We start from the raw sequence: 112,795 nt of genomic DNA, 5'->3' as shown, positions 1-112,795 counted from the left end.
ATGGTCGCCTCGTCGCCCGGGATGGGCTCGTACGCCGGGTTGTGCGGCAGCAGCCACACGTGCCCGTCGCGCCGCTTGTAGGTCTTCACCGTGGCCTCGCCGTCGAGCATCGCGGCCACGATCTCGCCGTTCTCCGCGGTCGGCTGCTGGCGCACGACGACCCAGTCGCCGTCGCAGATGGCCGCGTCGACCATCGAGTCACCGGCGACCTTGAGCATGAACAGCGTGCCGTCGCCGACGAGCTCGCGCGGCAGCGGGAAGACGTCCTCGACCGCCTGCTCGGCCAGCACCGGGCCACCGGCGGCGATCCGGCCGACCAGCGGGACGTAGGTGGGGGCGGCCGTGCCGTCGGCGGCCGGGGCGGCCGGCGCCGACTCGGCGGCGGTGTCGCCGGGCAGCCGGACGTCCAGCGCGCGGGGGCGGTTCGGATCACGCCGCAGCCAGCCCTTCTTCTGCAGCACCGACAGCTGGTGGGCGACCGACGACGCCGACGACAGGCCGACCGCCTCGCCGATCTCGCGGACCGAGGGCGGGTAGCCGCGGCGCTCGATCGAGTCGCGGATGACCTCGAGGACCCGGCGCTGGCGCTGGGTGAGCCCGTCGCCGGCCTCGGCCCGGTCGGGGAAGGTGCGCACCGCGGCGGTGCCCGTGGCGGTGGCGGCGCCCCCGGCGTCCGCTCCCCGCCGGGCGGCCGGGCGGCGAGAGGCCGTGGTGCCCCGCGCCGTCTCGCCGTCCGTGCGCCGGCCGGTCCCGCTCGTGCCCGCCACGTCTCCTCCTCGCCGGCCGCGTGCCGCGACCTGGTCTCCTGCCCGGTTGCCGTGCCGCCCGGGCGGCCGCCCGGCTCCCGGGTGGACCGGGAGGGAGCGGACGGACGTCCCGCGGGGGACACCGGACGGACGGGGTGCTGGTCGGACCGTAGCGCCTCGGGGCCGCCACTTCAAACGTGTGTTCGAAACACCCGCGGTGTCGTGTCGACCTCGTCGGGGGCGTGCGGTAGACATCGCACAGACGTTCGAATCGAACGCGTGTTCGAGGGCGGTCGACGAGGAGGAGCGGGTCATGGGCGGCGTGCGGCAGGCAGTGCTCGAGTTCGACGCGGCGGTGCGGGTGCCGTGGCGGCCGCTCCTCGACGAGCGGGCATCGGCGCCCGCGGCCCGCCGGACGCCGCCGCGCCGGCCCACCGGCGCCGTGGGGGAGGCGGGCGCGCTGCCGGGCTCCGGTCCGCGCGTGGCCGGTCACCTGCGCCCGGTGCCCGACCGGCCGGCCGCCGCGGCGCCGCGGGCCACGGGTCCCTCCGCCGGTCCGGCCGCCGAGGCGTCGCGCACCCGGCGCGACCCGGCGCGGCCCGGTGGCCGCCCGGTGCGCGCCGAGCCCGCGCGGGGGTCCGGCCGCCGTCCGGCCGCGCCCGCCCCGGTGCCGGTCCGGCTGACCGGCCGCGGGCGGCGGCTCGTCGCCGTCCTCGTGCTCGCCGCCGGGGTGGGCGGCGCGGTGCTGGGCCGGGAGGTCCTCGCGCCCGACGAGGGGCTGCAGCTCGCCGCCGGCAGCAGCGTCGTGGTGGGGGAGGGCGACACCGTGTGGTCGATCGCCGCGGAGGTCGCCCGCGACGACCAGGACGTGCGAGCCGTCGTCGACGCGATCGAGGCGCTCAACGACCTCGAGGGCTCCGTCGTCGAGGTCGGCCAGGTGCTCCGGCTGCCCTGAGCCGGGTCCCGGGTGCTGAGGCCGGTGTCGGTGTGGTGGTCGGAGAAGTGACGAGAAGCGCGGCGGGAGTTCGTCAACGATCGGCCCCCGGTCGCTCACCCGCCGAGGTCGGATCGGCACCTACGGTCAGGAGCGTGTCAGCAGCCGTGAACAGCAGGGCCGCGGTGTCCTTCGGGTCCCCGCAGGACGTCGAGGTGCTCGTCGAGGGCGCCTGGGTGCCGGGCGCGATGCTCGGCTGGCGGCACGACGCGACGGGCGCGTGCGAGGCCTGGGTGCGACTGCGGGCCGACGTGCCCGGGGTCGTCGAGGGCGCCGGCACGTGGGTCGGCCTGGTCGACGTGCGGCTGCCCGAGCGCCACCTCGCGCTCGCCCCCGCTCCCGCCCCGGAGCCCGTCCTCGACCAGGGGTCCGGCGCGCCGGTCGGCGGGCGCCGCGCGTCCCGTGCGTCGCGCCGCTCCCGGCGGCACGGCGGCGACGTCACCGCCGAGCAGCCCGCCGTCGGCGCCGCCGGCGCCGGCCGCCACCGCGCGCCGGCCGAGGCCGTCCCCGGCCGGCACCGTGCGCTCACGACGGAGATGCCGGCGGTCGTCGTGGACCCTGCCGCCACCTCGGCCGAGACCCCGGCCGGGATCCCGGTCGCGGCCCCTGCCGTGGCGGCCCCCGTCGGTGACGCGACCGTCGTCGCGCCCGCGGTGCGCCTGCCCGCGCCCGAGCCCGACCTGCTCACCCGCCCCATCCGGCTCGGCGACCTCGTGCCGAACCCCCGCGGCGGCCGCCCGGCGGTCCCCACCGCCTGAGCGCGCTCCTCCCGGGACGTCCCGCGGGGGCCGGTCCGGCCGGCTCCCGCGTCCCTCCGGCGTGCCCGGAGGCGGTGCCCGGAGCAGCGCCCGGAGGCAGCGCCCGGAGGCAGTGCCCCGGCCGTCGCGTGTACGCCACCTCCCGGCCTCCCGCGCGCCGACACGCGCGGCGCCGCGGCGTGTCGTGTGACGGGTGGGAGAACTGCTCGCGCCTGGTCACCAGTGGGTCACGGTCTCGTCGCGCGGGAAGAGACACGCCCGGCGTCGTCTTGCAGATGTAGTGGAGGGCGGCCTACTGTCCCCCTACATCTAGTAGTTGCACCGATGGAAGTCCTCCACAGCTCGTCCTCAGGTCTTCCCCGGCGTCTCCACCGGATGTCCCCAGAGGGGTCCACAGCCCGACCGTCCGCGGAGGAGGTGAACCGCAGTGCGCTGCCCGTTCTGCCACAACGCCGACAGCCGGGTGATCGACTCGCGCGAGGCCGACGAGGGGGCCACCACCCGACGCCGCCGCTCGTGCCCGGCCTGCGGTCGCCGCTTCACCACCGTGGAGGAGGCGGTGCTCGCCGTCGTCAAGCGCAGCGGCGTCAGCGAGCCCTTCAACCGCGCCAAGGTCGTCGCCGGCGTGCGCCGCGCCTGCCAGGGCCGGCCGGTCGACGAGGACCAGCTCCAGCAGCTGGCCCAGCAGGTGGAGGACACCATCCGCGCCAGCGGCGTGGCCGAGGTCCCGAGCAACGAGGTGGGGCTGGCCATCCTGCAGCCGCTGCGCGAGCTCGACGAGGTCGCCTACCTGCGCTTCGCGAGCGTGTACCGCGCCTTCACCTCGGTCGAGGACTTCGAGAAGGAGATCACCGAGCTGCGGGAGCGCCACCACCGCGGCGGCACCCCGCCCCTGCCCGGCCTGCAGCTCGAGCCCCCGGTGCCCCGCCGCCGGGGCGGCGGGCGCAGCGCCCCGGCGGGCACCTGACCATCCCCGAGCACCACCCGCCGGCAGCGCCGCCGACGGCCCCCGCAGGACAGCCAGAACCGTCAGCACCACCCGCTAGAACAGGGGCGGCTCTCTTCCCCAGCCGCCCGCACCGATCACCAAGGGAGAGCTCGTGACCGAGACCGAGGACCGCGTGGCAGGCCGTACGCGTCGCGCCGCCGCCAAGGCGCCGACCCGGGGGAAGGGCCTGAAGATCAAGCGCGTCTTCACCACCGCCGGTGTGCACCCGTACGACGAGGTGACCTGGGAGCGCCGGGACGTCGTCATGACCAACTGGCGCGACGGCTCGATCAACTTCGAGCAGCGCGGCGTGGAGTTCCCCGCCGAGTGGAGCATCAACGCCACCAACATCGTCACGACGAAGTACTTCCGCGGCGCGGTCGGCACCCCGCAGCGGGAGACCAGCCTGCGCCAGCTGATCGACCGCGTGGTGCTCACCTACGGCGCGGCCGGTCGCGAGCACGGCTACTTCGCCACCGAGGGCGACGCCGAGGTCTTCGAGCACGAGCTGACCTGGATGCTCATGCACCAGTACTTCAGCTTCAACAGCCCCGTGTGGTTCAACGTCGGCACGAGCGCCCCGCAGCAGGTCAGCGCCTGCTTCATCCTCGCCGTCGACGACGAGATGGACTCGATCCTGAACTGGTACCGCGAGGAGGGCCTGATCTTCAAGGGCGGCTCCGGTGCCGGCCTGAACCTCTCCCGCATCCGCTCCTCCAAGGAGCTGCTGTCCTCCGGTGGCACCGCCTCCGGCCCGGTGTCCTTCATGCGCGGCGCCGACGCCTCCGCCGGCACCATCAAGTCCGGTGGGGCCACCCGTCGCGCCGCGAAGATGGTCGTCCTCGACATCGACCACCCCGACATCGAGGAGTTCATCGAGACCAAGGCGCGCGAGGAGGACAAGATCCGCGCGCTGCGCGACGCCGGCTACGACATGGACCTCGGTGGCAAGGACATCACCAGCGTCCAGTACCAGAACGCGAACAACAGCGTCCGCGTCTCCGACGAGTTCATGCGCGCGGTCGAGGAGGGCGACCCGTTCGGCCTGCGCGCCCGGCTCGACGGCTCGGTGATCGAGACCGTCGACGCCAAGGAGCTGTTCCGCAAGGTCACCCAGGCCGCGTGGGAGTGCGCCGACCCCGGCATCCAGTACGACGACACGATCAACGACTGGCACACCAACCCCGAGACGGGCCGGATCAACGCGTCCAACCCCTGCTCGGAGTACATGAGCCTCGACAACAGCTCGTGCAACCTGGCGTCCCTGAACCTCATGAAGTTCCTCAAGGACGACGGGACCTTCGACTCCCGGACCTTCGTCAAGGCCGTCGAGCTGGTCATCACGGCGATGGACATCTCCATCTGCTTCGCCGACTTCCCGACCGAGCCGATCGGCGAGACCACCCGCGCCTACCGCCAGCTGGGCATCGGCTACGCCAACCTCGGCGCGCTGCTCATGGCCACCGGCCACGCCTACGACTCGCGGGGCGGCCAGACGCTGGCGGCGGCGATCACCTCGCTGATGACCGGCACCGCCTACCGGCGCTCGGCCGAGCTGGCGGGCATCGTCGGCGCCTACGAGGGCTTCGCCCGCAACGCCGACGCCCACGCCCGGGTCATGCGCAAGCACGCCGCGGCCAACGACGCGATCCGCCCGGTCGGCGCCGACGACGCCGACGTGCTGCGCGTCGCCACCGCCCAGTGGCAGGAGTGCCTGGAGATCGGCGCGGACAACGGCTGGCGCAACGCCCAGGCCTCCGTGCTGGCCCCCACCGGCACGATCGGCTTCATGATGGACTGCGACACGACCGGCATCGAGCCGGACTTCTCGCTGGTCAAGTACAAGAAGCTGGTCGGCGGCGGCTCCATGCAGATCGTCAACCAGACCGTCCCGCGGGCCCTCAAGAGCCTGGGCTACCAGGACGAGCAGGTCGAGGCGATCGTCGAGTACATCTCCGAGCACGGCCACGTCGTCGACGCGCCGAGCCTGCGCCCGGAGCACTACGAGGTCTTCGACTGCGCCATGGGCGAGCGGGCCATCTCCCCGATGGGCCACGTCCGGATGATGGCCGCGGTGCAGCCGTTCATCTCCGGCGCCATCAGCAAGACGGTCAACATGCCGGAGACGGCGACCGTCGAGGACGTCGAGAACATCTACTTCCAGGGCTGGAAGCTCGGCCTCAAGGCGCTGGCGATCTACCGCGACAACTGCAAGGTCGGCCAGCCGCTGTCCGACGCCAAGGCCAAGAAGACCGAGACCGTGGCCGAGGTCGAGGCGGCCCCGGTGGCCACCACGTCGCACCCGGTGCGCCGCCGGCTGCCCAAGAAGCGCCAGAGCATGACGACGTCGTTCAGCGTCGCCGGCGCCGAGGGCTACATGACGGCCGGGATGTACGAGGACGGCAGCCTCGGCGAGGTGTTCCTCAAGCTGGGCAAGCAGGGCTCGACCCTGGCCGGTGTCATGGACGCCTTCTCGATCGGCATCTCGATCGCGCTGCAGCACGGTGTGCCGCTGGAGACCTACATCCAGAAGTTCACCAACATGCGCTTCGAGCCGGCCGGCATGACCGACGACCCGGACATCCGGATCGCCCAGTCGGTGATGGACTACATCTTCCGTCGCCTGGCGCTCGACCACCTGCCGGTCGACACCCGCGCCACCCTCGGCATCTTCAGCGCCGAGGAGCGCGCCGCGCAGGTGGCCGGGAACTACGGCTCAGCCTCCACCGCGGAGGTCGTCGAGGAGGAGGTCGACGTCGAGGCGCTGCGCGGCTCGGTGCCGACCGAGGCCGGCACCACGAGCGTGGCCAAGGAGAAGGTCACCCCCGGGGGCCCGAAGTCGATCAAGGAGGCCCACTCCTCGGCCGAGCTCCTCGAGCTGGTCACCGGCACCGCCACCGACGCGCCGCTGTGCATGACCTGCGGCACGAAGATGCGCCCGGCCGGCAGCTGCTACGTCTGCGAGGGCTGCGGCTCCACCAGCGGCTGCAGCTGATGACGGCTGTCACGAGTAGTGCACGGCGCTGTCGCGAATAGTGCACTAGTTGTCAGCAATAGTGCAGGACCTGTCACAGGTAGTGCAAAGCAACTGCTGGCTACAACGCTCGTGACGTAACTGAGGGGCGAGACTCGTATGGGTCTCGCCCCTCAGTGCTGCCGATTGCTGACTGCGCGAGCAGTCAGATCACGGGCTCGAAACCGTGGCCTTGGGTGATCGCCGTTGACGTCGGCCCAGGTGCCGCGTAGTTCCCCGACGAGGCAGGCGCAGCCCTCCAATCGGCGGCCGAGTCATCCGCGGCTGCGCCTATCGAGCGCGGGCTTAGCGCCAGGTCAGGTCGACTCCCGTAATCCCCAGCGGCAAATCCAGGTCCAACAACTCGTCGCCTCGGCCCGTCCAAGACGGCGTCTTCTTCGACCAGGGCGTCCACGTGCTGGCCTGAGCGCAGTCCAGTCCCGGCGACATGTCATCGGTGGCGGGCCAGTCCAAGACACGGACGGCGAGGATGCGGCAAACGCGGGCAGGAACCGTGATGCCGTTGAACCGGACGAAGCCGTACCTGAGCAAGCCGTTGAGATGTCCTTCCAGTGCGAGGGCTTGGTCGACGAGCCAAGTCATCGGCGGCTGACCGGAGTTGAGGCGGACCGTGGTCTCGTAGCGGGGAAGAAGGTCCAGCGCTTGTGCTGCCACTTCCGGCGGCACCGCGGCCAATCGAGTCTGGTTGGGCTGTGGCCACCAGTCGCCTTGCTCCGGCTGGATCTCCGAGACCTCGTAGGGCGCCAAGAGACGGTGCAGTGCGCTGGCCCGGGCTCGGTGATCGTGCAGTTCGACGAAGTGCAGCACCTCGTCCACGGACTTCAGCCACCGGCCACCGCGTGCGGCCGGGTCCCCTACCCAGGGAAAGGGCATGGCGGGCACGTAGGGCCGGAGTTGGCAGGCTTGGCACACCGCGAGATACGTCGGGCCGCTGACGTGCTGACCGGAGAGCCTGCGGATGCTCACCTGCCCGTCATCGCTGACGAAGCGGCTCCCCATCGCGAGCAGGGTGGTGATCGCCTGCCGGTCGTCGTCATGCATGGGCCTGCCTCCGGCCGGACGCCTCGCCAGCAAACGGACCTGGTGGCACCAGCGAGGCCGCTGCGCCGCTCGCAGGCTCGGCGGGGTGGGTGCTCAGGGCTGGCGACGCCGTGGTCAGGGCTGGGGGCACCGGTTCACCGGCTCATGTCGAATGCGTAGGCGACGTCGTCGGTGAGTTGCACTCGGGTGCCGACGCCGCTGCTGACGGTGACGGCTCCGCGGTTGGCGAGTGCGCCGACCTTGAGCATGCGATCGGTCGACATGTCGGTCGCGGACAGGGCGCCGCGGTAGGCGGCGTAGAGGACGCGCGCGGTGCCGTGGTCGATGCCGTCGTCGGCGTCCTTGTAGCGGGTGAGCCGGTCGAGGGCGTGGGTGGCGCTCTGGTCGTTGGCGCGGATGGTCACGCCCATGCTGTTGCGGTGCACGCGCAGCCCGATCGGGGTGAGCCGGGCGTTGAGGCCGGTGATGGCGTCGCGGAGCCGGTCGAGGTGCCAGTCGAGGGCTTGGGCGAGCCGGTCTTCGGGGTGCATCTGCTTCTGGGCGATGAGGACTTGGGCGAGGACGGCGATGTCGTCGGCTGGGGTGTCGTCGGGTGCATCGGCGGGCTCGGGGTCGAACAGGTCGCCCATGGTCATGCCTGCCTCGGTGGCCGCGCGGCGGAGGTCGGCGATGCTCACGCTGCCGTTGACCTCGTTGCGCAGCAGCATGCCGCGGACCGTGGCGTCGCCGAGGCCGGACTTGTCGCCGTAGGCGCGGTCGCTGAGTCCGGCGGCGAGGAGGCGTTCGCGGAGGGCGGCGCCGTTGACGGGGACGGTGGCGGTCACGCGGCCTCCTCGATGCGGTCGTCGGGAGTGGTGCTGGCCGGGCTGAGGTGATTGCCGACGAGGGGGAGGAGTGCGACGCCGAGGTTGTGTTGCCAGCGGTCGGCCTTCCTGGCGTCAGAGGGGATGTGGTTGGTGGGGGCGGGCAGGTTGAGTTCGGCGCCGATGCGGCGCAGGGCGTAGGTGAGGTGGCGGGACTCGGGGATCAACGGGGCGGCGGGGCTGGCGCCGGTGATCAACCGGAAGGTGCGCTGGGCGCGGAGGTAGAGCCGGGCGTCGTCGTGCAGGGGCAGATGGTCGATGTCGATGAGGGATCCGTCGTCGGTGACCTGGTCAATGCGGAGGGCGCGGATGTCGTCCTTGCTGAGGTTGGCGTCATGCAGGACGGCGGCGGCGGAGCGCCAGCACGTGCGGTAGGCGCGCAGGGAGCGCACTTCGGCCGGGGTCATGCGGCGGTGCTCGGCGGCGGCCACGCCGTGCAGCAGCGTGTCGATGTGCACCTTGAGCAGCAGGCCGCGGGTAAACAGCGCGGCCTGGGCGGCGCGAGCGATGACGAGCGCCTCGCCGGGCGTGCGGTGAGCCGCGATGAGTGCGGTGAGTCGTGCGGCCGTGTCCTCGGCGGTGGTCGGCGGTTCAGCGGCAAAGGGGCGGAAGGTGTCGCAGTAGAGGCGATCAACCAGGGCGAACTGCTCGGGGCGGAGGACGTCACGGAGCCGGGCGCGGAAGGCGTAGAACTCGCAGCGGGGGAGGTGCTGCGGAAAGTCGTCTGCGGATTCGGCGGCGACAGGGCGCCCAGCCCGGCGTACGTCAGCCATGAGGGCGGTCAGCCGCGGGAGATCGATGCTGGTGCCGCTGCGTGCGGTCGCCCAGTCGGCGAGGTGTTCGCCGCCGGTGTCGTCACAAGTGAGGACGAGGTCGGCGCCGACGCTTGCACACAGGTGCTCCAGGTCGTCGAGTACCTCGGTGCTGGCGATGTTGTCGGCGAACCGGATGACGACGAGCCGTACGTCGTAGGCCGTCAGCCAGGCGTGGGCGTATTCGAGGTCTTCGCCGTGGCGGCGACCGGAGCCGTAGAGGTCGGGGTCGGCGCCGAGGCAGGCGAGCAGGTCCTGCCCGACGGCCCAGGCATGTTGTGCGGGGCGGGCGGTGAAGGTGGCGATGCCGGTGTCCGGGTCGGTCGGGGGCAGCAGGGACCGGGCGGACTGGCCAGCCGGTAGGGGCACGAGGTAGGTCATGGCGCGTCCTGTCAGGCGTCGGGGGAGGCGAGGGTCGGCAACTTGCGGCGGATCTGGGCGAGGTCGTCGGCGGTGACGGCGCCGGTGACGTCAAGGCGGTTGAGCCAGCGCACGGTCTGCACCCAGCGGCGGAGCAGTCCGGCGCAGGCGGCCTGGTCGTGCTGGGCGAGCAGCCGCGTCGGGGTGGCGGCGAAGCGGGCGTCGAGCCGCTGCACGGCCGCGATGAGCCGCTCTCCGCGCAGGGGCGCGAAGGTGACCTCACCCATGATCCGGCTGAGCAACTGCGGATACTGCTGGGCGGCGCTGATGACCCCGGTCCCGACGACGACCAGCCCGAAGGCGTGGTCGCTCTCCTCGTAGAGCCAGACGAGTTCCTGCAGGGCGTTGGCTTGGGTGTTCTGCAACTCGTCGACGATGAGGACGCCACCCCAGGTGCGGAAGATGCGCAGCAGGTCGTCCTGCATCTGCACGCGGGTGCCGGTGTGCGGCAGGCCGGTGAGAGCGACGTGGGTGTAGCGGAGCAGGTCGAGCGGCTTGGGCCGGAACGACATGGTTGCGACCGCGGCAGGCCGCTGCGCGTGCTGGGCGACATAGCGGGCGCAGGTGGTCTTGCCGGTGCCCGGGGGCCCGTCGAAGGCCACGATGTCGTTGCCATCGAGCACCGCCTGGGCGGTGAGGAAGCCGTCGGTGAAGAATTCGGTCTGCACGAGGCTGGTCTCCAGGCCGAGGGCGACGGTCTGCTGGTGCATCACACCGTCGACGGCGAGGCGGGTCACGGGATCTCCTGGTCGTTCTGGGCGGGATTCGGGTCGTCGGGGGTGGTCCGGGCGGGGGACGGTTCGGCCGGGGGCGACGTGGTGATCCCGGGCAGCGCGGCGCCGTACTTGGCCGAGAGCCGGTTGTTGACGTCGGCGCGGGCGGCCTCGACGGCGGGATCGGGCTCGGCGGTGACCGGGACGCGGGGCGCGGCGGGGCGCCCGGACTTCCGGCCGGTCCGCGTCGCGGGCCGCGTTGGCGGGAGCGCGTCACCCTCGGCGGCCGGGGTGTCCTCGGTGGCGACGCTGTCCGCTGCCGTGTCGGTGGTGTCCGAGTCACCGGCCAGGGCGGCGGCGCGGTCGGCGCTGCCGTCGTAGTCGCCCTCCTCGTCGCCGTAGAGGGCGCCCGCCGCCGCCGCGGCGGCCATCTGCTGGCGGTGAGCGATGACCCCTGCCTCGATCGCCTTGAACTCGCGTTCCTTCGCGGCGCGCTCGGCCATGAACGGAGCCACCTGCTCGCGGGTCATCCGGTCGGCCCGGATGGCCTGGCACACCCACTCACCGTGCAGATCGAAGACCTCGATGAAGTCCCGGTTGGTGGGCAGATAGCGGATCAGGTAGCGGCGGCCGTACTGCATCCCGGTGCCGAAGTAGAAAGCCCCGTCGAAGTTCAGGCCGTTCTTCGTCCACATGTAGGTCATGTCGCCGCTGGTCATCAGCGCCGTCCGGTACTCCACCGGATCGAGGAACCGCTGCTCGGTGGGGTCCGCCGCGTACGCGCCCAGCCGATAGTCGCCGTGCTTGCGCATCCGGATCGTCGTGTTGATCTCGTTGACGGCGTCCTGCAGCAGATCAGTGAACGGGGTCCAGGCCAGCACCTCGTGCGGCTTGATGTCCTTGGGCAACTTCGCGGCGTGCCGGGAGGCGCCGGTGTGGATCTTTCCGGCGTTGGTAGCGCCGGGCGCCCGGTTGGCCAACCGCTGGTTGAGGAGGCCGAGGTGGCGTTCGGCGGGGCCGTTCTGCCAGGAGGAGTAGGCCGCGGTCGGCGTCATGATCCAGCCGAGGTTCTGGACGCCTTCGCGCATGCTCGGTCCGAAGTGCGCGGCGGCGTTGTCACACACCACCTGTTCGGGCATGCCACCGACCCGGACCCCGAAGTAGTCCCGCTCGATACCGAACTCCACCAGTCCGGCGGCGACCATGTCCCCGTTGACGTGCGTCTTCCACGGGATCGCGTGCATCAGGCTGCTGTAGCCGTCCACGATCACCGTGACCTGTGGGCGAATGGGGGAGCGGTGCTTGTGGGACGGCCAGACCCACAGGTCCAGTTCCGTGTGGTCCATGTACCAGGTGTGGTTGCGGTGCGGCGGCCTCCACGACAAGTACGGGCGGTTGTTGACCAGCCCCGGATAGCCGTCGATTACCGCGGCCAGCACCGTCGGGTCAGTCCGCTCCCGGATCGCTCGCGCGAACGTCTCGTAGGAGCAGGTGATCTCTCCGGCTTCCTCCAGCGCGTCGAAGGCGGCGGTCATGGTCCGCTCGTGCGCCAAGACGGTGAGGTGCTTGACGGTCGGGGTGTAGACCTTCCGCGCGCTGTCCGGACGCGGCGCCGTCGGGTCGATCGTCTTGAACCAGTGGTAGACCGCGCGGGTGGAGACGCCGAACTTCGCGGCCACCGCCTGCACGTGTAGCGGGAGTGGACGCCCACCGTTGGCCAGGCGTCGCAACTGAGCGACCGCCGCCTGCCGGTCTGACCAACTGTGCCGCCTCCGGGCGGACGCCCCGGCGGGCGCGGTGGACTCGGGCTGGGCGGCGGACAGCCGCCGTGCGCCGGTCATGCCGCGTCCTGCGCGGTGAGCGCCGCCGGGTTCAGCGGCGAGGTGACCAGCGACTGGAGCATCCCCCGCGGGCTGATCCAGACACACGCCCGGCGGTGGCTGAGCGTCAGGACGCGGACACCCGCGAACCGGTCACCGTAGGTCTCCTGCCCGGCGGCGAGGTACCGCTGGACCTGCGCCCAGGTCTCCTCATCGAGGCTGGGCTGCACGTGCCGCCATGTCTTGATCTCGTCGAAGAAGACGCCGACGGTCGGGTGCTCCCAGGCCAGGTCGACGCGGCCGGTGCCCGCGCTGACCTCGGCGCCGAGGAACGTGGTCGGCGGTGGCGGCACGAAGGCGGACAGGTACTGGCTGACCATGCCGGACACGCGGGTCCGGGCCTTGTCCAGCCGCCCCATCGACTTGTCGGTGACCGTGGCGGCCACCGTGGCGGCGAGCGACGAACGAAGTGTCTGCGGGCCGCTGGCCTGGGCGACCGGAGCAAGCACCCCGACGACCCGGTGCACGAGTACGCCGACCTTGCTGTCCCACGCCCGGCTGTCGTGGGTACGGGTGGACTGCTGGTCGTACAGCGGGGTGGGCAGGCCGACCTGTGCGGACAGACTGCGCATCGTGACTCGTGGGAGCGGCACCGCGGGGACGGGTGGCTGAGCAGGCGTGGGCACGGGTGCTCCAATCGAGTCGTCGGTTGTGAGCCCCCGGCCTGACGGCTCACCAGGGTTCGCCGTCAGGTCTGAGGTCTCTGCCTGCCCTTGCGCACGCGCAGCCCCCGCTCCAGCACCGCCACAACCGCCACCTCCCTCGCTGGTATCGAACACGTGTTCGATCGGGTCGACACCGTAGGGCGCGGCTGGGGCACCTGCCAAGTCCTGCCCGGAGGGCGGTCTCCCGCCCTGCGTCGGAGCGGGGGTGACGACGTCGCGGCCGTCGGCGTCGACGGCCGCGAGGTGGCTCGTGCGGCTGGGATGAGGCATGGCGAGCGCATCGGCCCACCGGCCCACGTCACTCGACGAAAAGGACTTCTTCTCAATTGACGAGCGTTCTCGCCCGTGCGGGCGGAGCGCGGCGCTACGTGAGTCGTACCGCGTCAGGCTGCACCAAGTGGCTTGACGGCGTCCATGCGTCTCGCGCTCGGCTACTCCCGGATCTCTCAATTGATTAGCGCATTCCTAGGGTTGTGCTGCTCGACGGGGCGGCTCCTCTCGGGCGCCTCCTCCCTGCACAGCACGGTCCCGACGCGCTCTGGACCTGTCCGAAACGGCGAGCACCCATGACCGAAGACGCCCCGTCGACTGCCGCCAAGGTCATCAATGGCGTCCGCTGCTGCGCCTTCGGCTACTGCCGCGCTCCCTTGGTGCAGCGAGGCCGCAGCCTCTACTGCTCTGACGAGCACGTCCGAGCCGCCCAAAGCCGCATGACCGTCGAGGCGGTGGCACGCCGGGCGGCAGAAGCCGAGTACCAGCGGATCAGCCGCGGGGAACGCAGACCTGAACAGCACCTCGGATGGCTGACCACCACCGACGGCGTCGTCCTCGACGGACACACCGTCCTCGAACTCCGAGCGCTGATCGACCAACACCGCCGAGCCGTCGGCGAACTCGTCGCTCTGGTCCGCCGTCCCGGAGCCACCGCGCAGAGCCTGCAAGGCCAGTTGGACGACGCCGTCCTGCCGTTGGACCGGAACCTGCTCGCGGTCCTGCACCGAGTCCTAACTCAACCGCGACCACTCGACTGATCTTCGGGTGACGAGTCGAGTACAGGCCGGGAGCGGGACTACTCGTCGCGTGCAAGGCCGCCGCGTCAGGACGGGGTCGTAGTCGGACGGTCCGACGGCCAAGGTCGTAGCAACCAGCGCTACCAGCGGACGATGAGGTCGACCGACAAGAGCATCAACCTCGGCCCGCCACCTGGCGGCACTCAGCGAGGTGCTGTCAGTCCTGCCCTGCGGCGCGCCTGAGTTCGTCTTCGCTGTAGCCGAAGGCGTAGTCCTCGTCCTGACCGGACGACAACCAGGCGTCTGCAGCGTCGTAGACGCTGTACGAGGGGGCGTCCTGACCGTCTTCGTGGTCCTCGCCGATCATGCAGCGACAGTCCTCCGCGATGCCTGACTGCCCTACCTCCTGCGCGTCGATAAAGCGGTAGTGCTTCGGTCCTGTAGGCATCCGCAGCCACGCCCTCGATCCGTCGGCGTTGTTCGCTCAGAGCCACCCTGCCACGACACCGTCCTTGTCGACGGTCCCGTTGCAGATCCAGGGAGCGCCGCCAGACCCACCCGCCGCACGGCGGATGGGTCTGGCGGCGCAGCACCCATCAGGACCGCCAATGCAACCCCGGAGCGCCAGCACTCGACGGCGGTCCGGGCACCGTCCGGCTCCACGACGTAGGCCACAACTTCCGCCAGCAACAACATGAGGCACAGCCGAGGTGCCGCCGCAGGGCCACCCGCTCCGTCCTGTCGCTTCGCTGGGCTACCGTCCGCGCCGGTCGCCGTCGACTGAGCGACGGCGGCGACCGGCACCGAGCGCGACTGCGACCAGCCCGGACGGACTCGACCCCGCCCAAGGGTCAGTCATAGCGTCCGCCGCCTCGGCAGGACCGCGTGCCCGGCTCCGAGTGGCCGCGGAGCCGGGCACGCACCTCACCACGGACCCAGAGGTTCGCGTCCCACGTCCTGTCCGACCGGTCAGTTAGCGTCGACGCCTGCCGATACCGGCACGGAACGTAACCGCATGGCAGGGAGCAGGGCGCACGTGACCCAGGTACAGGGCTTCAGCGACAAGGTCGGCTTCATCTGGTCGGTCGCCGACCTGCTCCGAGGCGACTACAAGGCCCACGAGTACGGCCAGGTCATCCTTCCGCTCACCGTCCTGCGCCGCCTCGACTGCGTCCTGGAGCCCACCAAGGACGCGGTGATCAAGCGCGCCGCCGACCTGGAAGGCAAGATCGACAACCCGGAGCAGTTGCTCCTGCGTGCCGCCGGACAGTCGTTCTTCAACATCAGCCCGCTGAACTTCGACCGCCTCCTCGAAGACGCTCCCAACATCGCCGAGAACCTGCGGACTTACATCCGCGGCTTCAGCACCGGCGCCGTCGAGGTCCTTGACAAGTACGGGTTCGACAACCACATCACCCGCCTCGATAACGCCGGACTGCTGTTCCACGTCATCGGCCGGTTCGCCGAGATCGACCTCCACCCAGACGCCGTGCCGAATGAGGCGATGGGCTACATCTTCGAGGAACTGCTCCGCAAGTTCTCCGAGATGAGCAACGAGACCGCCGGTGAGCACTTCACCCCACGCGAAGTCATCCGCCTAATGGTCAACATCCTCTTCAGCGAGGACGACGACGCGCTGCGTGGCAGCGCTCCTGTGCGGACGATGTTCGACTGCGCCGCGGGGACCGGCGGCATGCTCACCGGTGGCCAGGAGCACCTCGCGAGCCAGAACGCGAAGGCGCGTCTGGAGGTCTTCGGCCAGGAACTCAACCCCGAGACCTGGGCCATCGCCCGCTCCGACCTCATGATCAAGGGCCAGGACCCGACTCGGATCCGGCTCGGCAACAGTCTGTCCGACGACCAGTTCATCGGCCAGCGCTTCGACTACATGCTCGCCAACCCGCCGTTCGGCGTGGACTGGAAGCGCATCCAAAAGCAGATCGATGCCGAGAAGCAGCAACTGGGCTTCCGCGGCCGATTCGGCGCCGGGCTGCCGCGTGTCAGCGACGGCAGCCTCCTGTTCCTCCAGCACCTCATCAGCAAGATGAAGCCCGTTGAAGCAGACGGCAGCGGCGGCAGTCGCATCGCCATCGTCTTCTCCGGCAGCCCGCTCTTCTCCGGCGGTGCGGGCAGCGGCGAGAGCGAGATCCGCCGCTGGATCATCGAGAACGACTGGCTGGAGGCAATCGTCGCCCTCCCGGACCAGTTGTTCTACAACACCAGTATCCACACCTACTTCTGGGTCGTTACCAACCGCAAGGCCGACCACCGCAAGGGCGAGGTCGTCCTCCTCGACGCGCGCCAAGACTTCGCCAAGATGCGCAAGAGCCTGGGCGACAAGCGCAAGTACATCACCGATCGGCAGATCGAGGACCTGACATGGGTATACCACCATGCATTCGACGAGGCCGCCGGTGATCAGCGCGTCAAGATCTTCCGCAACGAGGACTTCGGCTATAGGCGCATCGTCGTTGAGCGGCCGAAGTGCGATGAGGGTGGGCAGCCCATCAAGAGTCGCAAGGGCCTTGTAGCCGATCCGGACCTCCGCGACAACGAGAACGTCCCGCTGACCGAGAACGTCGACGACTACATGAAGCGGCAGGTTTTGCCGCATGTGCCAGACGCATGGGTGGACGAGAACAAGACGAAGATCGGTTACGAGATCCCCTTCGTGCGTCACTTCTACCGGTACACACCCCCGCGAAGCGTCGACCAGATCGACGCCGACCTAGGCAGTGTCGAAGCAGAGATCCAGAAGGTCCTCCGCGAGGTGGCTCAGTGACTGAACTGAAGTACATCGCGGACGTTCGCGTTAGTAACGTCGACAAGAAGACGCACGAGGGCGAGCAGGCGGTCCGGCTGTGCAACTACACGGATGTCTACTACGGCGATGCGATCGACGCCTCCCATGGTGAATTCATGGCCGCCTCGGCCTCAGCGCAGCAGATTGCGGCTTTCCGGCTTGAGGTCGGGGACACAGTTCTCACCAAGGACTCGGAGACGGCTGACGATATCGGCGTAAGCGGCTACATCGCCAGGACGGCTGACGACTTTGTCTGTGGATACCATCTCGCCATCGTTCGCCCACGGCCGGGAGTGCACCCTCGATTTCTCTGCTGGGCACTGCGCGGGGCTTCAGCGCGCGAACAGATGGCGGTTGCTGCAACCGGAGTAACCCGCTATGGGCTTCGGTCGGACGAACTAGCGAATCTCGACGTCAACCTTCCGCCTCTCGACGAGCAGAGGCGTATCGCTGACTTCCTGGACACCCAGGTTGGTCTGCTCGATCGCGCGCTAGGACTCCGCCTGCAGCAGAAAGCACTGCTTTCTGAGCGTTACGAGGCCGAGGTGGAGCGGCGCATTCGTCCCGAGGGTACTGCCACTCCCGAGATTCCTGCGCGCTTTCTGGTCGAGCGCGTGGGCGTGGGGATCGTCATTCAGCCAGCAGCGCTCTACACCGAAGACCAGGAGGGCGTTCCCGCGGTTCGCGGCAAGGACATCTCTCCCGGACTGATCGCCCCTACCGACCGGCTAGTGAAGATCACCCGGGAAGGGCACGCACTGAACCGGCGATCGGAACTCCAACGAGGAGACATCCTCGTCGTACGGTCCGGCAAGGCAGGGGCTGCGGCACAGGTGCCCGACGACCTGATCGGCGCCAACTGCGTCGATGTTGTTATCGTGCGCCCGGGTTCGATGCTCAATCCTCGATACCTCGAATACGGCATCAACTGCCGTCGAGCACAGGAGAGCATCTCCGAGCATTCTGTGGGGGCGATTCAGCGTCACTTCGGAGTCGAGGACATGAAGGCGCTCCCGTTGGTCCCGCGCTCCCTCTCTGAACAGGAGCAGATCGGACGATCCCTGGACGCGCTCGTGGACCAGCGGCGTCGCACCGAAGACCTACTAGACCGAAGCCTCGATCTTCTAAAGGAGCGGAAGGGCGCGTTGGTGACGGCGGCCGTCACGGGGGCCTTCGATGTAACGACGGCCAGGAGTGCGGCGTGACCGTCCCTGTGCACAGCGAGGGCGCGTTCGAGGCCGCCATCGAGGCACACCTCGTCGCCGACGGGTGGGTATCAGGATCCTCGGGCGACTACCGGCGTGACCTGGGGTTGGCCCCGACGGTGCTCTTCGAGTTCCTCCGGGCGTCGCAGCCGAAGGCGTGGACGTCGCTCGTGCGGGTCCACGGCTCGGAGGCGCTGGCCGAGGCCAAGTTCGTGAAGCGCTTGACAGCGGAGATCGACGCGCGGGGCACGCTGGATGTGCTGCGGCGTGGGGTCGAGGACAACGGTGTCAAGGTCCGACTGGCGTTCTTCAAGCCAGGGCATGCGCTCACACCGAACCTGATGGCGCTCTATGACGCGAACCTGCTGGTGGTGATCCGACAGGCGCACGCGATGGAGTCCAACCCCCAGGACAGCGTGGACTTGTTGTTCCTGATCAACGGGCTGCCGGTCGCGACCGCGGAGTTGAAGAACGAACTCACCAATCAGAACGTCGAGGACGCCAAGAAGCAGTACCGGCGGGACCGCAACCCGCACGACCTGGTGTTCGCCAAGCGGACCGTCGTGCACTTCGCCGTCGACCCCAACCTCGTCTTCTTGACGACTCGACTGGCGGGCGAGGACACCTACTTCCTGCCGTTCAACCAGGGCTCCGGCGGACCGGGGAAGCCGGGCGGTAAGGGCAATCCGCCCACGAGCACCGGCTACCGCGCCGCCTACCTGTGGAAGCAGGTCTGGCAGCGGGACAATTGGCTGGACCTGTTCGGCCGCTTCATCCACGAGGAGAAGCCCATCGCCAAGAAGGGGAAGAAGACCGCGGCACGCGGCAAGGTCATCTTCCCGCGCTATCACCAGTGGCACGCGGTCCTGCAGTTGGCCGGGCACGCTGCCACCTACGGCGCAGGCCGCAATTACCTGCCTCAGCACTCCGCGGGCTCAGGTAAGAGCAACACCATCGCCTGGCTGGCGCACCGACTTTCCACCTTGCACACCCCCGCCGACGTCGCCGAACTCACCGATCACGCGCGGGATACGGGACTCGGGGCGAACGAGCGGATCTTCCATAAGATCATTGTGGTGACCGACCGGGTGGTGCTGGACCGGCAGTTGCAGGACACGATCTTCCAGTTCGACCACACCCCGGGACTGGTCGAGCGGATCGACAAGAACAGCAAGCAGTTGACCGCTGCCTTGTCCGGGTCGCGGGCGCAGATTATCGTCACCACGCTGCAGAAGTTCCCGGTGATCGCGAAGGCCGCGACCGACCTGGGTGACAAGCGGTTCGCCGTCATCGTGGACGAGGCCCACTCCTCTCAGTCCGGGGAGTCCGCCAAGGGCCTGAAGGCGGTTCTCGGCACGCAACCAGAAGTCGCCAACCGGCTCGCCGACGAGTTGAGCAGGGACGAAATCACCGACGCGCTGTGGGACGCCGCCGAGGAGTTCGACCGCGCCCTGGAGGAGGCCGGGGACCCGGAGGACGCGTTCGCGGCCATCGTTGAGTCGCTGCGTAAGTCTGCGGCGATCCGCGGCAAGCAGGACAACTTGTCGTTCTTCGCGTTCACCGCGACCCCGAAGCACAAGACTCTGCAACTGTTCGGTGAGCACGTGGTGGACCTCGCCTTCGAGGGCGGGGTCCGGCTAGAGCCGTTCCACCTGTACTCGATGCGCCAGGCCATCGAGGAGGGCTTCATACTCGACGTGCTGGCCGACTACGTGACCTACAAGACGTACTTCCGGCTTGCCAACGGGCTCGGCGCCGAGGATCCCGAGGTGGACAAGGGCAAGGCCAACGCCGCGCTCGCCCGCTTCGTCGCGCTGCACCCGTCGAACCTGGCGCAGAAGGCCGAAATCATCGTCGAGCACTTCCGCACGGTGACCCGCCACCAGATCAACGGCGAGGCCAAGGCCATGGTCGTGACCCGCTCCCGGCTACACGCGGTCCGCTATAAGCAGGCCATCGAGGCGTACATCGCCGAGAACCGCTACACCGACCTGCGCGCCCTGGTCGCGTTCTCCGGCAAGGTGGTCGACCCCGACGGCAGCGGCGTCGAGTACACCGAGTCGAGGATGAACACGACCCCGGACGGCAAGCCGATCCCGGAGACCGAGACCGCGAAGCGGTTCAAGGGCGACGAGGACAACGGCTTCCCGGTCGGCGACTACCAGGTCCTCATCGTCGCGGAGAAGTACCAGACCGGCTTCGACGAGCCCCGCCTGCACACGATGTACGTGGACAAGAAGTTGGAGGGCGTCAAGGCCGTCCAGACGCTGTCCCGGCTCAACCGGACCATGCCGGGGAAGAACAGCACCTTCGTGCTCGACTTCGCCAACGACGCCGAGGACATCGCCAACGCGTTCAAGCCGTTCTACGAGCAGTCCTGGACCGAACCGACGGACCCCAACGTCCTGTTCAACCTGCGCACCCGCATCCTCGCCGCCGGAGTCATCGACCCCACCGAGATGCGGACCCTCGTCGCGGCGTTGCTCACCAGCGACGCCAGGCACCACGAGAGCCTGTACGCGCAGACCGACAACGCCGTCGTCCGCTACCAGGCCATCGAGGACTCCGAGGACCGTGAGGACTTCCGCACCGCGCTGCGGGACTTCGTCCGCACCTACGCCTTCCTTGGCCAGGTCGTGCCCTTCGCCAGCGCAGACCTGGAGGAGTTGTACTACTACGGCCGGATCCTGATCACCCGGCTGCCTAAGGACGACACCGACGACGGGGGCGACATCGACCTCGGCACCGCCGCCGTGCTCACCCACATCCGCACCGAGAAGCAGGCCGAGCAGAACGTCACCCTCGCCGAGGGCGACGGCGTGCCGGTCCGCGGCATGCAGGGCGGCGGCAGGGGAGCGCAGCACCTGCCCGAGAAGGTCCGACTCTCCTCGCTGATCGACGTGCTCAACGACAAGTTCGGCATGAGCCTCACCCAGTCCGACCAGATCTGGTTCGACCAGCAGGTCGAGGTCGCCGTCCGCGACGAGGACCTACGCGAGGTGGCCTCGGCCAACACCGAGGAGAACTTCGCCTTCGAGTTCGACCGGCGCTTCGCCGACGTCATCGAACAGCGGCACAGCCTCAACGACGACCTGTTCCGCATGTTCTTCGACAAGCCCGAGTTCCAGGAGGCCCTCACCGCCTGGGCTCGCCGCGAGGTCTACCAGCGCATTCAGTCCGAGTTGGGAGACGTCGCATGAACGGGGAACTGGTCTTCACCGTCAGCGGCTCCTCCGCGGTCGCTGCTCAGCCGATCAGCCTGGCCGATGCCGGACTGAAGGAGCGCCAGCACCTGCAGGAGTGGGTGATCGCCCACCCGCAGGTGCTCGGGCCGTCCGTGAAGATCGTCGCGTTTGAGTTCGGCAGTTGGTCCGGGCACACGGGGGAGAAGGAGAAGGACCGCCTCGACGTCCTGGCCCTGGACGCCGACGGTCGCCTGATCGTCGTCGAACTCAAGCGCGACAAGGCGCCCGACACCGTGGAGATGCAGGCGCTCAAGTACGCCGCCCTGGTGTCCCGGTTCACCCGCGACGACCTCGACAAGGTCCACGCCCGCTTCCTGTCCAAGCGCCGAGGCGCCGACGTCACCGCCGAGGAGGCCGCCGCAGAACTCGACGAGTGGGCCACCATCACCGACGACTCGTTGCGGCTGCCCAGCGTCGTCCTCATGGCCGCGGACTTCCCGCAGACCGTGACGGCCACCGTCGTCTTTCTGCACCAGCAACTGAGTCTCGACGTCCGCCTCCTGGCTTTCCAGGCGTACCAGACGGCCAACGACATCCTCGTCACCGTCTCCCAGCACTACCCTCCGCCGGGCATCGAGGAGTTCGTCCTCTCCCCGGAGATCAACGAGCAGCAGAAGGCCAAGAGCACCAAGCAGAACAAGCAGCGCGAGGTCTCCACGGTGGCCCGGTTGATCGAGGCTGACCTGCTCAGCCCAGGGGAGCGTCTTGAGTTCCGGGCACCCTCGCCCGACCTCCAGACCCAGATGGGGGAGTGGCTCGACGCCGAGACCGGTCGTCGCTTTGCCACCTGGCAGGACGACGCCGCTGCCCCGCTGATCTGGGAAGCCGACGGCCAGTCGTACTCGCCGACCGGCCTGGCCCGACTCGTCCTGGAGGAGGCCGCAGGCAAGACCAACCAGGTGCAGGGCCCGCTGTACTGGATCACCGAGTCCGGCCAAACGCTCGTGGATCTCGCGGCCACGCTGCCGCCAGCCGCCGAGGTTCCACTCGACGTACACACCAGCAAACTGAGCCACGTGCTCAAGCCGGTGTGGACATCATTCGACGATGCGCTGATGCATCTCGCGCCTGACATCACTCGCCAATCGCGGGTGAAGTCCATCAAGTATTACCGCAAGAAGAAACTGTGCGACCTGCTCGTCCACGGGGATCACCTCAGCGTCTACATCCGTGGCCTCAGCACCACTCAGCACCCGATCGGAAAAGGCGTAGTGGTTGGGGGAACGCCCCGGTATGTCCATGCGCAGATCAAGACGGCGGCGGACATCCCGACAGTTCTGGCTCTGCTGCAGCAGACATACGACAAGCAAGGCGACTAGCCGAGCGCTAAACCGGCCGATCATGCCGCCATGATCAAACCTTCAGGAGGGGACATCACCACGGAGCACCAAGAGCGACCTGCTCGCCGTAAGGCAGACACGGTCCTCTCCACTGCGCGCGTTGCCTCGCTGGAAGTTGCCCACTTCCGCGGCTTTGCGCACACGGTCACCGTGCCGTTCGGCCCAGCAGCGAAGCCTACGTCCGTGCTCATCTTCGGGGAGAACGGGTCCGGCAAGTCCTCTGTCGTCGACGCAGTGGAATGGGCGTGTCAAGGGCGCATCGGCCGGTCCGCGAGCGTCCGCTCCGGCCCCGGAGTGCTTCACGAGGGGTCCAAGGAGGCTGAAGCGGAGGTCCGCGTACTTCTGAGCGACGGAAGGAGCGTCGCCCGGCGCGCCAGCCTCGACCTCGACGAGAAGATCCACGTGTCCGGCGACTCAGTGCCCAAGGACTTCGCCCGGGTCCCGATGTCGTTGAAGCGAGCCGACATCCTCCGCTTCCTTGAAACCGTGCCGCGCGAGCGCGGCAGATTGTTCCTCGATCACGCGCTCGCCGGATCCGTCAAGCCCGCACCCACCGCGGCGATCGACCCACAAGAGTTGGTAGACCAACGGCACGAAGCCAAGAAGCGGATGCACGAGGTCGCGGGAGAGATCGCCGCGTCGTTTGACGCGCCCGCGCCCAGCAACAGCAGCGAAATCGACGACCTTCTCGTGCAGCACGTATACAAGGGACTGCCCCCTGACCACTGGGCACGCGTCACCGTTCCACGCCGCCTCGAAGGCCACCTCCGCGAGATCGCGACCTTGCGCCGTCAAATCAGCGATATCAACCGGCTCAAGATGACCGCCAAACGGGTCGCACCAGGCGCCCCTCGTCGCCTCCAGGAAATGCACGCCATCCTCGGCGACGTCAGCGGTTGGCTCACCAGCGCCTTCCACCGCATTACCGGCGCCACATACGTCGCCCGGATCGACGCCGAGTTCGGCGCATCGAGTGACATCTCGATCGACATCTGGGTCACGCTAGCGAACGGCGCGCGCCGAACTCCGCAGCAAGTCTTCAGCGAGGGCTACCAGGACTTGATCGCCCTGCTCTACTTCCTCGCCGTCATGCGCGCCGCCGGGCAGGCCGGACAGGCACGCGTCCTCATCCTGGACGACGTCCTGCAGAGCGTGGACTCCGGCATCCGCCTGTCGGTGATGGAACTGGTCGTCGAGGAGTTCCGCGACTGGCAACTGCTCGTCACGGTTCACGACCGGCTGTGGCGGCTGCAACTGCAGGAGGTCTTCCGCCGGGCCAAACACCCCGTCACCGACGTGGAGATCCGCACCTGGGAGTTCGGCGCCGGACCCCAAGTAGTGACCGCCTCGCCGGTCGACCCGGCAACCTCCCTACGCACGGCCCTGACCACGCACGACCCACATGTCGTTGCCGCCGTCGCCGGACGCGTTCTGGAGCAGATCAGCGACCGGATGAGTTGGACGATCCCCATCACCGTCCAGCGCCGTCGCCACGACGACTACACCCTCGGCCACCTATGGCCCGGCGTCCTCAAGACCCTGGCGAAAACCACTTGTGCCGCCGCCGCTCAGGACGCCGACCGCTGGCTCCACCTTCGAAACGCCGCAGGTGCGCACTACAACGAGTGGGCAGAGTCGCTGTCCTGGACCGATGCGGAGCAGTTCGGGCAGGCCGTGCTCACTATGCTGGACACCCTGCGATGCGTCTCTTGCGGCCTCTGGGTGGAGCGCAAGGGGCAGTCCTCCTTCGCCTGCCGATGTGGCGCGGTCAGCGTCACCCCGGTCAAGGTCGCCTGAGCCTCGCCCTCAGGCATACGGGACCGCGGCTTGCTCCAGAAATAGCAAGATCGCCCGAACGGATGCGCCGGACCTGCCCTGAGCCCGCGGAGGGCTACCTGACTGAGTGTCGTCGCCGCGACCGCAGATAAGTTGATGTAACCAATTACCGCTTCGCCTTCAACTGTGTGCGCTGGGTAGCGAAGCGCTCGGATTGTAGCCGATTACGGCGTGTCGCCTAGGTGTCCTGTTCGTCAGTCATTGCGCCACTTCCTCAAGGGCGTCCACGATCCCGCTTCAGCGCAATCGACGGACGTGGTCACCGTTAAGGGGGAATCATGAGTGACGCTGTGGTCGGCGACCTACCTCGGGAGGAGACCTTCTCCTCCCCCGTTCAATTATTCTTGGGCTTGCCGCCGGTCCTCGGCGGCGAGGCGCGGAACTTTCGCTTCAACGGAACGCGGACATTTCGTTTCGAGTCCTCGTCGGCGGGCGTGAAGTTGGCCATGTCTCTAACCGACTTCCGCATGGTGAACGACGAGGCGAAGCTAACTGTGGGGTTAGGGAGGAACCAGCGCAGTGTCAACCTCCCCTCCATAACCTGGACTCCATCGGTCTTGTCCGTAACAAGCAGTGGCGGTTTGTATGATCCGATAGAAGGAGTATTCTCCATCGCCTACCGGGTTGAAATCCCACCGTTGGCGCTGGCTTTCCTTGAGATTTCGACCGACACGCTGCCCGTCAACGTGGTCGAGAACGGTCGATTGACACTAGGCCAACCGCGTTCGCTGTCGTCCCAATTTGGTCTGCAGACCGATCCCGCCTACTCTGGCCCCCTATCATGACTTGCTGGGGTATCGCAGGCTGTGTGCCGAGTGTTGATATCGCGCTGACTGCCGATCTTGACAACGAAACCGTGGACGTCTTCCATGCGACTACGTTGTACGGTTGTCCTGGCGACGAGTTTGTTCTGCGTTGGGGAAGTGGCGACAGGGACGTGACGCGCATCGAGATTGACTCCGATGTCGAAGACCTCAGTCTTGGTGAGGTTGAAAGGCCACGGGGGAGTCGTCGCTTGATTGTCCCTGAAAGATCGGCCGTGTTTAGGGCGCGGGCCTTCGCTCCAGATCCTGAAGACAGTGCCGAAGAGTGCGTCGGAGTGGCCGTGTGCCGTCTTATAGTTGTTGAGCGCGGCACTACGTTCTCCATGGTCGCCTCGCAGCAGGGCGGAGATGGCTGGACGTACGAGGTTGAGATCGCCAACACTCGGGCCACGGCCAGTGTATCTGCATACTGCATTCAGCCGACATGTGGTGCTGGATGCGCTACCCATAATCCACCGATTAGCGGATACAACTACTTAGGCTGCTCCTCGGGCGACTTGTGCAACGTCGACTGGCTCGGCCAGAAGACGGGGACGGACTTCATTGGCTTCCAATTGGGCGCGCAGAATGCAGCGATTGGCGCTGTAGATGAAGCCACAGCGGTTTTCCTAGGACCCACTCCGCTGGCTGGCTCCTGGTCTTTCCGGTTTGCGGTTCGCGCCGGACGGCCACATAATGCTCAGGCGCACTTCTTGGTCGGGCTTACCTGCTGACGCGTGGACCTTGGGTCCACTTGCGGTTGGCATGCTGCGTGGCACCCGAAGAAGATTCGCATGCGTCTGGTAGGCATCGATCTGATTCCCGTGCGAACACTGGCCGCTTCAGGTGTGATCCAGAAACCTGCTTCAAATTGAGGTGAAGGCGTGCGCACGGCTCGATATGTACTTGACGATACGTATTACTCGCTGGAGGAACTGGCCTCCTTGCTGGATCGCCGCCTATTGCGACAGCCTGCCTTGGCTTGCGGTACGGGGTTACCTCGGCGCGACGTTGTGTACATCTTCGAGGACTCTGGCGCGTTGGAGGAGTGGCTTCTCTCCCAGCAGAAGGACATGTTCGCCCCGGCCCTGGAGCGCCTCAGTGTGAACCGCGAGGAGGCTCGCTCGGTCGAGGGCGGCGATACCGCGAGACTAAGGGCGCGGCAGAAAGCGATGGCTGGCCGAATACTTGAGGACTTAGAAGTGCTCAGCGTTGCTACAGGGCAACCCTTGAATTCCCGTGAACTGTTCGTTCGAGCCACCGTGCAGGCTTCGGCGCTAGAGGGACCCATCTTCGATCCCGCAATTGTGTGGACCGGTCCAAACTACACAGGTAGAGCCCTGCCGGTCACATTGCCATACGTTGATCTGACCGAATGGCCGGAGATGAACAACAGTGTGAGTTCTCTGCGTGGCCTTGGTATCACTGTGCTTTACGACAGGCCGTTCTTTCGGGGAGCATCGCTCTACGCTGTCGGGGCCCCATTCGTTGAGTTGTCAGATCTAGCGAATGTCTCCCCCTCCTTCGGTGGACTGCCCAACTTCAACAACCGCACGTCCTCGATCAACGCGGGACCGTTGTGGGAACCTTGGCCGTTCACTCTGCCGGACGACCCCGTTGGAGACGAGCCGTGGTGAATGACGGACCCATGGCGCTGTGGATCGCATAGCGAGCGTCCTACTGGGTGCCCATACGGCAAGCCATGGAGCCAAGCCGCCATGCAGATCGACTAGGTCCTCCTGGCGACGTACCTACGCGATGCCTTCGAGGGGGTACGCGGGCAAATAGCGGCTGTTGACTTGGTCGCCGTCTCCCTGGACGTGCCCGTGCTGAAGTCGGGGTCGACGGCCGTGTCAGCGCTGGGAGGTGGCTGCCGCCGGGTTCAGTGACATGAGGAACGACGCTAGGACGACAGTTGTCAGCTGATGTGAACGGCCAGGGATTGTCCCTGCTGGCGCGGACAGCAATGTCCGGGTTCCTGACAGCAATGTCCTGAAGTCGGCCAGTAGGACGTTCTTGGCCGCAGAGGTCGTCACCGGCCCGGTTCCTTCTTGGGGCCGGGCCGGTGGCGTCCAGCGGACCGGCGCGCTGGACGCTCGAGGCGGTTCGTGCACACAACCGGGGGACGGGACAACGGCAATGGCACGCCCGCGGCGGCCGTTGACCGACCCGGACCCCGCCGACAGCGCGCAAACGCTGCGATGGCGGCCCTGCGGCGGATACTCGCCGATCCGGCGGAGAAGTGGTGCCCACCGACCGACGGCGAGCTCGCCGCGGGTGTACGGGACCTACGGGTCCGCGGCCCTGACGTCTCGCGCCGGACCGCCGGCCACCGGCTCTGAGGTAGGCGCCGCCCCGGGTCAGGCGAGCCGGGTGAGCAGTCGCCGTATCGGTGGAGGCATCCACGTCGCCACGTCAGACCACCGCTCGCTGTGCTGGCGTTGCACGGTGAAGGCCTGTCGAGCGTGGTCGCGCGGGAGCGCGCTGGCGTAGCTCCGCCCGCGGGCGACGGCGCTGCTGTCGTCGACCTCGGTGAAGCATGCGATCGACACCAGGTTGACCGTCAGCCGGTAGTTCGGCACGCGCGCACGCTACGACGAGGACCTGCACGACTTGGGAACCGACACGTCCCGAGCAGCACGGGTGCACGAGCCGGTCACCCGCGGACCGCTGCAGCGGCTGGGCCGACATGCGGGTGCGGGCCGTAGATGTCCGAGCCGTCCAGTCGGGCCACCGTCTGCGAGTTCAGATTCGCCTCGGCCGAACCCCTCTCGGCAGCTGACCCGGCGGACGGTCGACTGCTGCGCCGATGGCATCGACCAGCGGACAGGTGGTGGGCCGGTGAGCGGGTCAACCTCAGCTGACGGTTTGCGGCCGGCCTCCGACACCTCCGTCGAAGTGGCCGACGCCGGTGGCGGCCGGCGCGGATGCCGGGTGGGCGGCTTCGACCGGCACGTCGCCCAGGCCGGCCATCGACAGCAGTCGCCGGAGAAGTGGGCGCGCACCGACGACGGCGATGACCGCGCCGGCGTCGGCGGCCGCGCGGCGGCTCGACGCTAGCGCGTGCAGCCCGGCCGTGTCGAAGAAGGCCAAGCTCGCCAGGTCCAGCACCCACACCGGCGCGGCCGCGGCGGACAGCATCGAGCATGCCGCGGCCAGGTGTCCGCAGGTCTCCCGGTCGAGCTCACCGGCGAGCGTGATCCGCCCGGCCGGGAGCTCGAGCGTCATGTGCAGCCCGGGCGCAGACGATGCGGCCCGGGCAGCTGGCGGCCTGAGTGAAGTCGTGACTCTCGTCGTCGGCTGCATGGCCCGTCCTCGACTCGAATGCGCGCCGCGACCACCGCCCTGGAGCTGGCAGTGGTGCTTCGCGCACGGAGCGGGCCGGGCATTCGACCCGGCCTCACGGTAGCCCTCCCGGCCGCATCGGCGCCCGCGGCCGCGCGGATCACCCTCCAGGGTCCTGGAAGTCGCAGGACTGCTCACGGCTGTGCCGCCATCCCGAGCGCCGCTGATTGCAGGACCGGGCCGGCATCCCGCGAAGATCCTCTCGGCGGGAGGAGCGCGGAGCGCCCTTCGTCTGCGGGCAAGTCGGCGGGCGCGGCCCTTCGTCTGCGGTGCTAGCCGGCCAGCGGACCCCCGTGGACGCTCGGGCCATGACGGTGGCTACGGATCCGTCGCCACAGGCGCAGCGGTGGGGCGCGGCCCTGCGCGCCTCGGTGGCCACGATCCGAGAGGCCGCCGCGACCGTCCAGCTGGTGGCGTGCAGCTATGACGAAGTCGCGGCCGCCGCGGACGCCGCCGCGGACAGCAACCCGGCCGGGCCCGATCGCGACCGGGCGGTATGGGCGCGGGCACGGGCCGACGCCCAGCGCCGCTTGGCGCTGCGGATGTGGGCGCGAGCGGCCGAGCTCGAGTCCGAGGGGTCCTGACCGGTAGCCCCGGTTGGCGAACCGACACCCCCTCGATGCGTAGCGCCGTGTTCGCTCGTCCAGCGGTGCCCTCGACCGGCGTCTTCGCTGAGTACGGGTGGCCGCGCGTGGCCCGTTCCCGGACGGGCAGGACGCCGCTGAGCAGAGGCGGGGGTGCGCGCGGCGCCCTTTGACCAGGCAGCGGGGGCTGAGGTGGACGGAACGGCCGGCAACCAGAGGACCCCGCGGGCCACGGTGCCGGTGGGCCGGTTCGAGGCGGCGGAACATCGCGCCGCCGCCGCAGCGGAGCGGGCCCACCGTCTCGCGGCCGGGCTCGTCGCTGATGCCTCCGCCTGCCGGCGGCGGGCGAAGGTCCTGCGCCGGGAACTGGAGGCCCGCCGGCTGCGGGCCGCCCAGGTGCGGTCAGGTGCGCAGGGTGTTGCTGGGCAGCACGCCGAAGGCGGCGCGGTAGTGCTCGGTGAATCGGCTGGGGGTGAAGCCCCAGCGGGCGGCGACGGCGGTCACGGTGACCCCGTCGCCCGGAGTGGCGTCGCGTAGTTGACGGTGCGCCTGGTCGAGGCGGACCCGGCGCAGGTGCGCCAGCGGAGTCGTGTCCAGGTGCCGCCGGAACGCGAGCTGGACGGCACGTGGGGTGACGCAGGCTGCACGGGCGATGTCGGCGATGCCGATGTCGCGGTCGCAGTTGGCCTCGATGAACACGACCGCACGGCGCAGCGTGCCGGGGCGGGCGTCCACCCGGTCGGCAGGCACCGGCGCCGGCAGCAGGGTGTGGGGGAAGACGGTCACGGCGGTCGCGGCGAGGAGCCGTCCGGCAGGACCGAGGATCAGCGGGGATGCGGCCGTCTCGGGTCCGGCGAGCAGGTCGTCGACGAAGTGGGCGACCTGTCGCCATCGAGCAGCTCCGCCGGGAGTGGCCTGCGTGGCGGTGAACCGCCACGGCTCGTTCGTGGTGGGAGTGCCCCGGGCGACGTCCGTGAGCAGTGACCGGGGGAGGGTGACGCTGAGCGTCCGAGCTTCATGACTGTCGGCGACGGCTCGGGTGTCGGGGTGATTGGCGATGAACACGTCGCCGGACAGGTACCGCTCGAGGTCGTGCCCGCGGTCGTACCCGATGGCACCGGCAACGGCCACGGAGACGAGGACGTCGTCCTGACCGGCCAGGTCGAACGTGAGGTCGGCGGGCACCGTGACGTCGCTGATGCTGAACGCACCCGCGTCAAGCATCCTGACGCTGGCCTCCCATCTGGTGTCCGTGGAGGCCTTCAGCTGCAGCCGGCCGCCGAAGAGGCGGTCGATGAGCTCTCGCGCCTCGCCCGGGTCAGACGTGGCGAACTCGGTGCGCCGGGGCGCCGTGATGGTCGGGGCGGTCATGGCCCTCCTCCGGAAGCCGCGCGGCGGCGGTCTCAGGTGCGCAGGGTGTGAGCGGGGGTCACCCCGTAGGCGGTGCGATAGTGGGCGGCGAACCGGTCCGGCTTGGCGAACCCCCACCGGCCGGCGATCGCCGCGACGGTGTCCCCGGCGGTCGGGTCGGCGGCCTGCAGCTCCCTGTGCGCGCCCTCCAGCCGCACCTGCCGCACGTAGCCCATCGGGGTCAGCCCGAGATGGCGGGCGAAGGCGAGCTGCAGCGCCCGCGGGCCGACCCCGGCGGCGCGGGCGATGTCGGTGACGGTGATCGGCAGCGAGGCTTGCGCGTCGATGAACGCCACCGCCCGGCGCACCACCGCCGGCGCCACCGCGCCGGCACCGGGCAGGTGGTCCGAGGTCATCGTGGTGTTCGGGAAGGCCGCCAGCGCGGTCGCGGCCACCAGCTCGGCCAGCTGGGCGGCGACCAGCGGATGGATCACGCCGGAGGTGGGGTCGGTGACCTGCTGGTGGACGAAGCGCATGAGCCCGAGCCAGGTGCGGCGCATCGGCTCGGACACCGCGCTCAGCCCGTCGAACCGCACGTCGGTCCCGGGCATGCCCAGCCGCTCCTCGGCCACCCGCTCGATCACCGCCAGCGGCAGCCGCACGGTGCTCATGTCGACGTCGTGCCACTCGTTGGCGAACGGCACGCCGGTCGGGCACCGGAACACCACGCCGGGACGGGTGTCGACCTGCTCGCGGCCGGTGACGTACCGGCACGCCCCGGACACCGGGCTCGCCACCAGGAAGGTGTCCAACGGGGGCACCGCGCAGTGCAGGGCCGCCGAGAAGCGCAGCCGGTCCGCACCCAGGTCACCGGCCGTCGCCAAGCGGATGTCGCAGGCGAAGGACCGGTCGACGCCGGAGAACCCGAGCGGGCGCTCCAGCTCGTACAGCCCGGCGAGCACGGACTGAGCGACATCCGGCTCCCGGATGGAGAGCTCGACGACCTCAACCGGCATGACGCGACTCCGGGGGTGCGCGGTCGAGGGGCCGTGGCTGGGCCGCCACCGGCAGCGCCGGCCCCTCCGACGGTAGCCGCCGCCACCCGATGTGCGAAGCCCTTCGCCCTGCAGCGCATTGCATGCCGCTTCGCCCCTCGGTGGCGGGGCTACGTCAAGGGCGCCAGGAGCGCCGGCGCCCGGCGGTCACGGATCGGCCTCCCGGACGATCAGCGTGGGACGAGGACGTGTCGGCAAGTTGGCCGACAGAGCACGACGGCGCCACCTGCCCGACCGGCCCGATCGGCGCTCCGGCATCGTCATCGCCGGCATCCCGTCGACCCCACCGGGGCAGCTGCACGGCCGGCTGCTGTCCCAGGGCATCCGCTGCTCACTCCGGGGCGACGGCCTGCGCTTCGCGCCCCACTACTTCACCGACGACGCCCACCTGCGCTGGGCTGTCGACGGTCTGCACGGCAGGGTGCCGCGTCGGTCTCGCCCCACCAGGCCGCAGCAGTCGCCTGATACGGGCCGCGCGCGGTCAGCCCGCCGACCGGTGGCCCCTTCACAGAAGTGACGGGGCCACCGGTCGGCGGGCTCGGGATGTGGTCAGACGACGAGGTCCAGGAGCAGCACGATCGGGAGCGAGATGACCGAGGCCAGCGACATGGCGACGGCGTGGGTCTTGAACGTGCCCCGGGTGCTCAGGCCCAGCAGCGACTGGAACATCCAGAAGAAGTTGCTGCTGACGTGCGGCAGGAACAGCGCACCCGAGCAGGCGGCCAGGGCGATGAGCACGACCGGGACGCCGAGCGAACCGGCGATCGGGGCCAGGATGCCGGCGGCGGTGATGGCGGCGATGGAGATGGATCCCATCGCGATGTGCAGGATCGCGGCCACCAGCCAGACCAGCAGCAGCGGCGGCAGGAGCCCGGCGCTGAAGGACTCGGCCAGCACGTCGCGCAGCCCGGACTGGCCGATCACCTCGGCGACCGAGCCCGACAGCCCGGACAGCACGAGGATCGGTCCGGCCATCGCCAGGGCCTTGCCGACGGCGGCGTTGACCTCGTGCCGCGGCAGAACGCGCTGGGCCAGCAGGTGGGCTAGACCGGCGCCGATCGCCATCGCGATCACCGGGTCGCTCAGCAGCGCAACGGGGCCGAGCGGGAAGTCGAAGGCGTTGGCGAGCGCGCCCAGGGCGATCAGTGACAGGGTCACCAGTACCGGCGAGACCGACAGCAGCAGGGGCAGCTGTTGGACGCCCTCGGCCGGCGGCCGGGTGACCGTCGTGGTCGTGATCGCCGTCGAGGCCGACGATCCGGCACCTCCGCCGCCGGGAGCATCGGAGCCGCCGTCGGCACCGGGCCCACTGTCGGCAGCAGGCCCACCATCGGCGGCGTCGTCGTCGAGGTCGTCGACGGGGGTCTTCTCCAGCTCGTCGGCGGCCGGGTCCCAGCGCAGCACCCGGCGCAGCAGCACGGCGAACACCAGCATCGTGAGCACCGCGGTGGGCAGGCCGACGACGAGCCCGAGCAGGAACATCTCGCCCAGCGGCACTCCGAGCAGCCCCGCCACCGCTAGCGCGGCGACGCCGGGGACCACGAAGACCAGACCGACCTCGATGCCGGCCGTCAGCGCGCCGCCCATGAGCGCGATGCCGCGCGGGCCCAGGCGGGGGCCCAGGCGGCGGGCGAGCGGTGCGGTGAGCACCAGGACGACGTCGGAGTAGATGGAGGTGAACAGGGTCGACAGTGAGACCGCGAAGACCATCGGGACGCGCTTCTCGCCGAAGAGTGTCAGCAGCCGTTCGATGACCCGCTGCAGGGTGTCTGTGGCGGTGAGCAGTGAGCCGATGACGACCCCGAACGTGATGAGCAGGCCGATCTCGGCCATCACGTCGCCGAAGCCGACGGCCAACGCCTCCGTCGTGCCGCTGATCCCCAGGCCGGTGGCCAGGCCGAGGTAGGTGGCGCCGATGAGCAGGCCGAAGATCGGCGGGGTCTTGACCCAGGTGATCAACACGACGATGCCGACGATGGCGATGCCGGTGTGGGCCAGGAGCCAGGCATCGGACACGGTGCCCTCCTCGGGACTCGGGACGCGGGCGGCCTCTGTGCCGCCCGTCACATCGCCAGCCAGTAAGGCGGCTGCATGTGCCTTCGGTCCAAGACCAGGTTGCTGGCATGGTGATAGGCGACCCCTATCAGTGGAGGTGACCGTGGACGCCCGCCAGCTGCGGTACTTCCTCGCGGTCGTCGACGCCGGCAGCGTGCACCGGGCGGCCGAACAGCTCTACGTCGCCCAGCCCTCGGTGTCCCAGGCGTTGCGGGGACTGGAGCGGGACCTGGGCAGCCTGCTGTTCCACCGCACCGGACGGCGTCTGGTGCTCACCGCCGCCGGACGGGCATTGGTGGGTCCGGCCCGTGAGGTCATGCGCGGGCTGGACCTGGCCCGGGCGACCGTGGCGGCTGTGGACGGACTGCTCGGTGGTGAACTGGTCGTCGCGGCGATGCCCTCGCAGTCAGTCAGCCCGCTCTCCGACCTGATCGCCGCCTTCGCCGCCCGGCACCCGCTGGTGCAGATCTCGGTCCGGGGGGCCAGCACGCCCACCGACGTGCAGGGCATGCTCGCCATCGGTGACGCCGAGCTGGGGTTGGTGGCCACCGCGCCCGCCGCACCGGCGTTGCCGGATCTGGAGGTCCTGCATCTGGAGACCCAACGCTTCGCCCTTCTGGCACGCGACGAGGCGGACCTACCGGACGGGGACCCCGTGCGCCCTGCCGAGCTCGCCGGCCGCGCGCTCATCGTCGGCCAGCAGGGCACCGGTATGCGCCGGGTGGCCGACGATGTCCGCCGGCACGCCCCCGGCAGCCGGTTCGCGGTGGAGGTGGAACACCGGGAGGCGGTGCTGCCGCTGGTTCTCGCCGGTGTCGGGATCGCCGTCGTCAGCGACTCGTGGCGCGATCTCGCGCAGTCCGCCGGCGCCGCCGTCCGCGCGCTGGACTGCGCCGACCTCCTGCAGGTGTCCCTGGTCTACCGGCCGGGCCGGCTCAGCCCGGCCGCCGCGGCCTTCCGGGCCGTGACGGAGGAGGTCGTCGGCACGCTCGGCTGATAGGCGCAGCCTCTCGGCAGGCGAGGAACTGCGTCTTGGACCCGTGACGCGGGCCACGGTCCACTGGGTCCATGACCTCTTACCGCATCGCTCTCATCCCCGGTGACGGCATCGGCACCGAGGTGCTGCCGCCCGCCCAGGCACTGCTCGACGCCGTCGGGCGCCGGCACGGCATCGAGCTCGCCTACGACTCCTTCGACTGGTCCTGCGAGCGGTACCTGGCCGAGGGGGCGATGATGCCAGCCGACGGCCTGGACCGGATCCGCTCCCACGACGCCGTGCTGCTCGGCGCGGTCGGCTGGCCCGGCGTTCCCGACCACGTGTCGCTGTGGGGGCTGCTGATCCCCATCCGGCGCAGCTTCCAGCAGTACGTCAACCTGCGCCCGATCAAGGTGCTCGACGGGGTGCCCAGCCCGCTGCGCAGCGCCGGCGTCGGGGACGTCGACCTCGTCGTGGTCCGGGAGAACGTGGAGGGCGAGTACTCCGAGATCGGCGGCCGGCTGGGCCGCGGCACCGCCGACGAGCTGGCGGTACAGGAGGCGGTGTTCACGCGCAAGGGCGTCACCCGCGTCGTGGAGTACGCCTACGCCCTGGCCGAGACCCGCGGCCACCACGTCACCTCGGCGACCAAGAGCAACGGCATCGTGCATACCATGCCGTTCTGGGACGAGCTGGTCGCCGAGGTCGCGCAGCGGCACCCGGAGGTCCGCACCGACAAGGAGCACATCGACGCCCTCGCCGCCAAGCTCGTCCTGGCACCCGAGCGCTTCGACGTGATCGTCGGCTCCAACCTCTTCGGCGACATCCTCAGCGACCTCGCCGCCGCCGTCGCCGGCAGCATCGGCGTCGCCCCGGCGGCCAACCTCAACCCCGAGCGCGAGTTCCCGTCGATGTTCGAGCCGGTGCACGGCTCGGCTCCCGACATCGCCGGGCAGGGCAAGGCCAACCCGCTGGGCGCCATCTGGTCGGCGGCCATGATGCTTGACCACCTGGGCCACCCCGAGGCGAGCGCCGAGCTGCTCGCTGCGGCCTTCGGCGCGCTGGCCGACGGCATCAGCACCGCCGACCTGGGCGGGAGCGCGGACACCGCCGGCTACACGCGCGCGGTGCTCGACCGGGTGGGCGCCCCGGTCGGCGTGGGCGCCTGAGCGGCGGAGCCGGACGTGCGGGTGCTGGTCGCTCCGGACAAGTACAAGGGCTCCCTCACCGCCCTGGACGTGGCCACCGCCATCGGGCAGGGCCTGGCGACGGCTGGGGTCGACGCCCGGCTCCTGCCGCTGGCCGATGGCGGGGACGGCAGCGTGGCCGCCGCCTTGCACACCGGCTCGACCGCGCACCCAGTGGCTGTCCGCGGCGCCGACGGCCGGGTGCACGACACCACCTTCGCGTTCGACGGGACCACCGCCGTCGTCGAGGTGGCGACCACCTGCGGGCTGGCCACGCTGCCCGCCGGCGACCTCGCCCCGATGACGGCCTCCTCCCACGGCTTCGGGCAGGCGGTCGCGGCCGCGGCCGCGACCGGTGCCCGGCGGATCGTGCTGTGCCTGGGCGGCAGCGCGAGCACCGACGGCGGCGCCGGGATGCTGACCGCGCTCGGCGCCCGCTTCCGCGACACCCGCGGCCGCGACCTCGACCCAGCAGGCGGGACCTTGACGCAGATCGCTGACGTCGACCTCAACGGGCTGCTTGAGCTCAGCGGCGTGGAGCTGGTCGTTGCCACCGACGTGACCAACCCGCTACTCGGGCCCGACGGCGCCGCCGCGGTGTTCGGCCCGCAGAAGGGCGCCACCCCGGCTCAGGTGAGGGAGCTCGAGACCGGCCTCGCCCACCTGGCGCGCGCGCTGGGCCGGCACCGCTCGCCGGGTGCCGCCCGCGACTACGCCCCGCGGACCGACGACCCCGGCACCGGCGCCGCCGGCGGCCTCGGCTTCGCCTGCCGGTGGCTCGGCGCCCGACGCGTGGCCGGAGCGGAGTTCTTCCTCGACCTCCTCGACTTCGACGCCGCCGTCGCCGACTGCGCCGCCGTCGTCACCGGCGAGGGACGCATCGACGGGCAGACCCTGGCCGGAAAGCTGCCCGCCGTCGTCACAGCGCGAGCGGCCGCCCGCCCGGTCTACGCCGTGGTCGGCCAGTCGCTGCTGACCGAGGACGAACGACAACAACTGGGGCTGCGGCAGGTCTTCGCGCTGGCCGACATGGACCCCGCCGACCCCAGCCGTGATCCCGCGCTATCTCGGCATCTCCTTGAGCGGGTCGGCGCGGTCATCGCCCGCCAGTTGCCCAGGAGGTAGAACCTGGAAGCCCAGGTTCAAGCGCTGGTCGGGCTCCGGCAGGGTTGCCCTGAGAACTAGCAAGTCGGCGAGGGTGGACGTGCCACCGGGACCCTGAGACCGCGACCCGTCAGCTCGTTTCCGGGCCTCCGGGTGGCGGCGGTCGCCGGTCGGTCAGCGGGCGGTACCGGTGGTACAGCGACGCCCAGGCCATCAGGTCGGTCTCGATGAAGCTGCCGTCGGCGTCGCGCGGGCGCGGCTCGGGTCTTGGTTGAGCCGCCAACGTGCGAGCGTCGGAGTGTCGCTCGCCGGACCGGAGTGTCGTACACGGCAGCGCCGGCGCATGGGAGTGTCCCCACGGGCGCAACGACCCTCACGCCGGAATCGGCGCAGGATGCCTGACGGAGGTCGCTCGGCGCGGACGGTGCTCAAGGTGCGAAGGCCGGGTGTACAGGGTCAGCTGCCGCTGTTCACCGACGATCCTGAGCAAGTCGCTGACCAGCAGCGAGCTGCTCCTGACGCGACTTCCGTGGTTGCGATTGACCGAGAGTCGAGCAGCCGGACGGTCCCCAGGCAGCGGGGCGGGCGAGGGGCCCGTCCCACTGTCTCGGAGGAGATCGATGTGACCAACACGGAGACGGCCGTCTGTGTCACTCCAGGCCGCCTGCAGGTGCTGAGCGCGGCGCCGGTGACCAGCACCGCTCGCCACACCACGACGCACGGCCGGTGCGCGGTGCTGCAGGCGAACCTCGACGAGATCGCCGACGTCCTGGTTGAGCACGGCTACCTCGACGACGCCCTCACGCCGGCGGACGCGATGCGGGAGATGGCGGCGGACGCCGCCGAAGCCCAGCGGGCCCGTGAGGTGCTCTTCGGCGACGAGGTGCTCGACGAGCAGTACGACATCGCGGTCGCCCTGCAGGAAGCGATCGACGTGGCCGCCGAACACCAGCAGATGGTCGACCTGCTCGGCGAGTACCAGGTCGGGTTCGGCGGCGAGCCGATCCTCGAGGTCGTGGAGACGCTGGTGTCCACCGCGGCGGAGGTCGAGAGGGTGCACGAGCTGCTACTCGACGACGGCCGGATGCAGGACGACGAGGACGTGCCCCGCGCGGTGCAGGCGCTCATCGCGGAGACGGCCGGTGTCCGGAAGTTGCTCATCGACAGCGGCCACCTGAGCTGAGAGGCAAGTCGGGGCATGGACAGCCAGGTCACGAACGCTGCGTGCGAGGTCGTCGCGGAAGCCCAGCAGCTGCAGCAGGCGCCCACCGAGATGGAGGAGCAGTCCATCGACAGGGCGCAGCGGTACTTCCGGGAGCGGCAGTACCGGGTGAACGTGGCGACGGTCGCCAGCAGGGTCATCCTGCGCGCCCACGCGGAGTCGCACGCGGGCTCGGTGACGACGTGCGGGATCTGCGCCGGTGACTGGGCGGTCGTCGAGGAGGGGTCGGGCATCCGCGCCCCAGGGAACTGAGACGCGACGAGCGGAGAGCGCGGGACGCCGACCGAGCAGCAGGCCCACACCGATCCGGTGTGGGCCTGCTGTCGCACTGGCGGGTGACCATCCGGGGGCCCGCAGACCGCCCGTAGTTGCGATGGACCGTGGCCGTTGGTCTTTCCGCGCTCGGCACAAGAAATGCGCGGGAAGCGCAATGGGCCATTCTCCCGGCGCATTCCCCGACCATTCCCGCTGTACTGCGGTCGTCCGTTTCCGGCGACGCAGGAGGCACCATGTCCCACCCGACCATGCGAGAGACCGGCGGCGCCCGGTCGCTGCGGGACGCCGTCTCCGACCAGCTGCTGAGCGAGCGCATCCTCGTCCTCGGCAGCGCGGTCGACGACGACGTCGCCAACCAGCTGTGCGCGCGGATGCTGCTGCTCGCCGCCGACGATCCCCACCGCGACGTGCACCTCTACGTCAACTCACCGGGCGGCTCCGTGGACGCGGGGCTGGCCGTCTACGACACCATGCGGTTCATCGGCTGCGACGTGGCCACGTACGCGTTCGGGATGGCGGCGTCGATGGGGCAGTTCCTGCTGACCGCGGGCACGCCGGGCAAGCGCCACGCGCTGCCGCACACGCGGATCCTGGTGCACCAGCCCTCCGCCGGCGTCGGTGGCACCCAGTCCGACATCGCCATCCAGGCCGACGTGCTGCGCCGCCTCAAGCGCCAGGTGAACGAGCTGCAGGCCCTGCACACCGGCCAGGACGTCGAGCGCATCGAGCGCGACTCCGACCGCGACCGCTGGTTCACCCCGGAGGAGGCGCGCGCCTACGGCCTGGTCGACCACGTGGTCTCCTCCGCGGCCGCGCTGCCGGCCGCGCGCGCCTGAGGCGGCGGGCGGGCGCAGCGGGGAGGGGCGCGAGCGAGGTCACAGCGCCGACGCGGCGGATCGGGTGACGAATCGGTTCCGGTATGCCGATGACCCGTGCGGCCACCGCGCAGCGCCGGCGGATCCGCTCGGCGACGAGGGACCGCGGCCCGGAGGAGCGCCGTCTCCCGGCGGGTGGCCGGCCTCGCCCGCACCACCCGAACGGATCCCGCTCCGCCATGCCCGCCGCCCTCGGCCTCGTCGCGACCCTCCTCAGCATCGCCGTCATCTGGCCCCAGGTCTGGCTGTCCTGCCGGCACGGCCGTACCGCCGGCCTCTCGCCCTCGGCCGCCTGGCTCGCCGCCCCGCTCAACCTGTCCTGGCTCGTCGTCGGGCTCCTGATCGCCGACCCCGCCCAGGTGGTCACCAACACCGTCGTCGGGGCGGGCAACACCGCGGTGCTGGCCGCCCTCCTCCTCGCCCGGCCGGACCTGCGCACCCGCCGCGCGCTGCTGCGCACCGCCTCGTGCGCCGCGGGCCTGACCGCGGTGACGGCCGGCTGCACCGGCGCCGTCCTGCTCCTCGGGGTCGCGCCGTCCGGGGCCGCGGACGTCCTCGCGGCGGCCGCCGCCGTCGTCGGCGCAGCCGCTGCGCTGCCGCAGCCGCTGGCGCTGCTGCGCGACCGCGGCCAGGACCTGTCCGGCATGTCGCCGGTGCGGTGGTGGCTCGGCGCCGGCTCGTGCGCCGCGTGGGCCGGGTACGGCGCCGTCGCGGACCAGTCGCTGATGGCGCTGTCGGCCGCGGTCGGGCTCGCCTGCGCGCTGGTCACCCTGGCCGTGGTGTCCGGCCGCCGCCCGCTCGCCCCGGTGGTCGCGCTGGCCGCCCGCCGGCCGCGTCCCCGCCTGGCCGCCGCGGCCTGACGGCACGCCCCGGCGCCGTGCCAGGGTGGAGCACGTGCGCGTCCTGGTCACCGGCAGCTCGGGCCACCTCGGCGAGGCGCTGGTGCGCGTGCTGCGGGAGGCCGGCGATGACGTCGTGGGCCTGGACCTGCTGCCCGCGCCGACCACCGACGTCGTCGCCTCGGTGGGCGACCGCGCGGCGGTCCGGTCCGCGGTCCGCGGCGCCGACGCACTCGTGCACACCGCCACGCTGCACAAGCCGCACGTCGGCACGCACAGCCGGCAGGAGTTCGTCGACACCAACGTCACCGGCACGCTGACCGTGCTGGAGGAGGCCGCGGCCGCCGGGGTCGGGCGGGCGGTGGTCACCAGCACGACCAGCGCCTTCGGCCGCGCGCTCACCCCGGCACCGGGGGAGCCCGCGGCCTGGGTGGACGAGGCGGTCCCGCCGCGGGTGCGCAACGTCTACGGCGCCACGAAGGTCGCCGCCGAGGACCTCGCCGAGCTCGTCGCCCGCGACACCGGCCTGCCCGTCGTCGTGCTGCGCACCTCGCGGTTCTTCCCGGAGGGCGACGACAGCGACGACGTCCGCACCGCGTACGCCGACGACAACGTCAAGGTCAACGAGCTGCTGTACCGCCGGGTCGACCTCGCCGACGTCGTCTCGGCGCACCGGGCCTCGCTCGACCGCGCGCCCGCCCTCGGCTTCGGCCGGTACGTCGTGAGCGCCACCACGCCGTTCGGCCGCGGCGACCTCGCGCGGCTGCGCACCGACGCGCCGGCCGTCGTCGCCCGGCTGTTCCCCGACGCCCCGGAGCTGTACGCGCGGCTCGGCTGGCGGCTGTTCCCCTCGATCGACCGGGTGTACGTCAACGACGCCGCCCGCGCCGACCTCGGGTGGACCCCGGGGTGGGACTTCCGCGCGGCCCTCGACGCGCTCGCCGCCGGCCGCCCGCCGCGCAGCGCGCTCGCCCGCAGCGTCGGCGCCAAGGGCTACCACCCGACGTCGACCGGCCCCTACACCGTGCGAGGGTGAGCGCATGAGCGTGCGGATGCGGGCGGTGGCGGCGTACCTGCGGCTGACGGCCAAGCCGCGGATGGCCACCGCCGAGGCGGCCCGCCGCCGGATGGCCGACCCGGGCCCGACCGCCGCGGCGCCCGCGGCGCTGCGCCGTCGCCACGAGGTGGACACCCGCGACGTCGAGGGCTTCCCCGTGGCCACCGTGACCCCGCGCGGCGGCGCGACGCGGACCGTCCTGTACCTGCACGGCGGCGCGTACGTCGCCGGTGCGGCGCCGCAGCACTGGACGCTGGCCGGGCGGCTGGCCGACGCCGGCGCGCGGGTGGTGGTCCCGGACTACGGGCTCGCGCCCCGGCACACGTACCGGGAGGCGTACCGGCTGCTGGACGCCCTGTACCCGGACCTCGGCGACGACGTCGTGCTGGCCGGCGACTCGGCCGGAGGCGGGCTGGCGCTCGGCTTCGCGCAGACCCTCCTCGGCGCCGACCGACCGCAGCCCCGCCAGGTCGCGCTGATCGCCCCGTGGCTCGACCTCGCGCTGGCCGACCCCGCGGTCGCGGTGGCCGAGGCCCGCGACCCGTGGCTGTCCAGCGCGGGCCTGCGCGAGGCCGGGCGCGCGTGGGCCGGCGGCGACGACCCGGCCTACCCGCGGCTCAGCCCGCTGCACGGCCCGCTCGCCGGCCTCCCGCCGGTGCGCGTCTGGGTGGGCACCCGCGACCTGCTGTACCCCGACGTCCTGCGGCTGCGGGACCGGGCGGCGGCCGAGGGCACGCGGGTGGAGGTCACCGCCGTCCGGCGTGCGGTGCACGTCTACCCGCTGACGCCGACGCCGGAGGGCCGCGCCGGCACCCGCGCGTTCGTGGCCGCGGTCACCGGCTAGGAGCGGTCGAGCACCGCCAGGTCGTCCTCGTGCAGCCCGGCGACGACGACCGTGCCGTCGCGCTCGGCGACCGCGGTGACGAAGCCGTACCCGGCGTCGGGAGCGCGCAGGTCGTGCACGCGGCGCCCGTCGGCCGGGTCGAAGGCCATCACCCAGGCGATCGGCGTCGCCCTCGGCCGCACGCGCTCCGGCACGTTCCACAGCGCCAGCCGGAGCACCCCCGGCAGCGGCAGTAGCCGGTCGAGCAGCGCGTTGCGCGGCGCGGCGATCGCCACCCAGAGCAGGCCGTCGCTGCCGAGCGAGGCGTTGTCCGGGAAGCCGGGCAGGTTCTCCACGAGCGGCTCGGTGGTGCCGGCGCGCGGCCCGGCGAGCCAGTGCCGCAGCACCCGGTAGCGGCTGGTCTCGGCGACCAGCAGGTGTGAGCCGTCGGCCGCGCGGACCAGGCCGTTGGCGAAGCCGAGCCCGGACAGGACCGTCGTCACCGTGCCGTCGGGGTCGCGCCGCAGCAACCGGCCGGTGGCCGAGTGCTCGAACACGTCACCGAGGTGGTGCTCGACGTCCCAGCGGCTGGTCGACGTCGTGAACCACGCGGTGCCGTCGGGCGCGGCGACGACGTTGCTGGCGAAGGTCACCGGCTCGCCGTCGACCTCGCCCACGAGCACGTCGACCGCGCCGTCGGACCCGACGCGCAGCAGCCCGCGGTCGTGGTCGCACACCAGCACGGCGCCGTCGGGGAGCGGCTCCACACCGAGCGGCCGCCCGCCGGTGCGGCCGACCACCGTGCGCTCCCCGGTGCGCACGTCGACGCGGACGACGCTGCCGTCGCGCAGCCCCGTGACGGCCAGCCCGGCGTCGTCGAGGACGACGTCCTCGGGGCCGTGCCCGCCGGGGTCGAGCCGGCGGGAGATCCGCAGCGGGGCGGTGGGGCCGGGGTCGGCGAACGGCGGCGGGGTCCACCGGCGCGGGCGGATCCGGCGCCGGGTGAGCACCGGGCTGCCGACCTGGGCGGCCGCGCGGTCGGGGGTCAGCCGCTCCGCCCGCGCGATCACCCGGCGGCACCGCAGCTCGAGCAGCCGGACGGCGACGCCGAAGGAGCGGAACGCCGGGTTCGTCGTCTGCCCGGCGCGGTAGCGGGCGTAGACCTGCTGGGCGATGACCGCGACGCGGAACAGGCCGAACACCTCGTACCAGGCCCACTCGGCGTTCGTGACGCGCTCGCCGGTGCGCGCGCAGTAGTGGGCGACGACCTGCTCGCGGGTCATCATCCCGGGCAGCGTCGTCGGCTGGCGGCTGAACCGGCGCATCAGCGGGCCGTCGTCGGCCTGGATCCAGTAGCCGAGCGCGCTCGCGAGGTCCATCAGCGGGTCGCCGACGGTGGCCAGCTCCCAGTCCAGCAGCCCGGCCGGACGGGTCGGGTCGGCGGGGTCGAGCACGACGTTGTCGAAGCGGAAGTCGTTGTGCACGAGGGTGTGCGGCCGGTCGGCGGGCTGGTGCGCGGCCAGCCACGCCGTCACCCGTGCGTAGCCGGGCACGTCGCGGGTCCGGGCCCGCGCGTACCGGCTTGTCCAGTTCTCCACCTGGCGGCGCACGTAACCGGGGCCGCGGTCGAGGGCGGTCAACCCGGCGGCGTCGACGTCGACGCGGTGCAGGTCGACGAGCAGGTCGACGACGTTGCGGCAGAGCTCCGCGACCTGGTCCTGGGTCAGGTCGACGCCGGGCGGCAGGCTGCGGCGGGGGATCGGCCCCTCGATCCGCCGGACGACGGAGAACGGCGTGCCGACGACGGCGGCGTCCTCGCACAGCGCGACCGTCCGCGGCACCGCCGGCAGCACCCGGCCGAGCGCCTCCTGGACGCGGTACTCGCGGGCGACGTCGTGCGCGGTGCCGGTGTGCTGCCCGCGCGGCGGCCGGCGCAGCACCAGGTCGCCGTCGGGGTAGCGCAGCAGGTAGGTCAGGTTGGAGACCCCGCCGGAGAACTGGCGCACCTCGGGGACGGCGCCGAGGTCGACGCCGGCGCGCTGCGGGTCGGCGTGCCGCGCCAGCCACGCGGCGACGGCCTCGACGTCGAAGGCGTCCTCGGCGCGGACCGGGCGCGCGTCGGTCACGACAGCTTCCGCACGACCGACAGCGGCAGGACGCGCATCGCGACGCCGATGGGTACCCACGGCCAGGCCGGCACGTACGCCTTGGCCTTCCGCGCCTCGATCGCCTGGACCATCGCCCGCACGCCGGTCTCGGTGTCGACCATGAAGCGGGTGGCCTGCTGCACGTGCTCGTTCATCTCCGAGCGGATGTAGCCGGGGTAGACGACCGACACGTCGACCCCGGGGATGCGCTCGGAGCGCAGGCCCTCGGCGAGCGCGGCGACGCCGGCCTTGGTGGCGGCGTACGTGGTCATGCTCCGCCGCATCCCGCGCAGCGCCGACATGGAGCTGACGAGGACGAGGTGGCCGCGCCGCTGGCGGCGGAAGACCTCGAGCGCCGCCTCGCACTGCGCCAGCGCGCCGACGAAGTTGGTCATCGCCGTCTCGCGGTTGGCGTCGGCGCGGCCGGTGCCCAGCGGTGCACCCTTGCCGAGGCCCGCGTTGACCACGACCCGGTCGAGGCCGCCGAACGCCTCGTCGAACCGCCGGAACACGGCGGGGACGGCGTCGGCGTCGGTGACGTCGAGGGCGGCGGTCTCGACGCGCCGGCCGGTCCGCTCCCGGATCTCCGCGGCGAGGGCGTCGAGCCGGTCGGTGCGGCGGGCGCACAGGGCGAGGTCCCAGCCGCGGGCGGCGAACTGCCGCGCCATCTCCGCGCCGAGCCCCGCGCTGGCGCCCGTGATGACGACGGTGCCGTTGCCCATGTCCACCCCTGTCCGACCGGTTCGGTTCCGTACCGGGCCAGCATGGGCGAGGGGCGTGAGGCTCCGGACGGCGGGGTCCAGGAGCGTCGCGGCGGCCTCCTGACCTGCGGTTACATCTGTCCACAGGGGTTGTTCGCGTCTCCGTTCGAACGTATGATCGAATATGTGACGACGGTCCTGCCCGCTCCCGCCGGGGCGCCTGCCGTGGGGTGGGCGTCCGGGCCGCTGGGGCTGGTGCAGGCCGCCGACCGGGAACTGTCGCGGCAGTCGGCGCTGCGGTACCGGGCGGTGGCGGCCTTCGCGCTCTCGCGGCCGTCCTCGGTCGATCGTCCGCAGGGCACGCGCGGGGCGATGGCGGCGGAGCGGTGGGCTGCGCGGCCGGAGCTGCTGCGGTCGGTGAGCGAGTGGGCGACGCAGGAGCTGGTGGTGGCGCTGTCGCTGACGGCTTCGGCCGCGGAGGCGCTGCTGGTGCGGGCGCTGACGCTGGTCCACCGGCTCCCGGCCACCCTCGACGCGCTCGAGGCCGGGGCGGTGCACGCCGGACACGTCACCGCGCTGGTCGACCACGTGGCGCCGGTCGCCGACGACACGGTGCGCGCCGCGCTGGAGCGGGACCTGCTGGCCTGGGCCGCCCGCCGGGGGACCGTCTGCACGCCGGCGCAGCTGCGGGACAAGGCCCGCCGGGAGGTGCTCAAGCGCAAAGCCCGCTCCGCCGCCGACGACCTGGCGCGGGCCATCAAGCAGCGCGGGCTCTCGTGCCGGCCCGACAGCTGCGACGGGATGGCGGTCGTGTCCGCCCTCCTGACGATGCCGGAGGCAGCGGCGCTGATGGCGGCGCTGGGCGCCTACGCCGACGCGCTGCCCGACGACGGGCGCACCCGCGGGCAGAAGATGGCCGACGCCCTGATGGATCTGGTGCTGCGGCCCGGGGAGCACGGGCTGTCACCGGTGCAGATAGTGCTGACCGTGGTCGCTCCGGTCGGCGCGCTGCTCGGTGGTGACCAGCCGTGCGAGATCGACGGCCAGGTCGTCCCGGCCGAGGTCGTCCGGGCCCTGCTCGCCGCCCTGACCGGCGCCCGCATCACCCCCGCCGAGGAGGCCGCTGCTGGGGACCCCGCCGAGGACGCCGTGCCCGAGGACTCCGCGCCGGCCGGCACGGACACCGCCGAGGGCACCGCCGCGGGTGAGCGACCAGCACCCGTGGAGACGGGCGACCCCGCAGCGGACGGCACAGCCGCCGGGAAACCCGCCTCAGCCGAGGGCGCCGCCGCGGACGCCACGGCCGAGGACACCACGGCCCCCGGCACGGGCGAGACCGTCAGCCTGGTCAAGGGCGAGGACCCGCTGCGCGGCCTGAGCGACGCCGCCATCGCCCAGCACATCGCCGAACTGGAGGTCGAGGCGGCCTGGTGGGCCGAGATCGAACGCCGCGTCGCCACCGGCGAGCTTTACGCCGACCTCGACCCCGCGCTCGATGACGAGCCCGGGCCACCACCCGGCTGGTCACCACCGTGCGGCGACCTCGATCCCGACCCGGGCGAGCCCCGGCCCGACACCCCGCCAGCACCCCAAACCGCGCCCGACGGGTGGTGGGCCCGCGCCGACGACGCGGTGACCGCCGCCGGCTCCGCGCTGCTCGCCGCGCAGGATGCGGTCGGCCACGCCCGCCGCCTGGTGGCCACCGCCGAGCGCGCCGACGCAAGTGACGAGGGCGCCTGGGTGGACAGTCCGGCCGGCCGCGTGACCGCAGCGGCCGACGCGATCACCGCCCTGGCGCGAGCCACCGACGCCACCCGAGCGGAGCTCGGCGACCTGCTCACCCGCACCGCGGGCGGCGGGCTCGCCGACCGGCCTCGCATCGCCGTCACCCACGCCCTCACCGGCGCCCTGCTCACCCTCACCGACCTGCCCGGCCTGCGCCGCGCCACCCGCGCCGGCACCGGCCTGCACGCACCCGGCGAGACCGACAGCTACCGGCCCGGCGCCGCCCTCGACCGGCACGTCCGCGCCCGCGACCGCCGCTGCCGCTTCCCCGGCTGCCGCCGACCCGTCCCCAAGCGGGGCGAGCTCGACCACGGCACGCCCTGGCCGCTCGGTGCGACCGCCGCCGGCAACCTCACCGGCTTCTGCACCGGCCACCACCGCGGCAAGCACCAGGCACCCGGCTGGCGCCACGACCTGCAGCCCGACGGCACGCTCACCGTCACCACGCCCAGTGGCCTCACCGCGACCACGCAGCCGCCGCCCTGGTGACCCGGCGCGGCCTGGAGGAGTGGGAGGCAGGATCGACGTCATGACGTATGCCGCCGCCGAGAACCGCTACGACTCCATGACCTACCGCCGCACCGGCCGCAGCGGCCTGGACCTCCCGGCCGTCAGCCTCGGCCTCTGGCACAACTTCGGCGACGACGTCCCGCTCGACCGCCAGCGCGCCGTCCTGCGCCGGGCCTTCGACCTCGGGATCACCCACTTCGACCTGGCCAACAACTACGGCCCGCCCTATGGCAGCGCGGAGACCAACTTCGGCCGGCACCTGCGCGACGACTTCCGCCCGTACCGCGATGAGCTGGTCCTCTCCACCAAGGCCGGCTGGGACATGTGGCCCGGCCCCTACGGCCAGGGCGGCGGGTCGCGGAAGTACGTGCTGGCGAGCCTCGACCAGTCGCTGACCCGCATGGGCCTGGACTACGTCGACGTCTTCTACTCCCACCGGCCCGACCCGACGACGCCGCTCGAGGAGACGATGGGCGCGCTCGACACCGCCGTCCGGTCGGGGAAGGCGCTCTACGCCGGCATCTCGTCCTACTCGCCGCAGGACACCGCGAAGGCCGCCGCGATCCTCGCCGACCTCGGCACGCCGCTGCTCATCCACCAGCCCAGCTACTCGATGCTCAACCGCTGGGTGGAGACCGAGGGCCTGCTCGACACCCTCGCCGAGGTCGGCGCCGGCTGCATCGCCTTCTCCCCGCTGGCGCAGGGGATGCTCACCGACAAGTACCTCGACGGCATCCCTGCCGGCTCCCGCGCCACGCAGGGCAAGTCGCTGTCGACCGACCTGCTCACCGAGGAGTCGCTCGCGCACGTCCGTGCCCTGAACGGGATGGCGCAGGAGCGGGGCCAGTCGCTCGCGCAGATGGCGCTGGCGTGGGCGCTGCGCGACGAGCGGGTCACCAGCGTGCTCATCGGCGCGAGCAGCGTCGGCCAGCTCGAGCAGAACGTCGCGGCGCTGGGGAACCTGCAGTTCTCCGAGGACGAGCTCCGCCGCATCGACCAGCACGCGGTCGACGCCGGCATCGACCTGTGGGAGGGCGCCCGCACCGCCTGAGCGCTCACCCGACGCCGAGGGCCGCAGCCAGCGCACGCGTACGGAGACGGAGGAACTCCCGGGAGACCGGCGCCCAGACCTCGGTGAGGTCGAAGGCGTGGTAGCCGCCCGGGACGACGTGCAGCTCGGTCGGCACGTCGGCCGCACGCAGCCGTCGCGCGTAGGTCGTGTCCTCGTCGTGGAACAGGTCGTTGGTCCCGACGCCGATCCAGGCCGGGGGCAGGCCGGCCAGGTCCTCGGCGCGGGCCGGCGCGGCCAGGGGGGACGCCGGCGCGCCGCCGAGGTAGGACCGCCATCCGAACCGGTTGCTCGCGCTGTCCCACAGCCGGAGGTGGCGCTGCTCCACGTCGGACCGGGTGGTCGTCCGGTCGTCGAGCATCGGGTAGCTCAGCAGCTGCAGGACCGGACGGACACCGCCGCGCTCGCGCACCAGTAGGGCGAGCGCGGCGGCGAGTCCGCCGCCGGCGCTCGCCCCGCCGATCGCGACGCGGGAGGGGTCGACGTCACCCCGGGCGGCGAGCCAGCGCAGCGCCGTGTGGCAGTCCTCCAACGGGGCCGGGAACGGGTGCTCCGGCGCCAGCCGGTACTCCACCGACGCGACGACGGCCCCGAGCTCCCGGGCCCATCGTCGGCAGAGCCAGTCGTCCTGTGCCGCGCTGCCGATCACCGTCCCGCCCGCGTGCATCCAGAGCACCGCGGGGGAGACACCGGCGGCCGAGGGCCGGAACAGCCGCACGGAGACGTCGGCGTCGATGCGCACCACCTCGACGCCACGCCGCGGGAGCCGGCTGGGGAGACCGGTCACCAGGCGCACCGGTCGCAGGGTGCGCGGGCCGACGACGGTGCGGGGCAGCAGGCGCGCCAGGCGCAGGTCGGGGTGGAAGGGGTCGGACATCGTCGTCCTCCTCGTCGTCGCGCACCCGTCGTGGTGCACGCAGGAGGAGCATCCCGCCGACGCCGGGCCCGGGAGGAGCCCGGCGTCGCGCGGGATGCGGTCGCTCAGTCCCGTCGGCGGCGGGCCAGGACTACGAGTGCCCCCAGCAGTCCCAGGACGGCGGCGACCGGGACGGGGCCGCTGCTGCGCAGCGCCCCGGCGGGGTGCAGCCGGGCCCGCCGCGTGCCCAGGAGGGCCGAGCCGGCCGGCGAGTCGACGTCAGCCCCCAGGCTCAGCACCCGGCCGGCCGGCCCGTCGAGCCGCGCGGTGAGCCCGTGGCCGGCGAGCGTGTCGGCCACGCGCGCCAGCTCGGTCCGCCCGGGTGACCCCTGGGTGGCGGCCCCGCCGGCCACCCGGACGGCGGCGAACAGGCGCCGGACGTCGTCGGAGGTCACCGAGATCTCCGACCCCGACGCCTCCACCCGCACGGGGACGCCGTCGACCTCCAGGCGCAGGTCGGCGGTGACCTCGAGCCGGCGGTCGCCCTCCGGGGTCATCCCCGGCTGGCGTTCTCGGCGGTCGTGATGCGCAGCGTGCCGTTGAGCTTCCACGTGGCCCGGGGCGCGGACGGCCCGGTCTCGCGCGGCACCTCGACGGTCATGTCGACGAACTCGTAGTTGATCGCCGCGCCCTTGCCGGTGAGGTAGGACCACATCTCCTTGCCGAGGTCGGCGAAGCTGGTCGTCTCGTGCGACTTGATGTCGCGCTGGCCGGTGGCGGCGTCACGGGTCGTCGTCTCGGGCGTGGTCATCGGTGCTCCCTGGTTCGGAACGTGCAGGTCGGCGGCCACCTACCCGGCCTCCGCGGGACGCACACGACGCGCCGCGGACGGGTCGGTCCCCCGGACCGCGGCGGGATCAGACGCCGGTCCCGAGGCCGTCGAGCCACCCGGTCAGCGCCGGCAGGCGGCCGATCGCGTCGCGCGCGAGCAGGAACCCGGCGATGCCGACGACCCACGCCGTCGTCTCGGCGCCGGTGCGCTCCAGCCACGAGCCCACCCGCGCGAGCAGCGGCTCCACCTGCCGGGCGGCCAGCAGCCGCAGCGCCAGCAGGAGCAGCGCCGGCAGCACCATCACCAGGCAGTAACCGGCCAGCACACCGCCCTGCAGCACGGGGGACAGGCCCGACCCGCCGAGCAGCCCGATCGCGGCGAGGTACGGCAGCATCGTGGCCAGCTCGAGCAGCCCCGCACCCAGCGCGAGCCCGACCAGCACACCGGTGCCGCCCTCCCCGCCGTCCTCCCCGCCGCCCACGGCCCGGTCCCGCCAGCACAGCACCCGGCCGGACCGGCGGCTCCCCTCGCGCCGGCGGCCCATCGCGAAGCTCGACGCGAACAGCGTGACGCCGAGCAGCAGCTGCGCGACGGTCAGCGCGGAGGAGTCGCCGAGTCCCGCGGCCCGGTCCCGCAGGGCCTCCGCGCCGGTCAGCAGGGCCAGACCCACCAGCAGGTAGAAGCCGGCGATCGTGCCGAGGAAGACCAGCAGCCGCCGCGCGCGCACCAGGCCCGGCGCGAGCAGGAACCAGATCGGCAGGAGCAGGGTCCCGACGCTGGTGCTGTCGACCAGCGCCAGCGGGACGAGGGCGAGCAGTTCGAGGTCCACGACGCCGACCCTCGCCGCCCGGGCCGCCGCCGTCGTCGGCCGGAGGAGGTGTCCCCGGGGCGCGGCGTACACCCTTCGACGGACGTCGGCGGGTGGCACCCCGTGCTGGGATGAGCGGGTGGGAGCCCTCGCCGTCCTCCGGCACCTGTGGGTCACGCGGGTGCGGGGCACCGACCGCGCCCGGGACGTCAGCGACGCCGTGCTCACCGGCGCCGCCGGCCTGGTGCTGATCGCCGCCGGCCTGTCCGGCCTGTGGAGCGGCCGGGCCGGCGGCAGCGGCTGGTGGCACGCCGTCCCGCTCGTGCTCGGCTGCCTGGCGATGCTCGGCAGGCGGCGCCGTCCGGTGGCCGCGTTGTCCGCCGGCGCCGTCCTCTTCGCCGCCGACGTGGCCCTCGGCGGCAGCATCGGGATGCTGCTCGTCCTGTTCGACCTCGTCTACTCCGCCGCGCTGCACGCGGGGCCGACGGCGGTGCTGCGGCTGCGCGCCGCGTCGTGGGCGCTGGTGTCCCTGTCGCTGGTGCTCGGGTGGACGGCGACCCGGGACCTGCGGGTCACGGCGTTCCTCGCGCTGCAGACGTTCGTCGTGCTCACCACGCCGCTGTGGTGGGGTCTGGCCGTCCGGCGCGAGCGCGAGCTGGCCGACCTCGCCCGCGCCCGCGCCGACGACCTGCGCGACCTCGCCGACCTCCGCGCGGCCGAGGCCCGGGCCGAGGAGCGCGGGCGGATGGCGCGCGACCTGCACGACGCGGTCGCCGGGAACGTCTCCGCGGTGGCGCTGCACGCCGAGGCCGCGCTCGCCCGCCCGCCCGTGTCCGGCGCCGAGCGGGAGCGCGCGGCGCTGGAGGCCGTCCGCGCGTCCGCCCTCACGTCGCTGGAGGAGATGCGGGCGATGATCCTGCTGCTGCGCGCCGACGCCGGACCCGTCGCGGCCGCCCCGCGCCTCGACCGGCTCGGCGCCCTGGTCGCCGGCGCCCGCACCGCCGGGCTGACGGTCACCCTCGACGCCGGGCCGCTGCCGGAGCTGCCCGCGGCGGTGGAGCAGGCCGCCTACCGGGTGCTGCAGGAGGCGCTCACCAACGCGGTCAAGCACGCGCCCGGCGGCCGGGCGGAGGTGGCTGTCGGGACGTCGGGGGGCCGGCTCGCCCTGCGGGTCGACAGCGCGGAGGGCCCGGGCGGCTCCGGCGGTCCCGGGCTCCCCGGCGCCGGCCTGGGCCTGCTCACCATGCGCGAGCGCGCCGAGTCCCTCGGCGGCCGCTTCGCCGCCGGCTGGGCCGACGGCGCCCGCACCCGCTGGTCGGTCGCCGCGGAGCTGCCGCTCGCCGTCCCCGCGGGGGTCGGCGCGTGACCGTGCGGGTGCTGCTGGCCGACGACCACCCCGCCGTGCGCAGCGGCCTGCGCGCGCTGCTGGAGACCGGCGAGGGGATCGAGGTCGTGGGCGAGGCCGCCGACGGCGCCGCCGCGGTCGGCAACGCCCGGGCACTGCGCCCCGACGTCGTCCTCATGGACCTGCGGATGCCCGGCACCGACGGCATCGCGGCCACCCGCGCCGTCGTCTCCGAGCGGCTCGCGGAGGTGCTCGTGCTCACCACCTTCGACCTCGACGAGTACGTCGTCGGTGCCCTGCAGGCCGGCGCCGCGGGCTTCCTGCTCAAGTCCGCCGGTGCGGCCACCCTCGTCGACGCCGTCCGCCGCGTCGCCGGCGGGCAGGGCGTGCTCGCCCCCGAGGTGACGCGGCGGCTGCTCGACCGGTTCGTCGTCCCGGCCGCGGGGGACGCGCAGCAGCCGCCCCCGCCGGAGCTCGCCGGGCTCACCCCGCGCGAGCGGGACGTCCTCGGCTGCCTCGGGGAGGGGATGTCCAACGCCGACGTCGCGGCCGCGCTGACCATCACCGAGGCGACGGCGAAGACGCACGTCTCCCGCGTGCTGGCCAAGCTCGGGCTCACGAGCCGCATGCAGGCCGCCCTGCTCGCCCGCTCGGCCGGGGTGAGCGCCCCGGGACCGTCGGCAGGGGGTCCTAGCCTCCGCGCATGACGACCCGGGTGGTGGCGTGGCGGCGGGCCGACGAGGACGCCGGGCACAGCCTGGCGCGGATGGAGCGGCGGCCGGGCGGCTGGCTGTTCCACGGCACCGAGGTGCTCGCCGGACCGGAGACCCTGCTCGCCTGCTCGTTCCGCGTCGAGGTCGACGACGCCTGGGCGACGCGGTCGGTGGAGGTGACGGCGGTGTCCGCGGCGGGCGAGCGGAGGCTGGTGCTCGCGGCCGGCGACGACCGCCGGTGGACCCGCGACGGCGAGCCCGACCCGGCGCTCGACGGCTGCGTCGACGTCGACGTCGCGGCCACCCCGCTCACCAACACCCTCCCGATCCGGCGGCTCGCGGGCCTGGCCGCGGGGGAGGAGGTGGTCACCCCGGTGGCGTGGGTCGACGTCCCGGCGCTGGGCGTCACCCGCGTCGACCAGACCTACCGGCGCCTGGGGGAGCGGAGCTGGCGGTACTCCGACGACGCCCACGGCGCCTTCGAGCTCACCGTCGACGACGACGGCCTCGTCGTCGACTACACCGGGATGTCCACCCGCGTGGCCGGCTGACCTCCCGCCGGAGGGCCGGCGCGCCGTCAGTCGCCGATCAGGACGACGCGGTTGCCGTCGGGGTCGTCCAGCCGGACGACGCGGCTCCCGCCGCCGGGCTCCGGCCCGTCGTGCGCGACGCCGGCCGCGGTCAGGTCGCGGGCGGCGGCGTCGACGTCGCTGACGCCGAGGACCGTCGTCGACCGGCCGGCGCGCTCCGGGTCGCGCCACAGCTGCACGCCGGCGTCGGCGGTGAGGTGCCACTCGATCAGCCCGTCCATGGGCCGGCTGTCGGGGGCGCGGCCGAACAGGGTGGCGTACCACCGCTCGGCGCGGTCGAGGTCGCTGACGGTGGCCTGCGCGAGCACGCTCGTGACGGTCATGGGCTCCTCCTCGTCGGTGCGTCCCCAGGGCAGACCGGCCCGGGACCCCCGGCTCATCGGTCAGCCGAGCGCCCGGACCCGCTCCGCGACGAGGTCGGCGACCGCCTCCGGGCAGGTGGCGGCCGGGCTGTGGCCGCAGTTCCACTCGACCGTGCGGGCGCCAGCCCGGGCCGCCATCGCGCGCTGCCGCTCGGGGTGCACGGCCTCGTCGGCGGTGCACACGGCATAGGTCGAGGGCACGCCGCGCCAGGCGATCGACCCCGGCACGCCGCGGAACACCTGCCGGCCCACCGGGCGCAGCCGGGCCAGCGCCGCCGCGGCGACCTCGAACGGCGCGTCGCCGTAGAGCAGCCGGGCACCGAGCACGGGGTCCAGGCCGATCTCGTCGCCGGACACCACCATCGCCTCGGCCAGCCGGGTGTCGGGCAGGTCGCCGAGCCGGGTGCGGCTCACCGACTCGCCGTCGTCGAGCGCGAAGGCGGCGAGGAACACCAGCTCGCGGACCAGCGGGTGCGTGCCGGCGGCGGTGACCACCGCGCCGCCGTAGGAGTGCCCGACGAGCACCGCCGGGCGGCCCGCGGCGTCCAGCGCCGCCCGGAGCGCCGCGGTGTCGGCGGGCAGGTCAGTCAGCGGCAGGTCGACGGCGAGGCTGTCGACGCCGCGCTCGCCGAGGGCGGCGCGGACGCCGTCGAAGCACCAGGCGCCGTGCCACAGGCCGTGGACCAGCACGGCGAGGGGAGCGGTCATGGGCTCACCCTGCCCGACGGCGGTCCCCTCCGGGGGCGTCCCCCGGCAGCCCGGCCATCTTCCCGTCGGGGTCGAGGCGGCGCAGGACCGCGTCGGCGATGCCGGCCAGCTGCGTCACCTGCTCGGGGGTGAGCGCGTCGATGACGTGCTCGCGGACGGTGGCCACGTGCCCCGGCGCGGTCGCGCGCACCTTCGCCCAGCCGGCGTCGGTGAGCCGGGCGTTGGTGGCCCGGCCGTCCCAGGGGCAGGGCGCCCGCTCGACCAGCCCGCGCTCCTCGAGCCGGCGCACGACGTGCGACAGCCGCGGCAGCGTGGCGTTGGTGCGGGTGGCCAGCTCGGTCATGCGCAGCGTCCGGTCCGGCGCCTCCGACAGCATCGCCAGCACGTGGTAGTCGAAGTGGGTCACCTGCGCGTCGCGGCGCAACTGGCCGTCGAGGACGCCGGGCAGCAGCTCCACGACGGCGACCAGGCGCACCCACGCCGCCATCTCGTCCTCGCTCAGCCACTCCGCCACGCCCCCATGGTGACACCGCGGTACTTGTCGCTTCAACCAAAGGGGACTAGGGTCATCGGTTGTAGGTACAACTGATGCGGAGGTCGCGATGACCCTCTCCTTCGACGCGGGCGTCGTGTCCCCGGCCCCGGCGGCGACCGTGCGCACCCGCGTGACGGTGCCGATGCGCTTCCCCGACGGTTACGCGACGACGGCCGACGTCGTCACCTTCGACGGGCTGGCCGACGGCCGCGAGCACCTGCTGCTCGGCCTCGGCGACTGGCGCGGCGCGCTCGAGCGGTCGGTCTCCGGCGGCGAGGCGCCCCTGGTGCGCCCGCACAGCGAGTGCCTCACCGGGGACGTCTTCGGCTCCGAGCGCTGCGACTGCGGCCCGCAGCTGCGCGAGGCGGCCGAGCGGATCACCACCGCGGGCGGGTTCCTGCTCTACCTCCGCCAGGAGGGCCGCGGCATCGGGCTGTACGCCAAGCTCGACGCCTACGCCCTGCAGGACGCCGGCCTCGACACCTACGCGGCCAACCGCGCGCTGGGCCGCGGCGACGACGAGCGCGACTACACCGCCGCCGCGCAGATGCTCGCCGCCGTCGGCGCCGACCGCGTGCGCCTGCTGTCGAACAACCCCGACAAGGCCGCGCAGCTCGAGCTCGCCGGCGTCGCGGTGACCGAGCGGGTGCCCACCGGCGTCCACCTGTCGGCGGCCAACGCGCGCTACCTCGCCGTCAAGCGCGACCACACCGCGCACACGCTCGACCTGCCCGCCCTCGACCTCCCGCTGGCGGGCTGACCGGTGATGTCGACGACCGCCTTCGCCGACGCGCGCATCGACCCCCGCCACCCGTTCGCCGCCCACCTCGGGCACGTGGCCGGGCTGGGGGAGCACCGCCCCTGGACGCCGGACGACGGCCCGCTGCCGGCGCTGTACCTGTCCCACGGCGCGCCGCCGCTGTTCGAGGACGCCGCCTGGATGCGCGACCTGGCCGCCTGGGCGCGGGCGCTGCCCCGGCCGCGGGCGGTGCTCATCGTCAGCGCGCACTGGGAGTCGGACTCCCTCGGCATCACCAGCACGGTGCCCACCGAGCTCGTCTACGACTTCGGCGGGTTCGACCCGATGTACGCGCGGATGCGCTACGACACCCCGGAGTCCTCCGACCTGGCGCGGCAGCTGCTCGCCGTCCTGCCGGAGACCGCGCACGTGCACGAGCACCGCGGGCGGGGCCTCGACCACGGCGCCTGGGTGCCGCTCAAGGTCATGTACCCGGAGGCCGACGTCCCGGTGCTGCAGCTGAGCCTGCCCACCCACGACACCGCGACGCTGCTGGCGCTCGGCGAGCGGCTGCGGCCGCTGCGGGAGCAGGGCGTGCTGGTGGTCGGGTCGGGGTTCATGACCCACGGCCTGCCGTACCTGACCCGCGAGATGCTCGGCGGCGCGGTGCCCGGCTGGTCGGCGGACTTCGACGCGTGGGCCGCCGACGCGCTGGCGCGCGGCGACGTCGAGGAGCTGGCGCGGTTCCGGCTGCGGGCGCCCGGCCTGCGCTACGCCCACCCCACGGTCGAGCACTTCACGCCGCTGTTCGTCACGCTCGGCGCGGCCACGGACCCCGCGGCCGGCGTCACCACCGCCATCGACGGCTTCTTCATCGGCCTGGCCAGGCGCTCGTTCCAGGTCGCCTGAGGGCGTCCGCCCCCAGGCGACCCGGCGTCAGTTGACGACGTGCACGTGGTCGATCCAGACGACCTCCCAGACGTTGCCGTCCGGGTCGGCGAAGCCGCGGCTGTAGCTGGCCTCCTCCTCGCGCGCGGGAGCGCCGGGACGGCCGCCGGCCGCGATCGCGCGGGACACCAGGTCGTCGACCTCGGCGCGGCCGCCGGCGGTGAGGGCGTGCACCGCCGTCGGGGCCGACGAGGGGTCGCCCGGCTCGCCCGGGAGCAGCGCGGCGAAGCGCTCACGGGTCTGCAGCGACAGCACCTGCTCGTCACCCAGGACCACCGCGGCCTCGCCGTCGTCGGAGGAGTTCTCCTCCACGCGGAAGCCGAGCGCCTGGTAGAACGCCCGGGCCGCGGGCAGGTCGCGCACCGGCAGCTTGACGAACAGCATGCTCACGACGTCGTCCGGCCCAGCTCGGCGAAGGTGTCGGCCACCCAGTCGGCGACGAAGGTGCTCACGTACGGCAGGTGGTCCAGGCCGATGTGCTCGGTCGCGCCCTCCTCGGGCGTGAACACCCGCAGCTCCGCCTTGGGCGAGTTCACGGCCTGGGAGTGGGAGCGGTGCGCCATCTCCAGCGGGATCTGCCGGTCGTTGGCGCCGTGGGCGACCAGGAACGGCACGGTGATCTGCTCGACGACGCCCTCGAGGTTCACCTGGTCGGCGAAGTCGAGGAAGGCGTCGAGGTCGTTCTCGTCGCCGGGCTGGCCCCACACCCAGAGCACGTGCTCCCAGTAGTGCGGCACCGGGCGCTCGCCCTCGCGCTCCCGACGACGGCGCTGCACCGCGCCCCAGTCGTGGTTGGCGCCCCACGCCACGCAGAGGGCGAACCGCTTCTCGAACGCCGCGGCGCGCGGGGCGTAGTAGCCGCCCAGCGACCAGCCGACGATGCCGATCCGCGAGGCGTCGACGTCGTCGCGGGTCTCCAGGTAGTCCACCGCCGCTGCGCCCCACGCCTCGGTGTCCACCCGCGCCGTCAGCCCCTGCAGCCGCAGCGACTCACCGGTGCCGGGCTGGTCGAGCATCAGGCAGGAGATGCCGCGCGCGGCCAGCTCTTCCCAGTGGTTGGACGCGTACATGTGCTCCTTGGTGGAGTCCAGCCCGTTGACCAGCACGACGACCGGGACGGGACCGTCGTCGGCGGCCGGCGCCTGCGAGAAGTAGGCGGGCAGCGTCGTGCCCTCGTAGGGGACCTCGACCCGGGAGACGCGCGGGCTGTGCGTGTCGAACGCCTTCTGCGCGATCTCGAGCATCCGCCGGTAGGTGGGCACCCGGTTCGGGTCGGAGTGGGCGAGCATCCGCTCGGCCTGCGCCAGGTAGTTCGACGCGCGGAACCACAGCTGCCCGGCGGTGCGCACGTGCCCGGCCTTCTCGGCCTCCTCGGCCTGGCCGACGAGCTGGTCGGTCAGCGCGGTCCAGGCGCGCAGGAAGTCCGGCGTCCCGGCGTCCTCACCGGCGTTCGCGGCGTCCTTGATCGGCCGGCAGGCGCGGTCGACCTCGTCGATCAGCCCGCCGGAGTTCAGCGTGGCGACCACGGACAGGTTCCAGGTGTAGGGGCCGGTGGGGAAGTACTCGAACACGGGGGTTCCTCTCAGGGTGCGGGGTGCGCCGCGGCGGACACGGCGTCGCTGATCGACTTCACGCCGCCGTGGGCGGTCATCCCGCCGTCGACGGGGATCTCGGCGCCGGTGATGAAGGAGGCGCCGTCGCCGAGGAGGAAGGCGACCAGGGGCGCCACCTCGTCGACGGTGCCGGTGCGGCCGAGCGGGGTCTCGGCGACGTTGGCGGCGCGGAACGCCGGTGCCGCCGAGGCGGTCATCGGCGTCTCGACGTAGCCGGGGTGGACCGTGTTGACCCGGATGCCGTACGGGCCGAGCTCCAGGCAGGCGGCCTTGGCCAGCCCCCGCAGCGCCCACTTCGACGCGGTGTAGGCGACCGGGAAGTGCCCGGTCAGCGCGGCCACCGAGCCGACGACGACGACCGAGCCGCCGCCGGTCATCAGCGGGGTCAGCGCCTGGATGCCGAGCAGCGTCCCGGTGACGTTCACCCCGGACACCCGGGCGAGGTCGGCGGGGTCGAGGTCGGCCAGCCGCGCCCGCCAGGTGACCCCGGCGTTGGCGACCAGCCCGTGCACGCGGCCGTGCTCCGCACGGAGGTCGGCGGCGAGCGCCGCCCAGCCGGCGGCGTCGGTGACGTCGAGCCGCCGGTAGGCGGCTCCGCCGAGGTCCTCGGCGGGGGCGTCCTGCACGTCGGTGGCGACGACGACCGCGCCCTCGGCGGCGAGCAGCCGGGCCTCGGCCGCCCCCTGCCCCTGGGCCGCGCCGGTGACGACGACGACCCGGCCGGCGAGACTCACGAGGGGCTCACGCCGCGCGCGTGCGGGTGCGCGGGCGGGGCCGGGCGGCCCGGACCGGCGGCAGCTCGACGCCCTCGACGACGCGGTTGCGGATGGTGCCGATGCCCTCGACGGTCATCTCCACGACGTCGCCGGGCCGCAGCGGCGGCGGGGACAGCTCGCCGCGGCGGCCCCACAGCTCGCCCAGGCAGCCGCCGTTGCCGCAGGTGCCCGAGCCGAGCACGTCGCCGGCGCGGACCTCCGTGCCGCGGGAGGCGTAGGAGACCAGCTCCTCGAACGGCCAGCCCATGTTGGACAGCAGGTCCTGCCCGATCTGCTCGCCGTTGACCGACACCCGCATGTCGAGGGCCAGGAACCCCTCGGCGTCCCGGTGCGGCTCCAGCTCGTCGGCGGTCACCAGCCACGGCCCGAGGGTCGTGGCGGAGTCCTTGCCCTTGGCCGGGCCGAGCTTGACGGCCATCTCCCGGAACTGCAGGTCGCGGGCCGACCAGTCGTTGAGGACCGTGTACCCGAACACGTGGTCGCGCGCCTGCTCGGGCGTGAGCGAGGCGCCGTCGGAGCCCTCGACAGCGCCGACCACCACGGCGACCTCGAGCTCGAAGTCGAAGCGCTGCGAGCCCGGCGGCACCGGGACGTCGTCGTGCGCGCCGACGAGCGCGTACGGGTTGGTGAAGTAGAACGTCGGCGCCTGGTACCACTCCGGCGCGACCGGCTCGCCGCTGGGCGCGACCATGCCCTCGACGTGCTCCTCGAAGGTGACGAAGTCGCGGACCGTCGGCGCCTCCAGCGGCGGCAGCAGGCGGACGGAGTCCAGCGGCACGGCCGGACCGCGCAGCGCCTCCTCCCCGGCCGCGAGCGCGGCGGGCAGCCCCGCGCGCACGAGGTCGAGGACCGTCGTCCCCTCGGGGAGCGCGTGCAGGCCGGAGTCGCCCACGACGCCGGCCCGCACCGCGCCCCCGGCGGACCAGGTGGCGAACCGCATCAGACGGGCGGGGCCACGAACAGGCCCTTGTCCGGGTCGTTGAACGACTTCTGCGCGACGAACTCGTTCATCGCGTTCGCCGTACCCCACTGGTCGCTGACCTCGGGGTTGCTGATGTCGTAGACGTGCGGGTGCCAGGTGTCCTCGTCGAGCAGGTCGAGCTCGGTCGTGTACTCGACGGTGTTGCCGTGCGGGTCGAGGAAGTAGCTGAAGGTGTTGTTGCCGGCCAGGTGCCGGCCCGGGCCCCAGATCTTCTCCACGCCCGCGCGCAGCAGCCGGCCGGTGCCGCGCATGTACTCGTCGATGCCGCGCATCTCGAAGGAGGCGTGGTGCAGCGACGGGTGCGGGCCGCGGGCGATGGCCATGCTGTGGTGCCAGGCGTTGACCCGCATGAACCACATCATGTTGCCCATCCGCGGGTGCACGAGCGTGTCCGACAGGGCGAAGGCCAGGTGCTTCTCGTAGAACGCCCGCGTGCCCTCGGGGTCGGCGGAGTTGATGACGACGTGCGAGAGGCGGACCGGGATCGACTCGCCCTCCTCGATCCGGCGGTGCTGCCGCACGGCGACGTCGGAGCTGATCTCCACCGTGCGGCCCTCGTTGTCGAAGAACCGGAACCCGTAGCCGCCGCCGGGGGTCTGCAGGGTGTCGGGCTCGCCGACGAGCTGCACGCCGTCGCGGGCGAGCTGCCCGGCGAGGGTGTCGACGTCGGCGGCGGTGGCCGCGCCGAAGGAGATCAGGTCGATCCGCTTGTCGGTGGCCTCGCGCAGCCGGACGACGTACTGCTCGGGGCTGCCCTCGGCGGCCAGGAACGTCAGGCCCGAGTCGCTGTGCTCGGCCTTCAGGCCCCACGTGTTGGTGAAGAAGTCCTCCTGCGTACGCAGGTCCGGCACGGCGAGGTCGACGTGCCGCAGGTGGGTGATCAGGCGCTGGGTCATGGTCGTTCTCCTGGAACGGCGCCTCCCGCGCGCGGGCGGCGGGAGGCTGGCTAGGCGGGCTGGCTGGTCAGCTGGGCGATCGAGCGCATGAGGGCCGGGATGTCGCCCCGCACGTGGTCGAGCTGCCACTGGGCGAGCTGGTTGGAGGCGTCGACGACGGTCCGCGCGCGCTCGAGGCGGCGGGCGTGGAAGGCGTCCCACAGGTCCTGGTCGAGCGCGGGCCGGTCGACCAGCAGCTCGGCGAGGACGACGGCGTCCTCCAGGGCCATGGCCCCGCCCTGGGCGATGGTGGGCGGGCAGGTGTGCGCGGCGTCGCCGATCAGCACGACCCGGCCCCGGTTCCAGGGCTCGTCGAGGACGTGGGTCTCGAACCAGGTGTAGTTGACCCGCGAGGGGTCGGTGAGCGTCTCGCGGATCTCGTCCCAGGGGCCGTGGTAGGCCCGGGAGAGCTCCTTCATCGTGGCGAGCTGCTCGTCGGGGGTCAGGGCGCTGCGGTCCTGGGCGTCCTCGACGATGTAGGCGTAGAGGGAGTCCTCGCCGGTCGGGCAGTAGCCGGCGATGTAGGACGGGCCGCCGTAGTAGAGGTCGGTGCGGGTGACGCTCGCCGGCCGCGGGCCGAAGGCCCGCCAGATGCCCATGCCGACCGAGCGGGTCTCCAGGTTCACGCCGAGCGCGCGGCGGGTCCACGACCGGACGCCGTCGGCGCCGACCACGAGGTCGTAGCGGCCGGTGGACCCGTCGGCGAAGGTCACGTCGACGCCGTCGGCGTCCTGGACCAGCGCGGTGTGGGTGGTGCCGAACCGCACCTTGACGCCGACCTCGGTGGCCCGGTCGAGGAGGATCCGGGCGAGCTCCGGGCGGGGCATGCCCATCGCGGCGGGCAGGTCCGGGCCGCCGGTCTTGGCGTCCGGCACCTCGGCGACCACGGTGCCGTGCGGGTCGGGCGCGCGGATGCCGGTGACGTCGAAGGCGTAGCCGGCGGCCTGCACCTGCTCCCACACGCCGAGGGACCGCAGCTCGCGCAGGGCGTTGCCCTGCAGCGTGATGCCGGACCCGAGCGCGGCGGTGTCGGGCTTGATCTCGACCAGGTCGACGGCGACGCCGGCCTGCGCGAGGTGGACGGCGGCGCCGGCGCCGGCCAGGCCGCCGCCCACGACGAGGACGGTGTTCACAGCGGGCATGTCGGTCCTCCTACTTGACGGCGATCGGGTTGACGGGGGCGCCGACGGCGCCGGTCACGCGGAGCGGGGCCGCGGTGAGCCAGAAGTCCCACTGCCCGTCCCGCGCGCAGTCGGCGGCGAGGGCGTCGAGGTCCCACATCTCGCCGATGAACAGGCCCATGTTGGGGATGGCGACCTGGTGCAGCGGCTGGAAAGCGACGTCGAACTCGTTGGGCCGGACCTCGAAGCCCCAGGTGTCGGTGGCGACGCCGGCGACCTCGGTGGCGTGCAGCCAGTCGGCGGTGGTGAACGACAGGCCGGGGGCGGCGCCGCCGGCGTAGTCACCCCAGCCGCGGCCCTCGGCGATGTCGCGCCGCGCCCGGGTGAGCCGCCCGGTGCGCACGAGCAGCAGGTCGCCCCGGCCGACGGCCGCGGACGCGCCCTGGGCGGCGATCGTCGCCTCGAGGTGCTCGGTCGTGATCGCGAAGCCGTCGGGGAGTTCGCCGTCGGTGCCGACCGCCCGGCCGACGTCGAGCAGCACCCCGCGGCCGGCGATCAGGTCGGCGACGGTCTCGATGCCGGTCACCGAGTCGCCGAAGCTGGTCACCACGTCGCCCGCGCGGCGCCCGTTCCAGGCCATGCCGTGGTCGAAGATGTGCCCGAGGCCGTCCCACTGCGTCGAGCACTGCAGGGGCATCGCGATGACGTCATCGGCGCCGCCGATACCGTGCGGGAAGCCCTGCACGCCCCGCTCGGCGTCGGTGCCCGTGTCGGTCATCGTGTGCACGGGGTTGGTCCGCCGGCGCCAGCCCTTCTGCGGGCCGTCGGTGTCGAAGGACTGCGACAGCGAGAAGCTCGCCCCCCGGCGGACCAGCGCCGCGCCCTCGCGCCGCTTCGCCTCGTCGAGGAAGTTCAGCGTGCCGAGCACGTCGTCGGCGCCCCACCGGCCCCAGTTGGAGCAGCGCTTCGCGGCGGCGGCGATGGCGCCCTCGGGGTCCGTGCGGTCGAGGTGGTCGGGGCCGTGGTGCATGTCCCGACAGTGGGCCAGCCCACAGGAGTGAGGGAAGACCGAATGCCTGATGACGGGCATCAGCGGCGTCGATACGGTGCGCTCCGTGAACCTCGCGAGCCTGGACCTCAACCTGCTCGTGTCCCTCGACGCCCTGCTCCAGCAGCGCAGCGTCACGCGGGCGGCGGCGCAGATGGGGCTGAGCCAGCCGGCGCTGTCGGCGTCGCTGGCCCGCCTCCGCCGGCACTTCGGCGACGAGCTGCTCTCCCGGGTCGGCAACGAGTACCGCCTGACGCCGCTCGCCGTCCAGCTCCGGGAGCTCGCCCGGATCGCCCTGTCGGGGGTGGAGAGGGTGTTCACCGCGCAGCCCGGCTTCGACCCGGCGTCCTCGACGCGCGAGTTCACCCTGCTCGTCAGCGACTACGTCGTCGCGGTGCTCGGGGACACCGTCGCGGGGCTGCTGGCCGAGGAGGCGCCGCACACCCGCCTGCGGCTGAGCGCGCACTCGCCGGCGATCGTGGACCGGGCGGAGCAGGCGCTGCTGACCGCCGACCTCCTCTTCCTGCCGCCGGGCTTCCTCACCGACCTGTCCCGCCGGGACCTGTACCGCGACGAGTGGGTGTGCGTGGTGGCCGCCGACAACCCGGTGGTGGACGCGGGCCTGACCGTCGGCGACCTCGAGACCCTCCCGTGGGTGGCCACCTACCACGGGCCGACGGCGTCGACCCCGGCCGCGCGGCAGATGCGCATGCTCGGGATCGAGCCGCAGGTGCAGGTGGTCACCGAGAGCTTCCTGACCGTCCCCGCGCTGGTGTCGGGCAGCGACCGGATCGCGCTGCTGCAGCGCCGGCTCGTCGACCTGCTGCCGCTCAACACCGGCATCCGGGCGCTGCCGTGCCCCTTCGACGCCGGCCCGCTCATCGAGGCGATGTGGTGGCACCCGGTGTTCGACGACGACCCGGAGCACGCCTACCTCCGCGACCTGGTCTCGCGCGCGGCCCGGCTGGCGGTCGGGGAGCAGTCGGCGGGTATCCACCCGGTCGATGGGGACCGTAACGACAAGTGATTTCCGCTCGGCGTCCGCCGTCCTGACACTCCATCGCCAGTGATGCCGGTCACCGGGACCGGCGCGCCCGTCGATGGAGACGCCCGTGTCGGAGAACGTCCTGGTCCCTGAGCGGTCGGCGGAGGAGCCGCTGGCCGGCGAGGTCGCCGTCGACCCCACCACGGGTCGCCCCGCCGGGCGCCCGCAGGCGCTGGTGCTGCTGCTGTCCAGCTGCCTCGCGGTGCTCGGCGCGGTGCTGCTGGCGCCCGTCCTGCCGCGCATCCAGGACGCCTTCGCCGGCACCCCCGGCGTCGAGGCGCTGGCGCCGGTCGTGCTCACCGCGCCGGCGCTGGTCATCGGCCTCACCGCGATGGTGGCCGGCCGCATCGTCGACCGGGTGGGCCGCAAGCGGCTGCTCGTCGGCGCGCTCGTGGCCTACGCCGTCGTCGGGACCGCGCCGCTGTGGCTGCCGTCCCTGCAGCTCATCGTCGCCAGCCGCGTCCTGCTCGGCCTCACCGAGGCCGCGATCATGACCTGCTGCACGACGCTGCTGGCCGACTACTTCCACGGCTCGCAGCGGGAGCGGTACTTCGGCCTCCAGGTCGTGTTCACCACCGTCGCTGCGACCATCTTCTTCGCGGTCGGCGGCGCGCTGGGCGCCGGCGACTGGCGGACGCCCTTCTGGCTGTACGCGCTCAGCCTGCCGCTCGCGCTCGCCGCGGCGAAGCTGATCTGGCAGCCGGCCCCGCAGGCGCAGGCGGCGGCGCGCGCCGAGAAGCTGCCGGCCCTGCCCTGGCGCCGGCTCGCCGCGCCGATCGGCGTGTCCCTGGTCGGCGGCCTGGTCTTCTACGTCCTGATCGTCCAGCTGTCCTTCAAGCTCGACGACATCGGCGTGGAGTCCACGGCGGTCATCGGCGCGGCCAGCGCGGTCGCGTCGCTCGGCACCGCGGCCGGCGGCATCCTCTTCGGCCGGCTCGCCAAGCGCGGCCCGGCGGTCCTCGTGCCGCTCGCCTTCGCCCTCTCCGGCGTCGGCATCGTCGGGCTCGGCCTGTCCTCGGCGGTGCCCGCGGTGATCGCCTTCGCCGTGGTCACCGGGCTCGGCAACGGCCTGATCCTGCCGTCGCTGCTCACCTGGGCGCTCGGCTCGCTGAGCTTCGAGCAGCGCGGCCGTGGTACCGGCGTCTGGACGTCGGCCTTCTTCATCGGGCAGTTCTTCTGCCCGCTCGTGGTGCTCGCCCTCACCGGCGCGCTCGGCGGGCTCGGCACCGCGCTGGCCGTCCTCGGCGCGGTGAGCCTCGTGGCCGCCGTCGGGGTCCGGGTCAGCCGGCCGGCCGCGGTGGCCGCCGCGCACTGACGCCCGGCGCGGGAGCGCACCCGTCTAGCGGCGGGTGCGCTCCCGCACGCCGAACGCCCCGGTCACGAGGACCAGCAGCAGGCCGACGACGGCCAGCCAGAACAGCCCCTCGACGACCCAGCCCACCACGGTGACGACGAGCCAGACGACGAGCAGCAGGCCGAGCAGCTTGAGCCACACAGGGTCACCTCCGGGGTCGGTGCGGCCAGCCTAGGCCCGGCGCGCGGCAGGATGGCCCGGATGGACGACGACCCGTGGGACCTGCTGCTCGCCGGCCTCGCCCCGGCGACCGCCGACCTCGTCCGCGCCGCCGACGCGCTGGTGCGCGAGGCCGACCCCGCCGTCGTGCGGGTGGTCTGGCCGCACCAGCGCACGGTCGGCTACGGCGTCGGGCCGCGGAAGACCACCGAGCACTACGCCTACCTCGACGTGTACGACCGGCACCTCAACCTGGGCTTCAACCGCGGGGCGGCGCTGGCGGGGGCGGGCTCCGACGGCGGCCTGCTCGAGGGCGCCGGGACGAGCTTCCGCAAGCTCGCCGTCCGGGACGCCGCCGTGCTGGCCGACCCGCGGCTGCCGGCCCTGCTGCGCGCCGCCCGCGCAGAGCGGGTGGCCGCGCTCGGGCGCTAGCGGCCCGGGCGCCGCCGGTCGGGGCGCTCGCGCCTCAGGCCACCAGCTCGTCCAGCAGCCCGCACACGCGGCGGTCGAGCTCGTCGCGCACCGGGCGGGCGTCCCCGCCGGCCGGCTCCTCCACCGGCCAGTCGAGGTAGCGGGTGCCCGGCAGCACCGGGCAGCCGCGCACGGCGCCGAGCCGCACGACGACGGCGGAGACGTGCACCGCGTCGGCGGTCAGCGGCCGGGGCAGCCGGGCGGCGAGGTCGACGCCGACCTCCGCCATCGCCGCCACCGCGGCCGGGTCGACCCGCGCCGCCGGGGCCGAGCCGGCCGACAGCGCCCGCACCCGGCCGGACGCGCGCCGGGCGAGCAGCGCGGCGGCCATCGGCGAGACCGCCGCGTCGGAGGCGGCGACGAACAGCACCGTCGGCGGGCCGACGGCCGGGTCAGGGGCGCTGCGCTGGGGAGCGGGGGAGGGGACCACGGGGACTCCGGTGCGGGTCGTGCGCCGGCGGGGGGCCGGTCGCGTCGGGACGTCGTCCGGGCGGGGACGGCGCCGTCCTCCGGGCCCACCGTGCCACCCCCGGCCCGCGGGCGCATCACTCGCGCAGCAGCGTGACCTCCTCCAGGTCCATCTCGTGCTGCACCCGGCGGAACACCTCGTCGTCGATGCGGCGCTGGTCTCGGTAGCGCACGAACACCTCCCGCTCGGCCTCGAGCATCGCCCGGCGCAGCCGCCGGTACACCGCGCTCGGGGTCTCACCGCCGCCCGCGATCGGCCCGCCGAGCCGCTCCCACGCGGCGTTGGTGCGCGCCTCGATGCGCGAGCGCAGCTCGGTGACGGTCTGCGCGTGCAGCGGGTCGCCGTCGTCGAGCGCCTCCAGCCGGGCGACGGCGGCCGTCCCGGCGTCGGTCTGCGCCTGGGCCTCGGCCAGCGCGTCGGCGGAGCTCTCCGTGCCGCGCACACCGAGCCGGCGGATGAGGGCGGGCAGCGTCAGCCCGTGCAGCAGCAGCGTGCCGACGGTGACGACGAACGCCAGGTAGACGACCTCCGCGCGGCCGGGGAAGGGGTCGCCGTCCAGCGTGGTCAGCGGGATGCCGGCCGCGGCGGCGAGCGAGACCACGCCGCGCATCCCGGCCCACGACACCACCGCCAGGTGCCGCCAGGACGGCGACTCCCAGTCGGCCCGGCGGCGGGCCAGCGGCCGCAGGTAGGTCGTCGGGAAGACGAACGCCACCCGCGCGACCAGGGCGACGAGCACCAGCACCAGCCCGACGGCGGTCATGCCCCACACCGACGGCCCGACGCCCTCCACCACCGCGCGCAGCTGCAGGCCGATGAGGGCGAACACCGTGGCCTCGAGGACGGTGTCGGCGGCCTGCCAGACGGCGCGGTCCTGCAGCCGGGCCACCGGGTCGGCCGCCGGGGAGCGGTGCCCCAGGTAGAGGCCGGCCAGCACGACGGCCAGCACCCCGGAGGCGTGCACCTCCTCGGCGACGACGAAGCCGACGAAGGGCACGAGCAGGCCCATCGCGGACTCGAGCACGCCGTCGTGCAGCAGCCGCCGGATCCGGTCGACCAGCCAGCCCAGCGCCCAGCCGATCGCGGCGCCGCCCGCGGCGGCCAGCACGAACACGCCGAGGCCCTGCGCGATGCCGTACCCGGCGCCGGCGGCCACCGCGACCGCCACCCGGTAGGCGGTCAGCGCGGTCGCGTCGTTCACCAGGCTCTCGCCGCCGAGGATGGTCATCACCCGCCGCGGCAGGCCCAGGCGCCGGCCGACGGCGGTGGCCGCGACGGCGTCGGGCGGGGCGACGACGGCGCCGAGCACCAGCGCCGAGGCCAGCGGCAGCCCGGGCACCAGCCACCACGCCGCGAGCCCGACCGCGACCGTGGTGAGCAGGACGGCGCCCAGCGCGAGCAGGCCGATCGGGCGCAGGTTGGCGCGCAGCCGCAGGTAGGAGCTGTCCAGCGCCGCCGAGTACAGCAGTGGCGGCAGCACCAGCGTGAGGATCAGCTCGGGGTCCAGCGCGTAGTCGGGGACCCCGGGCACGAACGACAGCGCCAGGCCGACGACGACCAGCAGCAGCGGCGCCGAGACGCCGGTCCGCCGGGCGAGCACGGTGACCGCGAAGGAGCCGGCCAGCAGTGCGACGAGCGGGAGCTCCATCAGACGAGCGCCGCGTCGGGATAGCACCAGCGCCAGGACTCACCCGGCTCCACCGACCGGATGATCGGGTGGCCGGAGGTCCCGGCGTGCGCGGTCGCGTGCCGGTTCGGCGAGGAGTCGCAGCAGGCCACGTGCCCGCACGACAGGCACATCCGCAGGTGCACCCACCGGCTGCCGATGGCCAGGCAGTCGCCGCACCCCTCCGTCGAGTCCGGCGTCACGTCCCGGATCTGGTCCAGGTGCCCGCAGGTCGTCATCCCGCCCCCTCCTCCTCGTTCCCCGCCGCCCGGGAGTCGACCACCGGCGCGACGCGGGCGGCAACGTCCCGCGGCCGGTCCCGTCTTCCCGTGGCAGGGTCGGCGGCGACCGCGCGGGCCGGGAGGGGGCGACGTGGACCTCGAGGAGGTCGCCGACGAGCTCTACGGGCTGCTGCCCGGCGACTTCGTGGCCGCCCGCACCGAGGCCGCCCGCCGGGCCCGCGCGGCGGGGGACAGGGCGCTGGCGGCGGAGGTCGCCGCCCTCGGCAAGCCGTCGACGGCGGCGTGGGCGTGCAACAGGCTGGTGCGCGAGCAGCCCGACGAGATCGCCGGCCTCGTCGAGCTCGGCGACCTGTTGCGGGAGGCGCAGGAGAGCCTGGCCGGCGACCAGCTGCGGGCGCTCGGCACCCAGCGCTCCCGGCTGCTCGCCGCACTCACCCGCCAGGCGCGGGTCGTGGCCGCGCGGCTCGGCCTCCCGCTCAGCGACGCCGTCGCCGACCAGGTGGAGCAGACGCTGCGCGCGGCGCTGGCCGACCCCGACGCCGGCGAGGCGCTGCTGGCGGGGCGGCTCACCGGCCCGCTGTCGGTGTCCGGCGGGCTCGGCGTGCGGCCCGACCTGCGGGTGGTGCCGCCCCCGCGGCCGGCCCGGCCCGTCCCCGAGCGGCCTGCCCGGCCGGCTCCGGACCCGGCGGCCGAGGAGCGCCGCCGGGCGGAGGAGGAGCGGCGCCGGGCCGAGGAGGAGCGGCGGCGGGCGGCCGAGGAGCGGCGGCAGCGGGAGCTGGCCGAGGCGCGGGAGGACGCGGAGGCGGCCGCGGACCTGGCCGAGGAGGCGGCGCGGGGCGCCCGCACCGCCCGGGAGCGGGCAGGGCGGGCGGAGCGCCGGGCGGCGGAACTCGGGGCACGGGTCGAGGAGCTGGCCGCCGAGCTCGCGCGGGTGCGCGAGGAGGCCGCCGCCGCCGACGGCGAGGCGGGCACCGCCCGGCGCCGGGCCGACGCGGCCGGGCGGGCGGCGGAGCGGGCGGCCGCGGAGCGCGACGCGGCGGCCGCCCGGGTGACCGATCTCGAGCGGGCCGGGCGCTAGCCCATCGTCCGCTGGCCGTCGAGGGACTCCCGCAGGATGTCCGCGTGCCCGGCGTGCTGGGCGGTCTCCGCCACGACGTGCAGGAAGACCCGGCGGACCGAGCGGACGGCGCCCGGCGGGAACCACGGCGCCTCGGGCAGCGGGTGGGCCGTGTCGAGGTCGAGGGTGCGCACCAGCTCGTCGGTGCGCGCGGCCACCTCGTCGTAGAGCGCGAGGACCGAGGCGAGCGTCTCGCCCGGCTGCAGCACCCAGTCGGCGCCCCAGTCCTCCGGCGACTGCTCCAGCGCCGCCGTCCCGCGCACCGCGAAGTCCGCCCAGGACCGCTCGGTGACGGCGACGTGCTTGACGAGCGTGGCGAGGGTCAGCTCGCTGGCCGTGGTGCGGCGGGCGGCCTGCTCGTCGGTCAGGCCGCGCACCGTGAAGCGCAGGAAGCCGCGGTGCGCGGCCAGCGTCTCGAGCAGGTCGGCCCGCTCGGCGGAGAGGGCGGGGGAGCCGGTCGAGGGAGCGGTCGGAGCGGTCACGGGGTCCTCCTGGTCGTCGTCTGCCGGGTGTCCCCATCGTCGCGGCGAAAGCGGACGGATCCTGTCCGCTGAGCGCGCCAGGATGGGCGCATGAGCGACCCGGCCGTCCGCACGCTCCGCCTGCTCTCGCTGCTGCAGACCCGCCGCTTCTGGTCCGGACCCGACCTCGCCGCCCGGCTCGGCGTCTCGGTGCGCACGCTGCGCCGCGACGTCGAGCGGCTCCGCGAGCTCGGCTACCCGGTCGACGCCTCCCGCGGCACCGACGGCGGGTACGCGCTGGCCCGCGGCGCCGCGCTGCCGCCGCTGGTGCTCGACGACGACGAGGCGGTCGCGCTGGCCGTCGGGCTGCAGGCCGCCGCGGCGGGGCCGGTCGCCGGCATGGCCGAGACGTCCCTGCGGGTGCTGGCCAAGCTCGTGCAGGTGATGCCCGGGCGCCTGCGCGGCCGCGTCGAGGCGCTGCGCGCGGTGACCGTGCCGGCCGGCGTCGCCCCGGCCCCGGGCAGCCCCGACGCCGTCGACCCCGACGTGCTCACCGCCGTCGCGCTGGCCTGCCGCGACACCGAGCGGCTCGGGTTCGGCTACGCCCCGCCGGACCGGGAGCGCGAGGAGCGGCTGGTCGAGCCGCACCGGCTGGTCTCGCTGGGGCGCCGCTGGTACCTCGTCGCCTGGGACCTCGACCGCGGCGACTGGCGCACCTTCCGGCTCGACCGGCTCGACGCCCCGCGCGGCACCGGCTCCCGCGCCGCGCCCCGCCGCTTCCCGGCCGAGGACGCGGCGGCCTGGGTGCGGGAGCGGCTGGACAAGGCGTGGGCGCGGCACGTGGTGGAGGCGGAGGTGGCCGCCCCGGCGGAGCAGGTGCGCGGGCGCATCGGCCGCTGGGCGACCGTCACCGAGGACCTCGGCGACGCCTGCCGCGTGCGGATCGAGGGCGACGACCTGGACTGGGCGACGGCCGCGCTGGTCGTGGCGGGGGCGCCGTTCACCGTGCTGTCGCCGCCGGGGTTCGCCGCGCACGTGCGCGACGTGGCCGCGCGCTGCGCCGCCGCGTCGCGGGCCGGCGCGGCCGCGCCCAGCATGGGGTCATGACGGAGTCAGCCGGCCGCGTCGCGGTCGTCACCGGGTCGGAGTCGGGCATCGGGCGGGCCGTGGCGGTCGCGCTGGCCGAGCAGGGGTGCGACGTCGGGATCACCTGGTATCGCGACGAGGCGCACGCGCAGGCCACCGCCGAGGAGGTGCGCTCCACGGGCCGCCGCGCGGAGGTCCGCCACGTCGACCTCACGCAGCTGCCGCAGGCCGCCGATGTCGTCGACGAGCTGGCCGAGGCGCTCGGCGGCGTCGACGTCCTGGTCAACGACGCGGGCACCGGCCACTCGACGCGCATCCTGGACACCGACTACGAGACCTGGCGCGAGGTGCTGGCCACCGACCTCGACGCGGCGTTCCTCTGCCTGCAGCGCGCCGCGCGGCGGATGGTCGACGCCGGCCGCGGCGGGCGGATCGTCAACATCACCAGCGTCCACGAGCACCAGCCGCGGGTCGGCGCGGCCGCCTACTGCGCGGCCAAGGGCGGCCTCGGCCTGCTCACCCGCGTGGCGGCGATCGAGCTGGCCGAGCACGGCATCACGGTCAACGCCGTCGCGCCGGGCGAGATCGCCACCCCGATGACCGGCCAGGAGGACGAGGACCCGGCCTCGCCCGGCCACGAGCGCCCCGGCGTCCCGGTCGGCCGGCCCGGGTACGCCCACGAGGTCGCCGCCGTCGTCGCCTTCCTCGCCTCGCCGCAGGCCTCCTACGTCACCGGGGCGTCCTACGCCGTCGACGGCGGCATGCTGCAGATGGGCCCGATGGCGGGCTCGCACATGACCTCCGACGACTGGCGGCGCCCCTGACCGAGGCGTCCTGACTCAGGCGTCCAGCAGCTCCAGCAGCCGCGCGCGGTCGGGTCCCGGGAAGGCGGCGGGCGGTCGCGGCCCGGCCGCGGCCAGCGCGTCCACGCGCTGCCGCACCTCCGGGCGGGCGAGCACCTCGGCCAGCGGCGCCATGCACAGCCGGAACTCGACCATCGCCCGGAACAGGTCGGCGTCCTGCATCGCCGCGCCGAGGAAGGCCGCCGTCTCCGGCGGTGGGGGAGGCGCGGGGCGGCCCTCGCGCGCGGCGGCCATCTGCGCGAGACGGACGCGGTCCTCGGCCAGCTGCTCCTCGACGAACGGGGCGGCGTCCCGCTCGCTCGCCTCGGCGAAGGCGGTCGCCAGGTCGGCGGGCCGGTCGAGGTGGCCGGCGACCGCGGCGCGCAGCAGCGCGGCGTGCAGGATCCCGACCGACAGGCCGCGCCCGGCCGAGGGGTTCGTGCAGGCCCAGGCGTCCCCGACGGCGGCGAAGCCGGTGACCACGGGGCGGCCGTCGGCGACGAAGCGGCGGTGCCGGTCCAGCCCGCCACCCATCGCCAGCACGCCGTCCAGGGCGGTCCCGTCGAGCCAGTGCGCCTGCAGGGGGCACGCGGCGATGACCCGGTCGAAGGTCGCGGGGTCGCGCAGCGCCCGGAGCGGCCGGTCGCCGCTCTCCCCGTAGACGGTCACCGACCAGGTGCCGGCGTCGCCGACGAGGGTGAGCAGCGAGATGCTGCCCAGCGGGCACACCGGCGGGCCGACCGCTGCCGGCGGCTCCGGGCCCGCCAGGTAGCGGGTGTAGTAGACGAAGCCCGAGTCCTGCGCCCGCACGCGCGGCGGGACGGCACCCAGCTCGGCCAGCCACCCGGCCGAGCGGCTCCGCCGGCCGGTGGCGTCGACGACGAGGTCGGCCCGCAGCTCGTCGCCGGCCGTCGTCCGGACCCCGGCGGCGTGCGGGACGCCGGCCAGCGCCGGGGCGCCGGACAGCAGGCCCGCGACGCCGGTCCCGCGGCGGATCTCCACCCCCGCCGTCTCCTCGGCGGCCGCCGCCACCACCGACTCGACGACCGGCCGCCGTCCGGTGACGCCCCGCAGCCGGTCGTCGCCGTCCCGCGGTGCGCGGTCGGCGATCGAGGGAGGCAGCGCGGACAGCCGGTCCACCCAGACGCAGCCGGCGTCCAGCAGCCGCCCGGTGAGCCCCGGCAGCTGCTCGTCGGCGACGGCGCGGAAGCGGGCGTGCAGCGTGTGCGGCTGCCGGAACTGGGCCACGCCGCGGCGCCGCCAGCCCGCCCAGGCCTCCGCGGGCGTGGCCGGGGCGCCGTCGGGGTCGGCCTCCAGCACCGTCACCTCGTGCCCGTCGCGGGCCAGCATCATCGCCGCGCACAGTCCGACGACGCTCCCGCCGCACACCACCACCGAGGCCATGTCCGCCTCCTCGCCCGCCGGTCGGTCCCCGTGGTGGCCGGCAGGCTCCCCCCGCGGCGGGCCGGCGGGGAACGGGACCGGGCGCGTCCCCGGTGTCGCCGCGGCGGGCCGTGGCGCGCCGGTACGCAGGGTCAGTCGACGCGCGAGCGGTGCGAGCGGGCGGCCTTCTCGCGGTAGAGCGCGGTGTCGGCGCGGGCGAGCAGCGCGGTCAGCCCGTCGCCGGGGCGGGCGGTCGCCGTGCCGGCCGACCAGGCGCCGTCCGAGACCGCGCGCAGGCGCAGCAGCAGCTCGGCGGTGGCCACGGCGTCGCTGCCGGGCAGCACGAGGGCGAACTCGTCGCCGCCGAGGCGCCCGAGCAGGTCCGAGCGGCGCAGCTCCCGCCGCCAGGCCGTGGCCAGCGAGCACAGCAGCGCGTCGCCGGCCGCGTGCCCGGCGGTGTCGTTGACGGCCTTGAAGCCGTCGAGGTCGAGCAGCACGACGGTGACGGGCTCCCCGGCGCGCTCGGCGGTCGCGAGCAGCCGCTCGGCGCCGTCCTCCCAGGCCCGGCGGTTGGCCACGCCGGTGAGCGGGTCGGTGCCCGCGGTGCGCCGCAGCGCGCCGGTCTGGCGCACCTGGGCCTCGGTGAGCACGACGGTGGTGACGACGGCGGTCAGCCACGGGGCGAGGAAGCCCGACGGGACCGCGGCCAGCGCGCCGGCCGACACCACGGCGACCGCGCCGAGCACGTGCAGCCGCGCCTGCGGGGCCGGGAGCACGTGGCCGGCGAGGACGCCGAGGGCGACGAGCGCGGGCCCGAGCCCCACGACGCCGACCGCGGTCACCGACTGCCAGGCCAGCAGGGCGGTGAGCACGGCCAACAGCGCGAGGCCGGCGTGCACGGCGGCCATGGGGAGGCGGTCGCGGCCGAGCTCGAACGCGGCGGCGAGCAGGCCGCCGGCGACGGCGAGGACGGCGAGCAGCGCGACAGGGGTGCGCGCGGCCATCGGCCACAGCGCGCCGAGGGCGCACATCGCGGCGGCGCAGCCGTACAGCAGCGCGAGCAGGCGCAGCCCGCTCCTGCGGTCGCCGGTCACCGGTCTCCCTCCGTCACGGGGGGAGCATCGTCACCTGATCGGGCGCTCCTGAGGAGACCCCACCCGCACGGGTGGTCAGCCGGTGAGCTCCGTGGGCACGGCGATGACGTCGACCATCGCGCCGCGTCGGTACACCGTCACGGGCAGTGGCTGCCCGACGGCCTCGGCGAACAGCAGCCGCTGCAGGCTCTGCGCCTCGGCCACCGGCGCGCGCCCGGCCTCGAGCACGAGGTCGCCCGGCCGCAGCCCGGCCCGGTCGGCCGGCGACCCGGCGACGACGTCGACCACGCGCAGCCCCCGCCGCCGGCCGGTGCGCGCGGCCAGCTCCGCGGGCAGCGGCGCGGGGCTGCTGACCAGGCCGAGGTAGGCCCGCCGCACCCGGCCGTCCCGGACGAGGGTGTCGATGATCCGGCGGGTGGTGTCGTTGACCGGCACGGCCAGGCCCAGCCCCCACCCGGCGACGGCGGTGTTGATGCCGACCACCCGGCTCGCGGAGTCGGCGAGCGCGCCGCCGGAGTTGCCGGGGTTGAGCGCTGCGTCGGTCTGGATGACGTCCTCGACCACCCGGGCGGTCCGCCCGTCCCGCGTGGGCAGCGACCGGCCCAGGCCGCTGACGACGCCGGCGGTCACCGAGCCGGCCAGGCCCAGCGGGTTGCCGACGGCGACGACGAGCTGGCCGACCCGCAGCCGCGCGGCGTCGCCGAGCACCACGGGCTCGGGTGCCCCGGCGGTGGCCCGGACGACGGCGAGGTCCGACAGCGGGTCGGTGCCCACCACCTCCACCGGCGTCTCGGTGCCGTCGCCGAACACGGCCCGCCCGGCGCGGGCCCGGCCGACGACGTGCGCGTTGGTGAGCAGCAGCCCGTCGCCGGGGACGACGACGGCGGAGCCCGCGCCCGAGCGGCCGTCGGGCCCGGTGACCTGCAGCGCGGCGACGTGCGGGGTGAGGTCGGCGGCCACCGCGGTGACCACCTGCGAGTAGGCGTCCAGCGCCGCGTCGGTGTCCGGTCGGGTCACGGCGCACCTCCTGGAGTCGATTACACCGTTACAGCGACCAGTGGACGCCTCCGGAGGGCCGGCGGGCCACCCTCCCGGCTACGCCGAGAGCGATCACCGCGCGGCGGCGGGTGCGCGGCCGTAGCGTCGGCCTCCCCGGCGACCCCACGGCACCCAGGAGCGGCGTGTCCCCCGAGCATTCCCCGCCCGACCGCGCCGTCGGGCGCACCCTCGGCGTCGAGGAGGAGTTCCACCTCGTCGCCCCCGGCACCTTGGACCTGACCCCGGGACCGGGTGCCGCGGCCGCGGCGCTGGCCGGGGAGGCCGGCCCGCTGGTGCACCCGGAGATCGCCACCACGCAGCTGGAGACGGCGAGCGGCGTGTGCACCACGCTCGCCGAGGTGCGCGCCGACCTCGTGGCCGGCCGCGCGCAGGCCGCCGCGGCCGCCGCCCGTGACGGGCTGGTCCTGCTGCCCGCCTCCACCCACCCCTGGGACTCCTGGCACACCATGCCGGTGACGCCGGGGGAGCGGTACGAGGCGATGGTCGACCGCTGGGCGGGTCTCGCGCGCCAGCAGGACATCTGCGGCTGCCACGTGCACGTCGGCGTCCCCGACCTCGACACCGCCGTCGCCGTCCTCGACCGCGCCCGGCCCTACGTCCCCCTGCTGCTCGCGATGACCGGCAGCTCGCCGTTCCACGACGGCGTCGACACCGGCTACGAGTCGTGGCGGACGCTGTGGTGGACCCGCTTCCCGCACGCCGGCGCCCCCGAGCCGCTCGGCGACGCCGACGGCTACCGCCGCGTGCTCGCCGGCCTGGTCGCCTCCGGCGTGGTCGCCGACGGCTCGCACCTGTACTGGGACGTCCGCCCGTCGGCTCGGCTGCCCACGATCGAGTTCCGGCTGGCCGACGTGTGCACCACCGTCGACGACGCCGTGCTGCACGCGGCGCTGGTCCGCTCCCTGGTGCGGGTGCTCGCCGGCCGCGCCGAACGGGGCGAGCCGGTGCCCGAGGTGCGGCCCGAGCATCTGCGCGCGGCCCGGTGGCGGGCGGCGCGGGAGGGCCTCGGCGGCCGGCTGTTCGACCCGCTGCGCCTCGAGCTGGTCGACGCCCGGGCCGCCGTCGGGGGGCTGCTGGGCGAGCTGGAGGCCGACCTCGCCGACGCCGGGGAGTGGGACGAGGTCACCGCCCTGGTGCAGGACCTGCTCGGCCGGGGTACGTCGGCAGCGCGGCAGCGGAGCACCTGGCTGCGCACGGGCGACCGCCGGGCGGTCGCGGAGTGGGTCGTCCGCGAGGGGGCGGCCGGGAGGGCCTGATGGACCCCGACGACGTCCGGCGGCTCGCGCTGCCCCTGCGCGACCCCGCCGACCTGGACCCGCTGCTCGACCGGATCGGCGACGCGCGCGTCGTGGCCGTCGGCGAGGCCAGCCACGGCACGCACGAGTACTACGCCTGGCGGTCGGCGCTCACGCGCCGGCTGGTGGAGGAGCGCGGCTTCGGGCTGGTGGCCGTCGAGGGCGACTGGCCCGACTGCCGCCGGGTGGACCGCAGCGTGCGGCTGCGACCGGGCGGGGCCGCCGACCCGCGGGACGCCCTGGACGCCATCGACCGGTGGCCGACCTGGATGTGGGCCAACGACGACGTCGTCGACTTCACCCGGTGGCTGCGCGGGGTCAACGCCGGGCGCCCGGAGCCGGAGCGGGTCGCCTTCGCCGGGCTCGACGTCTACAGCCTGTGGGACTCCATGCACGAGCTGCTGGCCTGGCTGGAGGAGCACGAGCCCGGGCACGTGGCCGCCGCCCGGCGGGCGCTGCACTGCTTCGAGCCGTTCGGGGAGGACGGCGCCGAGTACGCCTTCGCCACCCGGTTCGCGCCCAGCACCTGCGAGGAGACCGTCGTCGAGCTGCTCCGCCGGCTGTGCGAGCGGCGCGCCGCCGACGACGGCCCCGGGGACCCCGACGACCGCGACGACCGCTTCGCCGCCGAGCAGAACGCCGCGGTGGTCGTCGGCGCCGAGCGCTACTACCGGGCGATGGTCGGCAGCTCGGCGGAGTCCTGGAACGTCCGCGACGAGCACATGGCCGACACCCTCGACCGGCTGCTCGGGCACACCGGCACGAAGGCGGTGGTCTGGGAGCACAACACGCACGTCGGCGACGCGCGGGCCACCGACATGGCCGACGCCGGCATGACGAACGTCGGGCAGTTGGTGCGCGAGCGGTACGGCACGGGGGACGTCGTCCTGGTCGGGTTCGCCGGCCACCGCGGCGGCGTGGTCGCCGGCCGGGAGTGGGGCGCGCAGATGGAGCGGATGGCCGTGCCCGCGGCGCGGGAGGGCAGCCTGGAGGCGCTGTTGCACGAGGAGGTCGGCCGGGACGCGCTGGTCGTGGTCCCGCGCGGCGACCGGCCGGCCTGGCTGGACCGGCGGCTCGGGCACCGGGCGATCGGCGTCGTCTACCGGCCCGAGCGGGAGCGGTGGGGCAACTACGTGCCCACGGTGACCGGCGACCGGTACGACGCCCTGCTCTACCTCGAGGACACGACGCCGCTGCAGCCGCTGCACCTCGAGCGCCCGGACGAGCACGTGCCCCCGCCGGGGCACCCGGCGTGACGCGGCCCGCGGCGCAGGGCCGCCTCGACAGCCGGCCCGGCGCCGGTCCGGCCGGCCCGCCGCTGCCGGCCGGCGTCACCCGCCTGGACCTCGGCGGGGCGGCCGAGGCGCTGGTCCGGGTGCCCGAGGGCACCGGACCGCGCCCGCTGCTGGTGTTCTGCCACGGCGCCGGCGGGGACGCCGCGCAGTCGCTGGCCGCGGTCGGGGACGTCGCCGCGGCCCGCGGGGTGGCGGTGCTCGCCACCTCCTCGGTGGCCACCACCTGGGACCTGATCGCCGGCGGGCTGGGCCGCGACGTCGCCGTCCTCGACGCCGCGCTCGACGCCGTCGCCGCGCGGCTGCCGGTGTCCCGGCTGGCGCTGGGCGGGTTCTCCGACGGCGCCTCGTACGCGCTGTCGCTGGGGCTGGCCAACGGCGACCTGTTCGAGGCGCTGCTCGCCTTCTCGCCCGGCTTCGCGGCGCCGCCGGGCCGCACGGGCCGGCCCCGGGTGTGGATCGCCCACGGCACCGCCGACCGGGTGCTGCCCGTGGACCGCTGCGGCCGGCGGGTGTCGCACGCGCTGTCGGCCGCCGGCTACGACGTCACCTACGACGAGTTCGCCGGCGGCCACGTGGTGACACCGGACCTGGTGACCGCCGCGCTGCGGACGTGGCTCGGGAACTGACCGCTCAGATCGAGCGGGTCTCGCCCGCGCGGTCGGCGAAGGCGTCCTCGAGCCGGCCCGCCAGGGCGAGGTCGACCCGCATCCGCAGGTCGCGGACCCCGTCGGCGTCCTGCTCCAGCGGCTGGTGGGCGAGCTGGCCGCAGACCTCGTCCGCGGCGCGGGCGACCGCTGCGCGCTGCTCGTCGTCCCGGCAGACGACGGCCACGTCGCGCAGCATCCGGAGGAGGGCGACCAGCACCGTCGGCTCCCCGGCGCCGAACCGGCGGAGCTGGCCGCAGGCGAGGTCCAGGTAGTAGCGCAGGTCCCGGTCGGGGACGACGACGCGGCCGACGCCCTCGGCGTCCTCGTGCAGCGTCGCGCCGAGGTGGCGTCCGGTGAGTCGCACCAGCAGGTCGGCCATGTGGCCGACGGCGGTCGCGGCCGTCGTCGGGTCGTTGACCGCCGGCGACATGGCCTTGATCGCGATGTCCTCCAGCTGGCGGAACCCGAAGCCGGCGTCCTGGTCGATGGTGCGCTCCGCGGACAGGTGCACCGCCTCGCGGACGGCGTCGGCGACGCCGTCCACCGCCGTGCCTCCCGCCGCCCACACCGTGGCGATCGGGGACCCCTGGACGACGTGGTCGCCGGGGCGGACCTCGATGCGCACGACGGCGTCCTGCGCCTGGGCGGCGCGCACCGCGTGCTCGGCGTCGGTGACGCGCACGAAGCCGCTGCGGGTCGCCCGGACGGGTGTCCCGCGGGCCCGGCCCGTGTCCAGCTCGTCGGGAGAGCGAGCGGAACGGTCGCCGTAGTCCCGGTAGAACACCCGGATCGCCGCGTCGGTCTCGTCGTGGACGCGGACCATCATCGAGTCGACCCGCAGCATGCGGGCGATGTGCGTGACGAAGGCCAGCAGCGCACCGAAGGAGGCCAGGCCCAGCAGCGCGGCGACCAGGCAGACGAGGGTCGGCACCGGTTCGGCCTGGTCGATCCCCCGGAGGCCGGCCAGGGCGAAGGTGAACGTCGCGGCGAACACGGCGAGGACCGCCTTCGTCACCCGGTCGCGGACGAAGTCCCGCAGCAGGCGGGGGGAGAACTGCGAGGACGCCAGCTGCAGCGCGACGACGGTGAGGCTCAGCGTGAGCGTGGTGATGGTGACCGCGCCGGTAGCCACCACCTGCAGGAGCGACCCGGCGGCGCTGCTGTCGCTCGGCCACAGTCCGGCCAGGAGCCCGGAGCGCGGCTCGACCTCGCCGAGCAACCACCCGGCCACGGCGGCGACCAGCCCGGCGGTCGCCGGCCACACCCACAGGGGTGCGCGCGAGCTCTCGGCACTGCTCCGGCCGCGGGACGTCGTCGGCATGGGTGCCTCGCAGGGGCAGGGGTCCGGCCGGGACTCCTCCCCGACACCCGCACTCTCCCCCACCCCGGCTCGGCCCGCGCGAGCCGGTGCCCCCACCGCTCGTGGCCCGGACGCACGCCGGCCCCGGACCACGGGGTCCGGGGCCGGCGTGCGTCGGCGGAGTGGATCAGGTCGTGCGGATCAGGCGGTGCGGCGCCCGACCAGGTCGTGCTGCTGCTCGGGGTTGACGTCGTCGGGGGTCTTGGGGTGGTCCTTGGGCCCGCCGGTCTTCGACGTCGCGAACCCCTCGCCGAGCTTCTCCAGCGCGAGGCGCCCGTAGACCTGCTGCTGGGTGGCCACCCGCTGGGAGCGGCCGCGGCCGAGGAAGCTGACCATCCAGTGCAGCACCGTGGTGACCCGGCTCTTGAAACCGATGATGTAGAAGAGGTGCACCACCAGCCAGATCACCCAGGCGATGAAGCCCTCGAACTTCATGTTCTTGATGTCGGCGACCGCGGAGAACCGCGAGATCGTCGCCATGTTGCCCTTGTCGTGGTACTTGAACGGCGGCTTGGGCCCGCGGCCGGTCACCCGCCGCTTGATGGCGTCGGCGGCGTAGCGCCCGCCCTGGATGGCCACCTGGGCGACGCCGGGCAGCTTGTCGGGGTGGTTGGCCATGTCGCCGACGACGTGGATCTCCGGGTGGCCCGGCAGCGTGAGGTCCGGCTGCACCGAGATTCGGCCGGCGCGGTCGACCTCGGCGCCGGTGGCGTCGCCGAGCAGCCGGCCGAGCGGGGAGGCCTGCACGCCGGCGGCCCACACCTTGGTGGCGGCGCTGATGCGGCGCAGCTGGCCGTCGGAGTCCTTGACGGTCAGGCCGTCGGCGTCGAGGTCGGTGACCAGGGCGCCGAGCTGGACCTCGACGCCGATCTCGTTGAGGTGCCGGCGGGCCTTCTCGCCGAGCTTCGGCCCGAACGGCGGCAGCACCTGCGGCGCGCCGTCGAGCAGGATGATGCGGGCCCGCTGCGGGTCGATGTTGCGGAAGTCGCGGCGCAGCGTGCGGTGCGCGAGCTCGGCGATCTGGCCGGCCATCTCCACGCCGGTCGGGCCGGCGCCGACGACGACGAACGTCATCAGCCGGTCGACCTCGGCCGGGTCGGTGGCGAGCTCGGCCAGCTCGAAGGCGCCGAAGATGCGGCCGCGCAGCTCGAGGGCGTCGTCGACGCTCTTCATGCCGGGGGCGAACTCGGCGAAGCGGTCGTTGCCGAAGTAGGACTGCCCGGCGCCGGCGGCGACCACGAGCTCGTCGTAGGGGTGGACCGTGGTGCGGCCGAGGATCGTCGAGGTGACCGTGCGCGCGTCGACGTCGATGTCCACGACCTCGCCGAGCACCACCCGAGCGTTCTTCTGGTGGCGCAGCACCTCGCGGGTGGCCGGCGCGATCTCGCCCTCGGACAGGATCCCGGTGGCCACCTGGTAGAGCAGCGGCTGGAACAGGTGGTGGCTGGTCTTGCCGATGACGGTGACGTCGACGTCGGCGTTGCGCAGCGCCTTGGCGGCGAACAGGCCACCGAAGCCGGATCCGACGATCACCACCCGCGGCCGTCCGGTCGAGGGGCTGCCGGGGGCGGTGGGCGCAGGTGATGTCGTCATGATGACTGATCCTCTCCCGTCGGGGGCTCCGCTGTCCTGTGGCGGGCCGGTCGGGGCGGTGATCCCCGTCACGGCCGCGCCGGCCTGCTGGTCTGTTCGCCGGTCGGTCCGCTCGCGGCCACCGGTCCCACCCGGTACAACCGGGCCGGTGCCCGCCGTCATCCCCCGGATCGTGCTGGTCCCGGGGCTCGGGCTGGACCGGCGGTCGTGGTCGCGGCTGCGCCGGCGGTCGCCCGCCGACGTCGTGCTCCTACCCGGGATGGGGCGGTCTGCACCTGTGCCGCCGCTCGACGACCTCGCCGCCGCGCTGCGGGCGCACCTCGGCGAGGGTCCGGTCGTCCTCGTGGGCCACAGCCAGGGCTGCCAGGTGGTCGCCGCGGCCGCCGTCGACCCGCGGGTGGCCGCCGTCGTGCTGCTCGGCCCCTCGACCGACCCGCGGCTGCGGCGGGCGCCGGTGCTGGCGGGCGCGTGGCTGCGCACGGCGCTGCGCGAGCCCTGGTGGCAGGTGCCGCTGATCCTCGCCCAGTGGCTGACCACCGGGCCGCGGGCGATGCACGCGCTGTGGCGGGAGAGCAGCCCCGACCGCATCGACGGCCGGCTGCGCGCGGTGACCGCGCCGGTGACCGTCGTCCGCGGCACCCGGGACCGGCTGTGCGACGCCGCGTGGGCCGCGCGGGTGGCCGCCGCGGCGCCGCGCGGGCGGGTCGTCGAGGTGCCCGGCGCGGCGCACATGACGCCGCAGACCCACCCCGGCGAGGTGGCCGCCGTGCTGCGCGACGCCGTGGCGCGCGCGACCCGGCCGGGCGAACCGGCGCCGCCGGAGGCCCGGGACCGGGGGAGGGGCGTGCCACCATGACCGCATGGCCACCTCCTCCGCCTCGGCCGGCGCGCTGCTGCACCACGTGCGCACCGGCCGCGCGCGGAGCCGGGCCGAGCTCGTCGCGCTGACCGGCGCGGCCCGCAACACCGTCAGCGCCCGCGTCGACCAGCTCATCGCCGCCGGCCTGCTCGAGGAGGGCGGGCGCGGCTGGAGCACCGGCGGGCGACCGCCCACGCTGCTGCGGTTCAACAGCGCCGCCGGCTGCGTGCTCGCCGTCGACCTGGGCGTCACGAGCGTCGACGTCGCGGTCACCGACCTGTCCGCGCAGGTGTTGGCCACCGTCGGTCACCCGATCGACATCGCCGACGGGCCCCGGCCGGTGCTCGCCGAGGTCGACCGGCTGGCCCAGGAGGTGCTCGCCGAGGCGGGGCTCACCCCGGCCGACGTGTGCGCCGTGGGCGTCGGCGTCCCCGGGCCGGTGGAGTTCTCCACCGGCCGGCCCTCCCACCCGCCGATCATGCCGGGCTGGCACGACTTCCCGATCCCGAGCGCCTTCGGCCGCTACGAGTGCCCCGTGTTCGTCGACAACGACGTCAACGTGATGGCGCTGGGGGAGATGGGCGTCGCCGGGTCCGACCAGGACGTGCTGGTCGTCAAGGTCGGCACCGGCATCGGCTGCGGGATCGTCGTCGAGGGCGGCGTCTACCGCGGCGCCCAGGGCAGCGCCGGCGACATCGGGCACATCCACGTCCCGTCGGCCGACGGCACCGAGGTGGTGTGCCGCTGCGGGCAGCTCAACTGCCTCGAGGCGATCGCCGGCGGCATGGCCCTGCTCCGTGACGCGCAGGCGGCCGGCCTCCCGGTCACCACGACGCGCGAGGTCGTCGAGCGCGCGGCGCTGGGCGACGGGCAGGCGCTCGAGCTCGTCCGCCGCGCCGGCCGCACGATCGGCACGGTGCTCGCCGCGCTGGTCAACTTCTTCAACCCGCACCGGATCGTCATGACCGGCGGGGTCGCGCGGGCCGGCGTCCCGCTGCTGGCCGGCATCCGCGAGGCCGTCTACGCGCGCTCCATGCCGCTGGCCGCCCGCGCGCTGGAGATCACCGTCAGCGACGCCCCGGACCTCTCCGGCCGGGTCGGCGCCGCGCTGATGGCCATCGAGGGCTACCTCGACGACGACTCGGTGTCCGAGGCCCTCACCCGCGCACTCGCCCGCTGAGCCGGCGCTCCCACCCGCGTCACCACCCGCGTCACCGGCGTCCCTCCCGTCGCCCGCGCGGCGGCGGTTTCATCGCGATTCGGTAACCGCCCGATCGGGACCTTGACCGACCTGTGAACCGCCTCATACGTTCTGCCCTCAGCGGACTAATGGTCAACGATGAGCAGAAGTCGGGAGGTGACGTCGTGGCCCACGGGATGCGACGACCGACCGCCGGCGGTACCCGGGCGGTCGCCCGGTGACGGCGCCGGCACAGGAGGCAGTGCTGCGCGGTGCGCCGCTGCTGGAGATGCAGGGCATCGTCAAGACCTTCCCGGGCGTCCGGGCCCTCGGCGGCGTCGACCTCGACGTGCGGGCCGGCGAGGTGCACTGCCTGCTCGGCCAGAACGGCGCGGGCAAGTCGACGCTGATCAAGGTCCTCGCCGGTGCCCACCAGCCCGACGAGGGCACGATCACCTGGCAGGGCGAGCAGGTGGCGCTGAGCAACCCGCAGGCCGCCCTCAGGCTCGGGATCGCCACGATCTACCAGGAGCTCGACCTCGTCGCCGGGCTCACCGTCGCCGACAACGTCTTCCTCGGCCGGGAGCAGTCCCGCTTCGGGCTGACCTTCCCCGGTGAGATCAACCGGCGGGCCGCGGCCCTGCTCACCCGTCTGGGCCACCCCGAGATCCGGCCCGGCGCGGAGGTCGGCTCGCTGTCGGCCGCCTCGCAGCAGATGGTCAGCATCGCGCGGGCGCTGTCGCAGGACGCGCGGCTGATCATCATGGACGAGCCGTCCGCGGTGCTCGACAACGAGGAGGTCGGGCGGCTCTTCGACGTCATCCGCGACCTCACCGCCGACGGCGTCGCCGTCGTCTACATCTCCCACCGCCTCGAGGAGATCCGCGAGATCGGCGACCGGATCACCGTCATCAAGGACGGGCGCACCGTCGCCACCGGCCTGCCGGCCCGCGAGACCCCGACCCGCGAGGTCATCACCCTGATGACCGGCCGCGACATCGAGTACGTCTTCCCCGAGCGGGCGACCCCCGTCGCGGCGGGCACCGCGCCGCTGCTCGAGGTCGAGGACCTGGCCCTGCGCGGGTCCTTCTCCGGCGTCTCCTTCGCCGTCCGGCCCGGCGAGATCGTCGGGCTGGCCGGCCTCGTGGGCTCGGGCCGCTCGGAGATCCTCGAGACCGTCTACGGCGCCCGCCGCGCCACCGGCGGCGTCGTCCGGGTCGGCGGCCGGTCGCTGCGGCGCGGCGACGTCGGCGCCGCGGTGGCCGCCGGTGTCGGGCTGGCGCCCGAGGAACGCAAGAGCCAGGCGCTGCTGCTCGGCGAGTCCGTCGCCCGCAACATCAGCATCTCCAGCCTGGCCCGGTTCGCCCGCGGCGGCTTCCTCTCCGGAGCCGCCGAGCGCACCGCCGCCCGCGAGCAGGTCCGGTCGCTGGACGTGCGCCCGGGCGACGAGACCCGCGAGGTGCGGACGCTGTCCGGCGGCAACCAGCAGAAGGTCGTGCTCGCGCGCTGGCTGCTGCGCGACTGCCGGGTGCTGCTGCTCGACGAGCCCACCCGCGGTGTCGACGTCGGTGCCCGCTCGGAGATCTACGCGCTGGTGCGCGACCTCGCCGACCGCGGTGTCGCCGTCGTCGTCGTCTCCAGCGAGATCCCCGAGGTCCTCGGCCTCGCCGACCGCGTGCTCGTGGTCGCCGAGGGCCGGGTCATGGCCGAGGAGCCCGCCTCCGCACTCGACGAGCACCGGGTGCTCGACCTGGTCATGCAGGGGACCACCACGCACGGCGTCGCGCCGGAACTCCACCACACGACAGGCGTCGCGCAGACGCAGCACGAAGGGACCGGAGCATGAGCAGCGACATCGGCGGCAGCACCGCGCTGGCCGCGGGGACCGGGAAGTCCGACGCCGACGGCCCCGGCGGGTCGCGGGGTGCGCGCTCCGGTGGCCTGCTGGCCGGCCCGGTCGGCCGCAACCTCGGCCTGGTCGTCGCCCTGGTCATCCTCTGCATCGTCGGCGTCGCCACCGCCGGTGACCGGTTCGCCAGCGTCGACAACGTCCTGACCATCCTGCGGCTGGCCTCGGTCATCGGCGTGGTCAGCATCGGCATGACCTTCGTGATCATCGGCGGCGGCATCGACCTGTCGGTCGGCGCGCTGGTGGCGCTGTCCTCCATCTGGGCCACCACGCTGGCCACCCAGCAGATGGCCGAGGACACCCACTGGATCGTCATGGTCTTCACGGCCGTCGTCGTCGGCGGGGTCGCGGGACTGGTCAACGGCCTGGTCATCGCCTACGGGAAACTCGCCGCGTTCATCGCGACGCTGGCGATGCTCACCGGGGCCCGCGGCCTGGCGGAGATCATCGCGAACCGGCGCACCCAGATCGTGCGGGACAGCGACTTCCTGGCCTTCTTCTCCGGCGACGTGCTCGGCATCCCGACCCTGGTGATCATCTTCGCCCTGGTCGCGGTCGCCGGGTGGGTGCTGCTCAACCGGACCACCTTCGGCCGGCGCACCTTCGCCGTCGGCGGCAACGCCGAGGCCGCCCGCCTGGCCGGCATCCGGGTGCAGCGGCACACGGTGAAGCTCTACGTCCTGTCGGGCGTCTGCTGCGGCATCGCCGCCGTGATGCTCATGGCGCGCACCACGACCGGCAGCTCGACGCACGGCACGCTCTACGAGCTCGACGCCATCGCCGCGGTGGTCATCGGCGGGACGCTGCTGATCGGCGGGCGCGGGACGATCGTCGGGACCGTCATCGGCGTCCTCGTCTTCGAGACCCTCGGCAACATCTTCACGCTCAACAACCTGTCGAGCTCGGCGCAGGCCGTGGCGACCGGCGTGATCATCGTCCTCGCCGTCCTGCTGCAGCAGCGGCTGGCCACCGGCGGGTTCAGCTTCCGCCGGCCGTCGTCCGGGGGACAGGCCGGCGGGCCGGTGCTGACCGGCGCCCCGTCGGGAGCCGTCTCCGGCGGCACCACCACCGACGGCGGCCCGGGCGGCACCCGCCCGGCGCCTCCCGGCAAGACCCTCTGACACCCGGCGCGCGACCGCGCGCCGGACCGCACCACCCACCGGGCGCCCGCCCGGTGGCGGACCACCCCGGCTCCCGGACAGGGGGCGACACCTGAGGAGACAGCATGTCTGCAACGAGGCAGCGTCCGTTCCGCCGCCTGCCCTACGCCACGGTCGCCCTGCTCAGCGCAGGCGTCCTCGTGGCCGGCTGCACCAGCAACACCCCGGAGGACTCCGGTAGCGGCGGCGGCGGTGGCGGCAACACGGCCGCCAGCGACAACGACGAGACCGGCGACACCGTCACCATCGGCTTCTCGGCGCCCGCCGCCGACCACGGCTGGATGGCCGGCATCACCGAGGCCGCCCGCGCCGAGGCCGAGAGCTACGAGGACGTCGAGCTGGTGGTCGCGGAGGGCACCAACGACGTCAGCACGCAGATCAGCCAGGTCGAGACCTTCATCAACGACGGCGTCGACGCCATCGTGCTGCTGCCCTTCGACGGCGCGGCGATGACCCCGGTCGCGCTGCAGGCGATGGAGGCCGGCATCCCGGTCATCAACGTCGACCGCGAGTTCGACAGCCCGTTCGCCGCCCGCACCACCGTCCTCGGTGACAACTACGGCATGGGCGTCTCGGCCGGCACCTACGTCTGCGAGCAGCTCGGCGACAACCCCGACGCCGTCGTCGCGGAGATCGCCGGCATCGACTCCCTGCCGCTGACCCAGGACCGCAGCCAGGGCTTCGCCGACGCGCTGGCCGAGTGCGGTCTCGACGTCGACAACCGCGTCGCCGCCGACTTCACCGTCGAGGGCGGCGAGGAGGCGGCCTCCAACCTGCTCCAGGCCGCCCCGCAGATCGACGCCATCTGGAACCACGACGACGACCAGGGCGTCGGCGTCCTGGCCGCCATCGAGAGCGCCGGCCGCGACGAGTTCTTCATGGTCGGCGGCGCCGGCTCGGCCAACGCCATGCGGGCGATCCAGGAGGGCAACTCCGTCCTCCAGGCGACGGTCATCTACCCGTCGACCCAGGCCGCCGACGGCGTCCGCCTGGCCCGCCTCATCGCGCAGGACAAGGCCCTCTCCGACCTGGTCGAGATCGAGATCCCGCGGCAGATCGTGCTGAACGCGCCGGTCGTCACCGCGGACAACGTCGACCAGTACATCGACACCGCCTTCGAGTCCTGAGCCGCCCGGGGGGGGGGGGGGGGGGGGGGGGGGGGGGGGGCGGCCCCGCCCCCCCCCCACCCCCCCGACCCCACCCCCCCCCCCCCCCCCCCCCCCCCCCCCCCCCCCCCCCCCCCCCCCCCCCCCCCCCCCCCCCCCCCCCCCCCCCACTCCCCGAGGAGATCCCGATGACCCCGCCCGACCGGCCGACCCTCGGGGTGGGCCTGATCGGCTACGCCTTCATGGGCGCGGCGCACTCGCAGGCCTGGCGCACCGCCCCCCACTTCTTCGACCTGCCGATCCGCCCCGACCTGCGGGTGCTCGCCGGCCGCGACGCCGGCCGCGTGGCCGAGGCCGCCGGCAAGCTCGGCTGGTCGCAGACCGAGACCGACTGGCGCCGCGTCGTCGAGCGCGAGGACGTCGGCCTGGTCGACGTCTGCACCCCCGGCGACACGCACGCCGAGATCGCGATCGCCGCGCTCGAGGCCGGCAAGCACGTCCTGTGCGAGAAGCCGCTGGCCAACACCGTCGCCGAGGCCGAGGCCATGGCCGAGGCCGCGCAGCGCGCCGCCGCCCGCGGCGTCCGCTCGATGGTCGGCTTCACCTACCGCCGCGTGCCGGCGATCGGCCTGGCCCGCCGGCTGGTCGCCGAGGGCCGCCTCGGCCGCATCCGGCACGTCCGCGCCGCCTACCTGCAGGACTGGATCGCCGACCCGTCGGCGCCGATGTCCTGGCGGCTGGAGAAGGACAAGGCCGGCTCCGGCGCGCTCGGCGACATCGGCGCGCACGTCGTCGACCTGACGCAGTACATCACCGGCGAGACCGTCACCGGCGTGAGCGCGCTGCTGGAGACGTTCGTCAAGGAGCGGCCGCTGGCCGCCTCCGCCGGCTCGCTGTCCGGCACCGCCGGCGAGGGCATGGGGCAGGTGACCGTCGACGACGCCGCCGTCTTCCTCGCCCGCTTCTCCGGCGGCGCGCTGGCCACCTTCGAGGCCACCCGCTTCGCCCTGGGCCGCAAGAACGGCATCCGGATCGAGATCAACGGGTCCGAGGGCAGCCTGGCGTTCGACTTCGAGGACATGAACGTCCTGGAGTTCTTCGACGGCAGCGAGCCCGCCGAGCGGGCCGGCTTCCGCCGGATCATCGTCACCGAGCCCGAGCACCCCTACGTCGCCGCGTGGTGGCCGGCCGGGCACGGGCTGGGCTACGAGCACGGCTTCACCCACCAGGTCGTCGACCTGCTCACCGCGATCGCCAAGGACGAGGACCCCACGCCGTCGTTCGCCGACGGCCTGCAGATCCAGCGCGTCCTCGACGCCGTGGAGCGCAGCGCCGCCGCGGACGCGACCTGGACCCCCGTCCCCGCCTGACGAAGAGAGGTTCTCCCTCATGCCACGCCCGATCACCCTGTTCACCGGCCAGTGGGCCGACCTGCCCTTCGAGGAGATGTGCCGGCTGGCCTCCGAGTGGGGCTACGACGGCCTGGAGATCGCCTGCTGGGGCGACCACCTCGACGTCGAGCGCGCCGCCAACGACGACTCCTACGTCGCCGAGCGCCTCGCGCTGCTGGAGAAGCACGGCCTGCAGGTCTTCGCCATCTCCAACCACCTCAACGGCCAGGCCGTCTGCGACGACCCGATCGACGAGCGGCACCGCGGCATGGTCAACGCCCGCGTCTGGGGCGACGGCGAGCCCGAGGGCGTCCGGCAGCGGGCGGCCGAGGAGATGAAGCTGACCGCCCGCGCGGCGGCGAAGCTCGGCGTGAAGACCGTCGTCGGGTTCACCGGGTCGAAGATCTGGAAGACCGTGGCGATGTTCCCGCCGGTGCCCGAGTCGATGATCGAGGACGGCTACCGGGATTTCGCCGACCGGTGGAACCCGATCCTCGACGTCTTCGACGAGGTCGGCGTCCGGTTCGCCCACGAGGTGCACCCGTCGGAGATCGCCTACGACTACTGGACGACGGTCCGCACGATGGAGGCCATCGGCCACCGCGAGGCGTTCGGCCTCAACTGGGACCCGTCGCACTTCGTGTGGCAGGACCTGGACCCGGTGTCGTTCATCTGGGACTTCAAGGACCGGATCTACCACGTCGACTGCAAGGACGCGAAGAAGCAGGTCGGCAACGGCCGCAACGGCCGGATGGGCTCGCACCTGCCCTGGGCCGACCCGCGGCGCGGCTGGGACTTCGTCTCCACCGGGCACGGCGACGTCCCGTGGGAGGCCTGCTTCCGGATGCTGAACACGATCGGCTACGACGGCCCGATCTCGGTGGAGTGGGAGGACGCCGGCATGGACCGCCTCGTCGGCGCCCCGGAGGCGCTGGCGTTCGTCCGGCGCCTGGCCTTCGACCCGCCGGCGGCCGCGTTCGACGCCGCCTTCGCCAGCGGCAACTGAGGAACTCCCGGCGTCGGCCGGGGGAGTGCGGCGGAGGGCCGGGCGCGGACGCGCGCCCGGCCCTCCGTGCTGTCCGGGCGGTCGCGCTCAGGCCGCCGGGACGAGGCCGGTGACGGCGCGGCACCACGAGGTGACGGCGTCGAGCACCTCACGGTCCACCGGCTGCCGCAGCTCGCGGCGGTAGGCGCGCAGCGAGGCCGGGCCGGGCTGGTGCCGCAGCGTGTGGGTGAGGTCGGGCGGGCGCAGGGTGGTGACCGGGCCCGCGACCGTCGCGGCGATGGTGTCGAGGTCCGCGGCCGGCACCTGGAGGTCCTTCCCGCCGGTCACCGCGAGCACCGGCACGGGGATGCGGGCGAGGTCGCCGCGGGGGTCGTACGCCAGGAACTCGCGGTGCCACCGCGCGTTGAGGCGGACGCCGCCGACCCGGGCGACGTCGCCGGTGGTGGCCCGGATGCGCTCGTGGTTGGCGGCCACCTTCCGCTCGAGGTCGGTCCGCAGCAGCCGCAGGAGCCCGCGCACGGGCGCCGGCAGCGTCGGCGCGATCTGCCGTGCCTGCCAGCGCAGCAGCGCGTCGCCCGGGGTGGCCGACCCGGCGAGCAGGACGACGCCGGCGACACGAGCGCCTGCCGTGCCGGCCGCCATGGTGGCCAGCAGGGCGCCCTCGCTGTGGCCGGCGAGGACGATCCGGCCGCCGTCCACCTCCGGCCGCGCGGCCAGCGTGTCCAGGGCGCGGAGCAGGTCGTCGGCGTTGTCCGTGAACCCGGCCCGTCGCCAGTCGCCCGGCGACCCGCCGACGCCGCGCTTGTCGTAGCGCAGCGAGGCGAGGCCCGCGGCGGCGAGGGCGTGCGCCAGGTCGCGGGTGACGCCGAACCGCATCCGCCGGTGGTCGGAGTCGCGGTCGAGCGGGCCGGAGCCCGGCGCGAGCAGCACCGCCGGGACCGGACCGGCGGTGCCCGGGAGGGTGAGGGTGCCCGCGAGCGGCGGCTCACCCGGCACGGTCACCGGCAGCTCGCGCCCGGTCACGTCCGCGCGCCCGGGACCGCGGCGACGACCGCTGCGGGGTCGGGCGCGCTGACGAGCGCGGCGTCGAACCGCTGACCGGCCAGTCCGAGCCGCACGGCGGGACCGCGGCGGACGCTGACGAACGTCCGCGTCCCGCGCCGGCGCCAGGTGCCGATCTTCCGCAGGCCGGGCAGGCCGAGGCCGGGGGCGCGCAGGCCGCGGGCGGCGGCCGGCCCGTCGGGGACGACCTCGGCCGAGCGCACCGCCGTCAGCGGGACCTCGAGGTCGCGCAGCAGGCCGAGCACCCTCTCGGCCGGGGTGAGGGTGATCCGCAGGGTCCGCGCTGTCGTCTCGATCGTCGCCATGGCACCATCGTTCTCGACCGTGAGACCGTTGTCAATCATGAGAGAGGTCGAGCGTGGCGACAGCCGACCTGCTGCTGCACCCCGTCCGCCTGCGCGTGGTGCAGGCGCTGCTGGGGGACCGCACCCTGACCACCGGGAACCTGCACGCCGAGCTGCCCGACGTCCCGGTGGCGACGCTGTACCGGCACGTCGGCGTGCTCGCGGACGCGGGCGTCCTCGAGGTGGTGGGGGAGCGCCGGGTGCGCGGCAGCACCGAGCGCACCTACCGGCTGGTGACCGCCGCGGCGTCCGTCGGCCCGGACGAGGCGGCGGGCATGACCCCCGAGGAGCACCGCCGCGCCTTCGGGACGTTCGTCGCCGCGCTGCTCGCCGACTTCGACCGCTGGGCCGACGCCGCCGGCCCGGACGGGCTGGACCCCGCCCGGGACGGCGTCGGCTACCGGATGACCGGCCTGTGGCTGGACGACGAGGAGTTCAGCGGCCTGCTCGACGACGTCCGGGCGGTGCTGCGGGCCCGGCTGGACAACACGCCCCGCGCGGGCCGGCGGCGCCGGCTGGTGGGGACGGTGTTCCTGCCCGGCGGCTGACTAGGCGGCGGCGCGCTCGGCCTTCCGCTCCGCCTTGCGCTCGGCCCGGGCGACCCGCTTGTTCGCCTTGGCCAGCGTCCTGCCGGCGCGCGAGATCTTCCGCGAGCTGCGGTCGACGGTGCCGCGGGTGAGCAGGCCGACGCCGATGCCCAGCAGCCACACGTCCTTGGCGATGGACAGGCCCTGCTCGGTGGGGGCGAGGCTGCCCTCCTTGCGCATGCCGGGCGTGCGCAGGTAGAGCCCGAGCAGCCCGCCGGCGAACCCGGTGAGGACGGCGCCGGCCAGCGCGGTGGGCACGAACGGCGTCAGCAGCGCGGCGCCGACGGCGATCTCCGCCGTCGACAGGGCCTGCACGAACTGCCGCGGCTCGACGTCCTTGAGGAACGGGTACGTGCCGGACGCGAACCCGTGCAGGCCGGCCGCGGTCTGCTCGTCGGCGGCGCGCTTGCCCAGGCCGCTGTTGAGGATGAACGCGCCGGCCGAGATGCGGGGGCCGATCTCGGACAGGGTGATGGGCAGGGCCACGGGGCACCTCCGCGGGGTCGGGGACGGTCGGGACTGCACTGCCCGACCGTCCCCGCCGGAAACCGCCCGGGGCTCAGCGGCCGCCGCGCCGCGAACGGCCGCTGAACGACGCCGCGGAGTGCGAGCCGGCCCGCGCGGCGAGCTCGGCGCGGGTGCGCGCCGGGCCCTGCGGGCTGCGGGACTGACCGCGGCTCCCGGTGGCCTTCGTGGACGACGTCGCCGTCGCCGTGCCACTGCCGCCGCCGGAGCCGCCGCGGCGGCGCCGGCCGCCGCCCTGGCCCTGCGGCTGCGGAGCGGGCGCCGGGGCCGGCTCGACGTACGGCGCGGCCGGGCCGGTGAGCCCGGTGATCTGCTCCGCGCCGGGGCGCACCTGGCTGACGATCGGCGTGATGCCGGCCTGGCGGGTCAGCGTGCGGACCTCGCCGTTCTGGTCCGGCGTCGACACCGTGACCACCGTGCCGCCGGCGCCGGCGCGGGCCGTGCGGCCGGAGCGGTGCAGGTAGGCCTTGTGCTCGGTCGGCGGGTCGACGTGCACGACCAGCGAGACGTCGTCGACGTGGATGCCACGGGCGGCGATGTCGGTGGCGCACAGCACGCGGGTGCCGCCGGTGCTGAACGCCTCGAGGTTGCGCTCGCGGGCGTTCTGGCTGAGGTTGCCGTGCAGGTCGACGGCGGGGATCCCGGCCGCGGTCAGTTGCTTGGCGAGCTTCTTGGCCTGGTGCTTGGTGCGGGTGAACAGCACGCTGCGGCCGAGCCCGGAGGCGAGCTGCCGCACGACCTCGGCCTTGTCGGCGGCGCTCACCTGGAACACGTGGTGGGTCATCGTGGCCACCGGCGCGACGGCCGGGTCGACCGAGTGGGTCACCGGCTGCGACAGGTAGCGCTTGACCAGCACGTCGACGCCGTTGTCCAGCGTGGCGGAGAACAGCAGCCGCTGGCCGCCCTGCGGGGTGCGGTCGAGCAGCCGCTTGACGCCGGGCAGGAAGCCCAGGTCGGCCATGTGGTCGGCCTCGTCGAGCACGGTGACCTCGACGGCGGACAGGTCGGCGTGCCCCTGCCCGATGAGGTCCTCGAGCCGGCCGGGGCAGGCCACGAGCACGTCGACGCCGGCGGCCAGCGCCTGCACCTGCGGGTTCTGGCCGACGCCGCCGAAGACGACGGTGGAGCGCAGGCCGAGCGCCGTGGCGAGCGGCTCGACGGTGGCCAGCACCTGGTTGGCGAGCTCGCGGGTCGGCACGAGCACCAGCGCGCGCGGCTTGCGCGCCTGGCGCCGCGTGGTGGAGGCGGCCAGGCGGGCCACCAGCGGGAGAGCGAAGGCGATGGTCTTGCCCGAACCGGTGCGACCGCGGCCGAGCACGTCGCGGCCGGCCAGGGAGTCGGGCAGCGTCGCGACCTGGATGGGGAACGGCGCGGTGATGCCGCTGGCGGTGAGCACCTCGACCAGCGGGGCGGGCACGCCGAGCTCGGCGAAGGTGGCGTCGGTGGGCAGCACGGTGGCGACGTCGCCGGCCGGGAGCACGGGCGTCGCCGGGGCGGCGGGGGCCTGGGCCGAGGTCTCGGCGGGGGCGGCGTTCTGCGCGGCGCCGGTGCCGCGGCCGCGGCCGCCGCGACGGCGGCGGGGCCGGGACGTGCCGGCGGCAGGAGAGGACTGCGGGGAGGTCATGGGTTCCTCGGTGGTGCTCGGGTCGCCGTCCTCGGCCACCGCGGGCGCACGCCGGCCCCGGTCAGGGGCGGGTCGCGCCGTCGGCGACGTCGGACAGCCGGGCGCGCCTCGGTGGCGCTGCTCCAGCCCGACGTCGAGTCCTGCAGCTCCGGATGAGCGAGGGCGGCGCCGGTACGTCCCACTCAACCAGACGCGGCCGCCGGACCTGCCCTGGGCGGGGGAGGCGCGCGTCACACCCGCCCCGTCCGGGTGGCCTTTGTAGCGCTATCGGCCCACGCCGGCACCCCGGTAGGTGCGGCGGTAGGCGCCCGGCGGGACGCCGATCGAGGCGCGCAGGTGCGCCCGCAGCGACGCCGTCGTCCCGAAGCCGGCCTCGGCGGCCACCCGGTCGACCGAGGCGTCGGTGGACTCCAGCAGCCGGCGGGCCAGTGCGATCCGCTGCGCGGCCAGCCAGCGCTGCGGCGACTGGCCGGTCTCCTCGCGGAAGCGCCGGGTGAAGGTGCGCACGCTCATCCGGGCGTGCGCGGCGAGCCCGGCGAGGGTCAGCGGCTCGCCGAGGCGCTCGAGCGCCCAGGCGCGGGTGGCGGCGGTGCCGGCGTCGCCGGTCTCGGGCAGCGGCCGCTCGACGAACTGCGACTGCCCGCCCTCCCGCCACGGCGCGACGACGTTGCGCCGCGCCACCCGGTTGGCCACCGCGCTGCCGTGGTCGCGCCGGACGAGGTGCAGCAGCAGGTCGATGCCGGCCGCGTTGCCCGCGCTGGTGAGCACGTCGCCGTCGTCGACGAACAGGACGTCGGGGTCCAGCCGCACCCGGGGGAAGTGCCGGGCGAAAGCCTGCGTGTGCATCCAGTGCGTGGTGGCCGGCCGGCCGTCGAGCAGCCCGGCCGCGGCGAGCACGAACGCGCCGGTGCAGATCGAGAGCAGGCGGGCGTGCGCCGACGCGTCCCGGAGCGCGGCGGCGAGGTCGGCCGGGACCTCGCCGTCGGTCATCGCCGGGCCGCCCTGCACGCCCGGGACGACCACGGTGCGCGCGGTCTCCAGCAGCGTGGCGTCGTGCTCCGGCTGGATCGAGTAGCCGGCCGACGTGCGCACCGGACCGCCGTCGAGGGTGGCCACCCGCACCCGGTAGAGGGGGCGCTCGTCGGCGTCGACGGCGCTGCCCAGCAGGCGGTGGGGGAGGCCGAGCTCGAAGGCGATGGTGCCGGGGAGCGCGAGGACGGCGACCTCGTGCCGGGCGGGGCCGGCGGTCACGGCCGGGCGCGGCCCTCGTCTCATGGCCGGACGCGGGCCGGGTGTCGTGGCCGGACCCGTGCCTGCTGTCACAGCCCGGTGCGGCCCTCGTGTCATGGCCGGATCCTTGCACGTGTTGGCCGTCGGGCCACTGGTCGTCGCAGCCAGCGGTCGGTCATGCTCTCCGCTCGTGACGACGACCGTGCCCCGCCGCCGGATCCACCCCGCCTGGTGGGTGGCCGCGGTGACCTTCCTGGCGCTGGTCGGCGCCGCGGCGTTCCGCGCGGTGCCCGGCGTGCTCATCGACCCGCTGCGCGAGGAGTTCGGCTGGTCGGTCTCGACGATCTCGGCCGCCGTCGCGGTGAACATGGCGCTCTACGGGCTGACCGCGCCGTTCGCCGCCGCGCTGATGGAGCGGTTCGGCATCCGGCGGGTCGTCGTCGGCGCGCTGCTGCTCACCTCCGTCGGCAGCGGGCTGACGGTCTTCATGACGGCGAGCTGGCAGCTGGTGCTGCTGTGGGGCCTCGCCGTCGGGCTGGGCACGGGCTCCATGGCGCTGTCGCTGGTGGCCACGGTGACCGGGCGGTGGTTCGTGGCCCGGCGCGGGCTGGTCAGCGGGATCCTCACCGCCGGCGGCGCCACCGGGCAGCTGGTCTTCCTGCCCGTCGTCGCGGCGGTGGCGGAGACCGACGGCGGCTGGCGGGCGGCGTCACTGGGGACCACGGCGGCCGCGCTCGCCGTCGTCCCGCTGGTGCTGTGGCTGCTGCGCGACCGGCCGCGCGACGTCGGCGCCGTCCCCTACGGCGGCACCCCGGCCGACGACGTCGACCCGGTGCGCACCGGCGCGGCCCGCGCGGCGCTGGCCGGCCTGGCGCTCGCGGCGCGGTCGCGACCGTTCTGGCTGCTGGCAGCCGGCTTCTTCATCTGCGGCGCGTCGACCAACGGGCTGGTGCAGCCGCACTTCATCCCGGCCGCGCACGACCACGGCATGCCGGTGACGACGGCGGCGTCGCTGCTCGCCGTCGTCGGGATCTTCGACATCGCCGGCACCGTGTTCTCCGGCTGGCTGACCGACCGCGTCGACCCGCGGGTGCTGCTGCTGGCCTACTACGCGCTGCGCGGCTTCTCGCTGTTCCTGCTGCCGCCCCTGTTCGGGCCGGACCTGCACGTCAGCATGATCGCGTTCATCGTCTTCTACGGCCTGGACTGGGTGGCCACCGTGCCGCCGACGCTGGCGCTGTGCCGCGAGCACTTCGGCGCGCGGGCGCCGGTGGTGTTCGGCTGGGTGTTCGCCTCGCACCAGGTCGGGTCGGCGGCGGCCGCGTTCGGCGGCGGCGTGATCCGCGACGTCACCGGCTCCTACGACCTGGCCTGGTTCGGCGCGGGCGCGCTGTGCCTGGTCGCGGCGGCGCTGTCGATCTCGATCCGCCGTCGCCCGGCCCCGGACGCCCCGCCCGCGACGCCCACCGAGCCGACCACTGCCTCCGCCGCGACCACCCACGGCTGAGCCGGGCCTTTGTAGCGCAATCGGCCCTGTCGGCCGTCCCCAGGTCGGCCTTTGTAGCGCTGTTGGCCCTGTACCTGTGGACGACGCCCGGTGGTGGCCGTCCGGCCCGTGAGGCTGCCGGGGTGACCACCCACCGTCGTCTCCTCCCCGGGGTCTTCGTCGGCAGCCACGCCATCGCCGAGGGGCTCCTGACTCGCAAACAGCTCCGCACTCGCAGCTACCGCAGGCTCGTCCAAGGCGTCTACGCCGACCCGGGCCTCCCCGTCGACCACAGCCTGCGCTGCCGCGGGGCCGCACTCGTGCTGCCGGACGGCTGCTCCATCGGCGGTCACTCGGCAGCCGCCTGGTACGGCGCACCGTTCGCGGGGGCCGGCGACCCGGTGACCGTGCTCTGCCCTGAGGCAATCCGGTGGCGCGGCCCTCGAGGAGTGGCCGTCCACCACACGACGTTGCTGCCGGAGGACGTCGTGCACGTCGACGACGTCCCTGTGAGCACGGCGACGCGGACGGCGTGGGACGTCATGGCGCTCGAGCCGCTGACGACGGCGGTGGCGGCACTCGATGCGATGGTCCGGGCCCAGCACCTGACGCGTAACGACCTGCTCGGGATGGCCGATCACGGCACCGGACGCTGGGGCGTGAGCAGGGTGCGGCGCACAGTCCCGCTGGTCGACCCGCGCGCCGAGTCGCCGCAGGAGTCCCGGCTGCGCGTGTGCCTCGTCCTGGCCGGGCTCACGCCGGTGCCGCAGTACGAGATCGAGCACCACGGTCGGTTCGTCGCGCGCGTCGACCTCGCGTTCCCGGAGGCCCGGCTCGCGATGGAGTACGACGGCGCCCACCACTTCGAGGACGACCAGATGGCCAAGGACGACGACCGGCTCGGCCGGCTCCGGGCGGCCGGCTGGCGGGTGATCCGCGTGACCGCCGCGGACATGCGCGACCTCGACGCCCTGCTCGCCCGCATCCGCGAAGCACTGGCGGCCGGAGAGGGCCAATAGCGCTACAAAGGCCCAGTTGGGTCGCCGCCCGGGTGGGCCATCAGCGCTACAAAGGCCCCGCGCGGGCGGGTCAGGCGGTGGCGGCGAGGGCCGGGTCGACGGCGCGGCCGGCCAGGAGGTCGGCGGCGCGCTCGGCGATCATGATCGTCGGCGCGTTCGTGTTGCCGCGCACCAGCGTCGGCATGACCGAGGCGTCGACCACCCGCAGACCGGACAGGCCGTGCACGCGCAGCTGCGGATCCACGACCGCGTCGTCGTCCGTGCCCATCCGGCACGAGGACACCGGGTGGTACAGCGACTCGAGCGTCTCCCGCACCTTCGCCCGCAGCGCCTCGCGCCCCGTCGCGGCCCCGCCCGGTGACCACTCCCCGGCCAGCACCTCCGCCAGCGGCCCGACCGAGGCGATCTCCCGCGCCTTCTCCACGCCCGTCACCAGCGCGTCGAGGTCGCGCTCGTCGGTGAGGTAGCCGGCGTCGATGGCCGGTGCCCACGTCGGGTCGGCCGAGCGCAGCCGCACCGAGCCGCGCGAGTGCACGTGCACCAGGACGGCGGCCGCGGTGAACGCGTCGACGTCGGGGTCGACCTCCGCCTGCCGCCAGAACTTGACCGGCAGGAAGTGGTACTGCAGGTCGGGCTGGTCGAGGTCCGGCCGCGAGCGGGTGAACAGCCCCGCCTCGGCCAGGTTCGACGACAGCGGCCCGCGCCGGGCGCCGAACCACCGCGCGTAGCCCGACGGTGACTCCGCCCGCAGCAGCGACTTCCCGGACCGCACGTCCCAGATGACCGGCACGAGCGGGTGGTCCTGCAGCCCGCCGCCGACACCGGGCAGGTCGTGGACGACGTCGACGCCGACCTCCCGCAGGTGCGCGGCCGGCCCGATGCCCGAGAGCATGAGCAGCTGCGGCGAGTTCACCGCGCCGCCGCAGAGCACCACCTCGGCCGACGCGTGCGCGGTGTGCACCTGCCCGCCGCGCCGGTACTCGACGCCGGTGGCCCGCCCGCCGGAGACGAGCACCCGGGTGGTGAGCGCGCCGGTGAGCACGGTCAGGTTCGGCCGGCCGAGCGCGGGGCGCAGGTACGCGTCGGCGGCCGACCACCGCCGGCCCCGCTTCTGCGTCACCTGGTACTGGCCCACGCCCTCCTGGGCGGCGCCGTTGAAGTCGTCGTTGCGCGGGTGGCCGGCGGCGACCGCCGACTCGACCACCGCCCGCGTCCACGGGTGCGGCGATCGCAGGTCCTCCACCCGCAGCGGCCCGCCGACGCCGTGGAAACGGTCGGCGCCGCGCGCGTTGTCCTCCATGCGGCGGAACAGCGGCAGCACCGCGTCGTGGGACCACGACGGGTCACCGGTCAGCTGCGCCCACTCGTCGTAGTCGGCGGCCGCACCCCTGATGTAGATCATCGCGTTGATCGACGACGACCCGCCCAGCAGCTTGCCGCGCGGCCAGAACAGCTCCCGGCCGCCGAGGGCCGGCTGCGGCCCGGTCGTGTAGTTCCAGTCCCGCCGGGTGCGCCAGACCTTGTACATCGCGGCCGGGATCTGCACCTCGAGGACGTCGTCGGACCCGCCGGCCTCCAGCAGCAGCACCCGCACCGAGGGGTCCTCGGTCAGCCGGGCGGCCAGCGCGCAGCCGGCCGAGCCCGCCCCGACGACGACGACGTCGAAGCCGTCGCGCACGCCAGCGGTCACCGGTGCCGCCCGTGCACCATGCCCATGACCCGCGCGAGCGCGTCGGCCGCGGCCGGCGGGCGGGTGAACGACATCAGGTTGACCGGCAGGGCGTAGCGCTGGCGGGTGATCGCCTTGGCGCGGGTGAACTCCTTGAGCCCGTCCTCGCCGTGGATCCGGCCGAAGCCGCTCTCGCCCACGCCGCCGAAGGGCAGCGCCGGCACCGAGGCGAAGGTGAGCACGGAGTTGACGCTGGTCATGCCGCTGCGCATCCGGCGGGCGAGGTCCATCGCCCGTGCCCGCGACCGGGAGAACACCGCCCCGGCCAGCCCGTACGACGTCGCGTTCGTGCGCTCCAACGCCTCCTCGGCGTCGCGCACCCGGGTGATCGTCAGCGTCGGGCCGAAGGTCTCCTCGCGCACCGCCGCCGACGACTCCGGCACGTCGAGCAGCACGGTCGGCGCCACGAACCCGCCGTCCAGCGTCCCGCCGAGCACCGCCCGCCCGCCCGAGGACGTCGCGTCGTCGAGGTGCCGGCGGACGACGTCGGCCTGCGAGGCCATCGTCATCGGCCCGTACGCGGCCTCGTCGTCGGACCCCGGGCGCAGCCCCTGCACGCGCTCGGTCACCTCGGCGACGAACCGGTCGTAGACGGGGGAGGCCACGTACACCCGCTCGATGCCGATGCAGGTCTGCCCGGCGTTGCTCATGGAGCCCCAGACGGCGGCGTCGGCGGCGGCGGCCACGTCGGCGTCGTCGTCGACGATCATCGCGTCCTTGCCGCCGAGCTCCATGAGCACCGGCGTCAGCGTCTCGGCGCAGGCGGCCATGACCGTGCGGCCGGTGGGCGCGGAACCGGTGAAGGCCAGCTTGCCGACCCCGGCCCGGCACAGCGCCGCGCCCGTCTCGCCGTACCCGGTGACCACCTGGAGGGCGTCGGCGACGTCGGGGACGGCGGCCCGCCACGCGGCGGCCAGCCACGCGCCGACGGCGGGGGTGTGCTCCGACGGCTTGAAGACGACGGCGTTACCGGCGGCCAGCGCGTAGGCGATCGAGCCCATCGGCGTGAACACCGGGTAGTTCCACGGGCCGATCACGCCGACGACGCCGAGCGGCTGGTACTCCAGGTACGCGGCGTGGTTGGCCGCGAGCATCCCGGCGCGCACCCGGCGCGGGCCGAGGGTCTTCCGCGCGTGCGCCCCGGCCCAGGCCAGGTGGTCGATCGCCAGGGTGATCTCGAGGATCGCGTCGGCGTGCGGCTTGCCGTTCTCCCGGTGCACCAGGTCGGCGAGCTCGTGCATGCGCCGGGCCAGGTAGCCGCGGTAGGCGGCCAGCCGCTCGCGCCGGCCGTCGAAGCCGAGTTCCGCCCACCGCTGCGCGGCCGGGCGGGCGCGCTCCACGGTCTCCCGGACGGCGTCGGCGTCGTGGACCGGGAAGACGCCGACGACCGCGCTGGAGGCCGGGTTCGTCGACTCGAAGGTCTCGGTGGTGGCGTGCCGGTCGACCGTGCCGGCGGCGGCGTCGGTGACCGTGTCCAACTGCTCGGCGAGCGACATGTGGCGCAGGTTACCCCGCAAGTTACCGGCGCGTAGGTCCGGTCCGGGACCCATGCTCGGACCGTGTCCGACCCCTTCGACACCGCCGCGCTCCGCCGCCGCGTGCTCGCCGCGTGGGGCGACTCCCCGGCGCGGTTCCGCGAGGACGCCAACGCCGAGGAGGACCTCGTCCGCGGCGGCTACCGCGACCGGCTGCTCGTCGAGCTCGCGCAGAACGCCGCCGACGCCGCCGTCCGCGCGGGCGTCCCGGGCCGGCTGCGGCTGGAGCTCGCGGCCGTCGGCGGCGGGGGAGAGGTGCTGCACGCGGCCAACACCGGGGCGCCGCTGGACGCCGACGGCGTGGCCGGGCTGGCGAGCCTGCGCGCGTCGGCGAAGCGGGACCAGGAGGCCACGGTCGGCCGGTTCGGGGTCGGCTTCGCCGCGGTGCTCGCCGTCAGTGACGAACCGGCCGTGCACTCGCTCTCCGGCGGCGTGCGGTTCAGCGCCGGGCGCACCCGGGCCGAGGTGGCCGCCGTCCCCGCGCTCGCCGGGGAGCTGGCCCGCCGGGAGGGCGCCGTGCCGGTGCTGCGGCTGGCCTGGCCGGCCGAGGGCGCGCCGCCGGAGGGCTTCGCCACCGAGGTCGTGCTCCCGCTGCGCGCCGGCGCCCGGGCGGCGGTCCGCGCCGCGCTGCAGGACCTGGAGGCCGAGCTGCTGCTCGCCCTGCCGGGCCTGCGGGAGGTCGAGGTCGTCGTCGACGGCGCCGTGCGCACGCTCGCCTGCACCCGCACCCCGCCGCTGGCGCGCGTCCGCGACGGCGACCGCACCACCGTCTGGCGGCTGGCCGAGCGCAGCGGCGAGCTGCCCGCGGCGCTGCTCGCCGACCGGCCCGTGGAGGAGCGCACCCGGCGCGGCTTCACCGTCACCTGGGCCGTGCCGCTCGACGACGACGGCCGCCCGGTGCCGCCGCCCGGACGCCCGGTCGTGCACGCGCCGACCCCGAGCGACGAGCCGCTGTCGCTGCCGGCCCGGCTCCTCGCCCCGTTCCCGCTCGGGCCCGACCGGCGGCACGTGGCGCCCGGGCCGGTCACCGCCGCCCTCGTCGACGCCGCCGCCGCGGCCTACGCCGACCTGGTGACCGCCCTCCCGCCCGACCCGGCCGTGCTCGCGCTCGTGCCGCGCGTCGGGCTGGCCGCCGCCGAGCTCGACGCGGACCTCGGCTCGGCCGTCCTCGACCGGCTGCGCGCGACCGCCTGGCTGCCCGTCGCCGACGCCGGCACCCGCCGGCCGCCCGGCCGCGCCGCCGTCCTCGACGACGACGCCGGCGACCGCGTCGGCGCCCTCACCGGCGTGGTGCCCGGGCTGCTCCCGCCCGGGTGGGCCCGCCACGACGCCGCCCCGGCCCTGGCCGCGCTCGGCGTCCGCCGGGTGGGACCGGCCGGCGTCGTCGAGGCGGTCGCCGGCGTCGCGCGGCCGCCGTCGTGGTGGGCGCGGCTCTACGCCGCGTTCGAGACCGCCGACCGCGAGGAGCTCGGCGCGCTGCCGGTGCCGCTGGCCGACGGCCGCACCGCGCCCGGCCCGGCCGGCGTGCTGCTCGCCGGCGACGACCTCCCGGTCGGCCGGCTCGGGCCGCTGTCGCTGCGCATCGCGCACCCCGACGCCGTCGCCCCGCCCGCCGCGCGCCGGCTGCTCGAACGGCTCGGCGCCCGGCCGGCCACCGCCGCCGCGGTGCTCGCCGACCCGGCCGTGCGCGCCGCCGTCGAGGAGTCGGTCGACGCCGTCGACGAGGGCTTCGACGACGGCGACCCCGCCGACCTCGCCGACGCGGTGCTGGCGCTGGTCGCCGCGGCCGGCGCGGCACCGGGCGAGCTGCCGTGGCTCGCCGAGCTGGCCCTGCCCGACGACGACGGCGCCTGGGCCCCGGCCGGGGAGCTGCTGCTGCCCGGGGCGCCGCTGGCCGCGGTGCTCGGCGACGGCGCGCTCGGCACGCTCGACCCGGACTTCGCCGCCGCGCACGACCCCGCCGCGCTGCGGGCCGCGGGCGTGCTGTCGACCTTCGCGCTGGTGCGCGCCGAGGACCCCGACGACCTCGACGTCGACGGGGCGGGGGAGTGGGCCGACGCCGTCCTCGACCGGCTGCCGCCCGGGACGCCGCCGTCGTGGCCGCCGCTGACCACCGTCCGCGACCTCGACCTGGTCGCCGACTGGGCCGGCGCGCTGCCGCTGCTCGCCGCGCTGCCCGACGAGGCGTGGGCCGACGTGGTGCTCGACACCGTCACCGTGCCCTGCCACCTGCGCTGGTGGCTGGCCACGCACCCGGTGCTCGACGGGCAGCGGCCGGGCCGGCTCCGCTCCCCCGCGAGCACGCAGCTGCAGGGGCTGTACGAAGCGGCGCGGGCCGCGCCGGAGGTGCTCGCGCGGCTGCGGCCGCCGGCCACCGTCGACGACGTGCTCGCCGACCCCGACGCCGCCCTCGACCTGCTCGGGCGGCTCGGCGACCCGGCGCGCACGGTCCCGGCGGCGGTGCTGCGCGACGTGCACGCGCGGCTCGCGGCGGCGCTGGACGGCCTCGACGTCGAGCCCCCGGAGCGCGTCCGGGTGGCGCCGGACCGGGTCGCCGACCCCGGGCGCGAGCCGGTCGCCGTCCTCGACGCGCCGTGGTTGCAGCCGCTGGCCGACGGGCCGCTCGTGCCCGCCGGCGGCGCGCCGGGCGCGGTGGCCGACCTGCTGGACCTGCCGCTGCTGAGCGAGCGGGTGCGGGCGGCGGTGGAGAGCGCGCCGGAGAGCCGGCACGCGTGGGCGGACCTGCCCGGCGCGGATCTCGCCGCGGCGCGGCTCGGGCTGCCGGGGCTGGCGGGGGAGGTGGAGGTGCACGCCCCGCTGCTCGCGGGCGGCCGGCCGGTGCCCTGGTGGCCCGGGACCGACGGGGGCCCCGACGCCGTGGACGGCACGCCCGCCGCGCTCGGCCGGGCGCTGGCCTGGCGGCACGGGGCGTGGCCGCTGCGTCAGGCGCTGGCCGAGGCGTTCGCCGAGCCCGGCCGGTCGGCCGACCTCGCCGCGGAGGACGGGGTCGGCTGACCGGCCGAGGACGGATCAGTGCCAGCGCGGGGCGGCCATCGCGCCGGGCGCGTGCCCGTGCGCAGAGGTCCGCCCGCCGACCCGCCGGCCGGCGGGGCCGCCGGCGGAGGGGGCCGGCGCGGTGGCCCGCCAGCACTCGTACAGGGACTGCCACTGGCCGGCCGTGAGCGCGGACGCCCGGGTGGTCGGCGGCAGGCCCGCCGTGCGCAGCCAGCGGATGCCGGCCGTGCCGGGGAGCACCGAGCGCAGGACGGCGCCCAGCGCGGCCGACGGCGAGGCGAGCACGGCCGACGCGAGCCGGTCGAACGCCGCCCCGTCGTCGGCGGGCAGTGCGGCGCGGGCGGCGGCGGCCGCGGGGGACAGGGGACGCAGGGGACGTGACACGGGGGCCTCCGGGTGGAGGTCGGACCGGCCGCGGGCAGCCGGCAGCCAGGCAGGGACGCGCCCGGGGGACGGGCGGGAGGGGAGCGGGGAGCCGGGGCTCGACCCGCGGGCGTCAGCGAGGACGCGGCAGGACTCGGTCGCGGGAGGACTCAGAGGCGCATGACGACGACCGTAGGACCACCCCGCGGACGCCGTCCACGGATTTACCGGGCCCCCGCTGCCCTCCGGGCGTCCCGTGCCCGGTCGCGCTCAGTCCTGCCGGGACCGGCGCGCGGCCTTCTCCGCCTGGCGGGCCTGGTGGGCCTCCCAGCGCTGCCGGTCGCGGGCGCGGACATCGGCGTTGCGGTCCCACTTGTCCTTGCGCCGGCGGGAGCGGTACAGCTCGCGCTCCTCGAAGTCGGGGTGGCTGTCCCAGTCGCTGGCCATCCCCAGCACGACGAGGAGCACGAGCCCGAACACGACCAGGCCGGCGGCCACGATCACGTTGCCGATGGCGACGAACGCGGCGACCGAGACCGCCGCCCAGACCACGCCCGCCAGGGCCAACCGACCGTTCACGGCGACCAGTATCCCCGCCCCCGCGGAGGAGGCGGTCGCCGTCGTCCCGCCGCAGGTGGACGGCCGGTGTCGCGCGGTGGACACACCGGCGGGACCCTTGCGTCCCACCTGCCCCGGGCCTACCGTCCGAGGTGCGGTTCAACATCAGCCGTGCTCGTCCGTCCCGGACTCCGCGCTTTGGTACGGCTCCCCAGCCGCTGTCCTCCGCACGGGTTCGCCCTCGACCGAGAGGCGCACCGTGACCACTGTCTCCCCTGGGCCCACCAGCGAACTCCTCGCCGTCGACGCCATCCCGGTGGACGGCGCCGTGCGCATCGTCTGCGCCGGCGAGGTGGACTGCTCCACCGCCCCGGCCCTGCGCCGGGCGCTCGACGGTGCCTTCGCCGACCGCCCGCGCCGGGTGACCGTGGACCTCGAGGCGGTCACCTTCCTCGACTCCGCCGGCCTGTCCGCCCTCGCCGTCGCCCACCGCACCGCCGACCAGGCCGGCGTCCCGATGCGCGTCCTGGTCGCCACCCGCGCGGTCACCCGGGCGCTGCAGGTCACCGGCCTGTGGGACCTGCTGGGCTGCGAGACCGTCCACCCGGGCACCGCCGGCGCCGCCTGAACCCGGCCGCGACCTGGCTGCGCGGCTCCCTGAGGCGGAGAGCACACTCGGCGTCGGTGCGGGACCGTGCCCGCCGGAGCCGAGGAGGACGCCGTGCGTGACGCGGTCATCTGTGAGCCGCTGCGGACCCCGGTCGGGGGTTTCGGGGGGTCCCTGCGGGACGTGCCCGTGCAGGACCTCGCCACCACCGTCATCGAGGCGCTCATGCAGCGCACCGGCCTCCCGCCGGAGTCGGTCGACGACGTCCTGCTCGGCCACTGCTACCCGACCATGGAGGCACCGGCGATCGGCCGGGTCGCCGCGCTGAACGCCGGGCTGCCGGTGACCGCCTCGGGGCTGCAGATCGACCGCCGCTGCGGCTCGGGCCTGCAGGCTGTCCTCTACGCCGCCATGTCGGTGCAGACCGGCGCCGCCGACGTCGTCCTGGCCGGCGGGGCGGAGTCGATGAGCAACGCGCCGTTCTACTCGACCGCCATGCGCTGGGGCGTCAAGGCCGGCCCCGGCGTGCTGCTGCAGGACGGCCTGGCCCGCGGTCGCGTCACCGCCGGCGGCGTCAACCACCCGGTGCCCGGCGGCATGCTCGAGACCGCCGAGAACCTGCGCCGCGAGTACTCGATCAGCCGCGAGGAGCAGGACGAGTACTCCGTCCGCAGCCACCAGCGCGCCGCCGCCGCCACGGCCGAGGGCCGCTTCGCCGACGAGGTCGTCCCGGTGACCATCAGGGGCCGCAAGGGCGACACCGTCGTCGAGCGCGACGAGCACATCCGCCCCGACTCGAACGTCGAGACCCTCGCCAAGCTCCGCCCGATCATGGGCAAGGACGACCCGGAGGCCACCGTCACCGCCGGCAACGCCAGCGGGCAGAACGACGGCGCCGCCGTCTGCGTGGTCACCTCGCCGGAGAAGGCGGCCGAGTACGGGCTGCGGCCGCTGGCGCGGGTCGTGTCCTGGGCGGTGGCCGGCGTCCCGCCGCGGACCATGGGCATCGGCCCGGTGCCCGCGACGGCGAAGGCGCTCGAGCTGGCCGGCCTGAAGCTCTCCGACATCGACCTCATCGAGCTCAACGAGGCCTTCGCCAGCCAGGTGCTCGCGGTGACCCGCGAGTGGGGCTTCACCGAGTCCGACTCCGAGCGGATGAACGTCAACGGCTCGGGCATCTCCCTCGGCCACCCGGTCGGCGCCACCGGCGGGCGCATCCTCGCCACGTTGACCCGCGAGATGGACCGCCGCGGTGCCCGCTACGGCCTGGAGACGATGTGCATCGGCGGCGGGCAGGGCCTGGCCGCGGTCCTCGAGCGCGTCTGAGCCGCTGGCTGTAACACTCCTCCGACATGTGACACCCTCGCCCGGCGTGTCCGGGGGCTGCCCGGCATGATCGGCCGGCAGCCCCCGACCCCGAGGAGAGCCTCCCCATGAGCGAGTCCCCCGCCCGCGTCGCGATCGTCAGCGGCGCCGCCCGCGGCATCGGCGCGGCCACCGCGCTGCGCCTGGCCGCCGACGGGTTCGCCGTCGCCGTCCTCGACCTCGACGAGGCCTCCACCGCCGACACCGTGCAGGCCGTCGAGGCCGCCGGCGGGCGGGCGCTGGGGGTGGGGGCCGACGTCGGCGACGCCGAGCAGGTCCAGGCTGCCGTCGACCGGATCGCCGCCGAGCTCGGCCCGCCCGTCGTCCTGGTCAACAACGCGGGCGTCACCCGCGACAACATGCTGTTCAAGATGACCGACGCCGACTGGGACCTGGTCATGCACGTGCACCTGCGCGGCTCGTTCCTCATGGCGCGCGCGTGCCAGAAGTACATGGTGGATGCGAAGTGGGGCCGCGTGGTCAACCTGTCGAGCACCTCGGCGCTCGGCAACCGCGGCCAGGCCAACTACGCCACCGCCAAGGCCGGCCTGCAGGGCTTCACCAAGACCCTCGCCATCGAGCTGGGCAAGTTCGGCGTCACCGCCAACGCGATCGCGCCGGGCTTCATCCAGACGGAGATGACGAAGGCGACCGCCGAGCGGATCGGCCGCGACTGGGACGAGTACGTGGCCGAGCGGGCCGCCGCCATCCCGGTGGCCCGCGCCGGCACGCCCGAGGACATCGCGCACACCGTCTCGTTCTTCGTCAGCGAGGGCGCGGGCTTCGTGTCCGGCCAGGTCGTCTACGTCGCCGGCGGCCCCCGCACCTAGGACGACGGGTCGCGGTCGGGGTAGCGGGCGCGGGCCAGGGCGTAGACGCCGAACGCGGCGAAGCCGGCCGCCACGACGGCGAGCAGCGCCGGGCCCGCGCCCGTGCGGCCGATCGCCGTCATCGCGCCGTCGAGGCCGGTGGCGGTGGAGACGTCGGCCGTCGTCGCGGCGCGGAACAGCAGCACGCCGACGACGCCGAACGCCACGCCCTTGGCCGCGTACCCGACCCGGCCGATCACCTCGATCACCGGCTCGAACCGGTCGGGGGCGGCGGGCAGGTCGACGTCCTTCATGAAGCCGCCGGTGGCCCCGCGCCACAGCGAGTAGAGGCCGAGGGCGACGATGCCGACCGCCGCCGCGCCGACGGCCACCGCGCCGCCGGGCACCTCGAGCGTCTCGCCGGTGAGCTCCCGCAGCCGCGCGCCGGCCTCGTACTCCGCGCCGACGGCGAACAGCAGCGCGGTGACCCCGAGGACGGCGTAGACGGCGGACTTCGCCAGGCACTTGGCGCAGACGACGGCGGCGCGGAGCCGGTGCGCTCCGTCGAGGACGCCGTGCCACCACAGCAGCACCTCCCCGGCCTGCCACAGCGCCAGCGCGAGCAGGCCCAGCCCGATCGCCCAGAGCAGCACCCCGCCGCCGGGCGTGCCGGCCACCGCGTGCAGCGCGCCGGTCTGGTCGGCGTCGGCCTCCTCCGCCCCGCGGGACACCCGCCAGGTCAGCCAGGCGATGAGCAGGTGCACCACGCCGTAGGCGACCAGCCCGACCCGGGCGAGCGCGCGCAGGACCGGGTGGTCGGTGACCTCGCGGGCGGCGGTGACCGCGCGGTGCACCCGGGCGAGGAGACCGCCCGTCACGTCCGCTCGGGGTAGCGGGCCCGGACGAAGCAGAAGGCGCCGAACGCGGCGATGCCGAGCGCGACCAGGGTGAGCAGGACCCGGCCGAACGGCGCGTCGAGGATGGTGCGCATGGCGCCGTCGAGGCCCGAGGCCTTGGCGGGGTCGAAGGTGACCGCGGCCCAGACGAACAGGACGCCGACGACGCCGAGCGCGACGCCCTTCGCCGGGTAGCCGACCTGACCGAGGCGGGTGACCGTCCGGCGCGCCGACTGCGGCGCCGAGGACAGGTCGACCTGCTCGAGGAACTTCTTCGTCACGCCCTTGACCACGTGGTAGATCCCGACGCCGACGACGACCAGGCCCACCAGCCCGACCAGCCAGCGCCCGGCGGGCCAGCCGAAGACGCCGGCCGCGGTCTGCTGCTGCTGGCCCGAGCTCGACTGCCCGCCGCCGGTCGCGGCGCGGAACGCGGTGACCGCGAGGACGAGGTAGACGACGGCCTTGGCCACCGCTTTGCCCGAGCGGCCGAGCGCCTTCTTCCGCTGGTCGCCCGACGCCGACCAGCCCGACCGCCAGCGGAACACCTCCGCGGCCTGCCACAGCGCCAGCGCGACCAGGCCGATCGCGAGCACCCACAGCAGCGGCTTGCCCACCGGCGACTCCGCGAGGGTGGCCAGCGCGCCGGACTGGTCGGCGGACTGGCCGCCGCCGCCCCACGCCAGCTGCAGGGACAGCCAGGCGATGAGCAGGTGGACGACGCCGTAGGCGATCAACCCGACCCGGGCCAGGTTCTCCAGTGCGTCGCTGTTGCCCGCGCGGCCGGCCGCGCCCGTCACCGACCCCGTACCGCTCATCGTCTGGCCTCCCGTCGTCGCACCCCCGTGCGCCGTTCAGCGTGGCACGGAGACGATCACCGCGCGGGTCGAGCGCGCGGGCTCAGCCGACGGGGTGCCGGGCCCGCGCCAGCAGGTACACGGCGAAGGCGGCCAGCCCGGTGGCGACGACGGTCAGCGCGGCCGGGCCGACCGGCGAGGTGGCCACCGTGCGCAGGGCGCCGTCGAGGCCGGTGGCGCTGTCGGCGTCGACGGTGACCGCCGCCCAGCCGACCACCGCGCCCACGAGCACGAGCGCGACGCCCTTGAGCACGAACCCGGCCTGGGCCGCGCGGTGGGTGAGCGCGCGGAGGGCCGGGGTGACGGTGGACAGCTCGATCTCGCCCAGGAAGTCCGACCGCCAGCCCTTGCGCACGTGGTAGGCGCCGATGCCGACCACGACCAGCGCGACGGCGACCACGAGCACCTGGCCGCCGGGCCAGCCGAGCACGCCGCGCACCGTCTCCTCCTCCTCGCGGCGCCCCGACCGGTCGCCCAACGCGGCGCGGACGGCGGAGACGGCGAGGAACCCGTAGAGCAGCGCCGTCCCGACGGTCTTGCCCAGCTGCCCGAGCGCCTCGCGGCGGCGCGGTCCCGGCGGTGGCACCCCGCGGTGGTGGCGCAGCACCTCCACCGCCTGCCACAGGCACAGCCCGGCCAGCGACGCGGCGAGCACCCAGAGCAGGCCGTCGCCGAGTGGGGACTCGGCCAGGACGTCGAGGGCCCCGGCGGAGTCGGCCGAGCGCCCGGCGGTGCGTGCCCGGCCCGGGCCCCACGCCAGCTGCAGCGCGAGCCAGGCGACGAGCAGGTGGATGAGCGCGTAGCCGAGCAGGCCGGCGCGGGCGGTGTGGCGGAGCGCTGGACTCCGCGCGGCACGCCGGACGGCGGGGGCGACCTCCTCGGCCACGCGCCTCCCGTCGTCCCGTGCCGCGGTGGGCTGCGCGGCCGGTGCAGCCTCGCACGTCCTCGCCCCGCCTGCCGGGTGCGCCGCCACCCCGGCCGGCGGATGCGGGACACTGGCCTCCGTGGCGACCCCGACGGCAGCACGCACGGCAGCAGGTACGGCAGCAGGGACCCCGGGACGGACGGCGGCCGCGCCGACCGAGCAGGAGGCCGCCCGCCGTGCCTGGCCGCTGCGGGCCGCCCTCGGCGTCGCGCTGCTCGTCGTCGCCGTCGTGGCCGTCGTCGCGGTGCTGACCGGCGACCTCGGCGCCCGCCTGCTGCTGGGTGCCCTGGGCGTGCTCGCCGCCGCCCGCGGCGCGCAGCTGCTCCGGGCCGGGACGGCGCTGCCCGGCGGGCTCGCCGTCGCCGGGGGACTGGCCGCGGTGGCCGTCGCCGTCCTCTCCGCCCCGCTCACCGGGTGGGTGCTGCTGCTCGGGGTGCCGCTGGCGCTGGTCGGCGCGGCCGCCGTCGCGCTCGCCCGCGGGGGCGCCGCCCGGCGGGGCGGGCTGGCGCTGCTGGTGTGGGCGCTGCTGGTCGGCGGCCTGCTGGCCGCCACCGCGCTGGTGCAGGGCACCGGCCGCGCGGCCGACGTCGCCACCGTCGTGGCGGCGCTGGCCACCGGGGTGGCCGGGGTGCCGCTGCTGGTCGCCGCGGCCGGGCTGCGCACGGTGGCGCGGCAGCCGGCGCCCGCCCGCCCGCTCGGCTGCGGTGGCTGCGCCTGCTCGGCCGGGGGCTGCGGCAGCGCCTGAGGCGGAACGCCCCGGTCCCGTTCCGCCCCGGGGGCGGGGTGGGTAGGGGAGGGGCGTGAGCGGACACGTCTTCGTCGTCGGCGCCGACCTCACCCGCCTGACCTGCGACGACGTCCTGGTGCCCACCGGCCGCACGCTGCGGGTGGCCGCGAGCTGGCGGGACCTGCTCCCGGCCGACCTGGTCGCCGAGGAGGACCACGAGGGCGTCTGCGTGGACCTCGCGTGGTCCGGCGACGAGCGGGTGCTGGCCGTGCCGGGGGAGGGCCCGCGCCAGGCGTGGCTGCTCGACACCGTCGACGACTGCGGCCGTGGCCTGGACTGGCTGCTCGACGGCGCCCGGGAGGCGCTGGCCGCCGTCGCCCGCCGGGAGGTGACCGAGCCGGTGCACGGCCGGGCGCGCCGGCTGGTCGGGCTGCCGGCGCTGGGCACCGGCTGGGGCGGCGCGGCCGGGCGGCGCGGGGACCTGCTGCAGCAGCTGCTGCCGGTGCTGCGCGAGGCCGCCGACGAGCACGGCTTCGACGTCGCGCTGGTGCTGCGCGGGCCCAGCGACCTCGCCGCCGCCCAGCGCATCCGCCGCGGCGAGGACACCGGCTGGGACCTGCCGGACACGCTGCGCACGCTCGCCGAGCAGCTGGGGGAGCGCGCGCGGCGCGGCCAGCTGGCGCTGTTCATCGGCGCGGGGGTGAGCGCCGCGGCCGGCCTGCCCACGTGGGAGCAGCTGCTCGGCGAGCTCGCCGGCCGCTCCGGCCTCGACGAGGACCTGCGCGCCGGGCTCGCGCAGCTGCCGCCCCAGGACTCCGCGGCGCTGCTGGCCCGCGAGCTCGGCCGCGACCGGCTGCAGGAGTTCGTGCAGGACCGCTTCGGCCCCGGGCCCTACGCGCTGGCGCACGCGCTGATCGCCGACCTGCCGGTGCAGGAGTTCGTGACGACGAACTACGACCCGCTGGTGGAGCTCGCCGCCGCCGACATCGGCCGGGAGCTGTCGGTGCTGCCCTACGACGAGGCCCGGCCCGGCAAGCCGTGGCTGCTCAAGCTGCACGGCGACGCCGCGCACCCGGAGAGCGTCGTCCTCACGCGCGAGGAGTACCTGCAGCTGGGCGACTCGCGGGCCGCCCTGGCCGGCGTCCTGCACTCGCTGCTGCTCACCCGGCACGTGCTGTTCGTGGGCACCTCGATGCTCGACGACGACCTCATCCGCATCGCCCACCAGGTGCGCAGCGCCGTCTCCGGGCCGGGCC

105 protein-coding genes (2 of these 105 only partly in view) are annotated in these 112,795 nt (G+C 74.2%); 54 read left to right on the top strand and 51 right to left on the bottom strand.

What is annotated here, in order from left to right:
- A protein-coding gene (gene lexA / locus ACI78R_RS07940) for a transcriptional repressor LexA (RefSeq protein WP_073420576.1) crosses the window boundary here: on the bottom strand, positions 1–767 show its 5' portion. 37 nt of this gene lie to the left of the window's left edge; only the first 767 of its 804 coding nucleotides appear in the window; it begins with the start codon at positions 765–767; its stop codon lies beyond the left edge, outside the window.
- 292 nt (positions 768–1,059) lie between these two features.
- Here lexA and ACI78R_RS07935 point away from each other — a divergent pair, with 292 nt between their 5' ends.
- The 4 genes from ACI78R_RS07935 to ACI78R_RS07920 all read left to right on the top strand — a co-directional run bounded on the left by ACI78R_RS07935 (position 1,060) and on the right by ACI78R_RS07920 (position 6,481).
- Entirely contained in the window at positions 1,060–1,701 is a 642-nt protein-coding gene (locus ACI78R_RS07935) for a LysM peptidoglycan-binding domain-containing protein (protein ID WP_457040286.1), read from the top strand.
- A gap of 134 nt (positions 1,702–1,835) precedes the next feature.
- Positions 1,836–2,498 (top strand): hypothetical protein, encoded by a 663-nt coding sequence (locus tag ACI78R_RS07930; protein WP_457040285.1) that lies wholly within the window; start codon positions 1,836–1,838, stop codon positions 2,496–2,498.
- Between the two features lie 427 nt (positions 2,499–2,925).
- The gene (gene nrdR / locus ACI78R_RS07925) at positions 2,926–3,465 is read left to right on the top strand and encodes a transcriptional regulator NrdR (RefSeq protein WP_073420573.1); all 540 of its coding nucleotides are present in this window, start codon (positions 2,926–2,928) and stop codon (positions 3,463–3,465) included.
- A 133-nt stretch (positions 3,466–3,598) separates the two neighbouring features.
- Complete coding sequence (locus tag ACI78R_RS07920; protein WP_457040284.1) at positions 3,599–6,481, top strand: vitamin B12-dependent ribonucleotide reductase; 2,883 nt, start codon at positions 3,599–3,601, stop codon at positions 6,479–6,481.
- Between the two features lie 324 nt (positions 6,482–6,805).
- Here ACI78R_RS07920 and ACI78R_RS07915 read toward each other — a convergent pair whose 3' ends face one another.
- The 6 genes from ACI78R_RS07915 to ACI78R_RS07890 all read right to left on the bottom strand — a co-directional run bounded on the left by ACI78R_RS07915 (position 6,806) and on the right by ACI78R_RS07890 (position 12,821).
- Complete coding sequence (locus ACI78R_RS07915) at positions 6,806–7,561, bottom strand: hypothetical protein (RefSeq protein ID WP_457040283.1); 756 nt, start codon at positions 7,559–7,561, stop codon at positions 6,806–6,808.
- Between the two features lie 134 nt (positions 7,562–7,695).
- A complete protein-coding gene (locus tag ACI78R_RS07910; protein ID WP_457040282.1) occupies positions 7,696–8,385 on the bottom strand; it encodes a hypothetical protein in 690 nt (229 codons plus the stop codon).
- On the bottom strand, positions 8,382–9,617 hold the full coding sequence (locus tag ACI78R_RS07905) for a hypothetical protein (protein WP_457040281.1): 1,236 nt from the start codon (positions 9,615–9,617) through the stop codon (positions 8,382–8,384). Before ACI78R_RS07905 ends, ACI78R_RS07910 begins: the two co-directional genes overlap by 4 nt.
- Positions 9,618–9,628: 11 nt before the next feature.
- Complete coding sequence (locus ACI78R_RS07900) at positions 9,629–10,393, bottom strand: AAA family ATPase (RefSeq protein ID WP_457040280.1); 765 nt, start codon at positions 10,391–10,393, stop codon at positions 9,629–9,631.
- Complete coding sequence (locus ACI78R_RS07895) at positions 10,390–12,048, bottom strand: hypothetical protein (RefSeq protein ID WP_457040279.1); 1,659 nt, start codon at positions 12,046–12,048, stop codon at positions 10,390–10,392. The genes ACI78R_RS07900 and ACI78R_RS07895 overlap by 4 nt, the downstream gene beginning before the upstream one ends.
- Positions 12,049–12,206: 158 nt before the next feature.
- The gene (locus ACI78R_RS07890) at positions 12,207–12,821 is read right to left on the bottom strand and encodes a hypothetical protein (protein WP_457040278.1); all 615 of its coding nucleotides are present in this window, start codon (positions 12,819–12,821) and stop codon (positions 12,207–12,209) included.
- Positions 12,822–13,480: 659 nt separating this feature from the next.
- On the opposite strand from ACI78R_RS07890, the gene ACI78R_RS07885 reads away from it, so the two are divergent.
- Positions 13,481–13,945, top strand: coding sequence for a hypothetical protein (locus tag ACI78R_RS07885; protein ID WP_457040277.1), 465 nt, complete (start codon positions 13,481–13,483; stop codon positions 13,943–13,945).
- Between the two features lie 196 nt (positions 13,946–14,141).
- Here the strand turns inward: ACI78R_RS07885 and ACI78R_RS07880 are convergent, their stop codons facing one another.
- A complete protein-coding gene (locus ACI78R_RS07880; RefSeq protein ID WP_457040276.1) occupies positions 14,142–14,291 on the bottom strand; it encodes a hypothetical protein in 150 nt (49 codons plus the stop codon).
- Between the two features lie 669 nt (positions 14,292–14,960).
- Here ACI78R_RS07880 and ACI78R_RS07875 point away from each other — a divergent pair.
- From ACI78R_RS07875 to ACI78R_RS07845, 7 genes are all read left to right on the top strand, one after another.
- Positions 14,961–16,706 (top strand): type I restriction-modification system subunit M, encoded by a 1,746-nt coding sequence (locus ACI78R_RS07875; RefSeq protein WP_457040275.1) that lies wholly within the window; start codon positions 14,961–14,963, stop codon positions 16,704–16,706.
- Positions 16,703–17,932, top strand: a complete 1,230-nt coding sequence (locus tag ACI78R_RS07870; RefSeq protein WP_457040274.1) for a restriction endonuclease subunit S — start codon at positions 16,703–16,705, stop codon at positions 17,930–17,932. Before ACI78R_RS07875 ends, ACI78R_RS07870 begins: the two co-directional genes overlap by 4 nt.
- Positions 17,929–21,132, top strand: a complete 3,204-nt coding sequence (locus ACI78R_RS07865) for a type I restriction endonuclease subunit R (protein WP_457040273.1) — start codon at positions 17,929–17,931, stop codon at positions 21,130–21,132. Before ACI78R_RS07870 ends, ACI78R_RS07865 begins: the two co-directional genes overlap by 4 nt.
- Entirely contained in the window at positions 21,129–22,496 is a 1,368-nt protein-coding gene (locus ACI78R_RS07860; RefSeq protein WP_457040272.1) for a DUF5655 domain-containing protein, read from the top strand. The genes ACI78R_RS07865 and ACI78R_RS07860 overlap by 4 nt, the downstream gene beginning before the upstream one ends.
- Before the next feature lie 30 nt (positions 22,497–22,526).
- Positions 22,527–24,314: an AAA family ATPase gene (locus ACI78R_RS07855; protein ID WP_457040271.1), complete on the top strand. Its 1,788-nt coding sequence runs from the start codon at positions 22,527–22,529 to the stop codon at positions 24,312–24,314.
- Positions 24,315–24,631: 317 nt separating this feature from the next.
- On the top strand, positions 24,632–25,138 hold the full coding sequence (locus ACI78R_RS07850) for a hypothetical protein (protein WP_457040270.1): 507 nt from the start codon (positions 24,632–24,634) through the stop codon (positions 25,136–25,138).
- 902 nt (positions 25,139–26,040) lie between these two features.
- On the top strand, positions 26,041–26,793 hold the full coding sequence (locus ACI78R_RS07845) for a hypothetical protein (protein WP_457040269.1): 753 nt from the start codon (positions 26,041–26,043) through the stop codon (positions 26,791–26,793).
- 723 nt (positions 26,794–27,516) lie between these two features.
- Here ACI78R_RS07845 and ACI78R_RS07840 read toward each other — a convergent pair.
- Together ACI78R_RS07840 and ACI78R_RS07835 are read right to left on the bottom strand one after the other, a co-directional pair.
- Positions 27,517–27,738: a hypothetical protein gene (locus ACI78R_RS07840; protein WP_457040268.1), complete on the bottom strand. Its 222-nt coding sequence runs from the start codon at positions 27,736–27,738 to the stop codon at positions 27,517–27,519.
- 274 nt (positions 27,739–28,012) lie between these two features.
- A complete protein-coding gene (locus ACI78R_RS07835; protein WP_457040267.1) occupies positions 28,013–28,384 on the bottom strand; it encodes an STAS domain-containing protein in 372 nt (123 codons plus the stop codon).
- 425 nt (positions 28,385–28,809) lie between these two features.
- Here ACI78R_RS07835 and ACI78R_RS07830 point away from each other — a divergent pair, with 425 nt between their 5' ends.
- Positions 28,810–29,085: a hypothetical protein gene (locus ACI78R_RS07830; protein ID WP_457040266.1), complete on the top strand. Its 276-nt coding sequence runs from the start codon at positions 28,810–28,812 to the stop codon at positions 29,083–29,085.
- Between the two features lie 402 nt (positions 29,086–29,487).
- Here ACI78R_RS07830 and ACI78R_RS07825 read toward each other — a convergent pair whose 3' ends face one another.
- The 3 genes from ACI78R_RS07825 to ACI78R_RS07815 form a co-directional block, all read right to left on the bottom strand.
- Positions 29,488–30,456, bottom strand: a complete 969-nt coding sequence (locus tag ACI78R_RS07825) for a helix-turn-helix transcriptional regulator (RefSeq protein ID WP_457040265.1) — start codon at positions 30,454–30,456, stop codon at positions 29,488–29,490.
- 32 nt (positions 30,457–30,488) lie between these two features.
- Entirely contained in the window at positions 30,489–31,451 is a 963-nt protein-coding gene (locus ACI78R_RS07820) for an AraC family transcriptional regulator (RefSeq protein ID WP_457040264.1), read from the bottom strand.
- Between the two features lie 588 nt (positions 31,452–32,039).
- Positions 32,040–33,506, bottom strand: a complete 1,467-nt coding sequence (locus tag ACI78R_RS07815) for a GntP family permease (RefSeq protein ID WP_457040263.1) — start codon at positions 33,504–33,506, stop codon at positions 32,040–32,042.
- A 142-nt stretch (positions 33,507–33,648) separates the two neighbouring features.
- On the opposite strand from ACI78R_RS07815, the gene ACI78R_RS07810 reads away from it, so the two are divergent.
- From ACI78R_RS07810 to ACI78R_RS07770, 9 genes are all read left to right on the top strand, one after another.
- Positions 33,649–34,542, top strand: coding sequence for a LysR family transcriptional regulator (locus ACI78R_RS07810; RefSeq protein WP_457040262.1), 894 nt, complete (start codon positions 33,649–33,651; stop codon positions 34,540–34,542).
- Between the two features lie 71 nt (positions 34,543–34,613).
- On the top strand, positions 34,614–35,690 hold the full coding sequence (locus ACI78R_RS07805; RefSeq protein WP_457040261.1) for a tartrate dehydrogenase: 1,077 nt from the start codon (positions 34,614–34,616) through the stop codon (positions 35,688–35,690).
- Between the two features lie 15 nt (positions 35,691–35,705).
- Positions 35,706–36,833: a glycerate kinase gene (locus tag ACI78R_RS07800; protein ID WP_457040260.1), complete on the top strand. Its 1,128-nt coding sequence runs from the start codon at positions 35,706–35,708 to the stop codon at positions 36,831–36,833.
- Positions 36,834–37,500: 667 nt separating this feature from the next.
- On the top strand, positions 37,501–37,995 hold the full coding sequence (locus ACI78R_RS07795; protein WP_457040259.1) for a hypothetical protein: 495 nt from the start codon (positions 37,501–37,503) through the stop codon (positions 37,993–37,995).
- A 15-nt stretch (positions 37,996–38,010) separates the two neighbouring features.
- Entirely contained in the window at positions 38,011–38,286 is a 276-nt protein-coding gene (locus tag ACI78R_RS07790) for a hypothetical protein (RefSeq protein WP_457040258.1), read from the top strand.
- A 257-nt stretch (positions 38,287–38,543) separates the two neighbouring features.
- Entirely contained in the window at positions 38,544–39,146 is a 603-nt protein-coding gene (locus ACI78R_RS07785; protein WP_457040257.1) for a ClpP family protease, read from the top strand.
- Positions 39,147–39,364: 218 nt separating this feature from the next.
- Positions 39,365–40,045, top strand: coding sequence for a SemiSWEET transporter (locus tag ACI78R_RS07780; RefSeq protein ID WP_457040256.1), 681 nt, complete (start codon positions 39,365–39,367; stop codon positions 40,043–40,045).
- A 34-nt stretch (positions 40,046–40,079) separates the two neighbouring features.
- Entirely contained in the window at positions 40,080–41,060 is a 981-nt protein-coding gene (locus ACI78R_RS07775) for an NAD-dependent epimerase/dehydratase family protein (RefSeq protein ID WP_457040255.1), read from the top strand.
- Between the two features lie 4 nt (positions 41,061–41,064).
- A complete protein-coding gene (locus ACI78R_RS07770) occupies positions 41,065–41,925 on the top strand; it encodes an alpha/beta hydrolase fold domain-containing protein (protein ID WP_336031381.1) in 861 nt (286 codons plus the stop codon).
- Here the strand turns inward: ACI78R_RS07770 and ACI78R_RS07765 are convergent.
- Both ACI78R_RS07765 and ACI78R_RS07760 read right to left on the bottom strand, forming a co-directional pair.
- Positions 41,922–44,030: a phosphotransferase gene (locus ACI78R_RS07765; RefSeq protein ID WP_457040254.1), complete on the bottom strand. Its 2,109-nt coding sequence runs from the start codon at positions 44,028–44,030 to the stop codon at positions 41,922–41,924. The two genes, ACI78R_RS07770 and ACI78R_RS07765, sit on opposite strands and share 4 nt — an antisense overlap.
- Positions 44,027–44,773 (bottom strand): SDR family oxidoreductase, encoded by a 747-nt coding sequence (locus tag ACI78R_RS07760; protein WP_073420568.1) that lies wholly within the window; start codon positions 44,771–44,773, stop codon positions 44,027–44,029. Before ACI78R_RS07760 ends, ACI78R_RS07765 begins: the two co-directional genes overlap by 4 nt.
- A gap of 165 nt (positions 44,774–44,938) precedes the next feature.
- On the opposite strand from ACI78R_RS07760, the gene ACI78R_RS07755 reads away from it, so the two are divergent.
- On the top strand, positions 44,939–47,026 hold the full coding sequence (locus ACI78R_RS07755) for a DUF222 domain-containing protein (protein WP_457040253.1): 2,088 nt from the start codon (positions 44,939–44,941) through the stop codon (positions 47,024–47,026).
- Between the two features lie 40 nt (positions 47,027–47,066).
- Positions 47,067–48,098 carry an L-glyceraldehyde 3-phosphate reductase gene (gene mgrA, locus ACI78R_RS07750; protein ID WP_457040252.1) on the top strand — a complete coding sequence of 344 codons (1,032 nt, stop codon included), beginning with the start codon at positions 47,067–47,069 and terminating at the stop codon, positions 48,096–48,098.
- 4 nt (positions 48,099–48,102) lie between these two features.
- On the opposite strand, the gene ACI78R_RS07745 is transcribed toward mgrA, so the two are convergent.
- The 4 genes from ACI78R_RS07745 to ACI78R_RS07730 all read right to left on the bottom strand — a co-directional run bounded on the left by ACI78R_RS07745 (position 48,103) and on the right by ACI78R_RS07730 (position 50,633).
- On the bottom strand, positions 48,103–48,993 hold the full coding sequence (locus ACI78R_RS07745; RefSeq protein WP_457040251.1) for an alpha/beta hydrolase: 891 nt from the start codon (positions 48,991–48,993) through the stop codon (positions 48,103–48,105).
- A 104-nt stretch (positions 48,994–49,097) separates the two neighbouring features.
- Entirely contained in the window at positions 49,098–49,529 is a 432-nt protein-coding gene (locus tag ACI78R_RS07740) for an MYXO-CTERM sorting domain-containing protein (RefSeq protein ID WP_457040250.1), read from the bottom strand.
- A complete protein-coding gene (locus ACI78R_RS07735) occupies positions 49,526–49,783 on the bottom strand; it encodes a hypothetical protein (RefSeq protein ID WP_073420565.1) in 258 nt (85 codons plus the stop codon). The genes ACI78R_RS07740 and ACI78R_RS07735 overlap by 4 nt, the downstream gene beginning before the upstream one ends.
- Before the next feature lie 106 nt (positions 49,784–49,889).
- Positions 49,890–50,633: a GAP family protein gene (locus ACI78R_RS07730; RefSeq protein WP_457040249.1), complete on the bottom strand. Its 744-nt coding sequence runs from the start codon at positions 50,631–50,633 to the stop codon at positions 49,890–49,892.
- 118 nt (positions 50,634–50,751) lie between these two features.
- Here ACI78R_RS07730 and ACI78R_RS07725 point away from each other — a divergent pair, with 118 nt between their 5' ends.
- The 3 genes from ACI78R_RS07725 to ACI78R_RS07715 are packed head-to-tail and all read left to right on the top strand — an operon-like array spanning position 50,752 to position 53,221.
- Complete coding sequence (locus tag ACI78R_RS07725; protein ID WP_457040248.1) at positions 50,752–51,978, top strand: sensor histidine kinase; 1,227 nt, start codon at positions 50,752–50,754, stop codon at positions 51,976–51,978.
- Positions 51,975–52,664 (top strand): response regulator transcription factor, encoded by a 690-nt coding sequence (locus tag ACI78R_RS07720; protein WP_336031365.1) that lies wholly within the window; start codon positions 51,975–51,977, stop codon positions 52,662–52,664. Before ACI78R_RS07725 ends, ACI78R_RS07720 begins: the two co-directional genes overlap by 4 nt.
- On the top strand, positions 52,661–53,221 hold the full coding sequence (locus ACI78R_RS07715) for a putative glycolipid-binding domain-containing protein (RefSeq protein ID WP_457040247.1): 561 nt from the start codon (positions 52,661–52,663) through the stop codon (positions 53,219–53,221). The genes ACI78R_RS07720 and ACI78R_RS07715 overlap by 4 nt, the downstream gene beginning before the upstream one ends.
- A gap of 26 nt (positions 53,222–53,247) precedes the next feature.
- Here ACI78R_RS07715 and ACI78R_RS07710 read toward each other — a convergent pair whose 3' ends face one another.
- Genes ACI78R_RS07710 through ACI78R_RS07700 form a run of 3 tightly spaced genes read right to left on the bottom strand, consistent with a single transcriptional unit; the run spans position 53,248 to position 54,844 of the window.
- Positions 53,248–53,583 (bottom strand): VOC family protein, encoded by a 336-nt coding sequence (locus tag ACI78R_RS07710; protein ID WP_457040246.1) that lies wholly within the window; start codon positions 53,581–53,583, stop codon positions 53,248–53,250.
- Positions 53,584–53,643: 60 nt separating this feature from the next.
- Complete coding sequence (locus ACI78R_RS07705) at positions 53,644–54,330, bottom strand: alpha/beta hydrolase (protein ID WP_457040245.1); 687 nt, start codon at positions 54,328–54,330, stop codon at positions 53,644–53,646.
- A gap of 4 nt (positions 54,331–54,334) precedes the next feature.
- Positions 54,335–54,844 (bottom strand): MarR family winged helix-turn-helix transcriptional regulator, encoded by a 510-nt coding sequence (locus tag ACI78R_RS07700; RefSeq protein ID WP_245794588.1) that lies wholly within the window; start codon positions 54,842–54,844, stop codon positions 54,335–54,337.
- An 88-nt stretch (positions 54,845–54,932) separates the two neighbouring features.
- Here ACI78R_RS07700 and ACI78R_RS07695 point away from each other — a divergent pair, with 88 nt between their 5' ends.
- Both ACI78R_RS07695 and ACI78R_RS07690 read left to right on the top strand, forming a co-directional pair.
- Positions 54,933–55,625, top strand: a complete 693-nt coding sequence (locus tag ACI78R_RS07695; protein ID WP_457040244.1) for a GTP cyclohydrolase II — start codon at positions 54,933–54,935, stop codon at positions 55,623–55,625.
- Positions 55,626–55,631: 6 nt separating this feature from the next.
- Entirely contained in the window at positions 55,632–56,513 is an 882-nt protein-coding gene (locus ACI78R_RS07690; RefSeq protein ID WP_457040243.1) for a dioxygenase family protein, read from the top strand.
- Positions 56,514–56,540: 27 nt separating this feature from the next.
- On the opposite strand, the gene ACI78R_RS07685 is transcribed toward ACI78R_RS07690, so the two are convergent.
- Genes ACI78R_RS07685 through ACI78R_RS07655 form a run of 7 tightly spaced genes read right to left on the bottom strand, consistent with a single transcriptional unit; the run spans position 56,541 to position 63,009 of the window.
- On the bottom strand, positions 56,541–56,936 hold the full coding sequence (locus ACI78R_RS07685) for a VOC family protein (protein WP_457040321.1): 396 nt from the start codon (positions 56,934–56,936) through the stop codon (positions 56,541–56,543).
- A 2-nt stretch (positions 56,937–56,938) separates the two neighbouring features.
- Entirely contained in the window at positions 56,939–58,123 is a 1,185-nt protein-coding gene (locus tag ACI78R_RS07680; RefSeq protein WP_457040242.1) for an alpha/beta hydrolase family protein, read from the bottom strand.
- Between the two features lie 11 nt (positions 58,124–58,134).
- Positions 58,135–58,899, bottom strand: a complete 765-nt coding sequence (locus ACI78R_RS07675; RefSeq protein WP_457040241.1) for an SDR family NAD(P)-dependent oxidoreductase — start codon at positions 58,897–58,899, stop codon at positions 58,135–58,137.
- A 7-nt stretch (positions 58,900–58,906) separates the two neighbouring features.
- Positions 58,907–59,881 (bottom strand): fumarylacetoacetate hydrolase family protein, encoded by a 975-nt coding sequence (locus ACI78R_RS07670; RefSeq protein ID WP_457040240.1) that lies wholly within the window; start codon positions 59,879–59,881, stop codon positions 58,907–58,909.
- On the bottom strand, positions 59,881–60,819 hold the full coding sequence (locus ACI78R_RS07665) for a VOC family protein (RefSeq protein WP_073420552.1): 939 nt from the start codon (positions 60,817–60,819) through the stop codon (positions 59,881–59,883). Before ACI78R_RS07665 ends, ACI78R_RS07670 begins: the two co-directional genes overlap by 1 nt.
- Positions 60,820–60,869: 50 nt before the next feature.
- A complete protein-coding gene (locus ACI78R_RS07660; protein WP_457040239.1) occupies positions 60,870–62,000 on the bottom strand; it encodes an FAD-dependent oxidoreductase in 1,131 nt (376 codons plus the stop codon).
- Between the two features lie 10 nt (positions 62,001–62,010).
- Positions 62,011–63,009: a cyclase family protein gene (locus ACI78R_RS07655; RefSeq protein WP_457040238.1), complete on the bottom strand. Its 999-nt coding sequence runs from the start codon at positions 63,007–63,009 to the stop codon at positions 62,011–62,013.
- Between the two features lie 85 nt (positions 63,010–63,094).
- Between ACI78R_RS07655 and ACI78R_RS07650 the strand changes: the two genes are divergently transcribed.
- Complete coding sequence (locus tag ACI78R_RS07650; RefSeq protein WP_073420833.1) at positions 63,095–64,054, top strand: LysR family transcriptional regulator; 960 nt, start codon at positions 63,095–63,097, stop codon at positions 64,052–64,054.
- An 85-nt stretch (positions 64,055–64,139) separates the two neighbouring features.
- Complete coding sequence (locus ACI78R_RS07645) at positions 64,140–65,387, top strand: MFS transporter (RefSeq protein ID WP_457040237.1); 1,248 nt, start codon at positions 64,140–64,142, stop codon at positions 65,385–65,387.
- Between the two features lie 24 nt (positions 65,388–65,411).
- On the opposite strand, the gene ACI78R_RS07640 is transcribed toward ACI78R_RS07645, so the two are convergent.
- Complete coding sequence (locus ACI78R_RS07640) at positions 65,412–65,567, bottom strand: hypothetical protein (protein ID WP_175562864.1); 156 nt, start codon at positions 65,565–65,567, stop codon at positions 65,412–65,414.
- 60 nt (positions 65,568–65,627) lie between these two features.
- Here ACI78R_RS07640 and ACI78R_RS07635 point away from each other — a divergent pair, with 60 nt between their 5' ends.
- Positions 65,628–66,017: a hypothetical protein gene (locus ACI78R_RS07635; RefSeq protein ID WP_457040236.1), complete on the top strand. Its 390-nt coding sequence runs from the start codon at positions 65,628–65,630 to the stop codon at positions 66,015–66,017.
- A 34-nt stretch (positions 66,018–66,051) separates the two neighbouring features.
- Here ACI78R_RS07635 and ACI78R_RS07630 read toward each other — a convergent pair whose 3' ends face one another.
- From ACI78R_RS07630 to ACI78R_RS07620, 3 genes are all read right to left on the bottom strand, one after another.
- On the bottom strand, positions 66,052–66,486 hold the full coding sequence (locus ACI78R_RS07630; RefSeq protein WP_457040235.1) for an arsenate-mycothiol transferase ArsC: 435 nt from the start codon (positions 66,484–66,486) through the stop codon (positions 66,052–66,054).
- 115 nt (positions 66,487–66,601) lie between these two features.
- Positions 66,602–68,173, bottom strand: a complete 1,572-nt coding sequence (locus ACI78R_RS07625; protein WP_217651226.1) for a Na+/H+ antiporter — start codon at positions 68,171–68,173, stop codon at positions 66,602–66,604.
- Complete coding sequence (locus ACI78R_RS07620) at positions 68,173–68,430, bottom strand: UBP-type zinc finger domain-containing protein (protein ID WP_073420548.1); 258 nt, start codon at positions 68,428–68,430, stop codon at positions 68,173–68,175. Before ACI78R_RS07620 ends, ACI78R_RS07625 begins: the two co-directional genes overlap by 1 nt.
- 133 nt (positions 68,431–68,563) lie before the next feature.
- Between ACI78R_RS07620 and ACI78R_RS07615 the strand changes: the two genes are divergently transcribed.
- Positions 68,564–69,511, top strand: coding sequence for a hypothetical protein (locus tag ACI78R_RS07615; protein ID WP_457040234.1), 948 nt, complete (start codon positions 68,564–68,566; stop codon positions 69,509–69,511).
- Here the strand turns inward: ACI78R_RS07615 and ACI78R_RS07610 are convergent.
- Positions 69,508–70,032 carry a DinB family protein gene (locus ACI78R_RS07610; RefSeq protein ID WP_457040233.1) on the bottom strand — a complete coding sequence of 175 codons (525 nt, stop codon included), beginning with the start codon at positions 70,030–70,032 and terminating at the stop codon, positions 69,508–69,510. The two genes, ACI78R_RS07615 and ACI78R_RS07610, sit on opposite strands and share 4 nt — an antisense overlap.
- 90 nt (positions 70,033–70,122) lie before the next feature.
- Here ACI78R_RS07610 and ACI78R_RS07605 point away from each other — a divergent pair, with 90 nt between their 5' ends.
- Both ACI78R_RS07605 and ACI78R_RS07600 read left to right on the top strand, forming a co-directional pair.
- Positions 70,123–71,118 carry a helix-turn-helix transcriptional regulator gene (locus ACI78R_RS07605; RefSeq protein ID WP_457040232.1) on the top strand — a complete coding sequence of 332 codons (996 nt, stop codon included), beginning with the start codon at positions 70,123–70,125 and terminating at the stop codon, positions 71,116–71,118.
- Positions 71,115–71,921: an SDR family oxidoreductase gene (locus ACI78R_RS07600; protein WP_073420544.1), complete on the top strand. Its 807-nt coding sequence runs from the start codon at positions 71,115–71,117 to the stop codon at positions 71,919–71,921. The genes ACI78R_RS07605 and ACI78R_RS07600 overlap by 4 nt, the downstream gene beginning before the upstream one ends.
- A gap of 15 nt (positions 71,922–71,936) precedes the next feature.
- On the opposite strand, the gene ACI78R_RS07595 is transcribed toward ACI78R_RS07600, so the two are convergent.
- The 3 genes from ACI78R_RS07595 to ACI78R_RS07585 form a co-directional block, all read right to left on the bottom strand.
- On the bottom strand, positions 71,937–73,343 hold the full coding sequence (locus tag ACI78R_RS07595) for an NAD(P)/FAD-dependent oxidoreductase (protein WP_457040231.1): 1,407 nt from the start codon (positions 73,341–73,343) through the stop codon (positions 71,937–71,939).
- A gap of 131 nt (positions 73,344–73,474) precedes the next feature.
- Positions 73,475–74,416, bottom strand: a complete 942-nt coding sequence (locus ACI78R_RS07590) for a GGDEF domain-containing protein (protein WP_457040230.1) — start codon at positions 74,414–74,416, stop codon at positions 73,475–73,477.
- 75 nt (positions 74,417–74,491) lie between these two features.
- A complete protein-coding gene (locus ACI78R_RS07585; RefSeq protein ID WP_457040229.1) occupies positions 74,492–75,433 on the bottom strand; it encodes a S1C family serine protease in 942 nt (313 codons plus the stop codon).
- Between the two features lie 164 nt (positions 75,434–75,597).
- On the opposite strand from ACI78R_RS07585, the gene ACI78R_RS07580 reads away from it, so the two are divergent.
- The 3 genes from ACI78R_RS07580 to ACI78R_RS07570 are packed head-to-tail and all read left to right on the top strand — an operon-like array spanning position 75,598 to position 78,691.
- Complete coding sequence (locus ACI78R_RS07580; protein WP_457040228.1) at positions 75,598–76,731, top strand: carboxylate-amine ligase; 1,134 nt, start codon at positions 75,598–75,600, stop codon at positions 76,729–76,731.
- Positions 76,731–78,026: an erythromycin esterase family protein gene (locus ACI78R_RS07575; RefSeq protein ID WP_457040227.1), complete on the top strand. Its 1,296-nt coding sequence runs from the start codon at positions 76,731–76,733 to the stop codon at positions 78,024–78,026. Before ACI78R_RS07580 ends, ACI78R_RS07575 begins: the two co-directional genes overlap by 1 nt.
- On the top strand, positions 78,023–78,691 hold the full coding sequence (locus ACI78R_RS07570) for an alpha/beta hydrolase (protein ID WP_457040226.1): 669 nt from the start codon (positions 78,023–78,025) through the stop codon (positions 78,689–78,691). Before ACI78R_RS07575 ends, ACI78R_RS07570 begins: the two co-directional genes overlap by 4 nt.
- 4 nt (positions 78,692–78,695) lie before the next feature.
- Here ACI78R_RS07570 and ACI78R_RS07565 read toward each other — a convergent pair whose 3' ends face one another.
- On the bottom strand, positions 78,696–80,033 hold the full coding sequence (locus ACI78R_RS07565) for a DUF2254 domain-containing protein (RefSeq protein WP_457040225.1): 1,338 nt from the start codon (positions 80,031–80,033) through the stop codon (positions 78,696–78,698).
- Between the two features lie 180 nt (positions 80,034–80,213).
- The gene (locus tag ACI78R_RS07560; protein WP_457040224.1) at positions 80,214–81,665 is read right to left on the bottom strand and encodes an NAD(P)/FAD-dependent oxidoreductase; all 1,452 of its coding nucleotides are present in this window, start codon (positions 81,663–81,665) and stop codon (positions 80,214–80,216) included.
- A 148-nt stretch (positions 81,666–81,813) separates the two neighbouring features.
- Here ACI78R_RS07560 and ACI78R_RS07555 point away from each other — a divergent pair, with 148 nt between their 5' ends.
- The 7 genes from ACI78R_RS07555 (at position 81,814) to ACI78R_RS07525 (ending at position 90,276) form a co-directional block, all read left to right on the top strand.
- On the top strand, positions 81,814–82,521 hold the full coding sequence (locus ACI78R_RS07555) for an alpha/beta fold hydrolase (RefSeq protein ID WP_073420535.1): 708 nt from the start codon (positions 81,814–81,816) through the stop codon (positions 82,519–82,521).
- Between the two features lie 4 nt (positions 82,522–82,525).
- Positions 82,526–83,704, top strand: coding sequence for an ROK family protein (locus ACI78R_RS07550; protein ID WP_073420534.1), 1,179 nt, complete (start codon positions 82,526–82,528; stop codon positions 83,702–83,704).
- 238 nt (positions 83,705–83,942) lie between these two features.
- Entirely contained in the window at positions 83,943–85,550 is a 1,608-nt protein-coding gene (locus tag ACI78R_RS07545; protein WP_457040223.1) for a sugar ABC transporter ATP-binding protein, read from the top strand.
- The gene (locus ACI78R_RS07540) at positions 85,547–86,734 is read left to right on the top strand and encodes an ABC transporter permease (RefSeq protein WP_073420532.1); all 1,188 of its coding nucleotides are present in this window, start codon (positions 85,547–85,549) and stop codon (positions 86,732–86,734) included. Before ACI78R_RS07545 ends, ACI78R_RS07540 begins: the two co-directional genes overlap by 4 nt.
- Before the next feature lie 104 nt (positions 86,735–86,838).
- Positions 86,839–87,900, top strand: coding sequence for a substrate-binding domain-containing protein (locus ACI78R_RS07535; RefSeq protein ID WP_457040222.1), 1,062 nt, complete (start codon positions 86,839–86,841; stop codon positions 87,898–87,900).
- Positions 87,901–88,067: 167 nt separating this feature from the next.
- On the top strand, positions 88,068–89,249 hold the full coding sequence (locus tag ACI78R_RS07530) for a Gfo/Idh/MocA family protein (protein WP_073420530.1): 1,182 nt from the start codon (positions 88,068–88,070) through the stop codon (positions 89,247–89,249).
- 19 nt (positions 89,250–89,268) lie between these two features.
- A complete protein-coding gene (locus tag ACI78R_RS07525; RefSeq protein ID WP_073420529.1) occupies positions 89,269–90,276 on the top strand; it encodes a sugar phosphate isomerase/epimerase family protein in 1,008 nt (335 codons plus the stop codon).
- An 87-nt stretch (positions 90,277–90,363) separates the two neighbouring features.
- Here ACI78R_RS07525 and ACI78R_RS07520 read toward each other — a convergent pair whose 3' ends face one another.
- The gene (locus ACI78R_RS07520) at positions 90,364–91,299 is read right to left on the bottom strand and encodes an alpha/beta hydrolase family protein (RefSeq protein WP_457040221.1); all 936 of its coding nucleotides are present in this window, start codon (positions 91,297–91,299) and stop codon (positions 90,364–90,366) included.
- Positions 91,296–91,643, bottom strand: coding sequence for a hypothetical protein (locus ACI78R_RS07515; RefSeq protein ID WP_457040220.1), 348 nt, complete (start codon positions 91,641–91,643; stop codon positions 91,296–91,298). Before ACI78R_RS07515 ends, ACI78R_RS07520 begins: the two co-directional genes overlap by 4 nt.
- A 53-nt stretch (positions 91,644–91,696) precedes the next feature.
- Here ACI78R_RS07515 and ACI78R_RS07510 point away from each other — a divergent pair, with 53 nt between their 5' ends.
- Positions 91,697–92,230: a helix-turn-helix domain-containing protein gene (locus ACI78R_RS07510; protein WP_073420526.1), complete on the top strand. Its 534-nt coding sequence runs from the start codon at positions 91,697–91,699 to the stop codon at positions 92,228–92,230.
- Here ACI78R_RS07510 and ACI78R_RS07505 read toward each other — a convergent pair whose 3' ends face one another.
- From ACI78R_RS07505 to ACI78R_RS07495, 3 genes are all read right to left on the bottom strand, one after another.
- On the bottom strand, positions 92,231–92,755 hold the full coding sequence (locus ACI78R_RS07505) for a hypothetical protein (RefSeq protein WP_073420525.1): 525 nt from the start codon (positions 92,753–92,755) through the stop codon (positions 92,231–92,233).
- Between the two features lie 73 nt (positions 92,756–92,828).
- Complete coding sequence (locus ACI78R_RS07500) at positions 92,829–94,418, bottom strand: DEAD/DEAH box helicase (RefSeq protein WP_457040219.1); 1,590 nt, start codon at positions 94,416–94,418, stop codon at positions 92,829–92,831.
- 264 nt (positions 94,419–94,682) lie between these two features.
- A complete protein-coding gene (locus ACI78R_RS07495; RefSeq protein ID WP_457040218.1) occupies positions 94,683–95,669 on the bottom strand; it encodes a GlxA family transcriptional regulator in 987 nt (328 codons plus the stop codon).
- A 169-nt stretch (positions 95,670–95,838) separates the two neighbouring features.
- Here ACI78R_RS07495 and ACI78R_RS07490 point away from each other — a divergent pair, with 169 nt between their 5' ends.
- Together ACI78R_RS07490 and ACI78R_RS07485 are read left to right on the top strand one after the other, a co-directional pair.
- A complete protein-coding gene (locus ACI78R_RS07490) occupies positions 95,839–97,155 on the top strand; it encodes an MFS transporter (RefSeq protein WP_457040217.1) in 1,317 nt (438 codons plus the stop codon).
- A gap of 428 nt (positions 97,156–97,583) precedes the next feature.
- Positions 97,584–98,153 carry an endonuclease domain-containing protein gene (locus ACI78R_RS07485; RefSeq protein ID WP_457040216.1) on the top strand — a complete coding sequence of 190 codons (570 nt, stop codon included), beginning with the start codon at positions 97,584–97,586 and terminating at the stop codon, positions 98,151–98,153.
- Between the two features lie 70 nt (positions 98,154–98,223).
- Here the strand turns inward: ACI78R_RS07485 and ACI78R_RS07480 are convergent, their stop codons facing one another.
- The gene (locus tag ACI78R_RS07480) at positions 98,224–99,843 is read right to left on the bottom strand and encodes a GMC family oxidoreductase (protein ID WP_457040215.1); all 1,620 of its coding nucleotides are present in this window, start codon (positions 99,841–99,843) and stop codon (positions 98,224–98,226) included.
- On the bottom strand, positions 99,840–101,378 hold the full coding sequence (locus ACI78R_RS07475; protein ID WP_457040214.1) for an aldehyde dehydrogenase family protein: 1,539 nt from the start codon (positions 101,376–101,378) through the stop codon (positions 99,840–99,842). Before ACI78R_RS07475 ends, ACI78R_RS07480 begins: the two co-directional genes overlap by 4 nt.
- 63 nt (positions 101,379–101,441) lie before the next feature.
- Between ACI78R_RS07475 and ACI78R_RS07470 the strand changes: the two genes are divergently transcribed.
- On the top strand, positions 101,442–104,432 hold the full coding sequence (locus tag ACI78R_RS07470) for a sacsin N-terminal ATP-binding-like domain-containing protein (RefSeq protein WP_457040213.1): 2,991 nt from the start codon (positions 101,442–101,444) through the stop codon (positions 104,430–104,432).
- Positions 104,433–104,447: 15 nt separating this feature from the next.
- Here ACI78R_RS07470 and ACI78R_RS07465 read toward each other — a convergent pair whose 3' ends face one another.
- Both ACI78R_RS07465 and ACI78R_RS07460 read right to left on the bottom strand, forming a co-directional pair.
- Entirely contained in the window at positions 104,448–104,816 is a 369-nt protein-coding gene (locus ACI78R_RS07465; protein ID WP_457040212.1) for a hypothetical protein, read from the bottom strand.
- 249 nt (positions 104,817–105,065) lie between these two features.
- On the bottom strand, positions 105,066–105,374 hold the full coding sequence (locus tag ACI78R_RS07460; protein ID WP_457040211.1) for a hypothetical protein: 309 nt from the start codon (positions 105,372–105,374) through the stop codon (positions 105,066–105,068).
- A gap of 238 nt (positions 105,375–105,612) precedes the next feature.
- Between ACI78R_RS07460 and ACI78R_RS07455 the strand changes: the two genes are divergently transcribed.
- The 3 genes from ACI78R_RS07455 to ACI78R_RS07445 all read left to right on the top strand — a co-directional run bounded on the left by ACI78R_RS07455 (position 105,613) and on the right by ACI78R_RS07445 (position 108,155).
- The gene (locus ACI78R_RS07455) at positions 105,613–105,981 is read left to right on the top strand and encodes an STAS domain-containing protein (RefSeq protein WP_073420518.1); all 369 of its coding nucleotides are present in this window, start codon (positions 105,613–105,615) and stop codon (positions 105,979–105,981) included.
- A gap of 66 nt (positions 105,982–106,047) precedes the next feature.
- Positions 106,048–107,286: an acetyl-CoA C-acetyltransferase gene (locus ACI78R_RS07450; RefSeq protein WP_457040210.1), complete on the top strand. Its 1,239-nt coding sequence runs from the start codon at positions 106,048–106,050 to the stop codon at positions 107,284–107,286.
- 107 nt (positions 107,287–107,393) lie between these two features.
- On the top strand, positions 107,394–108,155 hold the full coding sequence (locus tag ACI78R_RS07445; protein WP_457040209.1) for an SDR family oxidoreductase: 762 nt from the start codon (positions 107,394–107,396) through the stop codon (positions 108,153–108,155).
- Here the strand turns inward: ACI78R_RS07445 and ACI78R_RS07440 are convergent.
- The 3 genes from ACI78R_RS07440 to ACI78R_RS07430 form a co-directional block, all read right to left on the bottom strand.
- Positions 108,152–109,012 carry a DUF1206 domain-containing protein gene (locus tag ACI78R_RS07440; RefSeq protein WP_457040208.1) on the bottom strand — a complete coding sequence of 287 codons (861 nt, stop codon included), beginning with the start codon at positions 109,010–109,012 and terminating at the stop codon, positions 108,152–108,154. The genes ACI78R_RS07445 and ACI78R_RS07440 overlap by 4 nt on opposite strands.
- Positions 109,009–109,848: a DUF1206 domain-containing protein gene (locus ACI78R_RS07435; protein WP_457040207.1), complete on the bottom strand. Its 840-nt coding sequence runs from the start codon at positions 109,846–109,848 to the stop codon at positions 109,009–109,011. Before ACI78R_RS07435 ends, ACI78R_RS07440 begins: the two co-directional genes overlap by 4 nt.
- A gap of 82 nt (positions 109,849–109,930) precedes the next feature.
- Entirely contained in the window at positions 109,931–110,773 is an 843-nt protein-coding gene (locus ACI78R_RS07430; RefSeq protein ID WP_457040206.1) for a DUF1206 domain-containing protein, read from the bottom strand.
- Between the two features lie 118 nt (positions 110,774–110,891).
- On the opposite strand from ACI78R_RS07430, the gene ACI78R_RS07425 reads away from it, so the two are divergent.
- Positions 110,892–111,557: a hypothetical protein gene (locus ACI78R_RS07425; protein WP_073420513.1), complete on the top strand. Its 666-nt coding sequence runs from the start codon at positions 110,892–110,894 to the stop codon at positions 111,555–111,557.
- A gap of 55 nt (positions 111,558–111,612) precedes the next feature.
- Positions 111,613–112,795, top strand: partial view of an SIR2 family NAD-dependent protein deacylase gene (locus ACI78R_RS07420; RefSeq protein ID WP_457040205.1) — the 5' portion only. The gene runs 443 nt beyond the window's last position; 1,183 of the gene's 1,626 nt are visible here — the first part of the coding sequence; it begins with the start codon at positions 111,613–111,615; its stop codon lies off the right edge, out of view.

It is taken from the genome of Geodermatophilus sp. SYSU D01106 (genome assembly GCF_054049995.1).
Note: the sequence above shows the minus strand (reverse complement) of the source record. Positions and strands in the feature narration are given on the sequence as shown.

What these genes read in the sequence shown, in the direction of transcription:
- ACI78R_RS07685 (WP_457040321.1), bottom strand. Translation starts at nt 56,936, where the DNA reads ATGCTGTTCGTCAAGCTGCCGGTGCGCGACCTGCCCGCGGCCCGGGCG.
- ACI78R_RS07655 (WP_457040238.1), bottom strand. Translation starts at nt 63,009, where the DNA reads ATGCACCACGGCCCCGACCACCTCGACCGCACGGACCCCGAGGGCGCC.
- ACI78R_RS07500 (WP_457040219.1), bottom strand. Translation starts at nt 94,418, where the DNA reads ATGACCTCCCCGCAGTCCTCTCCTGCCGCCGGCACGTCCCGGCCCCGC.
- ACI78R_RS07745 (WP_457040251.1), bottom strand. Translation starts at nt 48,993, where the DNA reads ATGTCCGACCCCTTCCACCCCGACCTGCGCCTGGCGCGCCTGCTGCCC.
- ACI78R_RS07530 (WP_073420530.1), top strand. Translation starts at nt 88,068, where the DNA reads ATGACCCCGCCCGACCGGCCGACCCTCGGGGTGGGCCTGATCGGCTAC.
- ACI78R_RS07635 (WP_457040236.1), top strand. Translation starts at nt 65,628, where the DNA reads ATGGACGACGACCCGTGGGACCTGCTGCTCGCCGGCCTCGCCCCGGCG.
- ACI78R_RS07880 (WP_457040276.1), bottom strand. Translation starts at nt 14,291, where the DNA reads ATGATCGGCGAGGACCACGAAGACGGTCAGGACGCCCCCTCGTACAGC.
- ACI78R_RS07890 (WP_457040278.1), bottom strand. Translation starts at nt 12,821, where the DNA reads ATGCGCAGTCTGTCCGCACAGGTCGGCCTGCCCACCCCGCTGTACGAC.
- ACI78R_RS07855 (WP_457040271.1), top strand. Translation starts at nt 22,527, where the DNA reads ATGATCAAACCTTCAGGAGGGGACATCACCACGGAGCACCAAGAGCGA.
- ACI78R_RS07850 (WP_457040270.1), top strand. Translation starts at nt 24,632, where the DNA reads ATGAGTGACGCTGTGGTCGGCGACCTACCTCGGGAGGAGACCTTCTCC.
- ACI78R_RS07715 (WP_457040247.1), top strand. Translation starts at nt 52,661, where the DNA reads ATGACGACCCGGGTGGTGGCGTGGCGGCGGGCCGACGAGGACGCCGGG.
- ACI78R_RS07620 (WP_073420548.1), bottom strand. Translation starts at nt 68,430, where the DNA reads ATGACGACCTGCGGGCACCTGGACCAGATCCGGGACGTGACGCCGGAC.
- ACI78R_RS07695 (WP_457040244.1), top strand. Translation starts at nt 54,933, where the DNA reads ATGACCCTCTCCTTCGACGCGGGCGTCGTGTCCCCGGCCCCGGCGGCG.
- ACI78R_RS07515 (WP_457040220.1), bottom strand. Translation starts at nt 91,643, where the DNA reads ATGGCGACGATCGAGACGACAGCGCGGACCCTGCGGATCACCCTCACC.
- ACI78R_RS07690 (WP_457040243.1), top strand. Translation starts at nt 55,632, where the DNA reads ATGTCGACGACCGCCTTCGCCGACGCGCGCATCGACCCCCGCCACCCG.
- ACI78R_RS07665 (WP_073420552.1), bottom strand. Translation starts at nt 60,819, where the DNA reads ATGACCCAGCGCCTGATCACCCACCTGCGGCACGTCGACCTCGCCGTG.
- ACI78R_RS07575 (WP_457040227.1), top strand. Translation starts at nt 76,731, where the DNA reads ATGGACCCCGACGACGTCCGGCGGCTCGCGCTGCCCCTGCGCGACCCC.
- ACI78R_RS07760 (WP_073420568.1), bottom strand. Translation starts at nt 44,773, where the DNA reads ATGGGCAACGGCACCGTCGTCATCACGGGCGCCAGCGCGGGGCTCGGC.
- ACI78R_RS07885 (WP_457040277.1), top strand. Translation starts at nt 13,481, where the DNA reads ATGACCGAAGACGCCCCGTCGACTGCCGCCAAGGTCATCAATGGCGTC.
- ACI78R_RS07935 (WP_457040286.1), top strand. Translation starts at nt 1,060, where the DNA reads ATGGGCGGCGTGCGGCAGGCAGTGCTCGAGTTCGACGCGGCGGTGCGG.
- ACI78R_RS07540 (WP_073420532.1), top strand. Translation starts at nt 85,547, where the DNA reads ATGAGCAGCGACATCGGCGGCAGCACCGCGCTGGCCGCGGGGACCGGG.
- ACI78R_RS07550 (WP_073420534.1), top strand. Translation starts at nt 82,526, where the DNA reads ATGGCCACCTCCTCCGCCTCGGCCGGCGCGCTGCTGCACCACGTGCGC.
- ACI78R_RS07525 (WP_073420529.1), top strand. Translation starts at nt 89,269, where the DNA reads ATGCCACGCCCGATCACCCTGTTCACCGGCCAGTGGGCCGACCTGCCC.
- ACI78R_RS07445 (WP_457040209.1), top strand. Translation starts at nt 107,394, where the DNA reads ATGAGCGAGTCCCCCGCCCGCGTCGCGATCGTCAGCGGCGCCGCCCGC.
- ACI78R_RS07825 (WP_457040265.1), bottom strand. Translation starts at nt 30,456, where the DNA reads ATGACCGCCCCGACCATCACGGCGCCCCGGCGCACCGAGTTCGCCACG.
- ACI78R_RS07560 (WP_457040224.1), bottom strand. Translation starts at nt 81,665, where the DNA reads ATGACGACATCACCTGCGCCCACCGCCCCCGGCAGCCCCTCGACCGGA.
- ACI78R_RS07565 (WP_457040225.1), bottom strand. Translation starts at nt 80,033, where the DNA reads ATGCCGACGACGTCCCGCGGCCGGAGCAGTGCCGAGAGCTCGCGCGCA.
- ACI78R_RS07435 (WP_457040207.1), bottom strand. Translation starts at nt 109,848, where the DNA reads ATGAGCGGTACGGGGTCGGTGACGGGCGCGGCCGGCCGCGCGGGCAAC.
- ACI78R_RS07805 (WP_457040261.1), top strand. Translation starts at nt 34,614, where the DNA reads ATGACCTCTTACCGCATCGCTCTCATCCCCGGTGACGGCATCGGCACC.
- ACI78R_RS07830 (WP_457040266.1), top strand. Translation starts at nt 28,810, where the DNA reads ATGACGGTGGCTACGGATCCGTCGCCACAGGCGCAGCGGTGGGGCGCG.
- ACI78R_RS07475 (WP_457040214.1), bottom strand. Translation starts at nt 101,378, where the DNA reads ATGTCGCTCGCCGAGCAGTTGGACACGGTCACCGACGCCGCCGCCGGC.
- ACI78R_RS07705 (WP_457040245.1), bottom strand. Translation starts at nt 54,330, where the DNA reads ATGACCGCTCCCCTCGCCGTGCTGGTCCACGGCCTGTGGCACGGCGCC.
- ACI78R_RS07790 (WP_457040258.1), top strand. Translation starts at nt 38,011, where the DNA reads ATGGACAGCCAGGTCACGAACGCTGCGTGCGAGGTCGTCGCGGAAGCC.
- ACI78R_RS07595 (WP_457040231.1), bottom strand. Translation starts at nt 73,343, where the DNA reads ATGGCCTCGGTGGTGGTGTGCGGCGGGAGCGTCGTCGGACTGTGCGCG.
- ACI78R_RS07740 (WP_457040250.1), bottom strand. Translation starts at nt 49,529, where the DNA reads ATGACCCCGGAGGGCGACCGCCGGCTCGAGGTCACCGCCGACCTGCGC.
- ACI78R_RS07660 (WP_457040239.1), bottom strand. Translation starts at nt 62,000, where the DNA reads ATGCCCGCTGTGAACACCGTCCTCGTCGTGGGCGGCGGCCTGGCCGGC.
- ACI78R_RS07670 (WP_457040240.1), bottom strand. Translation starts at nt 59,881, where the DNA reads ATGCGGTTCGCCACCTGGTCCGCCGGGGGCGCGGTGCGGGCCGGCGTC.
- ACI78R_RS07535 (WP_457040222.1), top strand. Translation starts at nt 86,839, where the DNA reads ATGTCTGCAACGAGGCAGCGTCCGTTCCGCCGCCTGCCCTACGCCACG.
- mgrA (WP_457040252.1), top strand. Translation starts at nt 47,067, where the DNA reads ATGACGTATGCCGCCGCCGAGAACCGCTACGACTCCATGACCTACCGC.
- ACI78R_RS07785 (WP_457040257.1), top strand. Translation starts at nt 38,544, where the DNA reads ATGTCCCACCCGACCATGCGAGAGACCGGCGGCGCCCGGTCGCTGCGG.
- ACI78R_RS07905 (WP_457040281.1), bottom strand. Translation starts at nt 9,617, where the DNA reads ATGACCTACCTCGTGCCCCTACCGGCTGGCCAGTCCGCCCGGTCCCTG.
- ACI78R_RS07605 (WP_457040232.1), top strand. Translation starts at nt 70,123, where the DNA reads ATGAGCGACCCGGCCGTCCGCACGCTCCGCCTGCTCTCGCTGCTGCAG.
- ACI78R_RS07780 (WP_457040256.1), top strand. Translation starts at nt 39,365, where the DNA reads ATGCCCGCCGCCCTCGGCCTCGTCGCGACCCTCCTCAGCATCGCCGTC.
- ACI78R_RS07770 (WP_336031381.1), top strand. Translation starts at nt 41,065, where the DNA reads ATGAGCGTGCGGATGCGGGCGGTGGCGGCGTACCTGCGGCTGACGGCC.
- ACI78R_RS07860 (WP_457040272.1), top strand. Translation starts at nt 21,129, where the DNA reads ATGAACGGGGAACTGGTCTTCACCGTCAGCGGCTCCTCCGCGGTCGCT.
- ACI78R_RS07835 (WP_457040267.1), bottom strand. Translation starts at nt 28,384, where the DNA reads ATGACGCTCGAGCTCCCGGCCGGGCGGATCACGCTCGCCGGTGAGCTC.
- ACI78R_RS07820 (WP_457040264.1), bottom strand. Translation starts at nt 31,451, where the DNA reads ATGCCGGTTGAGGTCGTCGAGCTCTCCATCCGGGAGCCGGATGTCGCT.
- ACI78R_RS07600 (WP_073420544.1), top strand. Translation starts at nt 71,115, where the DNA reads ATGACGGAGTCAGCCGGCCGCGTCGCGGTCGTCACCGGGTCGGAGTCG.
- ACI78R_RS07625 (WP_217651226.1), bottom strand. Translation starts at nt 68,173, where the DNA reads ATGGAGCTCCCGCTCGTCGCACTGCTGGCCGGCTCCTTCGCGGTCACC.
- ACI78R_RS07735 (WP_073420565.1), bottom strand. Translation starts at nt 49,783, where the DNA reads ATGACCACGCCCGAGACGACGACCCGTGACGCCGCCACCGGCCAGCGC.
- ACI78R_RS07915 (WP_457040283.1), bottom strand. Translation starts at nt 7,561, where the DNA reads ATGCATGACGACGACCGGCAGGCGATCACCACCCTGCTCGCGATGGGG.
- ACI78R_RS07710 (WP_457040246.1), bottom strand. Translation starts at nt 53,583, where the DNA reads ATGACCGTCACGAGCGTGCTCGCGCAGGCCACCGTCAGCGACCTCGAC.